This window comes from Xenorhabdus santafensis (genome assembly GCF_033949405.1).
Lineage (GTDB): Bacteria > Pseudomonadota > Gammaproteobacteria > Enterobacterales > Enterobacteriaceae > Xenorhabdus > Xenorhabdus santafensis.
The window spans coordinates 1-115,343 of sequence record NZ_VCDN01000031.1 but is presented as its reverse complement, the minus strand read 5'-3'; the positions used below and the strand labels follow the sequence as shown (position 1 = coordinate 115,343).

Below are 115,343 nucleotides of genomic sequence, written 5' to 3'. Positions count from 1 at the left end.
GTTTGCAGTTGTCTCAGCCATTCAGGGATATCTGCAGGGAAAAATAACCCCCCAAGCACAACGGCAAAAAAGACAAAGATTATAAAGTCGTAAAACTCCAGAGCTCCACCTAAAGAAGCCAAAGACAGAGTTTTATAGTCTTGCTTATTTAACGAACGATTGTGATGTTGTGACATAAGTTACCGATTTATAGTTATAAAATTAGATTTTTATGATTACCTTCAGTTACTCCGCTGCACATCGAGTAGATGAAAATAAAACTTATGCTATATTAAAAGGCATTTATTCTGCAATTTTTCAAATGAAATTATTTAGGGTGAGTTTTTTTGAAATCGTCACGGAAGGGTATAATTATTTCTTTATCAAGGAGTTGGTGAGGGAAGAGTCAAAATCCCAACTGTTGATTAACGCGACGATTGGGTAAGGGTTACTGAACACTCTTCCACTAAATCACCTGACTTCCACTAAATCAACTGTCTTCCACAAAATCAATGGATTGTTAAGTTGGCAGATATTGTTTCAATAAAGTCATCACCGTTTCAGTCTCCGGCAAAGAAGGGTGGCCTACCATTCGTTGCAGTGATGCGTCAAAATTTTCATGCCATACCGGTTCAATAACATGATAGCCATCATCGCGCAATTGCGTGATATTACGGCGTGTCGCATTTTTTTCCCACATTACACTTCCCATGACCGGGAAAAACAGTACTGGAAATGTCGAGGCCAGAATGACAGTCGTTAAACGATTGGGGGCGCCGCCGTGGGCTACGGTTGAAAGTGTATTGGCCGTTGCCGGCAAAACAGCCATGAGATCGTGATCGGCAACAATGCGTGAAGGTTTGTCTGTCGGCCAGTCTTGCGGTTTTTCTCCACTGATCACGCGATCCGCGTAGAGCGCAACAGTTTCTGCCGGCAAAAAATGGGTGGCACTGTTTGTCATCAATACCGTTAAGCTACAGTCAATGTTGGCCTTGATGGTTTGCAGGTATCTGGGAAGATGCGTGATATCCACTGACCCAGTTGCCCCAATGAGAATGCGTGGTTTTGCCTGTTGGATCATTTCATCATTTTGCATGGGTAAATTAGCCTCTTATTAATGGAATGTCTGATTAGCGGAATGTCTGATTAGTGAAAACAGGTTGTCTGCGATACTAAGCTGATATATCCAGCAACCCGTCCAACTCGTTCAGGTAACAATGCCGCCGATGTTTTTGCCACTCTCGCGGATATCCCAAGGAAACTTCTACATGTGCAACGTTTTGAATATATTCAAGGTTAGGAATGTGCAAATGGCCGTATATCACCATGCGCACACCTTTTCTTGAAGCCCACTGGTGCGTTTTCTCGCTGCCGCACCAAATGGAAAATTCGGTATTCCGTAAAGATTCGAGTGGCTTGCGGATAACCGGAAAATGGCTCATCAATATGATGTTTTCACCATCCGGAATAGCGTTCAGACGTTTCTCGGTGTACAGGAGGCGTTCCCGGCACCAATCAACGACATTTTTATAGGGATAGGTTTTAAGGAAAAACTCATCAGAACTGATGACGCCACAACGACGGGCGCGTTCTATGGCTTGATCAACCGTATAGTCGAAGGTATTTCTGAACGAATAATCGTATAGCGTGAAAATAGGGGCGATGGTGATGCGGGTATCATCGCCCATGTGATAGCTATGGAACTCATCTTCGGGGGTGAGCACGTTATATTGTCGGCAGATGTTGACAAAATGTTCATAGCGCAACACGCCGGGCAGCTTTAATAGATCTTTGGGTGTACACCAAAGTTCATGGTTGCCCGGTGTCCAGACAACTTGTGAAAACCGTTGGGACAGCGTACTTATGACCCATATAAAATCGGCTTCCTGTTCGGCAATATCGCCTGCCAGCAGGAGCCAATCATCCGATGTGGATGGTCTGAATGATTCAACGATCAATCGGTTTTCAGCATGGGATACATGCAAGTCACTGATAGCCAACAGCATGGGCTCACCTCACTCTCACTGATTTTTTCCAAGTACTCGGGGAATTAAGGGGTTCCCGGAGGTGCATCTCCCCAACCCCATTTGGGTACAGTTTCACGGCGTGATGGCGCAGCATCAGGTTGAGAATTTGCTTCAGCCCGGCGGGAACCCCACTCGATATACCCGACAAATGCCGCACGAAATTCAGGATCGGAAGGCAGGCCGACTTCATCGGCAGACAGCATCAACAAATCTACCCATCTTTTCCGTTGTTCCGGTTGGATACTTCTGCCCCGGTGACGACTTATCATGACCTTGAATCCGCCACGCTCATTGGTATAGCGCTCTTCGCCACCGAGCACTTCTTCCAGCCACATCGCAACATGGCCTGGATGATCGGATTTCATATTTTTGAACAGCGGGGCAAGCAGCTCATCTTGTTCAACCTTGGCATAAAAGGTGGTCATCAGTTTCATGAGCACCTCACGGCCGCCCATCCACTCAAATAAGGTGGGTGTTTCATTTGCCATAACATAACCTCTCATCTCAATACGTTAATGATTTCAATGAAGTATTAGCCCGAATCATGGTGATTTCGGGGCATTCATCAGCCCAACTCTAAAGAAGCAGTGGCTTTGACTTTATCCTGCCGTCCTTTCGGTACGGTGTTGCCCTTGTACATTCGGTATGTGTGGAAGAGCTTCCGCAGCCCATGCTCATGAGCCAGCAGGAGAAAATCGTTGCCATTGGTTTCGGGGATATCAACTGAGACACTTTCCCCGGTGGGAACCAGTGCCAGTGCAGTCAGGGTGAGTGTTTCGAGCACTTCTGAGTTATCTGCGTGAAAAGGCCCTATTCGGTAGCCATCGTAAGATCTCCTGATGCCGATAACACCAGAAATTCCCGTTTGGGAATAGGTACAAAATCCATAACGCTCTTTTCCCCAAAACCAGTCGAAAAGTAATGCTCCCCGATGGACGCCGACACATTCGGCGTCATATTGGATAACTTCGTCAATATTGTCTGGCGTGATTGGAACGGCGCCAGCTGGCGGGATAATTTTCCGTGTGATGTCTCCAGACAGCCGGACGTTGCGATGATGAATGGCAAACCCTCTTTTTTCATAGAGCCGGGTTCTGTCCCAATTTCCATCCATACCAATTGTGCGGTGTTCTGCATAAGCAATAGTCGGATCCCAGACTTTTGCCCCACAAACGTTGTTACGGAATTCCGGCGCGATAATGAAATTGCCGGCAAACGCATAACTATCCGAATAATTCACCATCGACATTGATGAGATGGGCTGATTATCGCGATAGACAATAAAAAAACCATTCGGCTCAACATTAAAGAAACGAGCCGTATCGCCTGCACTTAGGTTCCAGTTCTCGGCATTTGCCCAATGGTAAACAATGGAGTTCCATTGATGGGCATCCACCGATTGGATCTGGCACGTTATGCGATTCTTCTCACTCATGGCCAACATTTCCTCCCAAATAGAATTTCGATATAAATGTGAGGGCGTCAGACTTATCCATAACCACTTAGCGAGATATCTCTGCGCTTGTGCATCGGAACAATGCCTAAAGCCCCAAGGACTTACTGATAATTTCTTGCAGCACCTCGCTGGTTCCGCCGTAAATGGTTTGAGCGCGGCTATTCAGCCAATTTTTACCGGCAACGGAATCGCGCATATATCCCATTCCTCCGTGTAATTGCAGGCAACGATCTGCCACTTTCATTTGCAATTCAGTGGTCCACAATTTAATGCGTGCGGCATCCACCAAGCTGAAAAGGCCTTGGTTGAAGAGAGCAATGGCGTTATCAAGGTAGATTCGGGCAATTTTCACTTCGGTATCCAATTGCGCGAGGATAAAACGGTTGTATTGGAAAGAGCCGATGGGCTGATTGAAGGCTTTCCTTTCTTTCACATATTCCAGCGTGTGCTGCAAGATATACTCTGCGCTGGCAACCGCCACGGTTGAGATACTGAGACGCTCGCGGGGCATTGCTGACATAAAATAATAGTTACCGAGGTTTTCACGGCCGAGTAAATTGGTTGCAGGCACTTTGCAGTCATGGAAAAAAAGCTCGGCGGTGTCACTGCCATTCCAGCCAATTTTTTTCAGCGGCTCTCCTCTGGTAAACCCGGGCATATCCCGTTCGATAACCAACAGACTGATGCCTTGGCCTTGCTGTCCTTCATCCGTTTTGACCGCCACGACGATCAAATCCGCATTAAAGCCATTGGTGATATAGGCTTTGCCACCATTGACCACATAGTTATCGCCTTGTCGTACAGCCACGGTTTTGATATCTGCGGTGTTGGAACCTCCGCCCGGCTCCGTCATGGCAATGGCCGCCACTTGTTTGCCGAGGCATAATTCCGGCAGCCACCTCTTTTTTTGCTCTGCGTTGCCGAGAGCAAAAATGTAACTGGCAACAACATCATTGTGGGCGACGATCCCCGGTACGGTTACACCCAATTTGATGAGTTCTTCAGTCAAGATCACGGCGAATCGATAATCGTGTTTTCCTTGCCCGCCAAATTCAGGGCTGACACTGATGCCCAATAATCCTGACTTCCCCAATTTTTCCCAGAAAGATCGCCCAACCAGCCCGTTTTCTTCCCATGCCGAATGATCAGGTACAATTTCACGTTCAAGAAACTCACGGCAGGATTTCCGGTAGTTGTCCAAATTTTCAGTCTCAATACGCATAGTTACTCCAGATTCTTTGTCAGCAGTGTTTGCTTGATAGCATCCCAGTGTTGATATACAGCGAAGTGATCCCCTTCAATACGAATGAGTGAAGTATTGCGGGTGGTGTGATGTTTCCAGGCTTCCGTGTCCGACAAAGAGACATGAATGTCATGGGTGGCAGAAATCAACACCAGTGGATAGTCCACTTGCAGATTGCCAAGCCGGGGAAACTGGCTGCGTATCAAATAATCACTGCGCAATTGCTTGATGAATGGCTTTATCAGCGCAGGCTCGTTCAAAATGGCGTCAGGGGTGCCTCTATCTTCTTTGGTTTTCTGAATCAATTGCTCATCACTCCATTGATGCCGCTCATCTTTTTTTTGAAGATGGGGTGGGACGGAGCAGGACACCACGCCAAACCGGGGAGAGATGCCATAGTTTTTCACCAAGGCATGGCCGACGGCGATGCTCAGTACACCGCCAAAACTGTGGCCAAAGGTTATCCATTCTGTGATCCCCTGAACCTGCCGCTGCTGGAAATCATGCCAAATGTCCGATGCCAGCCGTTCTACCAATAAATCGAGATCATGAATCTCTGGCTCTTTAGCCAGATGACCTCTGCCGGGCAGGGCGACGGGCTGTAAGAGTGCCTCTTTGGTTGACATCAGGTTATTCAGCCAAGGGCGATAACTTGTTGTTGTCGCTCCCGCATGGGGAAAGGCATAAATGATCCGGTTACAATTAATGTCCATTTGCCCTCCGCCCGTGGGAAGTTTCTTTTTCCATCAAGAAGCTGACAATGCGCTCAGCGGTCATGATGGTCGTCAGATTCGTGGGCATGGAAGGGATGACGGGGAACAGGGATGCATCGGCAACAGTGACCCCTGTGATGCCACGTACTTGCCCATCTTCTTGAGTCGCACAGTCAGGATCGCCGTCAGCTCCCATTCTGAGTGTTCCGGAAGCATGCCAGCCCGGATTGACGAGGTTTTTAATCGCGCTGTTCATGATTTCGTCGTTATAAATCATGGAGTGAGACCAAAACTGAATGCCATCCAGAAAGGCATCAACCTCCGGATGTCGCAAAACTTCCCAAATTTTGCGTACGCCGCCCACAAGCCGAGAAATATCAGCAGGATGACGGGTCAGGGGCAGATCAATTTCGGGCAGTGCGGTGGGGTCGATACTGCTGATAAATACGCGCCCCAGTGCTTGTGGACGCATCAGCATGACAGAGGCACCCACCAACATGGGATAAGCAACGCGATCCCTGAATCCCGGCACGGTGTCACTGGCAACATTGTTCAGCAAGCCAATCTGAACATCGACTTTCTCGTCATAGCCGCTACTGATGCGCGCCGCGATTTGGCGCCACGGCAACCCTGTTGTACAAACGCCTGCTTTGGGCAGTGCCCACAGCACCACGGATGCATGGTCAGTTAAATTCCGGCCAACGGCGGGGACATCCGCCACGACCGGAATGCCCAATGCGTCCAGATGAGCGGGATCACCCACCCCCGATCTCTGCAATAATGCGGCTGAGCCAATGGCACCGGCGCAAAGAACAATGTGTTTCGCCCGATAAATGTGCTCTTTTCCTGCCTGAATGACTTTGATGCCAGTGGCCTGTGTGCCATCAAAAATAATTTGCGTAACCAGTGCATCTGTCATGACGTGCAGATTTTCCCGGCTGAGGACGGGTTCAAGGTAAGAGCGGTAAACGTCCACTCTTTCTGCCCCATTGATGACATTTGCCGGGACAGGGCCGACGGCGGGATCTTCTCCGCTATTCAGATCTTCGGCATAAGGCACCCCGGATTGCTCACAGGCATGGGCAAAAGCCATATCCAGAGGGTGGATCTCTCCACCCGGTGGTCTGCGCAGGCACATTGGCCCTGTCGAGCCATGCCTGTCGTCATCAATAAAGTCGGTATCATTTTCCAGATGTTTGAACCAAGGCAGAACCTGTTCCCAAGACCAATTGGGGCAGCCCATTTTTGCCCATGAATCAAAATCACTCGGAAATCCTCTCAGGGCGATGGCTCCATTCACTGCGGAAGAGCCGCCGAGTACTTTTCCTACCCGATAATTGAATGGCTTGCGCTCTTTATGTTTACGGGGGGCTTGATTGCCTTCCCGCGAAGATGCCGGAGGAATGAGGTCGGCGAACCTCTCCTCATTGCGTACATTGGCTGCGTAGTCCCAGTTATATCCTTCCAGAACCAGCCTTGATGCATCCCTGAGCGGGCTGGATAGATCATGGACATCTGAATCGTGACCGGCTTCAATCAACAAGACGGACGTTGAGCTGTTTTCAGACAAGCGAGATGCTGCCACACACCCTGCTGAGCCACCCCCTACGATAATGTAATCGTAGGACTCGTATATTCTGGTCGCTGTGTATTTGTGGGTCATAATGCATCCGCCGTTTGAGATTTAACGATTGTCTCGATGATGCGAGAGAAAGACTGAATATTGGAATTCATGAACAGCCCTTCGATGATGTCCTGTTCACCAACTGGTGTGATCTTAAATTCCTGCCTCAGTGCACTGAGTAAGCCAACGGCATGCAATGAATCACCGCCAATATCAAAAAAACCATCGGTGACATCAAAATCTTCATGCTGAAGTTGTGCCTGCCAGAGTTTCAGGATCTTCGCTTCTATTTCGTTAGCCGGTGTGACAGTAGTTTCAGAATGTTCTTCGCTGTCAGACCAAGGAATAGGCAGTGCTTTGCGGTCAATTTTGCCGTTGCTGGTCAGTGGCATGTGAGGCAGCAAAATGTAATAGCTGGGCACCATGTAGGAAGGCAGCGTTTTCCGGGCCATCTCCCGCAACTGTTCCTGAAAATGAGCTGGCTCCTGTAAAGTTTCTGCCGCCGCAGGGACGACATAGGAGACAATGTGCCGCTGTCCGGTTTTGGCATGGACGGGAGCATCAATGACAACATGGCTGGCATTTTCATGGGTCAGGAGACAGGCTTCAATTTCACCCAGTTCAATGCGGTAGCCATTGATTTTCACCTGATTATCTTCGCGCCCCAGAATTTCTATCAATCCACCTGAGATATAGCGTCCCAGATCACCTGTTCTGTACAGTCGTTCGCCTGTCACGGGATGAGTAATAAAGCGCAACGCGGTTTTTTCGGCATCGCCCAGATAACCTTGAGTTACGCCAACTCCACCGATGTAGAGTTCTCCGGTCACCCATTTGGGGCAGGGGAGAAGCCAGTTGTTTAAAACATGGAAGGTCTGGTTTGCCAGCGGCTTGCCGTAAGGAATGCTTTTCCAGCTCTGGTTAATTTCCTCTATCGGATAATGTATCGACCAGATTGAACCTTCAGTGGCTCCCCCAAGGCTGATTATTTCAGCATGCGGCAACATTTCCCGGATGCGTTCAGGAAGATCAACCGGTATCCAGTCCCCGCTCATGAGGATAAGCCGCAGTTGGCTTTCGGCCAGTGCCGGGCCATTTCTGTCCACCAACACTTTTACTGGTGCAGGAACACTGTCCCAGATAGTAATTTGATGTTTAATCAGTGTTTCCAGCCAGATTTTGGGGTCATTGGCGGTTTCTGGCATGGAGAAGACGACTTTTCCGCCTGCACCCAATAATCCGAAATAGTCATAGACGGACAAATCAAATCCCGCCGGCGCAACAGACAGCACGGTGTCTTTTTCTGTGACGTGGAACTTGTGGTTAATATCAAACACCGTATTTGCTGCATTGCGATGGGAGGCCATAACACCTTTTGGCTCTCCGGTTGAGCCAGAGGTGAAGATGACATAAGCCAGATCATCCAACCCTTGCAGGGAGTTTATTTCCCCTACATCCATGACATCCGGCGTGAGGCATTCATCCAAATTGAGCCGGGGTAAATGGGGATATTCATCATGTTTAAACAGGGTGCTGGTGGTGATAATGCATTTTGCGGCACAACGGCTAAGTAGGCTCATGCGGCGTTCGGCAGGCAGTTGTGGATCAATTGCCACGTAGGCAGCCCCTGACATGAGCGCGCCCAATAGCCCAATAACCAAATCAGGGCTTTGTGGCATGGAAACCGCAATAATATCATTGGGCTTAATCTGGACAGCGGCGCGGATCTGCTGCGCGATGGCATTGGCTTTGCCCACCATTTCAGAGTAGGTTACCTGATGATCGCCTTGAACAAGCGCAATGGAATCAGGGAATTTGGCTGCGCTCTGCAAGACCATTTCATGCAGAAGCTTAAGCTCAAAATTCATGTTTGTTGCGTTGGCCTGAATGCGTTCTGTCAGATCTGATTCAGGCAGTTGTACTAATGACTTCGCTTGATCCCAAGCGGAATCCTCTTCGGCACAGGTTTTGATGAGTGCCATATAGGCATCGAGCATGGATTCAACCAGACCGTCAGGGAATAGCTCGCTGACCGTGTTCCAGTTAATTTGGACAAGGCCATCCGCACGCGCAATTTGATTTTCCAGCCAGACTTGCGGCGTCTGGTTACTGCTATAAACTTGAGTCGCTGCCGTCCAGCCCATATCGGTAACAACATCTTCTAAATGTGCTGTCAGCGTGTTGCTGAATACTACGGGAGCCGCTGCCGCCCGATTGCCGTGATTGCGGCGGGTCAATTCTCTAAGAACCTGAATGCCATTGTAGGAAGAGTGCCAACGATTCATCATCAGGTCGGTTTGGATCTGGACTAAACGTTCATTCAGGCTTTCTTTGTCAGTGCCTTGTATTCCCAACAACATCGGTTGCAGGAAGTTGCCGACAATGTTCTCAATATCCTCAAAATAGGCGCGCCGGCCAAATTGGGTAATTGTCAGGGTAAAAGTCTGGCGTTTTGACCATTGGCTCAGCACTTCTGCATACAGGCCGAGTAGAACAGACTCCAGCGTCAGCTTGTGTAATTGCGCTTTTTTCTTGAGAGCCAGCAATGTCTCAGCGGCGATTTTTCGACTGTAACGTTTGAATGAAGGCCGCGAGATCAGTTCAGGAACATTCTTCAATGGCAATTCAGGTGATGGGGGAAGATTATCGAATTGCTGCTCCCAATAGGCTTTGTCTTGCAGCCCTTGCGACTGCCCCTGCAAGTAGCGCTCTGATTTGACATAACTGCGAAAATCCGTACCTGCCGGTAAAACACGTAATTCATTGCCTTGGTACACCCGCCACCAGTCACGCAGGATCACGTGGACGCTATGTATATCCACAAACATTAAATCGAAATAGAGATGCAGGCGGGTTAAGCCATCATTGAGCATCGTAGCCCGTATATCGAATGTGGGGGCTTTATCGACGGGCAATAATTGGTTTTCCATTTCCTGACGGATCATTGCCAGCCTTTCTTCTTTTTCTGATGCTGACCATGCCCTGCCATCTTGGATCGGGATGTCATAGATTAATGGCATCGGTAAAATTTGCTGCTGGCCGCCGGAAGATAGCGTCGCCCGTAACATAGGGTGATACTCAATGACCTTATTCAGGGCATCGTTCAGTGCCTTGATATTCACCGAACTCATATTCCATTCGGTATATAGGCAACTGGTTAATCCTCCCAGTTCCAAACCGGGATTACGGCCAATTAAATAAGCATATTGAATATCCGTTAATGGAAAATCTGTTGTTTCAGGGGCTTCGGTTTGTAATGTCATTGGGAGTGGTGCATTCAATGGTAATACATTCCGGAGTATTCCTTGGATCTGTTGTATCAATTGAGAAGTTTCTGTGTCTGTATTTTTATTTTCTAGTTCAGATAATTCAGGAGAAACAGAAACTTGTAATCCAGATCCTTGTAATGCCATGAGAAAATGTTGCATACATTATCTCCTACATGTAACTGAGAAATAGCGGTTTCTCTGTTCGCTGTTGTGTTTAGTTGTTTGCGATGATTTTTGAGGATCAAAATCAAACAGGCCAAAATATAGCTGGAGCGGTTGGTTAGATATAAAGGATATGAATAGTTCTTAGAATAAATGACACGCTAACTTTCTATACCCCGTGGATTTCGAGTTGCGTCTAGAAAGCAAGGGAATATATCCCTGATTGCCATCAACAAAGATGCAACTTGAAATACGATGGATGTTTCTTTTAGAACTTGACTTTCTGATATTCCAAATTTCATTGGATAGTATTTCTATGGTTACGTAATTTCAACATTTTTATAACCATGATTTATATCTAATAACGATATTGAATGAACAATAATTGTTATATTGTAGATGATATGGGTAATTATCATAATTGATTGATTAGTATGTTTATTTTCCGTTTTGTTTTTTATTGCGAGGCAAGTTTTTATATTAATTTAATTATTATTGTAATATTGGGGGGAGAAATAAATCATTGTAATGATCGTTAATGATAAGAATAAATAAGTGAGAATTAAGAGTGTAATTTAACTGAATTAATTAGAAAGGGATTAATCGTGGGGGAATAATTAATAGCGCTGTTTATCAATGCAGCGCTATTATTAATTATGAATGTTTGCAACCGTGATTAACGGCCTACGTTTTGCCTTAAACGAGCAAATTACAGGAAATGGCTAAAAAGTAGCGAAGCTAAATAAAGGCCGATACCATAAGAAGTATGTGCCATTAAGCTTCTCAGTCTGGCTGTGTTGGGAGCGGGAGTTTTGGATGCAGCCACGCCCATTCCAAAACTTGGTTGCATAATGAAGAATGGTGCTACTACAGAAATGATCCCTACAATTATTGCCGGAAGAAACGTCGGGTTTTTTGCCCAGTCCAACCCATAGATAAGCAATAGAACGCCCGCAAAAATGACGCCTATCAAATAGTGGGCAAACCAGCCAATTCCGCTTTCTCCTTTCACAGGTTCAGCCTGCATAATACTTTGATGAGTAAACTGGCCTTTTGGCATATGGCCGATCCAGCGTCCCACCATACTATAGTTCAGCGAAGGAATACCGAAAAAGCGTTTGACGAAAACAGCCCAAAGATCCATGACAACTGTCGCCCCAACCCCAATGAGTATGGAACGAACAATCAACTCCAATCCTTCATTCATTTTTTGCTACCCCCGAATTTTGACTAATTACAGTCATTGGCTAACAAAGTAGTCAACAAATAAAATAGTCAATTACTGATATCTACATCTCATTAGGTTGCAAACTGGTGCTCGCAATGCCTGACAGATTTTGATATTATCATGTTCAATAATTTTATTGAATGTAATAGTGTTGGAAGTATGATGTCAATGTTTGATAAACAATTTCTTGATGAAGTTGCGGAAATTGCCAAAGTGCTGGGAAATCCTCATCGCCTAACTTTGTTTCAATGCTTGGTTAATTCTGAGCAATCCGTGGAAAATCTATCGGAGCTTTCTGGCCTGTCCATTGCCAATACTTCTCAACATCTCCAGCTCCTCAAACGGGTCGGTTTACTTCAATCCCGCAAATCAGGAAAGCATGTGTTTTACCGCCGGGGAGAAGGGCCGGTGCAAGAAATTATCTCTGCACTCCAGAAATATGCTGAATTTAACCGCACAGAAATGCGCAGGCTGATTGATGATACGAACAGTCAGGAAGCGATTTCATGGGAAGAGTTGCTGGACAGGATCAAAGAGCAGAGCATGACGCTACTGGATGTCAGGCCAAAAGAGGAATTCGAACAAGGCCACTTGCCCAATGCCATCAATATTCCCATCGATGAACTGGAAAATCGGCTAAGTGAATTGCCATCCCGTCAGGAATTGATCGCTTATTGCCGCGGCCCTTATTGCGTGCTTTCCGCCAATGCCCTTGAATTGCTTCGGGCTAAAGGAATTCAGGCCCGCCGATTTAAAAAAGGGTTTGCGGAATGGCGGGATGCAGGAATGAAGATAGAGAAGAATTAAATTTAAAATGTAATTTTGAGGGAATTCAAGATTACTGTTTTTCGTTTATGACTGCAGGGGCTTAATCCCAGTAGGAAAAAAATCTGATATCGATCTTCTTTATGACATAGAGAAGGCGTGTCGGATTTTTTTTCATCTATAGTTTTTAATATATATCCAATGGATTTAAAAATGCGGCGTGACGGCTAGGAAATGGCAAATTAGTCGAGAATAAATTCGCCAGGCCACAGGCTGGATTTTTGGATGTCATCAAAAGCTGGATGCTAACAGAGATAAAACCTCTTGCGACTGGAATATGTGCAGTGCATAAAACGAGGAAAGCAGCATGAAATACCGCAGTCTGGCTCAGGAAATCATTATTGATGTTGGTGGCAAAGAAAATATCGTCAGTCTTATCCATTGCGCGACTCGGCTACGCTTTAAACTCAAAAACCGGGCATTGGCCGATATAGATAAAATTAAAGCTAACACGGGTGTTATCACAGTCGTTGAAAGCGGGGGGCAATTTCAGGTTGTCATCGGTAACAACGTTGGAGAGGTTTATCAGGCCATTCAACAAATTTTACACCTTTCTGATGCGCCAGCACCGACAGCAGAGGCTGGGGACAAAGAGGAAAAAACAGAAAACTTATTTAATCGCTTCATTGACGTCGTTTCGGGAATTTTCACGCCTTTTCTCGGCGTTATGGCGGCTGCGGGTATTTTGAAAGGCTTACTTTCAGTTGCCATTGTATTTGATTGGACATCACATGAAAGTGGAACTTATCGCATCTTATATGCGGCGAGTGATTCGTTGTTCTACTTTTTCCCTCTGTTATTGGGGTATACAGCCGGTAAAAAATTTGGCGGCAACCCTTTCATTTCGATGGCAATTGGTGGGGCGCTGGTTCATCCACTGATTATCTCCGCTTTTGAAACTTCAACTGTTGCGGGTAGCCCAATTGAACATTTTATGGGAATACCCATCACATTTTTGAACTATAGCTCCTCGGTAATTCCGATTATTTTGGCTTCTTGGTTGAGTTGTTTGTTGGAAAAAAAACTCAACGCGTACTCCCCGGCGGCAATCAAAAATTTCACGACCCCTCTGATTTGCCTGATGTTGATGGTTCCGCTGGTATTTATTGTCATTGGCCCTATTGCCACTTGGCTAAGCCAGCTATTAGCCAATGGATATCAGGCCATTTATGCGTTCGCCCCGGTTTTGGCGGGGGCTGTTATGGGCGCTATTTGGCAAGTCTGTGTCATTTTTGGCCTGCATTGGGGCTTGGTGCCTGTTGTCGTCAATAACCTGGCAGTCATCGGGCATGATACGTTATCGCCTTTATTGCTGCCTGCTGTGCTGGGGCAAGCAGGGGCAGCATTCGGGGTATTCCTTCGTTCCCGTGATGTTAAGTTGAGAATGCTATCCGGCTCTACTGCCATATCCGGCTTCTTCGGTATCACGGAACCGGCTGTTTATAGCGTAACTCTACCTTACCGACGCCCCTTTATTTTTGGTTGCATAGCCGGAGCCATCGGTGGCTCAGTCGTTGGGTATTACCAAAGTGCTGTTTATTCAGCGGGGATAGTCAACATGTTAACCATCACTCAAATGATCCCACCGTCAGGACTGGATAATACGGTGTGGGGGGCGTTATTCGGTGCGTTATTGGCGCTTGCTGTATCTACTGTTTTGACTTGGAAGTTTGGTCTGCCAGCGACTGCGATTTCAGCTACTGAGATGCCAACGGCCACGAATTTACCTGTATCAAGAGTTGGACGAGAGATAGAACGAAACTAATTACTGTTCATTAATTATTTATAAGCGATAAGAGGAAATTTGAATGAAACAGTTCCCAACGCATTTCCTGTGGGGCGGCGCAATTGCAGCCAATCAGGTTGAAGGTGCTTATTTGACGGATGGAAAAGGGATATCTACGTCAGATGTTATGCCCCAAGGTATCATAGGCCCCATTATCGAACGTGATCTTTCGGACAAAACACCCTATCTCAAAGATATCGCTATCGATTTTTATCACCGTTACCCTGAAGATATCGCTCTGTTCGCTGAAATGGGCTTTAAATGCCTGCGCACTTCCATAGCATGGAGCCGGATCTTTCCACAAGGGGACGAAGCACAGCCTAACGAAGCCGGGCTGGCATTTTATGACAGATTGTTCGATGAAATGGCGAAGCACGGCATTCAGCCTTTGATCACCTTATCCCATTATGAAATGCCGTGGGCATTGGTTAAAAAATATGGTGGCTGGGGTAATCGTAAATTAATCACGTTCTTTGAGCAGTACGCACGTACGGTATTCACCCGTTATCAGAAAAAAGTGAAATTATGGCTGACATTCAATGAGATTAATATGTCATTGCATGAACCTATGACTGGCGTTGGATTGGCAAGAAACAGCAGTAAATCTGACATTTATCAGGCCATTCACCATCAATTAGTTGCCAGTTCCCGCGTGGTTAAAATGTGCCGGGAAATTATTCCAGATGCCCAAATTGGGAACATGTTATTGGGGGGATTGGTGTACCCACTCACGTGTAAACCAGATGATGTATTGGCGGCACTTCAACAAAATCAAAAATGGCTGTTCTTTGGGGATGTTCAATGTCGCGGCAGCTATCCGAGCTACATGCTGCGTTATTTCCGCGAAAACGGCATTAATCTCGTGATAACGGAACAAGATAGATTGGATTTGAAAAATACTGTCGATTTTATTTCGTTTAGTTATTACATGAGTGGCTGCACAACAGCGGATGAATCAGAATACCAGAAACAGCAGGGCAATATCCTGCGGATGATAACCAACCCGCATTTGCCCAGCTCCGAGTGGGGATGGCAGATAGATCCGGTTGGGTTACGAGTTTTATTGAATTTACTGTGGGATCGTTACCAGAAACCGTTATTTATTGTTGAAAATGGGTTGGGTGCCAAAGATAAGCTGGAAGCGGACGGCAGTATTCAGGATGATTATCGTATCCAATATCTCAACGATCATCTTATTCAGGTCAGGGAAGCGATCGAGGATGGGATTGAAATTATGGGTTATACCAGTTGGGGCGCGATTGATTTGGTCAGTGCTTCAAAAGGTGAGATGAGCAAACGCTACGGTTATATCTATGTTGACCAGAATGAGCAAGGAACCGGCTCGTTGGAGCGCCGCCGCAAGAAAAGTTTCCACTGGTATAAGCAATTGATTGAAACCAACGGCGAAAGTTTGAGTAAATGATAGGGTTTTCGGCTTACATCAATTCACTTTATCAAACTTACTTTATCCATAAAGGTTCTGGATCGGTTCAGAACCTTTACGACAGAAGGGGAAGCATGAGGAATGCTAAAGGAAAAATGGCAACCCCTTAACGACGGGCATTTTTGGGCCTGAATGCGGCGACAACCGATTCGTCAGTTTCCACATAAGGGCCATCCAACAATTGGATGCAATAAGGCACACTGGCAAAAATACCGGAAACTATCACTTTGCCACTCTCGTCCTTCAACCCTTCCAACGTTTCTGCAATAGCTTTAGGTTGCCCGGGCAGGTTGAGGATTAACGCCTGATTGCGGATGACGCCTACCTGACGGGAAAGGATTGCGGTTGGAACAAATTTCAGGCTGATTTGGCGCATTTGCTCCCCAAATCCGGGCATTTCACGATCGGCGATTGCCAGTGTTGCATCCGGCGTGACATCGCGACGGGCAGGGCCTGTTCCTCCAGTGGTCAATACCAAATGGCAGCCCAACTCATCGACCAATTCACACAGGGTTTGTTCGATCAGGGGTTGTTCGTCGGGGATCAGGCGAGTTTCTACGTTGAAAGGTGTGGTAATTGTTTTTTCCAGCCACTCTTCCAGAGCTGGCAGCCCCTTATCCTGATAGACACCATTGGAAGCTCGATCGGAAACAGATACGAGGCCAATGCGCAAAGTATTCATACAAACCTCAGTTAATAGTAATAGAAAGCAATCAAATTTGTCACCTGCCACGAGTGAAAAGCAACAAGTGCGCAAAGTGGACATTCGCGTGGTCAGGCAATGGTAGCATTTCCTTGAATTCGTTGCAGCGCAATCATGGAGATGGGTTTTATAAGGCACTGCGGGGAGGATTTTGTAGAGATCTCTTTTTGTCAAAGGCAGAAAGAAATGGATCAGAAGTATCTGGGGTAACTGTGGCAATTTAGAGTTGTTAAATGTCGGGGAGCGGCATGAAGGCTGATATTTATAATATGGGCAATGGAACGACATCCGATAGCCATTCTTGATCATATCAATGAGTTTTTGGTGAGTATCAGGCTATGCAGCATTATAGATAAATAAGAGCCGCCATGTTTTGCAGCAATAAGTACAAAGATAGGGTCATATATTAAATGAGTTAGATGAAGTGTTAAAAATAATATTCATATTCAGTAAAGGTTCCTGCCACTTGATCGTGCGTTTATTCCTATTTTGAATAATCCACGTTTTCCTATTCAGCTTTTGGTCTTGTGCCCATAAGCATTGCGTATAACTGAGTTTACTTCATATGACTTCTAAAATTATTTTTTCAGAAGCCATATGTACATTAGACCTTAAGCCCTATTTGTTGGTGCAGTTGATTTCAGAAAATGACAACGGCCACACCGTATGACTTTCTCGGCTATCAGGATTATTGGGTTTTAATAATTAGCCGCACATAGCGGTGAGTTCTGGCTGATTATTCAAAGATAGTTTTCTGTTAAAAGCGCCAGGTTGGCTCAATGCCGTTATAAATTGGTTAATTAGCTCATCTGTCACGTGATGCATAATGAAAAAGTGTGCATATTTAATACCATCTTTAACTTCCGTCGACAGTGAGAAATCATCAACAATATCATTGTTAGGGCAAAGGAAAAGGATGCAAAGGGAAAGTGGTGAACGATGGACGTGCAGATCCAGACCAATCTCGCCACTCAATGCCAGCAATTTCTGATAGATATTTTCACTCTTCCTAACTCGATGGATGATGTTTTCAATCTGGTCATTATAAGAATGTGTGGCCAGATAATGCCAAAGCAGCAGTGCCGAAAAACCATTTCTCGAACCCGATAAAGTAGAATCCTGAGCACCGATATAATCCACACTGTGGAAGTCTAGCAGGTATTTTTGTTTGGTCAGATAAACGCCTGTCGGCCATGGTGTTCCCATTTCTTTGTGACCGCTGGTCACCATCGAATGGATTGGGTTTCTGAAATCAAATGAAGGAAGCGCTCCTAAACCAATATCGATTCCTTGCTCTCTCGCTTTTTCTAGGAATGGGCCATAAACAGCGCCCAATGCGCCATCAATGTGGAACCAATAGCCATTTCGAGGGCTTTTAACAATTTGGCCATTTTCCAGTGTAATGGGAAGCGTTCTATCTTTGAGGCCGTACTTCTCAAGTATGGGGAGCAGTAAATCAATCGCACCGCTGACATCATCCAGAGCACCTTTAAAGGTTGTGCCATAGTTGAAATTGACCACGATCGGGAAACCGCGTGACGCAAAAAACTCTACGAGTATGCTTAATTTATTTAGATCAATTGAGCCTGTTGGCAGAGATGGAACTTTTGTTGGCCATTTGCCATTATCCGTTTTAAGAGGGCATTGTCCCGGATAACGCGATTCACCAATTTCAGCAAAAGTCGGTAGCAACAAAATATCTTTGGCTTTATCAATTGAGTAGTGTGTATCTTCGGAGTAAAAAAGTATGGGGGTTAGTGAATTTTCATTACCTTCCAGACAGACTCTTCGTTCAATGTAATTATCTGAATTCAAATCAACCCAGAGTGCTTTTCCAGACAAATAGTCACGCGCATTACGCAGGGCATATAAATTCCCTTCCGTGCTTCCCATTGACAAGATATAACCCCAATAGCCTTCACCTAATGCGGTGTTATTGCTGTCAGGTGCGTGCCAAAGTTTAGCAAAATAATCCAATACAGCACATTCAGCAACCTTTGTGTTAAGTCTATAATTACCTGCCTGAAATGGATCGCCAACATTGTTCAAATGAATATCTAGGTATTCACTCAGATCCAATGAATAACGAAATTTTTGGCTGGTTTGATAACCTAGAAATTTGCTCTGTGTTTTCTTTACATATGACCTTAGACCTGACAAGGCTTTCCCACGTTCAGTATCTGTTAAACCATATTCAGATAATTTAAATAAAGATTCATCAAGGTTAATATAAATTTCATCATTCATATTTTGTCCAGCTTAAAAAATTAAAATTGAAATTGTAATTGCTTTGTTTGTTATGGAATTAAATTAAAATTTTTATAAAAATTATTAACCATAAAAATTTAATAATATAGTGTTATTATCAATGTTATTTATAATCTCATGTTGCCATTTGAGATCTTTATATTATCTTTTATGCTTTATTGCTCAAATTTTAATAAAAATGGTAATTTCAATTAATAGTTAACTATTAAAAAATAAAACACCCATATAAATTAATCAATTGGAAATGTTTATTTAATTATTGCGGGAGTTAATTATCGATAGTTCAATTGTATGTTATTTTTTAATTTCAGAAAAAGACACCATTTCAGTGGAACTCACAGTACAAAGCAGGCTGCCAGATTAATTTTTTACTTAGGCCAGCAACAGTGTTAGACGAGTGATGGCTAAGCTAATTACAACTTAGGAGTCTGGTGAGGAAGCAGAGGATGTAGCTCTTCTGGGGAGCTATCAAAGCTTTTACTGCCTGTATTGTCGTCGTGTATGAGGGTATCGCTACTTTGATAAGATGTTCTGAGAGGAACCTTTATTTCTTTTCTGAATTTATTTTCTGAAAACTCTTCATCTGAAAAACTACCCAATCCCACTGTTCTTGCTTCTTCAAGTAAAACGTTGCTGCTCGCTGATGAGTGTGGATCAGAAGGCATTACGACAAGACGATTCCCTTTCAAATTATGGAAAACATGCAGTAATTCATGATACACGATACATGCATAAAACTGTTCCAATGTCATATCATTCGAATAGTTTGAGTCATAGATGGGTTTGAGTGAAGGCAGATAGCAATGAAACTCGGAACCCGTTCCTCTACGGTTATGGGCATCATCAAAGTAGTTCGGCTTAACATACGGGTTTTTGTCATAATCCAGATGAATCACGATGTTTTTTGACTTAAGTCGGGAAATATATCGAATGGATTCCAGCAAACGCGCCCCGCTATGAGTAGATTCAATTTTTTTGAAGGCTTGTGCAACTAATTGATAATTAGCCTTATCATGCCCTACAAAAGAGAGTTGCTTGTTATGTCGGAAGAATCCTACTGAGGAGCATCTGATTAAATGCTGAATGACCGGGCCTAAAGTCAAATTAGGCTGTTCTAGCGTTGGTAATGGGCTTAGATTCTGTGACATAGGTCGCCGCATAGATATAGGTCTTCTCATAAACGCCCCCAACAATATCTATATTGATTAATTTATTTCGGATATATCTATAGTGACTATAGAAATGATGAGATATGAAATCAAGGTAGCTTCATTCAAAAACGATATGCCTTCATCAGCAGAATAAATGGAAAAATGGGTTATTTATTGAGTTAAAACAAGACAAAAAAAGGCGGCTCGAGAGCCACCTTTAATATGAGAATCTGAATAAAAAAGCGTGTCGCTTGAGATTACAGCAGGTCTGCGATCATGCTTTCAAGTTTGCCTTGGTCGATTGCAAACTTACGGATACCTTCCGCCAGTTTTTCAGTTGCCATTGCATCCTGATGGTGTTCCCAATAGAACTCAGCTTCAGTCATTGGTTCTGGGCGTGCTTTGGTTTCGCCTTCATAGCCCAGCTTGCGCTCGACTTCACCTTCCGCTTCAGACAGCTCTTTCAGCAAGGCTGGAGAGATTGTCAGGCGGTCACAGCCAGCCAGTTCCAGAATTTCGCCAGCGTTACGGAAACTTGCGCCCATGACGACGGTGTTGTAGCCGTGCTCTTTGTAGTATTGGTAAATTTCAGAGACAGAAATTACACCTGGATCTTCATGTGGTGCGAACTCTTTCTTGTCGCTGTTCGCTTTGTACCAGTCGAGAATACGGCCGACGAATGGAGAAATCAGGAAAACACCCGCTTCTGCGCAAGCACGTGCTTGGGCAAAGGAGAACAACAAAGTCAGGTTACAGTTGATGCCTTCTTTTTCCAACTGCTCTGCCGCACGGATACCCTGCCATGTGGAAGCCAGTTTGATCAGGATACGGTCATTGCTGATACCTGCTTCGTTGTACAGCTTGATCAGGCGTTTTGCTTTCGCTACGCTGGCTGCGGTGTCATAAGACAGACGAGCATCAACTTCTGTGGAAATGCGGCCCGGGATCAGCTTCAGAATTTCCAGACCAATGTTAACTGCCAATTTGTCGCCGGCATCGATAATTTGCTGTTCACGGGAATCACTTTGACCACGCGCCCATGCAACTGCATCATCAATCAGTTGGCGATATTCCGGAATTTGGGCTGCATTCAAAATCAGGGAAGGGTTGGTGGTCGCATCTTGCGGCTGATACAGTTTCATCGCCGCGATATCCCCGGTATCTGCTACTACTGTTGTCAGTTTACGCAGGGAAGTCAGTTTATCGGTCATGTTTAATATCTCATCGTTATACGTAAAATCTTTGGCAACGTTGCCTCGCCATTCCGTGATAATAACATGGTCAAGTGCGGCTGTACCAATATCAACCTCAACGAGGCAACAAAAACGAATTTGCCGGGATCACAGTGATGAAGTGGGCAATAAATTTTAAAGAAAGTACCCTATTGAAAAAAACTCAATGAGCTGAAAATCCGCTTATGCGGATATATATTGAAATTAGAACAGGTCAGAATGGGTTCCTGTTCGTTCGAATCGAAGCAACTCGTCAGTAATTTTGTAGAATCTAAAATCCAATCGGGTTCTATATGAGCATCCCTATAACCTTTATAACTACCTTGTAGCTGATGATCTTTGTATACAGAGGGCAAAGGTAGCTCATCGTTAATTAGGTGCTTTATAAGTTTTTTTGATTTATTCATATCCTTATTTCGCTTCTGAGCCAATTTTACGTCCCTTTGAAACTGGCTGGAATATTCAATCTCCCGCTGTTTCATGGTGTATCAGATACCTAGTTGCTCAAATAGATCATCAGCATCTTTTGCTTTATGTATATCTAAACCCTTTTCACTGGCAGAAATGCTTTTATCAGTAATTTCGTTAGGGATACGAATATCGAACGGTAAAGCCTTTTCCTTAGCTACTTTGGTCAGAGTTATGCGCACTAGATCAGACAGAGTTAAACCCATACTAGCTAATACTTCAGCTGCTTCATTTTTTAGTTTTTCATCTATACGAGCACGAACAACAGCATTTGCAGGCATATTATATCTCCTGTGTTGGTTGATAAACATACAGTGGCCCAATTGGGCTACAAAATCAAATGCGGATATGTATTAATCGGAGTGTATTTTACATGCCTGGAACACCTCCCCTTTCTGTTCTTTTTTGCTAAAGTGATGAAAGCTCAGATTATCAGGAAAAAAACAATGCTTATTACTATTTCACCTGCAAAAACACTCGATTATGTCAGCCCACTCGCAACAGAAAAATATAGCCAACCAGAGTTGTTGGGCAATTCTCAGCAATTGATTGAGGTTTGCCGCACGTTAACTCCCGCGCAAATCGGCAGTTTGATGAGCATCAGCGATAAATTGGCCGGTCTGAATGCCGTCCGTTTCAGCGAATGGCAGCCCAATTTCACACCGGAAAATGCCCGTCAGGCGGTTTTGGCATTCAAGGGGGATGTTTATACCGGTATGCAGGCGGAAACCTTCTCTGCTGACGATTTTGATTTTGCCCAGACTCATTTGAGGATTTTATCTGGCTTGTATGGCGTATTGCGCCCCCTCGATTTGATGCAACCTTACCGTTTGGAAATGGGCATTAAGCTGGGAAATCCGCGTGGTAAAGATCTGTATGCGTTTTGGGGTGATAAGATCACGGAAAACTTGAATATGGCTCTGGAACAGCAGGGTGACGATGTTTTGGTTAATCTGGCATCAGACGAATATTTTAAATCGGTTAATACCAAAAAACTGTCTGCCAATATTATCAAACCTGTTTTTCTGGATGAAAAGAACGGCAAATTCAAAGTGATCAGTTTTTACGCCAAGAAAGCCCGTGGGCTGATGAGCCGCTTTATCATTCAGAATAAGCTGACTAATCCGGCACAGTTGATGGAATTTAATCTGGATGGATATGCTTTTGATGATGCGCTGTCTAAAGGGAATGAGCTGGTGTTTAAGCGCCCTGAGCAAGGTTAATTTCCCTGAACGGTGAATTTCACTCCACCTATCCAATAGGTGGAGTGAGGAATGTTAATTAATGCCAAACATTCTTATAGCTTGGCCCATTACTTGGGCGCTCGTTCCATCAAAAATTCGCGCAGGCTGGAAAAGTCAGCCGGCAAGAAATGGGAGAGCAAAGCCAAATCTGCCCGCTCTGCAAGTTCTGCCGGCAATGGCAGTGGCTGGCCGAGAATGGCCTCGACACTTTCTTTGAATTTGGCCGGATGGGCCGTGCCCAAAAACAGGCCGTATTCCCCTTCCTGTAATTGATCCCGCAAAACCCGGTAAGCAATGGCTGCGTGTGGTTCGGAAATGTAACCTTTTTCAGCCAGTTCCTGCATGGTGATTTGGGTGGTTGCGTCATCCACAACACCTCTTGCCAGCTCATCCAGTGCCCAGCCCTGACGTTTGAACAATTCTTCAATGCGTGGCCAGTTGTTGGGTTGGCTGACATCCATCGCGTTGGACAGTGTTGCGATGGTTTGATGAGGCTTCCACTCGCCTTCTGCCAAATAACGGGGAACCGTGTCATTAACATTGGTTGCTGCGACAAAACGTTTGATTGGCAGCCCCAGCGATTTTGCCAGCAAGCCAGCCGTTAAATTGCCGAAGTTGCCACTTGGCACAGAAATCACCAATTGTTCGCGTTTCTCGGCGGGGATCTGCGCAACGGCTTCAAAGTAGTAACAAATCTGTGCCAGTAATCGGCTGATATTGATGGAGTTGGCTGAATTGAGGTGCAGGGCTTGTTTTAGCTCTTCATCATCGAAAGCTTGCTTGACCAGCGCTTGGCAAGCATCGAAATCACCGTTGATGGCGACGGTGTGGATATTGCCACCCAGTGTACAGAAAAGTTTTTCCTGTAATGGGCTGATTTTGCCTTCCGGGTACAAAATCACCACTTGTACATTATCCAAACCATAGAAGGCATGAGCAACGGCGGCACCGGTATCCCCGGACGTGGCTGTCAGAATAGTAACAGGCTGTTCCCCGGCAATTTGTGCAAGAATTTGAGCCATGAAGCGGCCACCAAAGTCTTTGAAAGCTAACGTCGGGCCGTGGTATAGCTCCAGCGAAGCGATGTCTTCTTCAACTTTTTTTACAGGGGCAGGGAAAGCGAATGCGTTTTTAACGCGCTCTGCCAATTGCTCTGCGGGAATTTCATCACCAATAAAGGCAGAAAGGATCTTCTGGCTGCGGCTGGCAAAATCCAATTTCAATAGATCATCGATTTCGGCACGAGTGAATTTCGGTAAATCCTGCGGGAAAAACAGTCCTTGTTGTTTACCCAATCCCTGTTTTACTGCCTGTGAAAAACTAACCTGTTCGCTGCTGTCTTTTAAGTTATAAAGTTTCATAATTACCCTACCTGTCGTGCGCCTTCGAGATCCAGACGGCAAATGTGTACAAAGCCTTCGTCATTTTGTACGTAATGTTGTTGCAGCCATTGTGCGACTTCTTCAGCTATAGTCATGTCGTTGCAAATGGCAAAAAGTGTCGGGCCTGAACCGGAAATGCTGCACGCCAGTGCCCCTCGTTCTTTTACCGCATCACGTGCTTCAGCAAATCCGGGCAGAAGCTGTGTGCGATAAGGTTCGGCGACTACATCCTTCATCAGTTCGGCCGCCAATTCTGATTGGCGGGAGTGGCAGGCATGAATGAAACCTGCAAAATGGCGCCCGTGCTCGATGATGTCGTTGCGGGAATAGTGTTTCGGCAAGATAGCCCGTGCTTCTGCTGTCGGTACTTTGATGCCGGGGTAAGCCATTACCCACAGCCAATCATCAAATGATGGAATTGACTGGCAAAGCGGCGTGTTCTGCGATAACAGCAATTGCAAGCCACCCAGATAGCAAGGGGCAACGTTATCATAGTGCACCCCACCGGAAAGCCGTCCTTCCAGCTCCCCCATCATGGCCAACAATTGATCGCGGTTAAACGGGCGGCCGGCATATTCATTGAGGGCCACCAAGCCAGCGACGACTGAACAGGCACTGGAACCCAACCCGGAACCAATCGGCATGTTTTTTTCCAATGTCATGGCAACAGGAAGTTCTTTTCCCAGTTGCTGGCAAAAAAGCTGCCAGCATTGGTAGACAATATTTTGTTTGGGGTCGGCAGGTAATTTGCCGACAAAACGTCCTTGATTATTCAGACTGAAACGTTCAGCTTCACTGACGGAGACACAGTCTCCAAGCCACGAGCCATCAACGGGAGAAACTGCTGCGCCGAGCACATCAAACCCGACACCGACATTCCCGATAGAGGCAGGTGCATAAACCCTGATTGCCATTAAACCCCCAATTTCCATGACAGAGTACGTAATACATCAGCAAATACGCCGGCTGCCGTTACATCATTTCCAGCCCCATAACCACGTAGCACCAGTGGGATAGGTTGATAATAACGGGTATAGAAAGCCAGCGCGTTTTCGCCGTTTTTGACTTTATAAAGTGGATCGTTGCCATCAACGGCGACAATTTTCACAGTACAACGACCTTCTTCAATGAGACCAACATAGCGCAAAACTTCCCCTTGCGCTGCGGCATCGGCAACACGTTGAGTAAACGCCTGATCCAGTTGTGGCAAACGCTGCAAGAAGTCACTGACATCGCCGCTGGCATCAAAGGATGCAGGAAGTACTGGCTCAACATGGATATCTTCTAGCTCCAGTTCATAACCTGCCTCACGTGCCAGGATCAATAACTTGCGGGCAACGTCCATGCCAGAAAGATCATCGCGTGGATCAGGTTCCGTAAATCCTTTTTCTTTCGCCAGAAGAGTTGCTTGCGAAAGTGTCATGCCTTCATCCAGCATCCCGAAGATATAGGACAGAGAACCCGACAGGATCCCGCTGAACTGGACTAATTCATCCCCAGCATTGAGCAGGTTTTGCAAGTTTTCAATCACTGGCAAGCCTGCACCTACGTTGGTGTCATACATGAATTTGCGCTTCGATTTTTCCGCTGCCTTACGGATTTGGCGATAATAATCCATCGACAGGGTATTGGCTTTTTTATTCGGTGTGACAACGTTAAAGCCATCGCTCAGGAAGCTGGCGTATTGTTCTGCAATCGCCTGATTGGAGGTACAGTCAACAATGACCGGATTCAGCAAATGATACTCTTTCTCAAGGCGGATTAAGCGGCTCAGGCTAAAGGGTTCGGTTGCTTCGGACAGTGCCTGTTGCCAGTCGTCCAGACAAATTCCCTGCATATCCGTCAATAAAGCCCGGGAATTGGCGATGCCACAAACCCGCAGTTCAATGTGCTTTTGTTTAAGCCATGCCTGCTGGCGGCGGATTTGTTCTATTAATGCGCTTCCTACGCCACCCACGCCCACAACGAAGACTTCGACAACTTGTGCGGTGTTGAAAAGCATCTGGTGGCAGAGACGAACGGCAGTCGTTGCCGCATCGTTTTCAATGACGGCAGAAATGGAACGCTCGGAAGAGCCTTGCGCAATGGCAATAATGTTGATGTTGGCACGTGTCAATGCAGAGAAGAAATGGGCAGAAATACCGCGTTGAGTACGCATGCCGTCACCCACCACAGAAATGATGGCAAGGTTATTGATTACATCAATGGGATCCAGCACGCCGTCTTTCAATTCCAGATAAAATTCTTCTGTCAGTGCCTTCTGTGCTTTAACCAGCTCTTTTTGTGGAACACAGAAACTGATGCTGTATTCTGACGACGATTGGGTGATCAGTACGACAGAAATGCCTTTGCGGGACATGACGGAGAAGACCCGGGTAGCCATCCCGACCATCCCTTTCATACCGGGGCCGGAAACGTTGATCATCGCCATGTGGTTCAGGTTGGTAATCCCCTTGATTGGCATGCTGTCATCTTGCTGCCCATCACCGATAAAAGTGCCCGGAGCATCAGGATTGGCGGTATTTTTAATCAGGCAAGGGATCTGAAACTGGGCGATGGGAGCAATAGTGCGGGGATGAAGAACTTTCGCACCAAAATAGGACAATTCCATCGCCTCTTGGTACGACATGCTTTTCAATAAACGGGCATCTGCAACAGCCCTAGGGTCACAAGTATAGACGCCATCGACATCAGTCCATATTTCACAACAATCGGCCCGCAGGCACGCGGCCAGTACTGCGGCTGAATAATCAGAACCATTGCGCCCCAGTACCACAAGCTCGCCATTTTCGTTGCCCGCGGTAAAGCCGGCCATCAGAATAATGTGATCAGCAGGGATGTTGAGTTCAGCAATTCGTTCGGCAGAAACAGGGATATCAACGGTGGATTCAAGATAATGCCCATGTGCCAATAAGTTTTTGACAGGATCAATGACAGTCACTTTGTGGCCGCGAGCCTGTAACATGGCTTCCATGATGGCAATGGATAACTTTTCACCACAACAAATCAGCGTTGCATTAATGCTATCCGGGCATTGTTTCAGCAAAGAGACGCCGTGTAAGGTCTGTTTCAGGTGAGCCAGTTCCCGCTCGACAACGCCTTTCAGGCGCTCGTAATCGAACCCGGCTTGGTGTTCTTTCAATCCCGACAGCAAATCAGCAAAGATTTGGGTGGCGTCGCTCATGTGGGAAACAATATCTTGCCCGGTGACTGTTTTTTCAATCATTGCCACAAGGTGGTTGGTAATTTTTGCTGGTGCAGACAGAACCAAAGCAACTTGCCCAAGTGACAACTCATTTTCGGCGATTTCTGCCACACTCAGCATACGCTGGTGGTTTGCAACAGAAGTGCCCCCAAATTTCAGTACTCGCATTAACTTCCTCTCCTGATTTCTGTCCAAAAAAAAGCCCGCATCTTGTGGGATACGGGCTTGTTTTGTTTTATTTATACGCGTCAGCCCGCACCGTAACTCGTTGTTCCGGTGGTAATCGTGATTGTGGTGGTTGTAGTAACCGTTTTTTTCGGGCTGTTATGACGCATGGTTTCCTGTCTGCTTTTGATATGTTTGACCCCCTATTGGTTAAATTAATTGGTGGTCGAAGTCAAATTTTTTTTATAGAGAATGTATAAAAAAAAGTTTTTTTTCGTACTGCAAAGAACCAAAATATAACAAAAAGGACAAATCATTATCTGGGTGCTTAGCTTATTTCCCAGTATTTAATTTCACAAAAAACATATTTTGTAATTATTTTGTCTTTATGATAAAAACATGCGCGTCTGGACACCTGTGCCTGAGGCCGTCTCTTCTGGTCTCCAGGTTGTTACGACATTTTTTAACAAATTTTATTCAGATTAATAACAAAACATCTAGATTAAAATTAACAATTACAATTAATGTTAACGTGCTACAATTGATTTTGATATGTATCAACAAAAGTTAGTTTTTTTAGAAGGCATATGCATTACTAGCTGTTATATTGCTGTTAATAGACTAATATAGCACCTTGTTTAAATCGGGTTTTTTCAGGTATGTACCCTCCAAAAAAGCGACGCTGGCTTTTAGCGTAAAACATATCAAAACATTTATTTTGGGCATAAGCTGGTTTTCTGCATTCAGAACAAGATCAGCATATTTATCTTTTAATAATAACAGCTTATGTCATACAGATTCTGTTTTTTAGCGATTTTAGGTAGCAACCATGCAAACCCCGCACATTTTGATTGTTGAAGACGAAATTGTCACACGCAATACCCTTAAAAGCATTTTTGAAGCTGAAGGGTATGTCGTTTATGAAGCCACTGACGGTTCCGAAATGCACAACATTCTGTCAGATAACGATATCAATTTAGTGATTATGGATATTAATCTGCCAGGTAAAAATGGGCTGCTTCTTGCCCGTGAATTACGAGAACAGGCTAATGTCGCTCTGATGTTCTTGACTGGCCGTGATAATGAGGTGGATAAGATCCTTGGCCTTGAAATAGGTGCTGACGATTACATCACTAAGCCTTTTAATCCACGTGAATTAACCATTCGCGCTCGGAATCTGCTTTCGCGGACGATGAATCTGAGCCACTCCGGTGAAGAGCGTCGTCAGGTTGAAAGTTATAAATTCAATGGATGGGAATTGGATATCAATAGTCGTTCACTGGTTAGCCCTATGGGTGATCAGTACAAACTGCCACGCAGTGAGTTCCGTGCGATGCTTCATTTCTGCGAGAATCCGGGGAAAATTCAGACCCGCGCAGAGCTGTTGAAGAAAATGACCGGCCGTGAACTGAAACCTCACGATCGTACTGTTGATGTGACTATCCGTCGTATTCGTAAGCATTTTGAATCAACGCCAGATACACCAGAAATTATTGCGACTATCCACGGTGAAGGTTACCGTTTCTGTGGTGATTTAGACGACTGATTGATGTCGTTGCAGGCACCGGGAATTATCGGTATCGCAATAAAGATATAGCAGGAGCTGTTAAAGCTTAGTCAAAAAGCCCCGTATGTTTAATGACATCAGGGCTTTTCTTCTTTTGTTGTCGGTCTAAAGTTGTTGGCCTAAAGTTATTCGCCTAATTTTTCCGAAATGTAAACCTTGTCCAATTGTGAACTATGTCCAATTGTAAATGATGCAATCGCAAACCAGGACAAATTGTCAACCAACCCAAACATTGTTGGTTATTTCCACGGCATAATAGGCACAGCACTGATCGCATTCTTGGGTGAACCATCGATCACTTTGTCGGAATAAGTTAAATAGATCAGCGAATTACGATTTTGATCGTAGAAGCGTACAACCTGAAGTTTTTTGAACACCAAAGAGGTACGTTTCTGGAAGACGACCTGTCCTTTCTTAGGGGATTTTTTGATCTTATCTGCCAGCTCGATCGGGCCGACTTGTTGACAGGAAATGGCTGCGTCAGATGTATCCTCTGCTAATCCCAACCCTCCTTTGATACCGCCTGTCTTGGCCCTGCTCAAGTAACAGGTGACATTTTTAACATCAGGATCATCAAAGGCTTCTATCACTATCTTGTTATCCGGGCCAAAAAGTTTGAACACGGTATCGACGGAGCCTATCTCTTCAGCATGCAAAACGACAGGAGCAAAGAGCAAGGCTGCCGCTATCACTACTTTCTTCATTGTTACCATATTTAGTCCACTTAAATTCAACAAATACAGTGAAAATATCCATCATTAACATATAATGCAACTAAATGTATTTAGATTAGATATTTACGTAGCAAATGTATCTATAATGAAAAATCATAATATGAAAAGTTATCGCATTATAGTTTAACAAACATTCAAGGCGAGTAAATTGTGGACACTAAATCACTTCTATCGGCGATTCTGCTTCCCCAACTGCCATTCAAACAGGCGCATTTCTCAGAGGATTGTAATGATCATTAGAATGACATTCACTGTGCGGAATAATTAATTTAAATTTCTTATAATTCATTAAGTTATTTTATTCGTGAATCCAAAGCTTGACATTTTATTGGATCTGCTATTAATTTATTCCAAGCTTATTCTTGTTTAATTCGATTTTCGTGAATCTTTGACATAAGCTAACAATTATAGCGACTTAAGCAAAATATTTTCATGAGTAACTATTTATCAGCTAAATTAATTGTCACGGTTGTAATAGGGGTGTGTGATTAATTGGCTCAAATAAAAATATGATGATTATGGTAAGGAGGTAAAGGTTGCACCTTAAGGCAAATCCAACGCTGGCCAGAATGATAGGTGAACAGTAAGCGACCAAAAAATAAACCGCCAAACAACCCTAGAAACGAAGTTTTTATCTTTTGGAGAAAGATAAATGTTGATCATCTAACAAGCTACACAACAGATGTATTCATGAAAGTACTTTGATTTTTAACTTAACAAGTCTTTTCATATTTATATTATTTTCTTTCTTGTCTTAATGACTTAGGGATATGTATGAACCAAACCAACATTATTCGAGATCTGCTACATTGGTTAGATAACAATCTAGATAGTCCATTGTCCCTTGATAACGTTGCTGCAAAATCTGGTTACTCTAAGTGGCACTTACAACGAATGTTCAAAGATGTAACTGGTCAGGCTATTGGCTCTTATATTCGTGCAAGACGATTATCCAGAGCAGCTATTGCCCTGCGTTTGACCAGCCGCTCTATTTTAGATATTGCGTTGCAATATCGTTTTGATTCTCAACAAACTTTTACCAGAGCTTTCAAAAAACAGTTTAATCGAACGCCAGCTTCGTATCGCAGAAGTGATGAGTGGTGCGCAACAGGTATATGCCCACCTATTTTGCTGGACAATAAGCCACTGCCAGAGCACAAATTCGTGACTTTGGAAGACCAAACACTTGTTGGTACGGAACATACTTTCAGCTTTATGCTGGGTGAGTGGGCTGCGGCTGGCAAAGAGCTAAGACACGATTTTTGGGTTAATTATCTGGAAGACGCTGAAGTATTGCCGCCCAGATTGTATGGGTTGCACCATACCATCCTCAATGCAGAAAACGAAGATGAACACACTGTACTCTATACCACAGCCATAGAGCCGGAACACGCCACTTTTGAAACCAAAAAAAGCAATCCGGTTGTTTTGCCTGGCGGTAATTATATCTCGTTCAGTTATTTTGGTGACGATGAACAATTACACGATTTTCTCTTCACAGTTTATGGAGTTTGTTTACCAAAATTAAACATCACTCGCAGAAAGGGATACGATGTCGAGCGATACCACCTTACCAATCTTGAATGGAAAAACCCTAGGAATGAGTCTCAAACTGAACAGCATGTTTTGGAGTTTGAGTATCTCATCCCAATTGAGTGTTAACCCTGTAATTCATCCAAGGCGGGCATATCCAGATGTGTGATATCGCCCGCAGTTTCAATAATCCAGCCTGAAGCCAGCCACGGACTATCCTGATAATCCACTCTTGATATGGAACAGTTCCTCAGCCGTAAACGGCGCTCTGAATTGGCCGGAAGCCCCAAAATAGAGCAGAGCAAACTCACCAGAGCCATACCATGACTCACTAATAATGGGCGGCTGCCTGCGGGTAGGGTAAGGCAATTTTCCAACGCAGCTCTCATGCGGATAGACAATTCATTCATCGATTCACCTTCTGGGATCCGTCCATTTGGTGTACCATCGACAAGACTTTTGCGCCAGATTTCTTCTTCGGCAGTGAGAGAAGCCAGTTCGCGGTTTTCCAACACACCCATATGTAATTCCCGCAAACGCGGTTCCAGAATGACTTTGCAACCACAGGCCTTAGCGATGATTTCGGCTGTCTGGCGTGTTCGACCAAGGTCACTGGTGATAACATGGGTAATATTTTCTGATTTGACTCTTTGCGCAACTAGATGAGCCTGATGTTGGCCGTGCTCAGTCAAAGGACTGTCAGATTGCCCTTGAAGACGGCGAGCGACGTTCCATTCGGTTTCACCATGACGAACAAGATAGACCTGTAACATATTTAATTTCCGTTATACTGCATCATGAAATAATTCAAAGGATAATTTATTTATATGTACCACGTTATTGCAGCAACAACTAACCCTGCGAAAATAAAAGCGATTAGCCTTGCATTCGATGATGTTTTTGGCCCAGGCTCTTACCGTATAGAAGATGTCAACGTAGACAGCAGCGTTCCTCAACAACCTATCGGTAATACGGAAACCCGCACAGGTGCTCGTCATCGAGTGATGGCAGCTCGCCAGGTCAGGCCGGAAGCTGACTTTTGGGTTGGTGTAGAAGCGGGTATTGAAGATGACATGACGTTTGCCTGGATGGTTATTGAGCACAAGCAAATCAGGGGAGAATCGCGCTCCGCCAGTTTGATGCTGCCTGAAAAAGTCCTGGAAGGTATTCGGGAAGGACGTGAGCTTGGCCATGAAATGGCTTACGTGGCTGGCATTGATAATATTAAGCAAAAAGGCGGCGCAATCGGTTTTTTCACCAACGGCATTCTGACTCGTACCAGCGTTTACCATCAGGCTTTGATATTGGCTCTTGTTCCTATCCATCATGAAATTTACAAAGAATTAAATAACCAGCCTTAACAGCACACACAATGACAAGCAGTTTGGGGTCATGGCTAAATGACCCCAATAACCATTTAATTAAATTATTTAATTAAGTCGTTCTTTTTATCATTTAATAGCTGTTCTTCCAACCATGCTTTTACATGGGATGGTGCGGCTTTTAAGCTGTTTGAACCACGAGTAATTGTCGCAATACCTACACTGAGCTCGTTTTTCAATTCACGCTGGCTCATTTGCCCGCGCATTAATTCTTGAATAATCCGAACCCGGGTTGATAATGCCGTTCGTTCATCGGGAGTCAATAATAGCTGCAAAATAGAATGTTGCAAATTTTGTTCAAATGCAGTTTTCAATAATTCTACAAGCGCATGCCAATCGTCACCATTTTCCGGGGAGAGTGCCGGATCAATTAAATGATGTTGTGTTTGATTTTGGGTCATAGTCAGCTGCCATACTATTCAACTAGTACGGCAGCATACCATATTTATAACATAAATTAATAATGCTTCTGCCATTCACTTTCAGTCAGTATGCTTGTCATTTTTCCCATGAAGTTGTTGTAGAACACATCGTAAGCAAGGACATTTTTGACATAAGAGCGTGTTTCAGCAAAAGGAATGCTCTCAATAAACGCGATTGCATCAATGTTCCCGGCAGAGTTTGTCAGCCACCGGGTAACGTTTGTCGGGCCAGCGTTATAGGCGGCACTGGCTAGGATGCGGTTGTTATCAAAGCGTTGGTAAATTGAATCCAGATAAGCGGTGCCTATTTTAATGTTCACGGCCGGGTTCATCAGTTGGTTACTGCCGGCATAACCCTGAATTTTCTGACTCTTTACTGTATGTTCGGCTGTTTTGGGCATAATTTGCATTAATCCGCTGGCTCCTTTGGGAGAACGGGCTTCTGGATTCCACGCGCTTTCCTGACGGGCAATTGCCATTGCATAACTTGGCGAGATCTCTTTGTCCGACGTAAAATGGGTAAATTCGTTGTGCCACGCCAACGGAAAGCGTTCTTCAAGATGATCCCACATTTTGCCTGTAATAGTGGCTTGTACACTAAGCCCAGGCCAGTGCTGCTCAAATGCATAACGGGCGAGCTGTTCCTGCTTCAAGCGATTTTGTGATGAAACCAACCGAACCCATTCTGAGCGTGCTAAATCATTCATATGCCAATGCAGTAACTCACGGATGCGCTGAATTTCCGGCATATTGGCAAGCGAAGGTCCAGGCTTTTCTGATTTGTTGATAACCAGAGGATAGGGAACCTGCAATTTCTGGGCAGCAACCATAGGATAAAAACCGCGCTTCTCAGTCAATTTACGCAGTATTGCATCCCCTTTGGCATTTTTTCCCTGCTTAAGCAGAATGATGGCACTCCAGTATTGCCATTCATCTTGCTGTAAAATGTCTTTTGGCAGCAGTGATAACCACTCTTCCAGGCCGGTATAGTCATCATCCTTCAGCGCCAGACGGGCACGCCGTTCAAGCAATTTAGTTGAGTGGGAATCGCGGATGCTTGCATCCCGCCATTTTTCCTGCTCAGGAGTGATATCTCCCATTAATTGCCATACAACCAGATCTTTTAATTTCTGTACCTCAGCGTCATTCATTTTCTGTGTGCGGGCAAGTACAGGAATACTCATTCTGGCAGCTTCAGCGTTACTGCGGACAAAACGGGAAAACGCGTTTATGACAACCGAGCGGGTGAAGTCTGTTGGCGCTGCCGTCGTGGCAAATTGTTCAACCAATGCCGGATCCTGTTGCAGCTTAATTAAATCTGCCCCTAAGTTGTGGTAATCCAAAGGCAGGCGCTTGGCGAGGTAGTTAACAAGCGAAGTGTTATTCGCCTTCATTGCCAATTCGAGGCGCTGCAAAATCAAATCGGCCGATAAATAACCATTTTGTTCCCAGATATCGAACAGCTTATTGCAGTTTGTCGGCAATGAATTGCCGTTCAGCCAAATCTCTTGGGCACCTTTCCATGCGACGTGCTGATGTCCTGTGGCCCATTGGGCAAAGTAATAATTACAGCGTTCCGCAGTTGCAGCCGGCGGATTGGGGCTGAAAGCCAAAAGGCCATGCCAGTCACCCTCATTGGTGAGTTGGTTGATAAATCGAGTAGCCAGAGTTCGCGCAGGCGGCAAGGTCGGATGGGTGTTAATAAAGTGCTGAACTTGCTGCGGGGTAGCAATGGGTAAATCCTGAACCAATTGTCGATATTCAAGATAAGGGTATAGAGGATAATTTTTCAGGGTTGGCATCAGGCGCTCGACCTCAGCCATGTTTTTGGCATCCCATGCTTGTTTTATCTCTTGATATCTCTGGCGCTGAGCATCCAGAGAATCAGCATGCGCCATTCCAGCAACTACTGAAACCATGCTTGCAGCCATTGCAAAATGCTGCCACTTACTTATTGCCACACACCCCTCCAGAAGACTACTATCGGTATTTAATCGCGCAATATTCAGACGCGATGCCCAAACGACGAATAGAACCCAAAATGAACAGCGCTCAAAAAAGCGCGATGCATAATTACACAACACTCAGGCTATTTACCTGAGTGTTGTGTAATTATAAGCATATTATCTGCGTGATTTATTACAACTTAGGCGACTGCTCCTCGTCGTTTACGGCGGGGGGCAGTCACGATAGAATACGCCATCCAAGCCTTATAAACGCAAATGAATTTAAAAATTCACTTAATAATCAAAAGGTAAAATATTTTGGCTCAATATGTTTATAGTATGCATCGGGTTGGAAAAATCGTTCCTCCGAAAAGGCATATTCTGAAAAATATTTCTCTGAGTTTTTTCCCGGGAGCAAAAATAGGCGTTCTTGGCCTTAATGGTGCGGGTAAATCGACGTTATTGCGCATTATGGCTGGCATCGATAAAGATATTGAAGGTGAAGCTCGCCCACAGCCGGGGATTAAAATCGGTTACCTGCCACAGGAGCCTAAACTCAATCTGGAGCATACGGTTCGCGAAGCTGTGGAAGAAGCAGTCAGCGAAGTTAAAAATGCCCTGACTCGCCTCGATGAAGTCTATGCCGCTTACGCTGATCCAGATGCGGATTTTGATAAGTTGGCAAAAGAGCAGGGAGAGCTGGAAGCGATTATTCAATCCCATGACGGGCATAATTTGGATAATCAGCTTGAAAGAGCGGCTGATGCCCTGCGCTTGCCGAGCTGGGATGCCAAAATTGAACACTTGTCTGGTGGTGAGCGTCGCCGTGTTGCGATTTGCCGCCTGCTGCTGGAAAAACCAGACATGTTGCTGCTTGATGAGCCAACCAACCACCTTGATGCTGAATCTGTTGCTTGGCTGGAACGCTTCCTGCATGACTATGAAGGCACCGTAGTTGCGATCACCCATGACCGTTATTTCCTTGATAACGTGGCTGGCTGGATTCTGGAACTTGACCGTGGTGAAGGTATTCCATGGGAAGGCAACTATTCTTCATGGCTGGAGCAGAAAGATGAGCGTCTGGCGCAGGAAGCTGCATCAGAAGCTGCCCGTCGTAAATCCATTGAGAAAGAACTTGAGTGGGTTCGCCAAAATCCGAAAGGACGTCAGGCAAAAGGTAAAGCGCGTTTGGCTCGTTTTGAAGAACTCAATAGCGTTGAGTACCAGAAACGTAATGAAACCAGTGAATTGTTCATTCCGCCTGGCCCACGTCTGGGCGACAAAGTGCTGGAAGTGAGCAACTTGACCAAGTCTTATGGCGACCGCGTTCTGATTGACGACTTGAGCTTCTCCCTGCCAAAAGGGGCGATCGTTGGGATCATCGGGCCGAATGGTGCAGGTAAATCCACACTGTTCCGTATGTTGTCCGGTCAGGAACAACCAGATTCTGGCTCTATCACATTGGGTGAAACCGTTAAGCTGGCTTCCGTTGATCAGTTCCGTGATAGCATGGATGACAGCAAAACTGTTTGGGAAGAAGTTTCGGGCGGCCAAGACATCATGCGTATCGGCAACTTTGAAATCCCAAGTCGTGCCTATGTCGGTCGTTTTAACTTCAAGGGTGTAGATCAGGGCAAGCGAGTCGGTGAATTGTCTGGTGGTGAGCGCGGCCGTCTGCACTTATCCAAGCTGCTGCAAGTGGGCGGCAACATGTTACTGCTTGATGAACCAACCAACGATTTGGATATTGAAACGCTGCGTGCGCTGGAAAATGCCCTGCTGGAATTCCCGGGTTGTGCAATGGTTATTTCCCATGACCGTTGGTTCCTTGACCGTATCGCGACACACATCATTGATTATCAGGATGAAGGTAAAGTTTCCTTCTTTGAGGGTAACTTCAGCGAATACGAAGATTATAAAAAGCGGACACTGGGTGCTGAAGCACTACAGCCTCACCGTATCAAGTATAAAAAGATCAGCAAATAAGCTGATAAAAAAACGGCCTGATATCAGGCCGTTTTTTGTGGTTATGACCATCATTATATGGTCATAATGACGATGACTACACTAGCACTCTTTGTTCCAGAAAAGACTCATAAGTTTTCACTGCCTTCCCGCTTGCTAAAGTGATAACGCTGTCAGCATGTTGCATGAGGCGTTTATCTTGGGAAGCAATCACAACAGTACCTTTCTGTTCATGTGCAATAAATTTAAAGATATTCATGAGCGTCTGAAACGCCTGATGATCTAAGTTTTTCGTTGGATCATCGGCAAATAAGTATTCAGGTCTTCTGACAATGGCTTTTGCTATCGCAGCCAATTGTTTTTCGTTTTCAGACAACTCCCCTGGGTAATAACGGCTCTTATTGCCTAATTTCACAATATCTAACGACTTCTGTGCGATCTTTTCAGATTGTTCGCGAGAAAGTGATAATCCATGTGAAGTTGATAATAACAAGTTATCTAGCAGTGTGAGTTCACTAAATAAGTTGAACCCCGGGAAGATAAAGCCACTATTTTCTGAGTGAAACTGGCCTAATTCTACCTCATTCATTAGTTTCAACTTGTTATTATTAATTAATACATCTCCTTGATCTGGTTGTAACATACCCGATGCAATCGACAGCATAGTGCGGTTTGTCGATGCCTTCGGCCCTGTTATCAAAGTAATTTCACCTGGTATAATAGAAAATGTGATATCTGAAATCATTTCATGATTAACTGTGCTATCAGTTAAACCATATGAAATATTGATAACTTCAATCGATTTAAATTGATTTAAGTTCATATTCTCAACACAATTAGGTTAAAAGATTAAAACTTTTTCCTTAACATATGCTGTCTAAATTCCTTCGCAATAACACTAATATCCGTATTGTATTGTGCGAGTAAAAATAGTTTATATATGAAATATCTTCGTTCTGTATATAAGCCATCTTATGTCAATTATTATTTACAACGACTATATAATAAACCAGATATTTCTTAGTCTTAGAATAAAAAAACAAATAATATTAATTAATTACGCATAAAGTAAAGACTAAGTTAAATAAAAATAGTATAAGAACTTCTATCTTTATCTAATATATTAATAAGGAAAAAAGTCATTATATATTTCATTAATATTTTAATGTTATCTTTTCGTTACCTCCATTATTGTAATAAGCCTAAAATCTATGTGGATTATTTAATAACTAATAAATTTTATATAAATAAATCAATAGGTCTGTTCATTAAATGACTTATTTCCCTACAATTCAAGTCAAAATAGTAATGTTTAAGCATCAAAAAATATTATTATCACAATTTATTTTATTACCATTGTAAAAATAACCGCACTAAACATTCAATAAAATGATAATGCGGCATAAATAGTCAAAAATAAATGTTTCCATGGAAAATAAATCATTATCAATTAATTGAGATAATAATATAAGACTTATCTATAAAATAGATAAATCTTAGTTATTCCATTAACATTTTTTGCACTAATTCAACACAGTGTAAAAAGCGTTGATCATAATCAGATGAATTGACACAAACATAGTCAATATTATTTTTCTTTAACAAGTTTTCGAGTAATTGCTGGAATTCTTTGCGATCCCGTTCACTGCCTAAACTTCTTAAACCGTCAGCTACCCACGGTGTGTTGTTTTCTAGCAGGATAACTAAATCAAAGCGATATTCGTCTATCAAGGCCTGAACAAAAGGATGTTCTTTTCCCTCATAGCGTTTGCAAAAGGCCTGTGTTGTCACGAAATCTGTATCAATAAAAGCAACTTTATTGGCATATTTAACTGCAAAATCAATGTATTGAGCATGGCCTAAAGCAATTTTATCGTAGTCAGAATATTGCAGGGCTCTTTCATCGCCTCCCAGATGGGAAAATACGTATTCACGCCCGTATTCCCAAGCACTGGTTGTGTTGAACGTATTGGCCAATTTATTCACCAGCGTTGATTTGCCACTCGATTCCCCGCCAAGAATGGCGACAGTGCGTACAAAAAAGGGCTTCACTTCGGTTGGGATATATTCCCAATAGTGGAAAGGAGCCTGACGTATCTGGCTGCCACTGATATTCATAAATGAGCGCTGTGGATCGATGAGAACGGTTTCGATGTCGAAGTACTCTTTATAATGCGCAGCATCCTGTGCTTCGCTGGAATAGATATATTTCGGATTGATGCTTTTCTCTGCCAAGAATGTTTTTATGCCTTGGCTCCAGCTTTTCCAGCCGTTGGGGTAAGGTTCCATTCCTTGTTCATCAAATGCATGGATATGTATATTTTTCTGATATTTAAACGTTTGCAGCAGCCATCTCAAGCGGTCACTGACTGTCGGTTGCTGGCACATGGAACTATTGATGAACAGCTCGCGATCGCGTACCTCGTCATAACAAAGAACAACATGTAATTCATCAACCTGACTTGATGCACGTTGGATCAAATAAATATGCCCTGTATGCAATGGGTAAAATTTACCAAACACAACACCGATAGTTTTCTTTTCCATGGGATAGGCTAATCCTAGATATTGGTGGAGAGATGCAAGTTTTTGTGCGCTGGGGCTTTTTATTTTGTCGTTAATGAGCTGGCTTAAATAACCTTTTGTCATGCCATTTGCATCAGCAACTTGTTGTAATGTGTAGCCCGCTTGTTTGATCGCTTCTTTTAAGTAGTCAAACTGCCTCATAAAACCTCCTCTTGTTTAATATACTAAACAAAATAACATGATTGTTATGAAAGGTAAAAATATAAAGGAAACAGATAGCAAATTGTTAAGCCAATTATTAATTGATTTGAGTATGGCTGCCTGTGCATTGCTTTAGATTGTTTTTTATGCGTTATAGAAATAAATACATAACCAATTCCGGTTTAAAATATTGGCAGCGTTTTGTCAGAATAAAAGGCAATGAACCGTGAGAGTAAAAGAAATTAAATAATATTATCTATGACGTTAAGTGATTTTTTATTTGCCTGTATCATCTGGAGTGATGATAGGCAGGCAAATAATAATGTTCACTTAATGGGATTTGTATGTCAGTCGTTTATGACCGAAGTGGTTAATCATTCAGATCTTCCAGAATGGATAAAGCATCAGCCAATTTTTTCACACCGAATACTTTCATATTGGGTAAATCTTTTTTCGGCATATTCGCGTATGGAACAATCGCTCGTTTAAAACCATGCTTGGCTGCTTCTGAAATACGTTCTTGACCGCTGGGAACCGGACGGATTTCTCCTGACAGGCCGACTTCGCCGAATACCACCAAATCTTTGGGCAGGGGTCTGTCACGGAAACTGGAAACCAAGGAGAGTAATAACGCGAGATCGGCGCTCGTCTCTGTTACTTTCACACCGCCCACGACATTGACAAAAACATCTTGGTCAGCCATTTGCAGGCCTCCATGTCGATGCAGGACAGCAAGTAAAATTGCCAGCCTGTTTTGCTCAAGCCCCACTGCCACACGGCGTGGATTTGACATCATGGAATGATCGACCAGAGCCTGAATTTCCACCAGCAAAGGGCGGGTGCCTTCCCAGACAATCATAACGGAGCTGCCTGAGGTAATCTCATCCCCACGGCTCAGGAAGATAGCAGAAGGGTTGTTGACCTCTCGCAATCCTTGTTCGGTCATTGCAAATACACCCAGCTCATTTACCGCACCAAAGCGGTTTTTATGGCTGCGCAGGGTGCGAAAGCGGGAATCTGCTTCGCCATCCAGCATTACCGAACAGTCGATACAGTGTTCGAGTACTTTGGGGCCAGCCAGAGAGCCATCTTTTGTCACGTGCCCGACCATAATAATGGCAACACCACGGGTTTTGGCAAACCGAGTCAGGTAAGCGGCGGTTTCCCTGACCTGAGCTACACTCCCCGGTGAAGATTGAATGTCCGCCATGTGCATTACCTGAATGGAATCAATAACCATCAGTTTTGGCTGTTCTTGCTCTGCTATCAGGCAAATTTGCTCAATGCTGGTTTCTGACAGCATATTCAGTTGATCGGTTGGTAGCCCCAGCCGATGTGCCCGCATCGCCACTTGTTGTAATGATTCTTCCCCTGTTACATACAGGGTTTTCATTTGAGTCGATAGCTGGCACATAGTTTGCAGCAGCAGGGTACTTTTCCCTGCACCGGGGTTACCGCCAATCAAAATGGCACTGCCGGGAACCACGCCGCCGCCGAGAACACGGTCAAACTCTTTGAACCCGGTGGAAAAGCGGGGCAGTTCTTCCAGACTGATATCGGACAGTTTTTGGACTTTGCTGATGCCAGAATCTCCGGCATAACCGCTGAAACGTTCATTGCGGGAAGATGACGCTGCGGCCAAACGTACTTCTGTAATAGTATTCCATGCGTGGCATGCGGTACATTGCCCTTGCCAGCGGGGATAATCCGCGCCACATTCGTTACAGACAAACGCCCGTTTTGCTGCTTTTGCCACTTTGCTCTCCCTTAATATGGTTACTCTTGGCTGTTTTTTCACTCTTCAAGGCAAACTTAATACTTATTAGGGATTCTCCCTTTAGCCTTTTACGTTATGACCTTGTTGGTGATATTTAATTTAATACTTATTAAGTATCTGATTAACGTTCTTCGTGCTTCAGGCCACCACTCAAGACGCATAAAACGCCCATTAAATCTGCATGGCGGATGGCAACTTTAGCCTGCGCATAAACTTTGGGTTTGGCATGATAGGCGATACCCAACCCAGCCTTGCGGATCATTTTCAAGTCATTGGCGCCATCACCAATAGCGATTGTCTGGCTTAATGGAATACCCAGCTCTTTTGCCAGCTTTATCAGTGTAGTTGCTTTACATTTTGCATCGACAACTGGCCCCTTAACCTTACCCGTCAATTTGCCATCTTTTACCTCAAGTTGATTAGCAACCGCAGCATAAAGGCGTAACCGCTGGCGGAGATTATCGGAGAAGTAGGTAAATCCCCCAGAGGCAATGGCTACATGCCAATCCAATGATTGTAACTTGCGAACGAGGCTGGTCAGCCCGGGCATCAAGGGAAGTGTATCCATCACATGCTGCAAGATGGAGATATCGGCGCCTTTCAGCTGGGCAACCCGTGCGTGCAGGCTTTCTGAAAAATCCAGTTCACCTAGCATGGCACGCTCAGTGATTTCAGCCACTTTATCGCCAACTCCTGCCAGACGGGCAATTTCATCAATACATTCTATTTGGATGGCGGTTGAATCCATATCCATCACCAGAAGACCGGGAGAGCGCAAACGCGGGATCTGCCCCAAAGGTACAACATCCAACTGGAAATCATCGGCCAGCCGCTTGATGCGTGGTGAAAGGCTGCCGGCGATACGGACAACTTGGTAATCATCAATGCGCCATGAAGACACAATGACCATAGCTGCGCCGAGGCGATGTTGGAAATTGCTGATGCGTTGCTTATCCAAACCACGGCCATAAAGCAGCCAGCCACTGTCCCCGGCTCGGTAATCCAGCGGCATGACTTCATCGCCACTAAGAGATAGCGGTAATCCCGGCCATTTATGGATCTCATCCGGTAAGTAACGGTAGGCCAGATTATTTGACATGAATATCGACTCCTGTAATTCCATACAATTTTGGGCAGGCAAAAAACGCTTTTCAAACTATCCTATCAATACCGCATCTGGCAACATGTGCTTTCCGAACATGGGATGGGATAACTATGATCAAAGCAAAATTAAAGTTTCGGCTGCACAAGACGGCGATTATTTTAATATGTATAGCTCTGCTGGTATTGCTGATGCAGGGTGTTTCGTATTTCAGCCGTTCCCAGCAACAGGCCCACATGGATCAGTTTGAGGATCTGGCGAAAACATTGGCAAAGCAGGTTGCATTCAGCTTGTCTGATTATATGGAGAATGGTAGCAAAGATCTTAATAATAAAAAGATTGTCGCTAATCTGAATTACTTGACGAGCGCAAGCCGCATTTTGGATGCCAGTGTTTATCTGGAAAATGGAACGCAGATTGCACGAAGTGGTGAGCCGGTTTCTGTTCGTGAGCGGTTATCATTGGAAGGAAAAAAGTCCAGTGGCTATTTCAACCAACAAATCGTTGTCCCTATACCGGGCAAAGATCATCCGAAAGGTTTCCTTCGCCTGACACTGGATACCCACAGATTGGCAACGGAGGCAAAGCAGGTTGATAACACCACGAACTTACTCCGGATTATGCTGCTATTATCATTGGCAATTGGCTTTATTTTGGCCCATAACTTACTGCAATTGTCGCCCAGCCGCTGGCAACAGTCGCCTTACCTTTTGACTGCAAATACTAAATCACCAGATGAAGAAAACGGGGACAGCAACTCTGCCCGTTAGCCGATTTTAATACCAAAACCGAAACTTGTCTGAGCCTATCTCTCTAAGGGGGATAGGCTGAAAGCATTTCATGACATCCATAACTCAACTCTTTTCATGGGCAGTTTTCCCATAATACCGTTTAAAGCAAACGGAATAGACCAAAGCGTATAGCAGCGCAATCACAATAGCGCCATAAAGCACCACGGGACTGTGGGAAACGGCAACGTTCACAAATGGGAACTTGTTGAAACGGAAAATGTACATATGAAAAACTATCGCCATCACGGTAAATAAAATTCCCGCCGCATTGTGATGGATATAGTTCGATATCAGGAACCGTTTTAATATGAAAAAGAAAGGAATAAGCATCAATAAAGAAATAACTATGTAAATCATTATCACTTCCTTAAGTTTAACTCGAATTTTTAATGAGTCAGTGAGTCGGCTCGCTGTCATGGACAGGCCGGCAATAGCGTTATGTAAATCCCATAGTCAGTTTATAAATAATGGTTTTTTTAAGTGCCTGCCCATCTGGTTTTTTAGTTATTTAACTTGATGAGATAAGCCTATATCATGAAAAATATATAAATAGTAAACATAGTTATTATTGAAAAAGCCGATTTTGCATATAACTTATTATGTTTTAGGCACATTATTTTTGCGGGGAGAAATTATGTATGAGATAGAAGGCGGCATGTGAGATAGAACATCATGCATGAAATAAAAAATGCGGGAATAGGGCAGGCTTGGGCCGCCACATGACCTGAACTCTGCCGGAACACAGAATTCAGGTCAATCGAAATGAATTAGATGAATGGATATTAATCCCGATCGTTAATCGTTTTTTAACTAATTTTTATGACGTTTATCTTAAAAGGGCTTGTTTCGATAAGCGATATTTAAAATTGAGCGCCTTAAAGTTGGTTGTAAGTGTCAGGATTTGGGCCTATCCGTTTACCTATATCTAATTCAGCCATCGCCGTTAAATCTTCTTTTTCCAATCTAAAATCAAACACATCAAAATTCTCTTTAATGCGGGAAGGGGTCACTGATTTAGGAATAGCAATCATGCCGCGTTCAAGATGCCAGCGGATAACAATCTGCGCTGGTGTTTTACCGTGTTTAATTGCCAATTGCTCAACAAGGGATGAATTAAAAACACCTTTTCCTCCCCGTGACAATGGGCTCCAGGATTCCGTTGTAATTTGGTGGGTGGCATTCCATGAATGAAGTTGCCGCTGTTGCATCAAAGGGTGCAATTCAATTTGGTTGATTGCAGGGATCACACCCGTTTCTGAGATCAGTTTCTGCAAGTGCTCAATATGGAAATTACAAACACCGATACTGCGGATCAGCCCAGCCTCTTTCAGCTCGATTAGTTGCTTCCATGCCTCAACATAATGATCCTGTTCAGGCACGGGCCATTGAATAAGATAGAGATCAACATAATCCAGCTGTAATCGATCTAAACTTTCCTGCAATGCCGTTTTGGCATCCAGATGACGATCATTCCAGAGCTTGGTAGTGATAAAAATTTCTTCACGTGGAATATCGCTCTCTTGCAGCGCTTTCCCGACCCCTTCTTCATTATGATAAATTGCTGCGGTGTCAATGGAACGATAGCCGACTTCTAATGCGGTGTGGATAGCTCCAACTACCTGCTCATTATTCGCTTTCCAAACCCCCAGCCCCAGTTGAGGCATGTGGTTATCGTCAACGAGTTTAATAATTGTTTGCAGACCCATTCTTACCTCCTCAGGTTTAAGTTTTCAGATGGACGCCTCATAGATCCGCTTACTGATATCAAGCGTAATATCTTGGTGTTCACCGAGAGAAACTAAACCTTGCTGTGCTAATTTGTTAACCATGGCCGGAATAGAACTGCCATCAAGCTGATAATCAGAAAGGTGGGTCTTTACACCCAAACTTTCAAAAAACTGACGAGTGGCATAGATGGCCTTATCAATTCTTTCTTCTTCAGAGCCCTCCGTTAAACCCCAAACACGCTCTGCGTATTGCAGAAGCTTATCGTGCTTCACATCGCGCTTTTCCTGCAAAAGTTGCGGCAAAATAATGGCCAGTGTTTGGGCGTGATCTAAACCGTGAAATGCGGTGAGTTGATGGGCCAGCATGTGGGTAGCCCAGTCTTGTGGTACACCAGCGCCTAAAACGCCATTGAGTGCTTGAGTGGCAGTCCACATGATATTGGCACGGACGTCATAATTTTCAGGCTCTTCCAGCGCCTTTGGCCCTTCTTCAAGTAGCGTCATTAATAAACCCTCAGCGTAACGATCCTGTACTTTTGCGTCGACAGGGTAAGTCAGGTATTGCTCCAACGTATGGACAAAAGCATCCACAATGCCGTTGGCAATTTGTCTTGGGGGCAGGGAAAACGCGGCTGTAGGATCGAGGATGGCAACTTGGGGGTAAACAAAAGGTGAAGCAAAATGGAGTTTGTCATCGGTTTCACGACGGCTGATGACAGAAATATTATTCGTTTCTGAACCTGTTGCGGGCAAAGTCAGTACACAGGAAAACGGTATGGCTGAAGTGACATGGGCACCGCCGCTTGTCATGATCTCCCATGGATCTGCATCAGAATATTTCGCTGCTGCGGCAATGAATTTGGTGCCATCAATGACAGAGCCCCCTCCAACGGCCAGCAGATAATCAATCTTGTTTTGGTGAATGTATTTGACTGCTTTGATGAGCGTTTCATAAGTGGGATTGGGCTCAATACCCCCGAACAACTCAACGGAATAGCCTTTCAATGCGGTCTGGACTTGAGAAAGGACACCATTATGTTTAATGCTGCCGCCGCCATAAGTTAACAATATTTTGGCATTTTTGGGGATTTCATTGCTTAGTTGGGCAATTTGCCCTTTGCCAAAAATGACTTTAGTGGGTGTGTGTAGAGTAAAGTTTTGCATAAAAACCGCCTTTACTTGCAGGTTCGTATAGCCCGTGGGCGATACTATTGAAATTGTTTTTATTGTATTTGCATGATTTATTCTTTATTGAAATTACTTAATTGAGTGGGTGGCCCATTCCATTAAGAATATGAGTTATACAGCGTGTGGAATAGAGCTGCACTTAATCCTCAGGCAGTAATAATACCAGTCGGAATGGGCTGGGCGTTTAAATTTTTCGTAATGAAAAGAAAATTTTCTTTTTTGTAAGATGAATTAAATGATAAGTGTATTTACTTAGTTTTTTTTGGTGATTTTTTCTTGTGACGCCAGTACATCAGCAAGGAAGCAGATAAGCCACTGATCAACAGAATGACAGGTAAAATTATCAAAATATTCATGACCAGATCCTGATGGGCCTTGATAAAAGGGATCTGGTTCAGGATATAGCCAAAACCCACCACAATAATGACCCATAAAAAGCCACTTAACCAGTTAAAAAACTGAAAGCGCTTATTATTTAGACCAGAAATACCGGCAAAGGTTGGCAATAGAGTACGGACAAACGCTAAGAAACGGCCAATAAGCAGGGCAGACAAGCCGTGTTTAGCGAACAGTTGATTGGTTTTTTGTCGATAATGCAAGGGCAGTTGGGCAAGCCAGTTTTTGACAATATGGGTATGCCCGAGCCAACGCCCCTGCAAATAGCTCAACCAGCATCCCAGGCTGGCGGCAACGGACAGCAGGATAACGGTGGGAATAAAGCTCATGACACCTTTGGCTATCAAGGCGCCAGCAAGTATCAACAGTGTATCTCCGGGTAAGAAAGCAGTAGGCAACAGTCCATTTTCCAGCACTAGTGTGACAAAAAGGACGCCATAGATAACCCAGATGACATCCGGATTGGCGAGTTGATTAAAATCATGATGCCAGAGCGCATGCACGATCTCGCTTAACGTTTCCATTGTTTATCCTGTAATTTTGGCAAGTAAACTAATTAACAAAAGATCCATTCCAGTGTACCGCATATCAGGGAAGCTGGAGTTGATTTGATCAGCTTACGGGCGATAAAAGAGCAAAAAAAGAGGGTTGTTTGTTATCGGTGGAGAGTTAACTGGAGGAAAGTCAACATGGGGTTGTAAGTATCAACCAGAAATTTCGGCATCAGCTTCCGGTTTACCCAATTTTTCCTGCTTAGCCAAAATGCCGCAAATCCTCACTCTATTTTGTTAGGGTGAGGAGGATACCAAAGGCGTATCAACCGTTATTTTAACCGTACGATCCACGCCACCATAAGGATCGCCACAGCCGCAATACCGGTAGCCACGTAACCGATACTGGTCAATCCCCATTGTGTGATAGTTATTCCACCAATGATTGCACCTAATCCTGTCCCTGCATTAGCCGCAGAGACGTTCAAAGTGCCTGCCAAAGCTTGGGCGTGCGATGTTGATTTCATCACGCGCACCTGACAGATGGGAAATAACGCCGTGTACGCAATTCCCCACACAGCCAAAGATATTCCGAGCAGTAACGAAGAATCCGCTAGTGGCACACTAAAACTCATCCCTATGCCTAACAGCAACGTGAATATCACCGTGGCCCTTAGTGGATTGTTGTCAACGAATTGGCCACCGAGCCAGTTTCCAATCAATCCAATGGCACCAAAACCCATCAGCCACCATCCGACATGGGCAGTCTGAATCCCGGCAATGTGCTCTAATGTATTGGCTAAATAAGTATAAGCAGTAAACATAGCGGTAAAAATCACAACAGATAGCATTACGTTCGCGACAAATCGGGGATCTTTTAGGATACGTGTTTGTTCCTTAATTTTTATCTTCGCTGGCCGTGCAATGGTAGGCATGAATATAAACATGAGAATTGCCATCAAAAGTGACAAACCGGCCAAGCCCCAGAATGTGCTTCGCCAACCAGCATAATCTGATGCAAGAGTGCCCAGCGGGATGCCAAAGAGCAGTGCTGCTGAAATACCTAGATAAACTTGTGAAACTGCCCTACCTGCGTGTTTGGGGCCGACAATTTGCCCGGCTGTTTCACTGGCGGTTCCCCAAAATACAGGGAGCATCAAGGCAGGAATAAAACGGGCAATAGCCAGTATCCAAATATTCGGAGCCACTGCGGCCAGAGCATTGGAAACCGAAAATATTAGCAAAATAACTATAAATAAGCGTTTGCGATCGAGGTGGGATAACAATGCGGTTAATACGGGGCCGAACAGCATGACCGTAAGGGCGAAGAGTGTAACGAGTTGTCCTGCCGCTGAAATGGAAACATTTAAATCACGGGACAACGCAGGAAGAAGCCCGACGATTAAATATTCTGTCGTGACGATAACGAAAGCTGCGACGGCAAGAATAACAATAGAAAGGCCGCTACGGTTAACTGACTCTGCTGCGACTGACGTTGAGTATGAAGGCATTAAAAAAAGCTCCAGCTTAATATCAATGGTTGTATCTAGTTTATTGGAAAAAATTAATCTTATATTTGTTCTTTTTTCATACTATTATGGAATTTAATTCCATAATGATGGGGTAACAACATGACGCCTTTTGAACGTTTTAAAGGTATAGAGGCTTTCGTCACCACAGCAGATTTAGGCAGCTTCACCGCAGCGGGACATAAATTGAATTTAACCAATTCAGCTATCAGTAAGGGCGTGGCACGCTTGGAAGAGAGGTTAGGAACTCGCCTGTTTGAACGAACAACTCGGCGGCTGGTTTTGACTGATGCAGGCAGTGCATTCTACCGCACGTGTGTGCGTGTACTTGCTGACTTAAAAGAAGCTGAAATTGTTCTCAGCACCCAATTTAAGGAGCCTGTGGGGCGCTTGCGGCTGGATGTTCCCGAGGCGTTTGGCCGTTTACATGTTTTGCCGCTACTTTTACAGTTTACAGAGCAGCATCCCCATTTATTGCCTCACATATCATTCACCGATCGTTTTGTTGATTTGCTGGATGAGGGAATCGATGTGGCGGTACGCATCGGAGGCGCGGAATATTGGCCGGCTTCTTTGGGGCATTGTTATCTTGGCTGCGAGCGCCAGATTTTTTGCGCTTCCCCTGACTATTTAGCTAAACACGGCACACCTGCATCGGTAAATGAGCTGGTATCCCATGACTGCGTACTCTACGGTAAGGCGGATGGGAGTACGAGCCCGTGGTTGATTGTGAGCAATACGGGTTTGGTTGAACGTAAAACAATGGAAGGGCGTATCATCGTTGGCAATGGTGAGGCGCTGGTCAGTGCCGTTAAGGCTGGGTATGGCATAGCACAATTGGCGACATGGCTGGTACGTGACGATATAAAGCGGGGTGATTTAGTGATGATTCTGCCTGAATTGTCTACCGATGGCCTGCCACTTCATTTGATATGGCCGATTGGCAGGCAATTGCAGCCCAAGGTGAATAGCATATTGGAGTTGTTGAAAAAAGAGTTGCGGATTAATGAAATGCATTAATCACAACTCGTGCCATTTTTCTGGTTCATCATTTCATGAGTCAATTACGGCCTCTGAGGCGGGAAAAACCTGCATCCAGATCTTCAATCAAATCTTGTGGATCTTCCAACCCAATGTGCAGACGAATCAATGTGCCGGTTTTTAGCGGTTCATTATATTGGCGCAGTATTTTGAGAGGCTTGGGTTGAATTTCCATAATCAGTGATTCATACCCTCCCCATGAAAACGCCATCTTAAAATGCGTCATGTTATCGAGATAATCAGACAGCTGTCTGGAGGTTAGTTGAGTCTTCAGGAGGAAAGAAAATAGCCCGCATGATCCTGTGAAATCACGTTTAAAATAGATGTGGCCGGGGCAGGAAGGCAGTGCTGGGTGATAAACCTCACTCACTTCTGGCCGTTGTGCGAGCCATTTGGCAATATGAATGCTGCTTTTTTCATGCTGTTTTAGGCGCACAGCCAGTGTATGCAGGCCACGGTTTGCCATATAAACCGTGTCGGGATCAGCAATTTGCCCCAGCAGGTAAGATCTTTCCCTGAGTTGCTCCCAGCACCGGGCATTGGAAACAGCGGTTCCCAGCATGCCATCCGAATGACCGATGATATATTTGGTGGCAGATTGAACCGAAATATCGACACCGCACTCCAGAGGCTTGAACAAAATGCCAGCCGACCACGTATTATCAATAATGATCACAATATCAGGGTTAACCTGACGGGCGGCCTGTACGATAGCGGGAACATCTTGGACTTCCATCGTCAAAGAGCCGGGGGATTCAAGGAAAAGTACTTTGGTATTTGGCTTAATCAGCGCTGCAATGCCTTTCCCAATCATCGGATCAAAGTAATCGGTGGAAATATTCATCTTGCGCAAGAAATGATCGCAAAAAGATTGGGTCGGTTCGTACGCTGTACCTGTCACCAGCACATGATCGCCACTTTCCACAAAAGACAGAATCGAGCTAGTAATAGCAGCCGTACCAGAAGGATATAATGCACACCCGGCTCCGCCTTCAAGTGTGGTCATTGCATCCCGGAAGGCGAAATGCGTCATCGTGCCCCGTCGTCCGTAAATCAATGTGCCTTTATGGTGGGTTTTTAACGCATGCTCCAGATCTTCAACGGTATCAAAAAGGACAGACGACGTGCGTTGAATAAGAGGATTGACTGCTCCTTGTGTGTATTTTTTTTCCCTTCCGACATCGACCAATAAGGTGTCTATCTTCTTTTTTGTCATGGTATCTCACCTCATATTAATTTTTGATTACCGTCTATACCCTATGGATTTCGAGTTGCGGCGCAGCGGCAAGGAGTGACAAATTCGTCGGGAACGAATTTGCCCAGCCAAAGACTGGCTTCCGGCGAAAGGCAGGAGCCTTTCATTAATTCCCAAACGCATAGATAACGATGTGATTGGGGTGAGTGAGCGCAGTCAGCAAAGCAGTAGCTTGAAAGACGACGGGTATAATGGCCAATTAAATTGTTCAAATAATGATAAGCAAGTTAAAAGATTTATGTTGGATTTGCCAAAGGGATTCTGACAACTTGACGAAAATTCAAGATGATCGACTGATGTTAAACCAGAACAGGCCAGCATAGGTGTACCATTAAACAGCACTTTTTTATTAAATAGTAATGATAATTACTATCAAATCGCACAATGTCTGATATCATTTGCAGCTGACTTTTCCCTCTGATGGTTCGTGGGTAAATGAGTGAGCTCTTGGAGTAAGAAAGTAAGAGGCATGACTCCGGTCATATTAGGATTAGCAAGATGAGTAAACGTGATTCACTGCTAAGTAACAAAATCTAAAAAAAAGAGAGAGTAAGGCTAACTGATGCGTAATTTGACAGCTTCTATTCTATTGGCATTCGGATTAACAAGTTCAGCATGGGCTGATACATCGGCTGTTACGCCAGAAAATCAGGCTGCTGCTCAGGTAGCCGCTCCGGCAACCACTGAATCTTCCGCTGCTCCACAAGCAACGGAACCCAAAACGGATGCATCATTAAACACAGCAGCGCAAACCACAGGAACTGAGGCCACGGTTACTGAAACCGTTATAACGCCAGTTGATGAAAAATCTGAAAACCTGTCCAGTGGCTTCGCAACTGATCTGTCTGTTTTTGGGATGTACCAGAATGCGGACGCAGTAGTAAAAACGGTGATGATAGGATTAGTGATCGCCTCCGTGATTACATGGGCACTATTTTTCTCCAAAGGCGTTGAACTATTTATTGCACGTCGCCGTTTACGCAAGGAGCAACTCGCTCTGGCAGATGTCGCCAGCTTAGATGCGGCAGCCAAAATTGCCGCTGATTTTGACAAGTTGAGCATCAGCCGCCTGTTATTGAACGAAGCACAATCAGAACGCACGCTGTCTGTTGAAAGCACAGATAAAACGGGCACAAAAGAGCGCACAGCATTCCGCATGGAGCGCTCCGTTGCCGCAATTAGTCGCCATATGGGGCGTGGTAACGGTTATCTGGCAACTATCGGCGCCATTTCTCCGTTTGTCGGCCTGTTCGGGACAGTTTGGGGGATCATGAATAGCTTTATCGGCATCGCCCATTCACAAACCACAAATCTGGCCGTTGTTGCACCGGGTATTGCAGAAGCATTGTTGGCAACCGCGCTTGGTCTGGTCGCTGCTATTCCTGCGGTAGTGATTTATAACGTCTTTGCCCGTGTTATCACGTCATACCGTGGACAAGTGGGGGATATGGCTGCTCAGGCAATCCTATTGCTGGGGCGTGATCTTGATCTGGCTGACAGTAAAGCAGAAAAAACACAGGCAAGGTAATTAACTATGGCAATACGTCTTAATGAAGATTTGGACGATAGCGGTGAATTGCATGAAATCAACGTCACGCCATTTATTGACGTGATGTTGGTACTGCTGATTATTTTCATGGTAGCAGCGCCACTGGCAACAGTAGATATTAAAGTTGATTTACCGGCATCATCAGCTCAGCCGCAACCGCGGCCAGAAAAGCCAGTGTTCCTGACCGTGAAGGCGGATCACCAGCTTTATGTGGGTGAGCAACAGGTTGACCGCGATACTTTATCTTCGGTATTGGATCAGACTACACAATCCAACAAAGACACGACGATCTTCTTTCAGGCAGATAAAACTGTCGATTACGAGACGTTGATGAGTGTCATGGATTCCCTGCGCAAAGCGGGCTATCTCAAAATCGGGTTGGTAGGCATGGAAAGTGTTGCAGCCCAATAAGCCTGATTGATTTCCTGAAAATATAAACTGCCCGCTCTGAATAAGAGCAGGCAGTTTCATGTCTTTGTTTTTTCTTTATATTCCAAATTTTGAAAAACAAATAAGTAATAAATAAATATAATTTAACTTTTGTCATTATAGATTTTTATTTGAAACTAAATAAATAAAGTTATTTTTATGCAAATAAAAAACATTCATTTTTTATTAAAAATAACGTAATTATTCATATTGATAGCGTATTAAAATTAAAGAGTTCTCAGACGGAAAGATGTGTCGTTATATTAAATAAAAACGAGACATCAACTTGAATGGAGAACAATATGAAATTGGATCAATACTCGTCAGAAAATAAAATACCTGTATCAGAGGTTCCCAGCATCACTTTGAAAATGTTGACCTCACAAATAGAAGGTGTTTCCCGTCCTGGAGGTATATTTACCAAAGAAGACCTCATTAATCTCAAGTTATATGCGAAACGAAGTTTGGAACTGCCGACTACACTGGAAGGGGTAAAGGAATATATTGGTTATAATGATATTGATATTAATGGGTTGAAACCAGAAAACATAACATCATTATTCAAAGATATTCATTCTCATGCTGCTAGTTGGAGTGGGGTAGAAAGTAAAGTTCAACAACAAAGCATTGACTTGGAAGAGGCAGGCAAACAAATAACGTTATCTGGTGGGGAGATAATCAGTGTGATTAACCAGATGCCGATTATTGAACGAGTAAAGAAAAAATTGGAGGATTTAACAGATAAACAGTTGGCTGAAATAACCTATACCAATGACGATAAAGAAGTTTCTGTTGCATTGGGCGATATGCTCGAAAGCATGAAGAACGTCATTACAAAACAGCAGGAAAAGACTCAGAAGGTAAAAACCGCAGTATCTGACTTCAAGCTGGAATTAATTGGTGGGGAATTATCAAACGGCAAGATTGTTCAAGGATTGCAGCCACAGGTCAATGGCAAGAAAAAGTTGATGGATGACAATAACCTTTCTGTCACTATTAAAAACCTGCAAGACAAGATTGACGAGAAAAATAAAGAAATTGAACAACTCAAAAAAGACTATGATAAATATGTTGGCTTAGCATTTTCTGGAATGGCTGGTGGGATTATTGGCTGGGCCATTACCGGAGGAATATTTGGTGATAAAGCGGAAAAGGCACGTAAAAGAAAAAATCAATTAATTGACGAGGTTAAAGGGCTACAAGACCAAGTTAAAAACAAAAGTGCATTACAAACAGCTATCCAAAATCTGTCCTTAAATTTCTTTAACATTCATACTTATATGCTGGATGCGGAAGTTGCATTAAACCACTTGGATTTTATGTGGAGCACGATGTTAACTCAAATTACTACTTCTAAAGAGAGATTCGAAGAAATTAATGATGCATTGAAACTCACTTCCTTTGTGGCAACGTTTAAGCAAGTCATTAGCCCTTGGGAAGAAGTTAAGGGATCTTCCAGCCAATTAATCAAAACCTTTGATGAAGCATTGGCTGAATATAGAAAACTCTATAGCTAATCGCTCTATAGTGAATTTTCGCCTGAAATAATTGATCAAATAAAAAGGATATTTCAATGTCTGACAATATGAACTCTCAAAAAGAAAACATGTACCCTCAAGTCAATATCAAAGCGTTAGAGCTTGCTGTAAAAAATATCTGGTCTTTATCTGCCATGCAAAAAACTGATTTGGGGCCAATCAACGAAAAAACCAAACGCCTTGAACTTAATAGCCGTGAGCTTACTCAATCCATGCATGAATACGTAACTCAATTATCAGTGGAGTTAAAGCAACTGACTAACGGGGAACTTTTTCAGATGGTTCTCCAAATTGATGAAGCGATGCAAGATCCGTCATTGAGTGAGGATGACCGCAATAGCTTGTTACAAGAGCGTGAACAGCTGATCCTGAAATTATCGAAAGATACCGATCGTGTGATTGTGAGTTTCAGTGGGAAATCCGGCCAACTGGCGGAGAAAATGAGCTATGTTCGTAATATTGTACTGGCTGAACGCCTGCACGATTTGATAGAACAAACAAAAGTGCAAGAAACGGAGCTTCAAGCTGATATCAAACAGAAAGGTGAGCAAAGAAATAAATTAAATGCTGATCGAGATAAGATCATTGAGAGCCAAGATGTTATTCGCGCAAACAACATTGCGGATATGTTTAAAGATTTTATCCCCAGCGCCAGCGATATAGATAAATTAGATCTCTCTGATCCTAAAAAAGAGGCCATTAAACAGGCTATCAAACAAGGTATGGAAATAACCAGAAAGATATTGGGCAAAGTTTCTGAGGGATTGAAATATATCGATTTGGCTGATGCCAGAACGAAATTGACTGACCAAATTGCTCAAATAATCAAAGATACGGATTCGTTGAAAACCAAATTGCAGGCAGTGACGCAGCGTTTCTCTGACTTGAATAATGTGATGAAAATAGATTCAGAGCGCGATATTTTACTTTCAGAAGTGAATAAAGTGCATCAGGCATGGAGTCTGTTCTCCGATCAACTGCATAAATTATCGGGCAATAAAATTGAACAGAGTGAATTGGGCAGCCTGATAAACGGCCAAGTCTCCTTTTTGGATGATCTGGTCACTCAATATCTTGATGTGAAATAGTCACATATAAAAATAACCAATTTATATAGGAAAAGGCCGGATCAACACCCGGTCTTTTTGTGTTTTTACTTGAAGGCACAACGTTTGCAGGGGATACATAATGAGTGATATTGCCTGAATGGGTAGCTACAGAATCACAAAATTGCATGAAAGGTTAGAAAATGCCATTCAACAAGAATATATTGCTCTGATGTTAAGGAAGCAGCAGATTGGTGAATCTCTTCTGCTTAACTGTCTATAATCATATCTGAAATAAGAAGCATGATTAACAAAGAGAAATTAGCAATGAATATTATTGATGCATATCTGAATAATAATTTTCTTTTAGAACAAGATTTTTTATCGTGTAACGCATGTTCTCTTGATGAATTGGTTCTATGGCAAAAAAATAAAATATTCCCGTTACCATCGTATACAACGGATAACGTATATTCGGTTAATTCATTTTTTGGCAAGCACAATATAACTGAAAGTCATAGATGGTATGCCAAAGGGTTGTGTGATTGGGTCAATTTGGTGAGGGAATACAGTTACGATCACAATAAATTGAAAAGTTTATTTTTTTACAGATATGAAAATAAGATAAAAGAACTACAGCAGACGGGAATATATGATAATGAGACTGACTATAACCAAGTAATGGAGGATGCATGGAATCATTTTCTGGATGGTACATATGGGGTTTGCACAAAAGATAACTCACCGGAACAAATTGCAGCCAAAGGTGTTGCGGTTCGGGTTATAGATCGAATAACAGAAAAACAACTAAGAAATGCTATCCCTGAATCAGATATGAATACCTTAATAGCTTCAGTCAATCTCCTTGATGCAGTCAGTTCCATGTTTGCCCCTCACGAAAGAGAAATGAGCTCACGCAAAAGATGTATAGAATTGGTGCGTTCTAAATATTTAAGCTGAAGTGTTTTTGTATGTCACCAGAGTATGACTGTTAAATAATCTACAGTCATACTCTGGGCGGCTTTATAAGAAGCTGAACAGAACTTCCCGTTAAGCATAACATTCCGCTCAGGCACTTAACTCGGATTCTCGTTTCATAAGAAATTCGTCATGGAACACGCCATTAACACATAACGCAGCGGTATCAATTGCCCATTCAGTGAATCCATAAGAACGATAAAGCGCACGCGCCGTATGATTGGATGTCAACACGGAAAGTTTTACGATTTTGGCTGAATATGTGGCCTCCAGTGCCGCTTCCATAAGTTTTCTTGATAGCCCCGAACCTCTCATCTCGGGTCGGACATAAACTCCCCAGATAGTCGCTACATGGCTCAGCTTTGGTGAATCGCTGCGACGAACGCCGATAATGCCCTGTAAATTGTTATGAATATCGAATCCGCCAATCATATGGTTTTCCCGTAACAGATCACCAAAAAACTGTGCTGGCTTTTGGTTCCAGTCCTCATAAGATGCACCAAAAGCCTCCGGATGAAGCAGCAAAGCTTCCAATCTTACTCTTCTGAAATCTTCCAGATCGCTTTCATCGATACGGCGAACAGTAAATTTTTCCACTCTCAACCCCTGACTATCACAAATTTCTGAACCATCGGAATAATCGAACATAAGTTCTATAGTACATCTTTTGGGATGACGAAATGGCTGATGTCCGCTGTTGGCATAATGCTGCCTGCCAGATTTGGTATAACCCTGAGCCACTAAAGCGTCAGATCAAATCTAAGCAGGCCGCACTGATGATAGTCACATCAGCCAAAATTACTAATTCAGTTCATCCAGCATTCTTTCTAACGGATACACTGCCCGTATCACCACTTCATCACGCATTTGCGCTCCCTGTGACAGCAATTTTTGTGCATCTTGCCGTTGTTGCGGAGAAAATGTTTTGCCCGATTTTAGATGATCCAACATGACCAAACCCAATTCAGCAATTTCGCCGACATCATTCGCGACAGGTTCAAGATCCTGCATCATATAATTGGCCCTGACTATCTTCATGACGGCCTTGTGGTTATCCCGCCAACGTATCAACCGATCGCGCAACGCCTGCTCTGCCTGCCAATCCTGTTTATTCTTTAAGAATTGAGTGACCGATATATCCATCTCTCTGACAACTTGGCTTTCTGGCCCCAGAGCATCAGCAAAACGGTACAGAGGTTCATATTGATGGTAGTTGCCGGCCTTGAATTTGGCATGGTGACGGGAGTAATAGTGGGCGGGTTCTACCGCTTCTGCCAGGATTTGCAACGGTTCGATATTGGTGCTGTTTGCCAGACGGGTCATCAGCCGCTGGCTGCTGGCGTGTTGTTGCAAACCGACGGATACCGTTGTCCATGTATCCATTGCCTGCAAGCGCTGATACATGCGTTTTTCATTTGTGACATCTTTGGCAGACCAAAGCCGTTCAGCGATGGCAAAGGTACGGGGCCAGAGCTTAATATCCAGCATTTCAGCCGTAACATTTTCCGACCACAACGCCGCTTCAGCACCTAAAATATTTTGCTGTTGGTGGGAAGCCGGTACAACGGGTGGCTTACCTGCGGGAGAGACTGCCAGTTTTTCTCCGGACATTGGATAGCGCACATTCCCCAGTAAAATATAGCCGTCAGCCGTTTTCTGCTTTTGGTTAAGGTTCACAACAGGTGTGGTTTCGCCCATCCAAGTGTCTACCGTAAATTTAACTGTATTGCCGTGCCAGACTATCTTATCGACAGCGCGGCGTGACTTGCCTGTGAAATCAATAAAACCACGCCATTTATCTTGATTATCGTGGATTAAAGTAAAACTTCCGGTCACGGGGCTGCCTTTCAGACGTGGCATGGTAAATGACCAACTTTGTGACGTTTCACCGGCTTTCACGTTATTCTCAACATTAAATTGTTGCGGCAAGACTTCATTGCGGTAGTGATAGGCCGTGCTTTGGGGCTGATCGAGGTAAAACCCGGTAGATAAAATGCCTTGGTAGCCTTTATCCGCGGCCTTGCCCAGAGAATCCTGCCCTTGCCATGATTGAATGACGATGGAATTAGGCAAGGAAGGATGATAAATCTCGTCCCACCCAACCATTTTCCGCCCGTGTTTTTCAAGAATTTTTTCCAACTCCTGATTGAACCAGGCATGCAGGGAATGCGGATCTTTCAAGCCTTTTTCCTGCATGAATTTGCCTATCTTAGAAGAAGCCTGCCATTGCGATGCATCAACTTCGTCACCGCCAATGTGAATATAGGGGTCGGGGAAAATAGCGGCAACTTCACCAATTAAGGTATCAGCGAATTGATGAACTTTCGGTTTGCTGGGATCTAATGTTGGTTTGTGAACCCCCCATTGGCGCTCCATCTTATAATTTTTGCGCTCGCTTATCAGCTCAGGATAGGCAACAGCAATGGCAGAAGCATGGCCGGGTAAATCTATCTCAGGTACGACACGAATGCCTAATTTGCTGGCATAAGCCACAATATCCTGCATTTGGGCTTTAGTGTAAAACAATCCATCGCTGGCGAGTTGTTGCAGTTTAGGATAGTGCTCTGACTCGAAGCGCCAGCCTTGGTCGTCCGTTAAGTGCCAATGGAACACATTCATTTTGGCTGCGGCCATTCCGTCCAATTGGCGTTTTATTGCTTCAACAGGCAGGAAGTGACGAGCTGAATCAAGCATTACGCCGCGCCATGAAAATCGAGGGCTATCGGTAATATTAACCAGCGGCAGGTAAGTTCCTTTCGCATCGTTTTGCAGCAATTGCAGCACGGTTTCCATGCCACGCATTGCACCAAAGCGTGTTGCGGCTTTGAGGGTAACGCCACGGGGTTCAATAACCAATTGATAACTTTCATCACTGCCCGGTTGGGGAATCGGGGAAACTTTTTTTGCAATGCTGATCCTGATAGTTTGCATATCAGAATCAGGTGGAGGCAATATCCAGCCTGTCTGGGCTTCAATGCGGGTTCGCCAATGGGATATCGCATCCTGCATATTATCTCCCGAGACGGTAATATTCACTTTTCTATCCAGATAATAGAGGCGGCCCTGCTGCACTGAGACTTGCTGCGGCCACGGCATCAAAAGCAGATGCTCGGTAGAAATTGCAATTGATGGGAAACTGCAACTTAAGGCAGCCATGAATAATAGGGACGGGAAGGAATATTTCATGTTGTCGTTCTCATTATTATGCATTTCGTCTTTCAAACGGCCTCTTTATTGGCTACGTTCGCTCACTCCGGCCACCGTTTTTATAAACATACGGTTATCTATGTTCTCAGGGATGTTCTCCCTTGCCGCCGCGATGAAATTTGAAATCCATTGCGTATAGAGAAGGCGCTGAAAATTTAATTTCATCAGCGCCAGTTTACCGTTCTACGGTGATTATATGATTTTATAAAATAAGCTAGCCAGAAAATAACGAAGCTTTCTTTATGTTATTACTGCACCATAACTTCTTGTTACTTTTATTTTTCTATAATCCCGTGTTCAAGCAATGCCAGTGCAGCAGTAATACGGGGCGTGATATCTGTTTCTGGCAGCGGGGGAAGAAGACCCAAAGCCATTTGCCGGAGCGGTTCAGCAATAACCATTGATATTAAAAGATTACTTAAAATATGAAAATCCATTTTTTTCAGTAACCCTTGTTTATATTGTTGTTCTAGCCAATTAGCCAGTGTCTTTTGACTGTTTTCAATATTGCTTTTTTGGTATTTTTCCAGCAATGTTGCCCGACAGGGAAAGTCAGACTGTAATAATTTAAATAAACCTACAGCATCAGAGGATAATGTCCGGCCTGCTATTTCAGCCAAATATAATTTCAATGATTTTATAACTTGCCGAAAATTATTGGCTGCTTTTCCCATAACGGGAACAACATTGCCTGTCCAGCGCATGACAACTTGTTCCATCAAGTCTTCCCGGTTTTTGACAAAACGGTAAAGCGTCTTTTTGGCAATGCCGGCTTTTTTGGCGACCACATCCATGGTTGTTTTGCTATACCCTTGATTGATAAGAAGTAAAAGAGTGACCTCGTGAATTTTCTGACGTATTTCTTGCTCTGGAATCGTGGGGCGGCCCCGTGGACGTGAATGATTTTCTGCCATTTTAGCACCTTATGAGTTGTTAAAATTTGTACCGCAGTGGCCTTATTCCATTAAGAAAGAGAAATTACTGATTTAAAGTTAAATGAAATAAATAAATCTCGTTTCACCAAATACAAAATTAAAAGGTTCTTGTCAATGATATCGATAAATTATTATAACTCTATCCATTATTGATAGTGGTAAAAATATAAATGAAAATTAATGTATTGCCTTAAATTATAATTTATCGGGAATTTAATCTATATTTTCAAAAAATATAACCTATTGCTTTAAATATATAACTTACCGTTTTAAATAAGCTATTGTGATATTTAATACTATTTGATTATTAGATTTATATCTAGTGTGTGACCTCCTTCACAGGATGGCACTTTTAGCCAATGTTTTGTCAATTTTTGTTAGCAAAAGGTCTGTTTAAAACTTAGTATCCTCATTGCTTGTTACAAATTTAACATTTTGGTAACGGGTTCATGTAAAAAATCACTCCGCTCACCTGATTATTTATCTCAGAAATTTTTTGGGATTTGCGTCTTTTGGCGGTGGCGAAAAATAACAAAACTCATGAGGATCATGATAATGATAAAGCACAACGCAATAGCAATGGCACTTCCGGTACTTTTAATTACTGGGGCAGCAAATGCTGCTGAAGTTTATAATAAAGATGGTAATAAAATTGATTTATATGGAAAAGCAGAAGCTCAAAGAACGTTTTCTAAATCTAAGTCAGATGCAGGTGATGGTTCTGTTGCTCGTATAGGGATTAAAGGTTCGACCCAAGTTACGGACAAACTGACCGGTTATGGTCGCTGGGAGTTCAACATGGGGGCAAATGGAATTGAGGTAGAAAGCGGTCAAAATACCCGAACTCGCTATGCTTTCGCCGGTTTTAAATTCGGTAACTATGGTTCACTGGATTATGGCCGTAATATGGGTGTGGTTTATGATGGCAACTCATTTACAGATGCATTGCCATTATTTGGCGGCGATTCCATGGCGGCAACCGACAACTTCATGATGGGGCGTTCGACAGGGTTGTTGACATACCGCAATACTGACTTTTTTGGTTTGGTGAATGGCCTTAATTTTGCCTTGCAGTACCAAGCAAAAAATGACAGCGGAACCAGAAATGGTCGTGATGATGTTGCCAGACAGAACGGAGATGGTTTCGCCCTTTCCAGTACCTATGATTTAGGCAACGGTTTCAATGTCGGCGCGTCATACGGTAACTCGAACCGCACCACAGCACAGAAATTTGGTATAAAAAGTACTGCTACAACGACAGGTGTTGGCGTACTTGCCAAAGGGAATAAAGCGGAAGCATGGCTTGTGACTGCCAAGTATGACAAAAATAACGTTTATCTGGCGGCCATGTATGGTGAAGCTCATAACTTAACCCGATTTGGTAAGTCTATAAACAATCACGCCATGTTTGCCAACAAAACGCAAAACATTGAGTTAACCGCTCAATATCAGTTTGATTTTGGCCTGCGTCCATCCATTGGTTTTGTTTACTCCAAAGGTAAAGATCTGGGCAAAGACTTGGCTGATAAGAGCATGCTGACTGCCAAGAGTTCTGAAGATTTAGTGAAGTATGTTTCAGTGGGCGCCTTCTATGATTTCAATAAAAATATGGGCTCTTATGCTGAATATCAATTCAACTTGCTGAAAGATAATGATTTCACCAAAAAAACAAAGCTGGGTGTTGATGACGTATTCGGGGTTGGTTTAATTTACCGCTTCTAATTGAGATAGCGATGCTACTATCAGGCAACTGAAAAACAGTAAGTGTTATTTCTTTGAACTGCGAACTGCCTCAATGTATATCACCATTGCAGGCAGTTCCGTTCAGTTTTATCACTTTTCTGCTTCGCCGCCCAGCGCTTCAATGGTGTTTTTGATTAATGCACTTAATTCACCGGTCATTAAGGTGAAATCGGCATCGAATCGTTGAGCTAAATCTTCACGATCAATATCATCGTTTTGCTCACGCAGAGTTTCACTGAATTTAATGCGCTTGAAAGAGCCATCATCTGACAGCATAAACTGGATACGCTCTTCCCAATCCAGCGCCAGTTTGGTGACATACTTGCCTGATTCAATATGTGTCGCAATTTCGTCTGATACCAGTTCCTGTTTTTTGCAGCGGATAACACCGCCGCCTTCCAGAATGGCTTTCAGTTCAGCTTCATCCATCAGATCATAACCCGCAGGCAAATTACCGGAGCGTACCCACTCGGTTAAAGTCAGCTCAATGGGATCGGTGAATGCCACAGGAACGACGGGTAATGATCCCAATGTTTTCCTCAGCAGGGCCAAATTATCTTCAGCACGTTTTGCACTGGCGGCATCAACAACGATCAGGCTATTGACGGTATCGATCCAGATATAAGTTTGACTGAAACGGCTGAATGCCCTTGGCAACAGAGTGTGTATCACTTCATCTTTCAGTGAATCTTTTTCTGTTTTTTTCAGCTTGCGGTGCTGTTCACCTTCCAGGCGGGCTATTTTGGCCTGTAATTCTTGTTTGATTACAGGAGAAGGCAGCATTTTTTCTTCTTTGCGCGCGCAGATCAGGATTTGGTTGCCTGAAGCATGGGTCAGCGCTTCGCTGTGGGAACCCATCGGAGAAACCCAGCCAGTTTTCATCATATCTTGACTGCCACACGGGGTGAATGCCAATGGGCTTAATTGTTTTTCCAGTTCATCCGCAGAAAGAGATATTTCTCGGTTTAAACGGTAAATCATTAAATTTTTGAACCATAACATGCAGTTACCCTATATTGTTGCGCATGGTGACAAAGGTCATTTTAAAACATAAGGATGCATGATAACGAATGATGTGACGAAGCCCTAGAACTTAATCAATTTCATATATCCCTTAATCCCTTAAGTTACCTTGCCGCCGCGATGCAACTTGAAATCCATTGGGTATAATAACTTTGCCATTTTCATAAAATAAAAAATTATCCTCCTGACTGTAAAAAGCCAAAATAGAAAAGGTAAGTTATGCGTATAGGTGTTGATCTCGGCGGAACTAAAATTGAAGTGATCGCATTGGGCGATCAGGGTGAAGAATTATTTCGTAAACGGGTAGATACTCCCCGTAATGACTATCAGCAGACATTGGCGGCCATAGTTGGGCTGGTTTCCGATGCAGAGCTGGCAACAGGGCAGCGGGGTACGGTGGGAATTGGTATACCTGGCGCTATTTCACCTTTTAATGGAAAAGTGAAAAATGCGAATTCGGTTTGGATGAATGGGCAAATATTGGATAAAGATATTGCGGCATTATTGGGCCGCGAAGTCCGGATCGCCAATGACGCCAATTGCTTGGCTGTATCGGAAGCCACAGATGGTGCCGGTGCCGGGCGCCCAATGGTATTTGCCGTTATCATTGGAACCGGCTGTGGTTCCGGGATTGCTTTTAATGGCAAGGTTCATTCCGGAGGAAACGGATTGGCTGGGGAATTTGGGCATAACCCGCTGCCGTGGATGGATGAAGAGGACAGGCAATATCAGGCAGAAGTTCCCTGCTATTGCGGTAAACCGGGATGCGCGGAAATCTTTGTCTCCGGAACCGGCTTCATGACAGATTACTTCCGTTTAAGCGGGGAGCGTAAAAAAGGTCATGAAATCGTGGAAGCCCTGAATCAAGGAGAGGAATTCGCAGAATTAGCTATGCGCCGCTATGAAAGACGTTTGGCACGGGCTTTGGCACAGGTGATTAATCTGCTCGATCCGGATGTCATTGTTCTGGGTGGCGGCATGAGTAATGTTGATCGTCTTTACCAAACCTTGCCGGATTTAGTTAAGGAATGGGTTTTTGGCGGTGAGTGCGCCACACCTATCAGAAAAGCAGTGCATGGTGATTCCAGCGGCGTGCGTGGTGCTGCGTGGCTGTGGCCTCAGCAGTAAACGGGGTTAATTCTTATCCGATAAATTTCAAGTTGTGTGCAATAGATACCCAATGAATTTCAAGACGCAGCTCATAAAGCTGCTACTTGGGAAAACGGCAGGTGTAGAATCATTGACGCGGTGCTGGGTTAAATCATCTGTAAGGCCACAACTTGAAATATGAATAATCATGATAAAAACTGGCTTCTTTAACCCATTATTGTTGCAGATAATTTGGGCAATTGTTTCTTTTCTCTTTCTTTTTTCTCTATCTGGCACTGAACTTAGCATTTATTAATTATTGACTTAAGCTAAATTTACAATCTTATCATTTAACTTCACTTTCATGTTACGCGTAATAGTAGGAACAATAAAGTAACTCATTCGTGATATTTATATTGAACTTATTTTTCTTACTCAAAAATAATATTTATTTATTAACGATTGAAATGCCGCAGTTAACTTTAAATTTATTTATTCTTCAGGTTTAAAAAAGAGATTTGATTAAATAAATAAAAAAGTTAAATGGAATAAATATTCTCAATGAATGTATTTTTAATAGTGCAATAAATAATAGATATTGAGTTTTTCGGTAAATGTGTCTATAGCCTAAAAAGCATCCTAAGCGGATTTTTGTGATGATTATCACGTAGTATTGTAATGATTCATCTATATATTTCTGTTAATGTGCATTTCTTCACGAAAAATAAAGTTTTTTTAGGTTATTATTAGTGAATGCAATGAACTAAATGCAGGAAGACAGAGGAATTTAGCTTAATTCTTCCGGCATCCCCTTGGCCTAAAAATAAAACAGAATATTGTCACACTTCATTTTGATTTTTACACCTTATTGGTGTTGATAACACTCTCAACGGGAAGCGGTAATAGAAAAAAGATAATTTTAACTAGCATTCAAAATTTGTCATTTTTGTGAACGATTTTCTTTTGGCAAAAATCGTGATGGGTATTTATTGCCCTCAATATATTGCAGTTAATTCTGTGATAGGACGTTTTTTTGCCTGAAAGAAAATCAAATTATTAAATTTAATATTTGATGGTGTATTTATTATGGTGAAAAATATGAAGCCGTTGGCTGTTTTAATTGGATTATTGGTTATGTCCGGCACTGCGAATGCAGTCACCGTGTACAACGATAATGGCGGCAAGGTGGATCTGACGGGGCAATTTCGTATGAAAACAACCGTTACCAGTGAAGATAAGGATATCCGAATCAAAGATGATGGCAGCCGTATAGGTGTTGGTGCCAGCTATAAATTGACTCCGGACGTTAAAGTTTTCGGCAAAATGGAGTGGGGATCTGATACACAAAAATCCAACAGCGAAAATGACAGAACGAGCTTTGAAATGTATAACCGTGTCGGTTATATCGGCGCCTCTTATGATGGCATTGGTGAAATGCGGGTAGGCCGCACTTATATTCCCATCGATTGGGTGAAAAAATCGAGCTACGGCTATGGCAACACCGGCGTTTTTTATTTCGGTGATGTACTGAACCGCTCGACCGGTTATGACGGCAAAGGGGTGGGCAAAAATAACTTTCTGACCCGCTTGCCACAAACCATTTTCGTACAAACCAATAGTTATAACGGTTTCCACCTTGCTGCTACTTACAGCGGCAAATCCGGTGATGATAAAGAACGCATCCACGGTGACATCCGTCACGCATACTCAATCGTTGGTTTCTATAAATCTGATTTTGGCTTATCTGCCAGTGCCGGTTATTCGCAGGCTACCGGAGAACGCAGAAAACAGCTCAAAGCAGACACTGCACAAGAAGACAGCAAAGAAAAAATCGGCCGGGATGCAGGGCTGAATTCACCACAGGATAGCCTGTTGGCATTTGGGGTGGAATATTACTTCCCGGGCCGTGAATTCTCCATTGGTTTGGACTACGGCATGGCTCGCTCCAATAATTCGAGTTCAGTGTACAAAGAAGAAAGTGGGGAAAAGCTGCAAAGCAAATCTGTCAAAGGTGACTGGAAAGCCAATCTATACGGTTTAGGTATGAAATGGCATTGGGATCAGAAGGGAAGTGGCATGTACGCGGGATATTACCTGCGTGATGGCGATGCCAATACATTTAACTATAAAAAACAAACTTATACGGTTGGTTTAGATAAACGTTTTGCAGTTTCCAAGTACAATACACTGCTCCTGTTTGTTGAAACGGCATATGATGATGCCCGTAGTGACAATCCAGCGTACAAAGACAAAAAACAGTCCATTCTGGGAACAGGGGCTCGTTTGACTTTTTAAGCAAAATTCTAGATACCCAATGGATTTCAAGGTGCCGCCAATAAGGCGGTCACTTGAGAAACGAAAAGTATAAGGGGCATAAAAGGGGATAGCATGATGAAGAATGTATTGAAAGTATCGACATTGGCAATGTTGGTGGCATTCAATGTGAATGCGGCAACAGTTGATTTGCGGGTAATGGAAACCTCAGATATTCACAGCAACCTGATCGATTTCGATTACTTTAAAGATAAATCCACTGAACAGTTTGGTTTGGTTCGTACTGCTAACTTGATTAAGGCAGCGAAGGGTGAAGCAACCAACGCAATTTTGGTGGATAACGGTGACCTGATCCAAGGCAGCCCGCTGGCGGATTATATGGCAGCGAAAGGGCTGAAAGAAGGGGATGTTCACCCAGCCCACCAACTGATGAATACGATGGGTTACACGGTAGGTAACTTTGGCAACCATGAATTCAACTTTGGGCTGGAATACCTGAAAAAGGCCATTGCAGGGGCTAAATTCCCTTATATCAATGCCAATATCATGGATGCCAAAACCGGCAAAAACTACTTCACACCTTATATCATCGTTGATACCCCAGTAAAAGATCGGGATGGAAAAGAGCACACCATCAAGATTGGCTATATCGGTTTTGTTCCGCCACAAATCAGTATTTGGGACAAAGCGAATCTGGATGGCAAAGTGGTTGTTAATGACATTACCGAAACCGCTAAAAAATTCGTTCCCCAGATGAAAAAAGAGGGTGCAGACCTGATTATTGCCATTCCGCACTCTGGTTTTTCCCAAGAGCCTTACAAGGCGATGGCAGAAAACTCAGTTTACTACCTGAGCGAAGTGCCCGGCATTAATGCCATCATGTTCGGCCATGCACATGGGGTATTCCCAAGCAAAGAGTATGCTGATGTAAAAGGTGTTGATGTTGCCAATGGTACAGTCAATGGCATTCCTGCTGTGATGCCGGGGCAATGGGGCGATCATCTGGGCGTGGTTGATATGGTTATCAACAACGACAGCGGTACATGGAAAGTCGAATCAGCTAAAGCAGAAGCCCGTCCTATTTACGATAAAGCTCACAAAAAGGCCTTGGTTGAGCGTGACAGTAAACTGGCAACGATTATCGACAAAGATCATCAGGGAACCCGTGATTTCGTCGGCAAATTTATCGGTAAAGCCTCTGCCAACATGTACAGCTATCTGGCGTTGATCCAAAGTGATCCAACGGTTCAAATTGTCAACGATGCGCAGGTTGATTACACCAAACGCTTTGTTCAGGGTGATCCGAATCTGGAAGGAATTCCTGTTCTGGCTGCGGCAGCACCTTTCAAGGCGGGCGGGCGCAAAAACGCACCGGCTGATTTTGTGGAAGTTGAAAAAGGTGATCTGACTTTCCGCAACGCTGCGGATCTGTATCTTTACCCGAATACGTTGGTGGTCGTGAAAGCAACAGGGGCTGATGTTGTTGAATGGCTGGAATGTTCTGCGGGCATGTTTAACCAGATCGACCCTAATTCCACTAAGCCACAGGAACTGCTGAACTGGGATGGTTTCCGCACCTATAATTTCGACACTATCAGCGGGGTTGACTATAAGATAGATCTCACCCAGCCGGCAAAATATGACACCGATTGCCAGCTTGTCCATAAAGATGCCAACCGCATCAAGAACGTGACCTATCAGGGCAAACCAATTGATCCGAAAGCCACTTTCTTGATTGCCACCAATAATTACCGTGGTTACGGCGGGAAATTCGCAGGAACCGGCGAAGATCACATCGCATTCGCTTCACCGGATGAAAACCGCACCATTCTGGCTTCTTATATTTCCAGAGTGACTAAAAAGAAAGGCGTTGTATCAACTCAGGCTGCAAACAATTGGTCATTCCTGCCAATCAAGACGGATAAAAAACTGGATATTCGTTTCGAAACTTCACCATCAGAAAAAGCGGCGAAATTTATCAAAGAACACGCCCAATATCCGGTGAAATACCTGAAAAATGATGATATCGGTTTTGCTATCTACCAGTTAGACCTGACAGAGAAAAAATAAACCTGAATCCTTTGTATTAATTTAATGCCTGCTCTTATGGGGCAGGCAACTGACTGAACTGAAAACGGATTTATTTTATGCATTTCTTAAAACCTGGGCATTTTCTAAAATTATTGCCATTTGTTCTGGCATCCATGACTGTAGGGTGTGCTTCTCCTCCAGAAACCAACGTCACTTCGCGGGAACACGTCAAGTTGGAGCAGGGCGGTTCTTGTAGTGTGCCGGAGCATCCGACAATCAATTACGATTACGATGCCAAAACGGATCACTTCGGCCAGAATGACAAGGCATCGACCGATTACTTTAAGCTGGCCATTAACTACTCACCTGCATTTTGTGCCCACAAAAAGAAAGAAATAAAACGCCTTGAGGACGAAGGGCATAAGGAACAAGCCCAACGCGAACACGACAAACTCGCACTGCAATGTTTCTCCGACAATAAATTTAGCTGGATTTTGCATGGGCTTTGGGCGGAAACCTGTGATGGAAAATCCATGCAAGAGTGCCGCGACTGGTCAGAAATTCGTAAACACCCCCGTTTGTGCAAAGGCGATTTGCCAGCGCTAGATTACCGGATCATCAAACCTTATCTGTGTAGCTCTCCCGGCATCGATTTACTGCAAGCGGAGTGGGAAAAACACGGCGCCTGCGCTTTCGATACAGCCGAAAACTTTTTCAGCAAACAGCAGGAACTCTTCAGCCGTTTGGTTCTGCCGGAAGACAGGCTATCGAATAAAAAGCTGATCCAATTCCTCAAACAGCATAATCCTGCATTAAAAGACAAATATATTCAGATTAACCGTAACGAATTCTATATCTGCTATAGCAAGAATTTTGAAGTCATTGATTGTCCGAAACCCGAGCATTGAGAGATAACAAAATGAATTATAAAAATAACCTACTGAGTAAATATAAATTACTTCCGATTGCGATCGGCGCAGCAATATTGGCAGGATGTGCCACCAAACCTGCATCTGATTCTACTTCTGCATTTGATCCGGCAAATGTCGTGGATGTCCGTGTGCTGGGATTGAATGATTTTCATGGCGCTTTGAAAGCCCCCGGCCCCAATCAGCCGGGCGGCATTGAATACATGTCGACGATGATTAAGGAGTTGAAACAAGAAAATCCAAATAACATCGTTGTGGCCGCAGGGGATCTCATCGGCGCCAGCCCGCTGCTTTCTTCCATGTTCCATGATGAGCCAAGTATTGAAGCATTGTCTCTTGCCGGGCTGGATGCAACATCTGTCGGTAACCATGAGTTTGATAAAGGCAAGGAAGAGTTGCTGCGCAAGCAAAATGGGGGTTGCCATCCGATAACCGGTTGTCAGGGGCCAAAACCGTTCAAGGGGGCGGCTTTCCAATATTTGTCCGCCAATGTCACCGTTAATGAAACGGGTAAAACACTTTTCCCTGAATATGTCATTAAAAAGTTTGATGGGATCCCGGTTGCTTTTATCGGATTGACGTTGGAAGGCACACCTGCCATCGTCACGCCACAAGGCACTGCCGGGCTGACTTTCTCCAACGAGGTTAAAACCATCAATGCGCTGGTGCCGGAATTGCAGAAAAAAGGCGTGAGAGCGATAGGCGTTTTGATCCACGAAGGTGCGGCGCAGAAACGTGATGGCGGAAAAATCGACGTCAACGCCTGTAATGATGTGACGGGTAAGATATTGGACATCGTCAATCATCTTGATAAAGAAGTGGATTTTGTTATTAGCGGGCATACTCATCAGGCTTATAACTGCGTGATTAATGGCAAATCCGTGACTTCTGCCCAGTCCAATGGCGTGTTGCTGACTCAATTGGATCTCAAACTGGATAAAACGACAAAAGATGTGGTGGGCTTCAAAGCCAAAAATATCTGGGTTGATAACCGTAAATATGCCAAAGATCCCAAAATCACAGAATTGCTCTCATCCTATGAAAAAATAGCGACTCCGCTGGCAAACCGTGTGATCGGCAAACTGGAAAGCAATCTGACCAAAGAAACCAATGCAGGAGGAGAATCCGCATTGGGTAAAGTGATCGCAGATGCCCATTTATATGCAACAACGGCTAAAGCAGATGGCGGAGCCCAGATAGCGTTTGTTAACAGCGGAGGGATCCGTGCGCCGATGGATGCAGGGAATGTCACCTATAACGCGATTTACACGGTTCAACCTTTTTCCAACATGATGGTTACCAAGACATTGACCGGGGAACAGATCAAGCGGCTGCTGGAGCAGCAATGGGATCGTAGTCGTCCGCAAGTCTTGCAGGTGTCGCACAGCTTCCAATATTCATGGGGCAGCACCAAACCTGCGGGCCAGCGCGTTGTTGCCGGCTCAATGAAAATCAACGGAAAGCCTGTCGACATGAACGCGAAATACCGCGTGGCGGCGAATGAATATCTGGCAACGGGCGGCAGTAATTTCTCGGTATTTAAAGAGGGAACAGATCCGGTATATAGCGTGCCGGATGTGGATGCAGTGGTGAAATACTTCAAGGAAAAATCGCCGATTCGTTACCCGAAGCAAGACAGAATTATTGATCTCGGATCTAAATAATGTGACCTTGGTAAAAGATAACGTAGTCTACGGTAGCTAAATCAAATAGATCAAAGATACTGTAGCAGGCGTTTTACCTCGATTTTCTGAATATAGAGAAAAGAAATAAGTGCAACGCTAACCTGATGCGTTGCACTTATTATTTAATAGTTCCATGAATTATTAAATAATTAAATTGTTTCAATTGTTAGATGGATTCAATTTAATAAAAGATATTACGCGTATTAGTAGTGTTTTCATTCGTGACGATTATATGGTGATAGTGAGATATGTAATTATTGTTTAATAAAAAAACAGTTATGGAGATAACTTACATGAAAAAAATGTTGGTCAGGATAATAAAAAATAAAACTACCAAAATATTAACCTGTTCTATCAGTCTGATACTGGGAAGTATAACATCATCTTATGCCGCAGTAGTTCCACCCAATGTTCAATTAGCTGATAAGCAAGAAATCACCCGCAATAACTTTGCCGAACCCGGCTCTTTAGATCCCCAGAAATCTGATGGCAGCTCTGAATTTGATATTTTGCAGGATTTTTTTGAGCGCTTGGTGGATACCGATAAAGACGAGAATATTATCCCGGCATTAGCCGAGAGTTGGGAAAATAAAGAAGGTAAAACATGGATCTTCCATTTAAGAAAAGAGGCCAAATGGTCTGACGGCACACCTGTTACAGCGCATGATGTGGTCTTTTCTTTCCGGCGGTTGGTCACACCAGACACTATTTCTCCTTATGGCAGTTATTTGAGCCAAGCCAAGATTATTAATGCAAATGAAGTTCTGTCAGGCAAGAAAAAACCGGAAGAGCTGGGCGTAAAAGCACTGGATGACGCAACGGTAGAAATTACTCTGGAAAGGCCTAAAGCGGGTTTTCTGCAAATGATGGCACATGCAGCCATGTCTCCGGTCAATGAGCGAGTAATCAAAAAATACGGAACTAAATGGACACAGCCCCAGTATTTTGTCAGTAATGGCCCCTTCAAACTTTCTGAGTGGGTGGTGAATGAAAAAATTGTCGGTGTCAGAAACCCTTATTATTGGGATGATAAAAACACCGTTATTAATAAAGTTACTTATTTGCCCTTGTCGGATTATAAAGCGGATTTTAACCGTTATCTGACCGGAGAGATGGATATCTCCAATGGCGGGCCACCAGAGTTTTTGCCGCTGATTAAAGAGAAATATGGCGATCAGCTCCATGTCAGACCTGTATCCAGCGTTTATTATTATTTGTTCAATTTTGAAAAGCCGCCGTTTGATGATGTGCGGGTCAGGCAAGCGCTGGCATTAGCCGTAGACCGGAACATTATTACTGACAAGGTATTGGGAAATGGCCAACAGCCGGCTTATGATGTAGTGTCGCCCGGCATTGGTGGGATTTATTTAAAACATCCTGAATATGCGTCTTGGACACAAGAGCAACGTAATGCAAAAGCGAAAGAGTTACTGAATGAAGCTGGGTTTAATGAAAAAAATCCACTTAAGCTTACCCTGTTGTATAACACAGCAGATACCCATAAAAAGATTGCCATTGCTGCCAGTTCGATATGGCGAAAAAATTTGGGTGTAGACGTAACGTTACAAAATCAAGAAACTAAAACACAGACTGACAGTACGGCTCAAGGTAATTATGAGCTAACGAGATATGGATGGAATGCGGATTATAATAATGCGACCAGCTTTTTTGATATTTTTACGTCAGGAAATACCAATAACCATATGAGATATCAAAATAAGGAATTTGATAAGTGGGCGTTAAAAGCAGATGAAACTAACGACCCGGCTGATTATCAACGGGCCATTGATATTCTCAATCAAGATATGCCTGCCATTCCGGTTTATTACTATGTTCGACCCAAATTAATTAAACCCTACGTGAAAGGTGCGAATATTGATTCGCGGGGAACTATCCGAACAAAAGATATTTACGTTATAAAACATTAATTCAATCAATAATAAGAGCCAGTTACATTAGGCTCTTATTACTTAATAAATTTAATTGAACTAGCAAATTTAATCAATATGGTCGCGTAATGTAATAATAAAAATAGTAAATAATGGAGATTTAAAGCATGAATAAAATTATGGCGGGTTTGCTTAAAAACAAACTCACCCAAATTCTCACCTGTTCGTTGGGAATATTATTAATCAATATTGCACCCTCTTATGCGGCAGTCGTTCCGCCGGGCACTCAATTGGCTGAGAAACAGGAGCTTGTGCGTAACAACGGGACTTTTCCGGCTTCTTTGGATGTCCATAAAGTCGAAAGTAACGTTGAGCTGAATATTATCCATGATTTTTTTGATGGCCTGGTTTACACCGATAATAAAGGCAAGATTGTTCCTCGTTTGGCGGAACGCTGGGAAACCAATGATAACCAAACATGGATTTTTCATATAAGAAAAGGCGCGAAATGGTCTGATGGCACACCGATTACGGCTCAGGATGTGGTATTCAGTTGGCGACGCTTGCTTGATCCAGAAATGGGTTCGCCTTATGGCAGTTACCTTGGTACAGCCCATGTCGTCAACGCAAGCGAAATCATGGCAGGCAAGAAGAAAGCGGAAGAGCTGGGTGTCAAGGCGCTGAATGATTCTACTTTAGAGGTCAAACTCGATAAGCCTGTCGCCTATTTCTTGCAGATGCTGACCCACCCGACGTTAGTACCAATCAGTGAAAAGGTTGTACAGAAATACGGCGATAAATGGACGCATCCAAATACGTTTGTCGGCAGCGGTGCATTCAAATTGTCCGAATGGCGAGTGAATGAATACGTGATAGGCGTCAGAAATACGCACTATTGGGATAATGCCAATACCGTACTTAATAAAGTCACTTATCTTTCTATCGTCTCGGAAAAATCAGATTTAAACCGTTACCTCGCAGGGGAAATAGATATTACTTTTACCATTCCTCTGGATTCCTTTGCATCATTGAAGAAATCGTTGGGCAGTCAGGTTCATATCGATTCGATGCTAAGTACCTATTATTACGCCTTCAATACCCAAAAACCGCCATTTAATGATGTCAGAGTCAGAAAGGCATTGAGCCTTGCCATCGACAGAGACGTGATTGCCAATAAAGTATTTGGCATGGGGCAATTGCCTGCTTACGATGTTCTTCCTCCCAATATCGGCGGGATAACATTAACCCCGCCAGAATTTGCATCATGGACACAGGCACAGCGAATACAAAAAGCCAAAGAACTGCTGAATGAAGCAGGATTTAACGAGAAAAATCCTCTTAAGTTTGACTTGCTTTACAATACGAAGGAGTCGCATAAAAAACTGGCGATTGCGGTCACTTCCATGTGGAAACAAAACCTCGGTGTTCAGGCTAACTTGCAGAACCAAGAGTGGAAAGTACTGCTGGATAATATGCATCAGGGCAAATTTGATGTAGTCAGGTACGCTTGGACGGCAGACTACAACAGTCCGATGTCTTTTCTGGATACTTTCCTGACCGGCAGCAGCCAGAACATGCCGCAATATGCCAATCGTGATTTTGACCAGATGGTAATTAAAGCGGGCGAAACCAATGACCCGGCTTATTACCAAAAAGCGATGGATATTTTCAATAATGATATGCCGGTAATTCCTGCTTATTATTATGTTATTAATCGCATGGTTAAGCCGTATGTCGGTGGGTTTTATGCAAGCCCAATGGATTATATATCCTCAAAAGATATCTATATTATTAAGCACTAAAAAACAGAGCCTGTTTTATCAGGCTCTGATGATTTGATGGATTATGCATAATTAACTTCAAATTGCAGGAAGCAGCTTATGTTCTCCCCGCGTCGCGGGGAGAACATAAATGAATTTAAACGTACGACTAACTAGATTGCTCTTTAGATAAATAGAAATAAATACAATTGTGGGGTAATGAAATATGCGGAAAGCAATAAATAATAAAATAATAAATGATAAAAAAATAACACTATTATCTTGTGTCATTGCATTAATGTGGGGAAATGTTTCATTATCCTACGCAGCGGTTGTGCCAGAAGGAACACAACTAGCTGAAAAACAGGAAATTGTAAGAAATAATGGCTCAGAACCGGCTTCTTTGGATGTGCATAAAGTTGAAAGTGATACTGAACTTAATATTATCAGTGACTTCTTTGATGGTTTGGTTTATCTCGATCAAAAAAGTGAAATCAGACCAAGGCTGGCAACCAGCTGGGAAACGAGTGACAACCAAAACTGGGTCTTTCACCTGAGAAAAGGCGCGAAATGGTCTGATGGTTCGCCGATTACTGCCCATGATGTGGTCTTTAGCTGGCGGCGTTTAATCGACCCAGCAACCGGCGCAGCTTATGGTAATTACTTTGTGAATGCGTCAGTGGTCAATGCCGATGATGTATTGCAAGGTAAGAAAAAACCGGAAGAGCTTGGAGTGAAGGCGTTGGATGATTTTACACTGGAAGTAAAATTAGATAAGCCTGTCGGGGACTTTTTGCTGATGCTGACTCATCCCAGCACAGTGCCGGTAAGCGAAAATGCTGTAAAAAAATATGGCGATAAATGGATAAGGCCGGAAAACTTTGTTAGCAGTGGGGCATTTAAATTATCTGAATGGGTGATTAATGAGAGAGTGGTCGGGGTTAGAAACCCGCAATATTGGGATGATAAAAATACCGTTATTAATAAAGTTACTTATCTGGCGCTAGTATCTGATAAATCAGATTTAAATCGTTATCTGGCAGGTGAAATTGATATTACCCTGACCATTCCCTTGGATTCCTTTGCAGCATTAAAGAAAAAATACCCAGATCAAGTCAATATCTCTCCTAAACTCTCCACTTACTATTATGAAATTAACACAAAAAAACCGCCATTCAATGACGTCAGGGTGAGGCAGGCACTGAATTTAGCCATTGACCGGGAAGTGATTGCCGATAAAGTGTTAGGGCAAGGCCAAAAAGCGGCTTATACCCTGCTTCCACCTATTATTGGCGGCTTTTCTTTTCAACAGCCGGAACATGCTTCTTGGACACAAGAGCAACGTATTGCAAAAGCCAAAGAATTATTAAACGACGCTGGGTTTAATAAAAATAATCCGCTTAAATTTAATCTGTTGTATAACACGATGGAATCTCATAAAAAACTGGCGATTGCAATCAGTTCCATGTGGAAAAAGAATTTGGACGTTGATGCTACGTTGCAAAATCAAGAGTGGAAAGTCTTGTTGGATAATAAATATCAAGGGAATTATGAAATTGCCAGATATGGCTGGATTGCAGACTATAATAGCCCGATGACATTTTTCAATATTTTCACAACAGGCCATACACAAAATTCATCTCTTTATTCAAATAAAAAATTTGATGAGTTGGTAGCGGATGCCGGAAAAACCAATAATAAATCCAGTTACCAGCAAGCATTGGATATCGTGACCCACGATGCACCAATTATTCCTATTTATTCATATGTGAATGCCAAAATGGTTAAGCCTTACATTGGTGGGTTTTATGTCGATCCAAGAGGATATGTTTTCACAAAAGAGCTGTATGTCATTAAACACTGAATGCAAATATACCTTTAATACTAAAAATAATGATGGAGAGCATTAAAATGCAGAAAGTAATGAGAACAATAACCACGAGCAAAAAAATAAAACGACTCTCTTGCGCCATTGCATTGATAATAGGAAATATCGCAGTATCCCATGCGGCCGTTGTTCCTCCCGGCACAAAACTTGCCGCGAAGCAGGAACTGGTGCGTAATAATGGTTCTGAACCTGCTTCATTGGATGTTCATAAAGTGTCGAGTGACGTCGAATTTCATATTATCAGCGATTTTTTTGAAGGTTTAGTCAGTGTTAATAAGAAGGGGGAAATTGAGCCAAGATTAGCAGAGCGTTGGGAAACCAGTGATAATAAAACATGGATATTTCATTTAAAAAAAGATATTAAATGGTCAGATGGCTCCCCCATTACGGCCCATGATGTGGTATTCAGTTGGCGGCGGTTAATTGAACCAGATACAGTTTCCCCTTATGGTAGCTATCTTGAAAATGCAGCAGTCGTGAATGCGGGAGATGTTCTGACAGGTAAGAAAAAACCGGAAGAACTTGGGGTAAAAGCGCTGGATGATTTTACACTGGAAATTAAATTAGATAGGCCTGTTGGGGATTTCCTGAAAATGTTGGGTCATCAGGTTACCTTTCCTATCAGTGAAAAAGCGGTCAAAAAATATGGTGATAGATGGACACGAGTGGGGAACTTTGTAGGGAGCGGGCCTTATAAACTTTCTGAATGGATCGTCAATGAGAAGTTGGTCGGTGTCAGAAATCCTCAATATTGGGATGATAAAAATACGGTCATTAATAAAGTTACTTATCTTCCCCTGTCTTCAGAAAAAGCCGATTTAAACCGCTATCTGGCGGGAGAAATTGATATAACTTTTACTATTCCAACCGACGACTTCCCGTCATTGAAAAAATCATTGCCTGATGAAGTGAAAATCTCGCCCAAATCAACGGTATATTTTTATGAATTTAATACTAAAAAGCCCCCGTTTGATGATGCCAGAGTTAGGAAAGCACTGGCTTTAGCCATCGATAGAGATATTATTGTTGATAAAGTAGTGGGACAGGGGCAATTACCGGCTTATTCGATGTTGACGCCAAATATTGGTGGTTTTGATTTCAAACAACCTGATTATGCTTCTTGGACTCAAGAACAGCGTATTGCTAAAGCAAAAGAGTTATTAAATGAAGCAGGGTTCAATAAAGATAATCCTCTAAAATTTGACCTTCTTTATAATACTCAAGAAGGGCATAAGAAATTGGCTATTGCTGTAAGTTCAATGTGGAAAAAAAATCTTGGGGTTAATGCAACTTTGCAGAATCAAGAATGGAAAGTGATGTTAGATAATATGCATCAGGGGAAATTTGATGTTATCCGGCGGGCATGGGGAGCTGATTATAATAGCCCTATGACATTTCTAGTTATGTACTCAACTGGACAAGTCAAAAATACATCTCAATATGAAAACAAAAAGTTTGATGAAATTTTGGCAAAAGCCAGTGAGGTTGGTTCTAAGGATTATTATCAAAAAGCATCCGATATATTAACAACAGAAGTTCCCTCTATGCCTGTTTATTATTACGTTAACCATAATATGGTCAAGCCTTATGTCGGCGGTTTTGATATTAATGTAAGGGGCGAATATTTAACAAAAGACCTTTATATCATCGAGCATTAATTGATTTACCTAATAAAGCCTGTACTAACAGGCTTTATTAACTCATCAGGATAAATAAGGAAATAGTCACGTATCATAAAAACAACAATAGGAAAATAAAATGCAAACACATTTAATAAAACTCATAATCAATAAAACCCTCAAAGCCTTGTCCTATTCTGTTGCTATTACCTTGGGAAGTTTAGCTTTATCCCACGCGGCCGTCGTTCCGGAAGGAACAAAGCTGGCAGATAAACAGGAAATCGTCCGCAATAACTTCTCAGAACCTGCCTCACTTGACCCACATAAATCAGAAAGTGAAGTTGAATTTAACATTATTCATGACTTTTTTGAGGGGTTGGTCTACTTCGATAAAAAAGGAAATATTATTCCCAGACTTGCTGAAAGCTGGGAAACGGAAGATAACAAAACATGGGTTTTTCATCTGAAAAAAGGGCTGAAATGGTCAGATGGCTCCCCAATCACAGCGCATGATGTGGTCTTTAGCTGGCGGCGTTTGGTTGAGCCTGACACGATATCGCCTTATGGCAGTTATCTCGAAAGTATCCATGTCGTGAATGCAAATGATGTTCTTCTGGGCAAGAAAAAACCGGAAGAATTAGGTGTAAAAGCGCTGGATGATTTTACGCTGGAAGTACAATTGGAAAAGCCGATAGCTTATTTCCTACAGGCATTAACGCATCCGACTCTGGTGCCCATTAGCGAAAAGGCGGTGAAAAAACAGGGTGATAAATGGACTCGGCTGGGAGCTTTTGTCAGTAGTGGCCCATTTACTTTATCCGAATGGGTGGTAAATGAAAAATTAGTTGGCGTCAGAAATCCCCATTATTGGGATGACAAAAATACCGTCATTAATAAAGTCACTTACCTTCCCATTACCTCAGATAAGGCTGATTTAAACCGTTATTTGTCCGGAGAAGAGGATATTGCCAGATCTGGCCCGCTGGAATCATTTCAATCTATCAAGCAGAAATTAGGCGACCAAGTTCACATCTCTCCGGGGCTGGCTGTTTACTATTATGCTTTCAATATGGAAAAACCGCCGTTTAATGATGTTCGTGTCAGACAAGCGCTGAATCTGGCATTGGACAGGGATGTGATTTCACAGAGAGTTTTGGGGCATGGACAGATTTCAGCCTATGATATTTTGCCACCGGATATTGGCGGTTTTGATTTCAAACGACCTGACTATGCCTCCTGGACACAGGAACAACGCATCGCAAAAGCGAAAGGATTGTTGAATGAGGCTGGGTTTAATCAAAGCAATCCACTTACCATTACCCTGTTGTATAACACGCTGGAATCACATAAAAAAATCGCGATTGCTGCCAGTGCAATGTGGAAGAAAAATTTGGGTGTTAATGTCGTTTTGCAAAATCAGGAATGGAAAGTGATGCTGGATACGATGCATCAGGGTAATTTTGAAATCGTCAGATATACATGGATAGCTGACTTTAATAGCCCGATATCATTTTTAGATATATTTTCCACTAAAAATACGCTGAATATACCGAAGTATAACAATAAGAATTTTGACGACCTTATTTTTAAAGCTAAAGAAACGAATGATTTTAAATATTATCAACAGGCGAGTGATGTTTTTAATCACTATGTGCCGGTTATTCCTGTCTATTATTATGTCTACGTGAAACTGGTTAAACCCTATGTTGGCGGCTTTTATATAAATCCAATGGGATATATATCGACAAAAGATCTATATATTATTCAACATTAATGATGCAACGGATAAAGAGTCTGTATCCGCAGGCTCTTATTATGATGGATTGAAATTGTAGAGAGAAAAAATGAAACAAAACAAAATAGAACAAAAGAAAATAAACGTTATGGTAAAGAAACCCATTCAGGTATTAACTTGTTCAATTGCCATGATATTGGGCAGCATGGCGTTATCCCATGCTGCCGTCATTCCGGCAGGAACTCAATTGGCAGATAAACAGGAAATTGTCCGTGCCAATGGCGCAGAGCCGGCATCATTGGATGTCCATAAAGTTGAAAGCGACGTTGAATTCACTATTATCCATGATTTTTTTGACGGATTGGTTTATACCGATAATCAAGGCAGTATCACACCCCGATTGGCAGAACGCTGGGAAACGAAAGATAACCAAACATGGGTTTTCCATTTGAGAAAAGGGAATCAGTGGTCTGATGGCACACCCATTACAGCGCATGATGTGGTATTTAGCTGGCGGCGTTTGGTGAGTCCTGATGTGATTTCACCTTATGGCAGTTATCTTGGTAACGCTTCTGTAATGAATGCCAACCAAGTGCTGGCAGGAAAGAAAAAAGCGGAAGAACTTGGCGTAAAAGCATTGGATGACTTCACGCTAGAAGTGACCTTAGATAAACCTGTTGCCGATTTTTTACAGATAGTGGCACATCCGGTTATGGTGCCGATCAGTGAAAAAGCAGTTACAAAATATGGTGATAAATGGACTCAGCCACAAGTATTTGTCAGTAGTGGGCCGTTTAAATTATCTGACTGGAAAGTGAATGAAAAAGTGGTCGGTGTCAGAAATCCCCACTATTGGGATGATAAAAACACCGTGATTAATAAAGTGACTTATCTCACCCTCGTTTCAGAAAAAGCTGAACTTAACCGTTATCTGGCGGGTGAAATCGATATAACCAAAAATATTCCTCTGGATTCATTTTCTCATCTCAAGAAAACATTGGGCGATCAAGTTCATGTTTCACCAAAAGCCAGCATTTACTATTATGAATTCAATAACAAAAAACCTCCTTTTGATGACATTAGAGTAAGGCAGGCATTAAGTTTGGCTTTGGATAGGGATATCCTCACGGGCAAAGTATTAGGGCAGGGGCAAAAACCGGCATATAACATCATTCCTCCAAATACAGGGGGTTTTAATTTACAGCAACCCGATTATGCTTCATGGACACAGGCGCAGCGCATTGATAAAGCCAAGGCATTATTGAGTGAGGCGGGTTTTGGGCAAGGTAATCCGCTAAAATTTAACCTTCTTTATAATACTCAGGAAATGCATAAAAAGATCGCTATTGCGGCCAGTTCTATGTGGAAAAAGAACCTTGGTGTCGATGTTTCATTACAAAATCAGGAATGGAAAGTTGTTCTGGATAATATGCAGCAGGGGAAATTCGATGTGGTAAGAAGTGGGTGGATTGGTGATTATAATAGCCCGATGGCGTTTCTGGGGGTTTTTATATCAAACCATTCTAATAATAGCGGATTATACTCAAATAAAGACTTTGATAATTGGGTGAAAAAATCCGGCGAGACGAATCAACAAGAAGATTATCAGCAAGCACTTGATCTCATAACAAAAGATACACCTATTATTCCAGTTTATTATTTTGTAAATACCAAAATGGTTAAGCCTTATATTGGCGGATTTTATGTAAACCCAAGAGGTTTTATCTCAACAAAGGATTTGTATATTATCAAACATTGAAAAGGGTAATGTTTAATCAGTTTCAAGCTGCAACTGAGAAAGTTGCAGCTTGAAAAAGCCTTTAATATATAAAGTGATTTTCAATATATATGGATATTTTTATCATTGGTTAAGACCAGGAGCCATGGCCGGAAGTTACACCTATCATTGGGCCACCGGTGCCAAAAAAGCTCCCCAAAGGTTTCCACACAACGGTATCGTAAAATACGATAATAATTCCTTTTTCGGTATCGGTTATATTATAAAGCGTGCCTTTCGTAGTCAGCTTATCCAGATCATTGGTTGATAAAGTACCAGTAAATTTAATGTGACTGACTGATTTTAACCCCAAACCCATGCCATGAAAATTTTTCCCAATATCAAGATGTAGATTAAGGCCTGTATATAAACCATGGATAGTCACATATGCTGTAGCCGAATAATTATTTTTATCTGATTTTGAATTTTTTTCTTTTATATCATAAAGCATACCTGTATTTAATCCTCCCTCCATGAAATTAGTGAGATGATTTACAGATTTTAGGCTATCGCCTTTGGGGGATGTGTTATTCATATGATGGTTCCTGTGTGTTTTTTAAGTCATTAATTAAGAAGCAGTAATATAATGAAATGCAGAATTTTATTAATAAACCTAAATAAAAGCGCTAAGGCATTAACCCCAGTATCCCACTGATGAATTCTAACGTTTATAGCCACTCACACGTAAACCTTCCATCAATATCAATTCCACATATTGATGTGGATATTGATTTTTTATTGCCTAATTTTAATTAATATATTCTTTTATAATATATTAGAATAGTTGCTTATTATAAAATTAATTTATATTAAAACTATAGCTTGATTTTAGTTGTTTTCAAAATAAAATTATATATTTTTTTAGTACTGGTTTATTCTGTAAATGATTAAGTAAGATAGATGATGTTTAATTATCATTTGTAAGGTAATCTCCTGGCGTAATAAACTTGATGTTATGCAAATAACCCTATGTTTATATTAACATGGTTACTGACTGTAGTTTAAGGTGTCAGTTTTGAGTACTTTTATTTGATAAATAAAGTTTACTGATTTTATTGCGTGGTAAAGTATATTGAGGAATATGGACATAATTGGGTAATATCCATTATTCCCTTATAAAATAAGTGTGTGGTTTTTATTGCTTGAAAAAATACTTAGTTGGAATAATATGTTACTTATAGAAGCCAGATTGTAAAGGAGATTTAAGCTAAAAATGTACCAGCCTTATGCTAATATTATATTGGCTTGCAGTATATTGTGGCATAAAGGATGAATCTCTACATTTTTCTTGTGAACTTTTTATTATTAATAGATTAATGACGATGGCACCATTTAAGCAGCAATTTGTAACTATAGATAGTTGTAAAAAATTACCTTTGCTTTTTTTTATGGTTATTAACTTTCGCCCTGCATCTTGAAACCCATTTAATATATTTTAAAGCAGGTTATTACTCATTAGATTTTGTTTAATAATGTGATTTTTTAATTAATAAAGGCGTTTTCTGTATAAATTAATTTTTGTTAAAAGACTGAATCCCGATAGAAGTGCTATGTATAATTATGGGAGATTTAACATGTTGAATAAAATTACCACCCTGAAAACACTAACTTACTCTATAAGTATAATGTTGGGGAGTATTACTGTATCTTATGCCGCTGTGGTTCCACCCGGAACACAATTAGCGGAAAAACAAGAAATTGTGCGTAATAATGGTGCAGAGCCGGCATCATTGGATGTTGATAAAGTTGAAGGCAATATTGCAATCAATATTATCAATGATTTTTTTGACACATTAGTTAGCATTGATCATAAAGGAAACATTATACCCAGATTGGCTCAAAGCTGGGAAACGAAAGATAATAAAACATGGATTTTCCATTTAAGAAAGGGAATTAAGTGGTCTGATGGCACACCCATTACCGCCCATGATGTTGTGTTTAGCTGGCGGCGTTTAACCGATCCTAAAACATTATCTCCCTATGGCAGCTACTTTGTAAATGCCTCTGTGGTGAATGCAAACGAGATTTTGGCAGGGAAGAAAAAACCGGAAGAACTTGGCGTTAAGGCATTGGATAATGAGACTTTGGAAGTCACGTTAGAAAAACCGGTAGGGTATTTTTTACAGATGCTGGCTTTTACTATCACGTCTCCGATTAGCGAAAAAGTCGTCGAAAAATACGGTGATAAATGGACTCAGCCTGAGTTTTTTGTTTCCAGTGGTGCATTTAAACTATCTGAATGGAGAGTCAATGAAAAAATCGTAGGTGTCAGAAATCCTTATTATTGGGATAATAAAAATACGGTAATTAACAAAGTCACTTATCTGCCACTTTCCTCAGATACTTCAGATTTAAATCGCTATTTGGCCGGCGAAATAGATATGACGTTTACTATTCCGTTGGAAAGTTTCGCATCATTAAAAAAACAAATTGGTTCACAGGTTCATATTGCGCCTATTCTTAGTACATATTACTATGCATTTAATAATAAAAAACCACCCTTTAACGATGCCAGAGTCAGGCAGGCATTGGCTTTGGCTTTAAATAGAGACATTATTGCCGATAAAGTTGTGGCCCAAGGTCAAATACCTGCTTATACAGCTCTTCCTCCCGGAATTGGTGGCTTTACATTTAAAAAACCTGATTATGAATCTTGGACGCAAGAACAACGTAATGAAAAAGCTAAGCAATTATTGAATGAAGCTGGTTTTAATAAAACACATCCACTCACATTTAATTTAGTTTATAACTCGTCAGATCTGCATAAAAAAATTGCTATTGCAGCAACATCAATGTGGAAAAAAAATCTTGGGGTTATTGCCAAAACACAAACTGAAGAATGGAAAGTTATGTTAAGTAATGAGCATCAAGGGAAATTTGATGTTGTCCGATTCGGATGGATTGGTGATTATAACAATCCAATGTCTTTTTTAGTTATTTTCACAACGGATCAGACAAATAATACGTCATTTTATTCAAACAAAGATTTTGACAGTTTGGTAAAAAAAGCAGGAGAAACCAATAAGCAAGAGGATTTTCAACAGGCTGTTGATATTCTTACAAAAGATATGCCGGTAATTCCTGTGTATTATTATGTCAATGCGATATTGGTAAAACCTTATATTGGGGGATATTTTTCTGACGCTTTGGGACAGACCTCAACGAAAGATCTTTATGTAATTAAGCATTAATATATTTATTGATGCAATTATCGAATGACCTATTTCACTGTGAGCCTGCTGATGCAGGCTCCATTAAGCGGATTATTGCAATGCCTTCTTTAATTCGCTTAAGTTTCCAACCATTTATTTCCAATCATTTCATTAGCTTTGAGCTATTCAAGCAGCTTCCTTCTGCTTGAGATATCACATATACACTATTCAATTGTATGTTAGTTCATTGTGGTGCTATTTGCGTTGGTGGGCTAAACCCGAAATTCTGGCGCTAATTGGCTGAAACCCAATCCATTCTTTTTTTCCACCTTGATTTGAACTGGAATGCGTTCTTTCAATGCTTCAACATGGCTAATAATGCCGATAGTTTTCCCGGAGGCATTGAGGTGATCCAAAGCATCCAAGGCGATATCAAGGGTTTCAGGGTCAAGTGTGCCAAAACCTTCATCAAGAAACAGGGATTCTATCTGTGTTTTGTTACTCACCAGATCAGATAAAGCAAGGGCAAGGGCAAGGCTGACCAGAAAACTCTCTCCGCCTGAAAGGGTTTTGGTATCCCGAATGGCTTCGGCCTGCCAAGTATCAACCACCTGCAATTCCAGACTGCCATTATCTTTGCGCTGCAAACAGTAACGGTCATGCAATTTTTCCAGACGTATATTTGCCAGATGTACAAGGTGATCCAGTGTTAGCCCTTGGGCAAAACGACGGAATTTAGCCCCATCAGCGGAGCCAATGAGATTATTGAGGTAACTCCAGTCATCATAGTTCTGTTGTGAAAGTGCAATTTGTGCCAGTAATGTCTGTTGCTGTTGGCGACGGGTTGCATCGTTATTCAGTTGTGTCCTGATTTCGCCTTGGTGCTGGTTGTTACGTTTTAATTGAACCGTAGCATCAGCCAATATGGCTGATAATTGCGGTGCGTCATGTTGCTCAAGCAATGATGGTTTGAGTTCCGCATGCTTCTGCAATGCAATTTCTGATTCATGTTGCCTTGTTTTGGCTTGCAATTGTTGGTGTTCAAGTTTTTCTTGTAACTGCTGTAATGTTTCCCGTTGTTCTGGCGCTAATAACGCGTGTTCAAAAACTTGTTGATCCGGAAAATCTTGTTGTAACAATCCCTTTCGGAAGTGCTCGGCGGCAAGTGTATATTCCGCTTTTGCGGCAGTATGACTCTTTTCAATTTCACTGGCTGCACCGGTTAATTGATTCATTTTATTTTGCAGTTGTTGCAGATGGGAAAGGCTGTGCTTGTAAGCATTTTCCAGTTCATTGGTTTTTTGTTGTAAATTTTGACGAATCTCTGAAATAGATTGATAACCAAATAAACGCTGACGTTCTTGGCGTGTCTGTTCCAATATCTGCGTTTGTTTTTGCTGCTCTTCATTTAGGTTGTGGCAATGAGTGGTTAGCTTATTTTTTTGTTTTTCCAACTCATCGAGTTTGCTTTGCAATCCTGCCAGCTCTTTTTGTAGAAATTGCCATCTTTCGCGTGAGTCATGGTAATTTTTCACTTCCTGTTCACGTTGTTGCAGCCAGTTTTCTGTCTCTTGTGGAGAAGGCAATGTGAAAGGAGTTAGCTGCAATTCATGGCTTATTTGCTGTGTGGTCGCTGAAAAATCCGCTTCTATCTGCTGAATTTCAGCTGTTTTTTCTGCCAACTGTTTTTCTGCCGCCTCCAGCCTGACCTTTTCCAACACGATCTTCTGCTCACATTCCTGATATTGCCCGCGGGCCAGTGTCAGCGTTTTTTCCGCTGCTTGGCAGGCTTTTTCTGCCTGTAATAGCGCTTCTTTTTGATGCAGGTATTGTTGATAAGCAGATTGTCTATGAGCGATAAAATCGTTGACCTGTCTTGTATCCATCGGCAGATCTATGAGTTGCAAAGACTGGCAATGGTGCTCCCATTGCTTGGTTAATTCGGCTAATTGAGCGCTGTATTGCTCAATATTTTGTTGTAATTGTTCGCAATGTTGCTGCTGAACCTGTTGTTTCTGTTGCAGTTCAGTGCGTTTTTCTTGCAATTGTTCAATTTGTTGACGCAGATTTTTTAATCGTTTTTCGGACTCTGGCAGGGCAATGGTCTGGTATTCATTGATTAAAGGGTGGTGAGTTGAACCGCACAGCGGACAGGATTCACCTTCTTTCAATTGTGCCCGCTCTTGTTCCAGACTGACGATCCGCTGCTCCAGACGAATTCGATTGTTGAGGTCGTCATAATGTTGCTGTTTTTCTGCGAGTTGCTGATTGAAGGTGGTTATCTGAGCAGGCAAAGATTGCACTACAGCCTGAGATTGTGTCAGTTGAGCTTGAGAGGCTGAGATCGTCGTTTGAAGTTGTTGGATCTGGGGCAGTAATACTTCAAGTTGATTTTGTGATGCCAGTTGTTGCTGATAACTTTCTAAATATTTCTGTAACTGTTCCAATGGGTGTTTTTGCTGCAAGTCAGTGAACAGTTTTTCAGCGGTGTTCAGAGCGTTATGTAATGTCTGGCTTTGATCTTGCTGTTTTGCCAATTCAGTATGTAATTTATTTAACTGTTCTGCTGAATGTGTAATTTCTGCGGTAATGTGTTGAGTATTTTGTGTGAGTTGGTTTATTTTTGTTTGCCGTTCATTTTGGCGGGCAAACAGCTGCTTCCATGCAGGTAGCTGACTCTCTAAATCGCGGTAATGGGGGTTTGCCTCATAATAGGCTTCCAGTGATTTTTGTTCTTGATTCATCGTATCTGTTTGATTTTTCGTAGCTTGGTGCTGGGATACGATGTCAGATAGCTCGCGCCTTTTCCCCGAAATTTCTTTCTCAAGTGTCAGCAAATCTTTTGATTGAATATCAATCTTATGATCGAGCGGCATAACTTGCTCAGAAATGAGCTTTTCCTGTTGCTGCTGATGGTGTTGGTGTTCTTCCCGATGTTTTTCCAGCAGAGTGAGTTGCTGCTCGGCGGGTTGCAGCAAACTCAATTGCTGCTGACGTTCATTTTCTATTTTTGCCCGTTGCTCTGTGAGCCGCTGTTTTTCATGCCGGATACGGTTTTGTGCATCCCATAATGGGCGGATTTTTTCCGCTGGCTCACTGGCAGCAAGCTGCTGTAATTGAGGTTGCGCTTCCTGAATGGCGTGTTCTGATTGTTGTAAAAGCAGTGTATTTTTAGTCAGTGATTGCTGGAGCTCATCCCGCCTGAACAGCCATTGCTCAGCAAGTTGTAATGCCTTGATTTGCTGGCTGAGTTGGGTTTCTTCTGTAATCAACTGCTGCTGCTGTTCTTGGTACGATTGCTGTTGCTCTGGTGTCAGCAATTCAATGGAAGCCGCTTTGGCTTGCTGGATATTCAGTTCAGATTGAGCATCTTTATGGCGCTGATAAATTTCCTGAGACAAAATGCCGTAAATTTCAGTGCCTGTCAGTTCTTCCAATAGATCTGCCCGATCTTTGTCTTGAGCATTTAAAAATGCAGCAAAATTCCCCTGCGACAACAAAATGGATTTGGTGAAACGGCTAAAGTCCAGGCCTGTTATTTCGGCGATTTTTTCTTTCTTTTCCGGGAGCTTGTCAGCCAGAATTTTTCCATCTTTTTTGAGTGCCAATTCTCCTTTTGGGGGCTGAAGTTTGCCGTCTGCCTGATTGCGGGCACGGCGCTGGCCCCAAAATGCCCGATAGCCAGTGCCCTTAACTTCGAATTCTACTTCTGCAAGGCATTCTGCGGTATGCCGGGTCATTAATTCGTTTTGAGAAGCAGAGAGAGTACCGAGCCGGGGTGTTTCATGGTACAGGGCCAGGCAAATGGCATCCAACAAGGAGGTTTTCCCTGCTCCGGTAGGGCCGAGAATGGCAAATAACCCGTTGCTGGCAAAAGGCTCCGCAGTAAAGTCGATTTTCCATTCGCCCTGCAGGGAGTTGATATTTTTCAGCCGTAAGCTAAGAATTTTCATGGCATATGTTCTTCGTATTATTGCTGAGAGATATCATCCAGCGTTTGCTTAAACAGGGTGGTCAGGCGTTGCTTCTGAGAAATGTCATCGATTTCAGCCTGTGCCAAACGTCGCTCAAAGACCTCGGTAACACTCAGTTCGGTCAGGGTTTCTTTACTTTGCTCAGACAGTGACAACTGGCGGGTATGTTTACTGCGCCGCAGCAGGATAATCTCAACCGGTAAACCTTCACACAGTGTCTGGATGCGTTTTTGAATGTCGTGCAGATAATCTTGAGTTGCCACTTCAATATCCAGCCAGACGGGAAGTTCGCCTTGATACATTTTGAAAGCCTGCAATTGCTCCTCTATTTGCTTCAGGTTGCCACGGATAAGTTGCATGGGTTGATAAAGCGGGATCGGCAAAAGTGTAATGCTCTCGAGTTTGCCCACATTAAAATCGACCAAACAGACGCTTTTTTCCTGACCCACTTCATCGAAACTCAGAGGAATAGGAGAGCCGCTGTAGCGTATTTGTTCTGATTTACCGACAATTTGCGGGCGGTGAATGTGCCCGAGCGCGATGTAATCAGCGGGCGGGAACGCCTGTGCGGGGAAGGCTTCCAATGTACCAATGTAAATGTCACGTACTGAGTCTGTGGTAGAAGCTCCCACGGTAGTGAGATGGCCGGTGGCAATGATAGGCAAAGGTTGGCCAAGTTTCTCCCGCAATGCGTAGGCTTGTTGGTAAAGCTGGTGGTAGTGTTCAGTAATGGCATCCTGCAATGCTTGCTGCTTTTGTGTACCGGATTGCCCAGCCTGGCTAACCATGATATCCCGCGGGCGAAGATAGGGGATCCCACAGAGGATAGCGCCGGCTTGACCGTCTTTGGTGTTCAGGATTTTTATTTGCTGTTCAGTTTCTTCGGTATCAACATTGGCAATCACGGTTGTATTCAGATAAGAGAGCAAGGCTTTGGATTCATTGAGAGTGGCTACTGAATCATGGTTTCCCCCAAGAATGACAAGCTGGCAGCCAGTTGCCTGTAGCGCCACAATAAATTTGTTATAAAGCTCTCGCGCATAACTGGGAGGAGAGCCTGTATCAAAAATATCTCCGGCAATAATCAGGGCATCAACATCATGTTGTACGATTTGTTCAATAAGCCAGTGTAAAAAGTGTTTATGCTCTGCGGCCCGATTCTTGGTAAAGAAATATTGGCCAAGATGCCAGTCCGATGTATGAATAATTTTCATGTTTTTCCGCCCGTGCCGGTTTTCTCTTAGCTACAACAAGTTTCTTAGCCATAACAAGCGCTAATTATAATGGGGGGAGGGAGGATGTCTTGCCTAATTTATTTCCGGATATTAAATATTCGTGCTGATTCGCATTAAAAATGAAATATGACACAGATGTAACATATTCCTTGCGAATAGGTTCGCAGCTTGGTAACAGAGAAATTATTGTTTTCATAAAATTGTCATAAAATTGACTCATAATAATATGGAGTTAATGTTGCTGACTTTTATGATATTGACAGGATTAACCATGGTTAAACGTATTTTGGTAGTTGAAGATGAAGTACCGATCCGTGAAATGGTTTGTTTTGTGCTGGAGCAAAATGGGTATCAGACCATTGAAGCCGAAGATTACGATATGGCGATAAAACACCTGTCAGATCCATACCCTGATTTGGTGCTATTGGACTGGATGCTTCCCGGCGGATCAGGAATACAGCTTATCAAGCAAATGAAACGGGACAACAATACCAAGGTGATCCCTGTCATTATGGTAACCGCCCGCGCTGAAGAAGAAGACAGAGTCCGTGGCCTTGATGTCGGAGCGGATGATTATATTACTAAGCCTTTTTCGCCCAAGGAATTGATTGCCCGGGTAAAGGCTGTTATGCGCAGAATCTCGCCTATGGAATCGGAAGATGTTATTGATATGGATGGGTTAATATTAGATCCAACATCTCACCGCGTTTCCAGCCAAGGGCAAGATTTAGAAATGGGGCCAACTGAATTCAAGCTTCTTCACTTTTTTATGACGCATCCAGAGCGTGTTTATAGCCGTGAACAGTTACTCAATTATGTATGGGGAACAAATGTTTATGTAGAAGATCGCACTGTTGATGTGCATATTCGTCGCTTGCGTAAGGCACTGGAAACCGGACAGCACGATAAAATGGTGCAAACGGTTCGTGGTACAGGATATCGCTTTTCCACCCGCTATTGATGGCCCGGATTCTGTTGTCATTGATGGGGAATAGTTGTCATTTCGGGTAACCAGAGCAAGGATTATTCGAGCTGCAATCAAAGATTTGTAATCAGAGATCTGTGGTAAAGGATCTACAGTCAATGAATCGAGTCTATAGTCAATGAATCGAGTCTATAGTCAGTGAATTATAGCCTTCTTATGCCGGAGAACATGGCGTGCTTGAGCGTTTATCTTGGAAGAAATTGGTATTGGGCCTTGTGCTTTTTTGCCTGCCCGCAGTGGTTTTGTCGCTGTTTATTGGACATCTGGCATGGTTGCTGGTCATTTCGTTATTTTCGGCTGTGGTGTGGAATGGCTATAACTTGCTGAAATTATCTGATTGGCTATGGCTGGATCGCAGTATGCTACCTCCGGCGGGGTACGGTGGATGGGAACCCATTTTTTATGGCATTCACCAAATGCAGCAACGCAATCGGAAACGGCGTCGAGAACTGGCATTATTGATCAAACGTTTTCGCAGCGGCGCAGAGTCTCTGCCAGATGCGATTGTCATAATGACTACTGAAGGCAATATTTTTTGGTGCAATCAGTTGGCTCAGCATCTACTTGGGTTTCGTTGGCCGGAGGATAACGGTCAGCATATTTTCAACTTACTTCGTTACCCTGATTTCAGTCGCTATATCATGGCGAGAGATTTTTCCCGTCCTTTATCCATCGAATTGAATAGCGGCAATATGGTGGAATTTCGCGTTATGCCCTATTCAGAAAAACAATTATTGATGGTTGTACGTGATATTACCCAAAAAAGATTATTGGAAAACGCCAGGCGGGATTTCTTCGCTAATGTCAGCCATGAATTAAGAACACCTCTGACGGTACTGCAAGGTTATCTGGAAATGATGCAAGATCAGGAGCTGGACAGTAAACGGAATCAGAAAGCCATCGGTACAATGCAGGAGCAGACTCGGAGGATGGATAGCTTGGTGACACAGCTATTGCACCTTTCAAAAATTGAAGCAGGGCCACAAGTTGACCTGAATGAGATAGTCAATGTTCCTGCTATATTAAAATTATTGCAGCAGGAAGCCTTGGCTTTGGGCAATAATCAATATGATATTGTGTTCAATGTTGATGAAAAGCTGCAAGTTTTTGGCAATGAAGAACAACTTCGCAGCGCCATGTCTAACTTGGTCTATAACTCCATTAAACACACCCCCTTGGGGACGCGGATCGAGGTTAATTGGCAAAGAGTCCCTCAAGGGGCATTGTTTGAAGTGAAAGATAATGGAATCGGGATCAGTGCGGAGCATATTCCGCGTCTGACTGAGCGTTTTTATCGTATTGATCGTGCTCGCTCGAGGCAAACCGGAGGAAGCGGGCTGGGGCTTGCGATAGTGAAACATGCGCTGCATCACTATAATAGCCACCTCGATATTTCAAGCACCTTGGGAAAAGGGGCTGTGTTTAGTTTTATATTGGCATCACGGCTTATAGTTTCTGAAAAATAGTTTCTGGCAAAAATAATTTTATTAAATAAGAAATAATTTAACGGGATTAAATGGTAACGAAACGGGCAAAAAATTAATTATTAATCAATATGGACACAAAAAGTACAAATCATATAGTGTGTATTCAGTGATAGATAACCATAATCACTGATTTTAAAATTTACTTTAGAATATTATTCTGGTTTTTTGTTTGACACTTGCCTTTTAGCGCTATAAAAGTTTTACTTGAGCTCAGTTGTTGGCGATTCTAGCTGTAATTACCATTATCATTCTGTATCTTGCGATTATCAGTGAATGTTACGTACTCACTGACTGTTAAATCAAAGCGCAGTCTCGCCAGTGAAAATTCAAGTATTTGCGATAGTTACTATTGCATATGCAATTCTTTTGGCAATAAATACATTAATAATTATTATGGCATACCGTTTATCATCTAAGGATATTTGGGCATTAGGTTTTATGACCTTTGCCTTGTTCGTTGGTGCGGGAAATATCATTTTCCCGCCTATGGTTGGTTTGCAGGCTGGTGAGCATGTTTGGACCGCAGCTTTAGGTTTTTTGTTAACCGCAGTCGGCCTGCCAGTTATTACCGTCGTTGCTTTGGCAAAAGTCGGTGGTGGCATTGAAGAACTTAGTTCACCTATTGGCAAAACCGCAGGTTTGATTTTGGCAACGGTTTGTTATCTGGCGGTTGGCCCTCTGTTTGCAACGCCGAGAACCGCGACCGTGTCTTTTGAAGTGGGAATTGCTCCTATTACCGGCGACGGTGATCTTCCTTTACTCATTTATAGTATTGCTTATTTTGCACTCGTTATTTTGATTTCGCTGTATCCAGGCAAACTGTTGGACAATGTCGGGCATATCTTGGCACCAATCAAAATTCTGGCGTTGGCAGTTCTGGGTGTTGCGGCTATATTATGGCCTGCGGGCAGCCCTATTTCAGCGGTCTCAACCTATCAAAACACGCCATTCTCAAATGGTTTTGTTAATGGTTATTTAACTATGGACACGCTGGCAGCGATGGTTTTTGGTATTGTTATTATCAATGCTGCCCGTTCCAGAGGCGTTAATGCTTCTTCTTTGTTAACCCGTTATGCGATGTGGGCAGGTATCATTGCTGGTTTGGGCTTGGCACTGGTATATCTTTCTCTGTTTAAATTAGGAGAAAACAGTGGTTCACTCGTACCTACTGCCGAAAATGGTGCACAAATCCTGCATGCTTATGTCCAAAATGTGTTTGGCAATTACGGCACTTTCTTCCTCGCGGTTTTGATTTTCATTGCTTGTATGGTTACTGCGGTGGGTTTGACTTGTGCTTGCGCTGAGTTCTTCAGCTGTTATTTGCCTCTGTCTTACCGTTCTCTGGTACTGATCCTGGGTTCTTTCTCCATGCTGGTGTCGAATTTGGGCTTGAACTACTTGATTAAGTTCTCTGCTCCAGTGCTGACAGCCATTTATCCGCCATGTATCGTGCTGGTATTGCTGAGCTTTACTATCAACTGGTGGAAGAACAGTACGCGCATTTTTGCTCCGGCAATGACGGTGAGTTTGTTGTTTGGGATTTTAGATGCAGTGAAATCATCTGAGTATTTGATTCACTTACTGCCAGAATGGGCAAAACACCTGCCTTTGGCTGATCAAGGCTTGGCATGGCTGTTGCCTACCCTGTTAACGGTTGCCGTATGTGGTTTTTACGACTGGGTTATAGGAGGAGCAAAGAAGCTCCCAAAGTATGAAATGCAGCATGAAGAGAAGTAGGTTTGAAACAGTTATAGGCCTCTTCATGTGTTAATTTAGTAAAATCTGCCGTAGCACCTCGCTCAATGCGAGCGGATATGGGTGATACGGATAATAGTAAGGGTGAGCATGTGCAAACAGCTCACCCTTATTTATTGGTACTAAATGTTTATTAAACTAAATGCGTGTATCTGAAATGTGATTAGGCTGCATTGGGTTTCGTAGCCAATGTTTAGTAACCAATAGCTGCACCAGCGGGTCTCCGTACATCATTGGAGCCGTAGATATAACCTTCACGGACAATGCCTGAAACGGCTGAATCATTGCCGGAAGACTCAGGAGCGACTCCAGAAGCTCCCGGTAATCCAATCATGATTAATTCAGTAGCTCCCCACGGCGACTGCTCTACCATTTTATAACCCATTTTTTCCAGTAGATTCAGAGTGTCTTTAGACAAACCGCGTTGTTCATAATAAACCTCATCAGGTAACCATTGATGGTGGATGCGCGGGCTGTTGACGGCTTCTTGTGGTGGCATATTGAAATCGATGATATTCAGGGCGCTTTGTAATGTAATGGAAATAATGCGAGAGCCTCCGGGAGAGCCTAAAACCAAAAATATTTTGTTATCCTTGGTCACGAGTGTAGGGCTCATTGATGATAGTGGGCGCTTACCGGGGGCAATTGAATTGGTTGCACCCTGTACCAACCCATACATGTTTTTCTCCCCGACTTTAGTCGTGAAATCATCCATCTCATCGTTTAAGAAAAAGCCAGTTCCCGGCGCTATTACAACAGCACCAAAACGCCCATTGATTGTATAGGTAGTTGATACTGCATTGCCTTCTTTATCTACCACAGAATAATGTGTTGTTTCTGGCTTCTCATGGGGGCCAATACCGGGCTGAATATCGGCTGATTGCGTAGCTTTATTCGGCTGGATCTCTTTTCTGATGGATTCCGCATAGCTTTTGCTCAACAGTCTATCAAGCGGGTTATTGATGAACTCTGGATCGCCTAGATAGGTATTTCTGTCCATGTACGCGTGGCGCATCGCTTCTGTCAGGGTATGAACATAAGCGGCAGAATTGAATCCCATGGATTTGAGATCATAGCCTTCAACTACATTCAATATTTCGCATAGTGTGACACCACCGGAGCTGGGAGGCGGGGAAGAAATAAATTTGTAACCGCGATAACTACAAGTGACTGGTGTTGTTTCAGTAATATGGAAATTGGCAAAATCGGCTGCGGTAATTATTCCCCCGGATTTTTTCGATGCTTCTTCAACGAGTTGGGGGATCTTTCCATGATAAAAGGCATCAGGCCCTTGTTTGGCAATCATTTCCAGTGTGTTGGCTAAATCGCTCTGAACGAGTCTGTCTCCCGGTTGCAAAGGCGTACCATCTTTACGTAGAAAAATGCGGGCAGCTTCAGGATCTTGTGCGAAACGCTTGACCGTGGTGTCCAGAATATCAGTATCACCGCGCGTCAGGATGTAACCTTCTCGAGCCAGTTTGATAGCGGGAGCCATGACTTGTTCACGGGTTAATGTCCCATATTTTTTCAAGGCCATTTCAAATCCCATGACAGTACCCGGCACGCCAACTGCTTTGTAGCCATACAGACTGGCTCCCTTGATAACATTGCCGTCTTTATCCAGATACATATCAGCGCTGGCTGAAGCGGGGGCTGTTTCACGGAAATTGATGAAGGTATCTTTACCGTCGGCGAGATGAATGGTCATAAAACCGCCGCCGCCGATGTTGCCACAGCAGGGGTTAACGACCGCTTGGGCATAGCCAACTGCAATTGCAGCATCAATGGCATTGCCACCCATTTTGAGCATATCAATACCGGCTTGTGATGCGAGTTTTTGGGAGCTGACAACCATACCTTGTTTGGCTTCTACAGCCGGTTCAGTCGCAGCGTAAAGTGGCGAGAAAACGAGTAGGGATACAACGATTAGTGGAATTTTCCATTTTTTTCGCATGTTAGCTCTCCTGTGTGAGTTTTTTGTACAGAAACCCAAATGGTTGTAATGTTTTTGTTAAAAGTATGTAACTTACCTTATCTAAAGCTCAGGAGTTTGAAAAGACGATTTTATGCGTGTAAAGGTGATCTGGCGGGGATTTCAGAGAAAATAGTTTCTTGAAATAGTTTTTATAAAATAAAAAAACCAGCCGATTGAGCGGCTGGTTTTGTGATGATTGATAATAAATATTGCTTGATTGTAATAGTAATTACAGTTTATCAGCGTTTTTAGTCAGGTATTTTGCTACGCCTTCAGGTGAAGCGCCCATACCTTCCTGACCTTTTGACCATTGTGCAGGACAAACTTCGCCATGCTCTTCATGGAATTGCAGAGCGTCAACCATACGTACCATTTCATCAATGTTACGGCCCAGTGGCAGATCGTTGACAACTTGGTGACGGACAACACTGTTTTTGTCGATCAGGAAAGAACCACGCAGAGCAACGCCAGCTTCTGGGTGCTCAATGCCGTATGCTTTCATGATGTCACGCTTGATGTCAGCAACCATTGGATATTTAACTTCGCCGATGCCGCCTTCGCTGATTGGTGTTTTACGCCATGCGTTGTGAACGAACTCAGAGTCGAAAGAAACACCAATAACTTCAACACCGCGTTGTTGGAATTCTTCATAGCGGTGATCAAAAGCGATTAGCTCAGAAGGGCAGACAAAAGTGAAGTCCATCGGCCAGAAGAAAATAACCGCCGCGCGGCCATTCAGATGTTTTTTCAGGTTAAAGTTTTCGACGATTTCACCGTTACCGAGAACTGCAGCAGCTGTAAAGTCAGGGGCTTGGCGGGTTACTAAAACCATAATTGACTCCTGTGATTTTAAAAGGTGTTATATAGAAACGGGTTACAGCATAAGGAATTAAGGTATAGCAATAAAGGATAAATTACCAATTGCTATGATAGATTTTACCTATCAATACGCTGCTTTTAATTTCTTTTAGCCTACATAAGATAAAGCTATTTGGAAAAAGTGCAAGGCTCTGGAGAAATTTCCTGTTCAAGTAAGCGCTTGCTTGAAGCCAATTCCATCATCTGCGGATAAAATTGGCAAAATAGTGCTTCAAAATCAGAGTAATTGTTTTCTATATCTTGATATGAACCTGCCAAGGCCGATAATTTGGGGCGCCTGCGTGCCATGCTTTGCAGGACGTTAGCAATGCAACTCATATCGGCATAACGGATAAACAGGTTTTGCGACCAGATATATTTGTTGAGTTCTTGGAATTTTTCAGGCGTAGAAGCAAGATGTGGCTCAATATGACTGTGGGCCAAATTGACAAATGCAGGCAGAGAATAATTCTTTTCGAATTTATCCCAATGCAGAGAAAGAAAATGATCCCAAATGATATCCAAAGTAATTGGGGCTACGCGTCGATACTCGCTGCGAAATAAACAGCGGGCTTCTGACACCAGTGGGTGTTCATCTGTCAATCTGTCTACCCTGCGGTGCATACGGATACCTGCTACAATATCGGGACTGAATAATCCGTCTGGCGATCCCCTGACGAAATCCGCCATCAAATTGCCCAATAAAGAACTTCCCGATAATGCGGCTAAATGAAGGTGTGCAAGAAAATTCATAATGGAAGTATACCGTAAATAGTTAAACCAGGTGCTTCTTTGTTGCACCATTGTGTTTGCAGCACTAGACTAGTCCGCCTGTTTTTTTGAATGATACAGATAAAAAATGCGTGTCGCTGATTTTACTTTTGAACTGCCAGAAGAGCTAATTGCTCACTATCCCCAGCCGCAACGAAGCGGTTGCCGCTTGCTTTCCCTTGATGGTGAAACCGGGAAACTGACACATGGTATTTTTACTGATGTGTTGGATAAGCTGGAGGCTGGTGACCTATTGGTTTTCAATAATACCCGTGTTATTCCTGCGCGTCTGTTTGGCCGCAAGGCAACCGGGGGAAAATTGGAAGTTTTAGTTGAAAGGATGCTGGATAATAAGCGAGTGCTCGCTCACGTTCGTGCGTCCAAGGCACCGAAAGAAGGCGCAGAGCTTATTCTTGGTGAAGATGTTATTGGCGAGGAACAAAGCATTAAGGCAACAATGCTGGCTCGCCACGACACTTTATTTGAAATTCGTTTTGATGATGAACGTGATGTCTTGACCATTTTGGAGCAAATTGGCCATATGCCGTTGCCTCCTTATATTGCCCGCCCTGATGAAGATGCCGATCGCGAATTGTATCAGACGGTTTATAACGAACGTCCGGGAGCGGTTGCAGCACCGACAGCGGGTTTACATTTTGATGAGCCTCTTTTAGCTGCCTTGAGAGAAAAAGGCGTTGAAATGTCTTTTGTCACTCTGCATGTTGGCGCAGGTACGTTTCAACCTGTAAGGGTGGAAACTATCGAAGATCATGTAATGCATGCTGAATATGCAGAAGTGCCACAAGATGTCGTGGACGCGGTTCTGGCATGTAAAGCACGTGGCAATAAAGTTGTTGCAGTTGGAACGACTTCAGTCCGTTCATTGGAAAGTGCTGCCAGAGCCTGTCAGGATGGCGTTATCGCCCCATTCTTTGATGATACCCAAATTTTTATCTATCCTGGGTTTGAATATCAGGTTGTGGATGCATTGATTACCAATTTCCACCTGCCGGAATCCACCCTTATCATGCTGGTTTCGGCGTTTGCGGGTTATAAAAATACCATGAATGCTTATAAAGAAGCGGTTGCCGAAAAATATCGCTTTTTCAGCTACGGTGATGCGATGTTCATTAATCGCAATGAAGCCGCGTCAAAAGAGATGGTATCGAAATAAAAATATTGCAATAAAAGATTTTGAAATCAAAATGTTCTTCATTTCAGCTCCACTGATATGAACGGTGTCTAAACATAACATCAGACTGTCTTTCTGATGTATGGAGGTTAAGTGAAATTTGAGTTACAAAAGACGGATGGCAATGCCCGTCGTGGCCGCCTGGTTTTTGACCGTGGTGTTGTAGAAACCCCGGCATTCATGCCAGTGGGCACTTACGGTACGGTAAAAGGAATGACACCGGAAGAAGTGAAAGATACTGGTGCGCAAATCCTGTTGGGGAATACTTTCCATCTTTGGTTGCGTCCGGGGCAGGAAATCATGAAATTACATGGTGACTTGCACGATTTTATGCAGTGGCAGGGGCCTATTCTGACCGATTCTGGCGGTTTTCAGGTCTTCAGCCTCGGCGCGATGCGTAAAATCAAGGAAGAAGGAGTACATTTCCGCAATCCAATCAATGGAACGCCTGTGTTCCTCAGCCCTGAAAAATCCATGGAAATCCAATATGACTTGGGTTCCGACATCGTCATGATTTTTGATGAATGTACGCCATACCCGGCTGACTGGGATTATGCAAAGCGTTCCATGGAAATGTCATTGCGCTGGGCTGCCCGCAGCCGTCAGCGTTTTAATGAACTGAATAATAAGAATGCCTTGTTTGGCATTATTCAGGGCAGCGTTTATGAAGACTTGCGTGACGTTTCTGTAAAAGGTCTGGTGGAAATTGGCTTTGACGGCTACGCTGTGGGTGGCCTTGCTGTTGGCGAACCGAAAGAAGACATGCACCGTATTCTGGAGCATGTTTGCCCGCAGATCCCGCAGGATAAACCACGTTATTTGATGGGTGTCGGCAAGCCGGAAGATTTAGTTGAAGGTGTTCGCCGTGGTATCGACATGTTTGACTGTGTGATGCCAACGCGTAATGCCCGCAATGGCCATCTGTTTGTAACGGAAGGGGTTATAAAAATCCGCAATGCAAAACATAAGGAAGATACTTCTCCGTTAGATGAGCATTGTGACTGCTATACTTGTCGGAATTATAGCCGCGCATACCTTCATCACCTTGATCGTTGTAACGAAATTCTTGGTGCAAGGCTGAATACAATTCATAATTTAAGGTATTATCAGCGTTTGATGGCTGGAATTCGCAAAGCCATTGAAGAAGGCAAACTGGAACAGTTTGTTGAAGCGTTTTATCAGCAGATCGGTAAACCCGTTCCGCCGTTAAATATATAATTTGGCGTGACTAATCAGCCTTAATATGTGTAGCATGTTGGGCTGGTTTTTGATCGAGCCATTATCGATTTTTAGATAGTAATACTTTTAATAAATAGTAATACTTTCGATAACTAGTAACACTTTCGATAACAATGAGGGAAATTTGATGAGTTTTTTTATTTCTGAAGCTGCGGCAGCTGCTGGTGCTCCAGCACAAGCTCAAGGGAACCCATATTCTCTGATTATCATGCTGGTTGTTTTCGGTTTGATTTTCTATTTCATGATCTTGCGTCCACAACAAAAGCGTACCAAAGAACATAAAAAATTAATGGAATCCATCTCTAAAGGTGATGAAGTACTGACTTCTGGTGGTTTGGTTGGTCGTGTCACTAAAGTGTCTGAAACGGGTTATGTTGTTATTGCCCTGAATGACACTACAGAAATAACCGTTAAGCGTGACTTCGTCGCCGCCGTTTTGCCGAAAGGTACAATGAAGGCTATTTAATTTTCCGATTTTCCCGAAGGGAACTGCCGTGTTGAACCGTTATCCTTTGTGGAAGTATCTGATGCTGATCGCTGCGATCCTCATCGGTTTGCTTTATGCACTTCCCAACCTTTATGGTGAGGATCCGGCTGTACAAATCACTGGCGCGCGAGGCATCGCCGCCAGTGAAAAAACGCTGGACCAAGTCCGTAATGTTTTAGAAAAAGACCATATCAATAGTAAGTCTATTGTATTGGAAAATGGCGCTATTCTTGCCCGTTTCAATAACTCTGACGTTCAGCTCCGTGCTCGTGAAGCACTGGTTTCTGCATTAGGTGAGCAATATGTTGTGGCTCTGAACCTTGCTCCTGCAACACCTATCTGGTTAAGGGCACTTGGTGCAGACCCCATGAAACTGGGGCTTGACCTGCGTGGTGGCGTTCACTTCCTGATGGAAGTGGATATGGAAACCGCACTGAGCAAGTTGCAAGAGCAGAATGTTGATAGTTTACGCTCTGAACTGCGTGAGCAAGGTATCTCTTATTCCACTATCCGTAAAGTAGACAATTACGGTGTTGAAATTCGTTTCCGTGATGACGATACGCGCTCTAAAGCGGAAAGCTATCTCGAACCCCGCCATCGTGACTTAGTGTTTTCCAATGGTACAAATAACACGCTGAAAGTCGTTATGAGTGATGAACGTCTGCGTGAAGCCCGTTCTTACGCGGTACAGCAAAACATCACTATTCTGCGCAATCGCGTTAACCAACTGGGCGTTGCTGAACCTTTGGTTCAACGTCAGGGGGCAGACCGTATTGTTGTTGAATTGCCAGGTATCCAGGATACTGCCCGCGCGAAAGAGATCCTCGGTGCGACGGCAACACTGGAATTCCGTCTGGTAAATACTAACGTTGACCAAAATGCTGCTTTGTCCGGTCGTATTCCGGCTGACTCAGAACTGCAATATACCCGAGAGGGTAGCCCTGTAGTGCTGTACAAGCGCGTTATTCTGACAGGCGATCATATTACTGATTCTACCTCCAGCACCGATGAGAACGGTTATCCGCAGGTTAACATTTCTCTGGACAGCGCTGGCGGTACTGCGATGTCTAATTTCACCAAAGATAATCTGCAAAAACCAATGGCAACGCTGTTTGTGGAATATAAAGACAGCGGCAAGAAAGATGCCACTGGTCGGGCGCTTTTGGTCAAGAAAGAAGAAGTCATCAACATCGCTACCATTCAGTCACGTTTAGGCAATAGTTTCCGTATTACAGGCATCTCTAATCCGGCAGAAGCCCGTCAACTGTCCCTGTTGTTGCGTGCCGGTGCGTTGATTGCTCCAATCCAGATTGTAGAAGAGCGTACCATCGGGCCAACTCTGGGCTTGCAAAACATTGAGCAAGGCCTTGAAGCGTGTCTGTGGGGTTTGATTGCATCCATCCTGTTCATGGTCATTTACTACCGTAAATTTGGTTTGATTGCGAGCAGTGCACTGTTGACTAACTTAGTGCTGATCGTCGGTATTATGTCACTGCTGCCGGGAGCAACGCTGACAATGCCCGGTATTGCCGGTATTGTTCTGACACTGGCTGTTGCGGTGGATGCGAATGTATTGATCAACGAACGTATCAAAGAAGAATTGCGCAATGGCCGCACGGTACAGCAAGCAATTCATGAAGGTTACAAAGGCGCGTTCTCCAGTATTATCGATGCAAACCTGACTACGTTGATTACTGCTGTCATCCTGTATGCTGTGGGTACTGGCTCGATTAAGGGCTTTGCGATCACCACCAGCATTGGTGTGGCGACTTCCATGTTCACCGCTATTGTGGGAACACGTGCAATCGTGAACTTGCTGTACGGTGGCAAGCGCATCAATAAGTTGTCAATTTAAGGAGCACGTTGTGGCACAGGATTATACTGTTGAACAATTAAACTATGGGCGTAAAGTTATCGACTTTATGCGCTGGGACAACGTCGCCTTTGGAATTTCGTTCCTGTTATTGGTTGCATCTATCGTGATGATAGGAGTCCGTGGGTTTAACTGGGGGCTTGATTTTACCGGAGGTACGGTAATTGAAATCAACCTGAGCAAACCAGCTGATTTGGACAAGATGCGTGATAGCCTGGCAAAAAATGGCTTCTCTGACGCGCTGTTGCAAAATTTCGGCAGCAGCCGTGATGTCATGGTTCGCATGCCTCCGGTTGCCGGCAATGCAGGGCAAGAACTGGGTAGTAAGGTTCTTTCGGTTATTAATCAGAATGTTGACAATGATGCTACGGTCAAACGTGTAGAGTTTGTTGGCCCGAGTGTAGGCTCTGAACTGGCACAAACCGGGGCGATGGCGCTATTGACAGCGCTAATCTGTATCTTGATTTATGTGGGCTTCCGCTTCGAGTGGCGTCTGGCGTTGGGTGCGGTTATTGCGTTGGCGCATGACGTTATCATTACTCTGGGCGTACTGTCGTTGTTCCACATTGAGATTGACCTGACGATTGTTGCTTCATTGATGTCCGTTATCGGTTATTCATTGAACGATAGTATTGTTGTATCGGATCGTATTCGCGAAAACTTCCGTAAGATACGCCGTGGTACACCTTATGAAATCACGAACGTTTCCCTGACTCAGACGCTGAGCCGTACCATCATGACTTCAGCAACCACCTTGCTGGTTGTGATGATGCTGTACATCTTCGGCGGTGAAATGCTCAAAGGCTTCTCACTGGCGATGCTGATCGGGGTTTCTATCGGTACAGTATCTTCTATCTATGTCGCTTCGGCACTGGCTTTGAAGTTGGGTATGAAGCGTGAGCATATGATCCAGCAGAAAGTTGAGAAAGAAGGGGCTGATCAGCCTTCCATTCTTCCTTAATATTTTAGTGTGATCGAGGTACGATATATCTTAAACGCCCTGTGAGTACTCACTGACAGGGTGTTTTTCACGATCACTTCAAGGTACACTATCATCCCTTCTGTTAACTGTCAGGAAACGATATGCATTGCCCATTTTGCGCAGCCGTTGATACAAAAGTTATTGATTCCCGTCTGGTTGGTGATGGTTCACAGGTACGCCGTCGCCGTCAGTGTCTGGAGTGTCATGAACGCTTCACTACGTTTGAAGTCGCAGAACTGGTGATGCCACGAGTGATTAAAAGTGATGATATCCGGGAGCCTTTTGACGAAGAAAAATTGCGGCGTGGCATGCAAAAAGCATTGGAAAAGCGTCCTGTCAGCTCAGATGATGTAGAAACAGCAATCAGTCATATCAAGTCACAGGTACGGGCAACGGGAGAGCGTGAAATACCATCCAAAATGATTGGCAATTTTGTCATGGATGCGTTGAAAAAACTTGATAAAGTGGCATATATTCGTTTTGCATCTGTTTACCGCAGTTTTGAAGATATTCGTGAATTCGGCGAAGAGATCGCCAGACTACAAGACTAAACACCATGACACTCGATGAAATTTATATGTCCCGTGCGCTGGAACTTGCGTACCAAGGGCGTTTTACAACTTCCCCAAATCCGAATGTAGGTTGTGTCATCGTCAAAGATGAGCAAATTGTAGGTGAAGGTTTTCATTTACGTGCTGGTGAACCTCATGCAGAAGTCCACGCACTTCGTATGGCTGGTGAAAAAGCGCAAGGAGCGACAGCTTATGTCACCCTTGAACCATGCAGTCATCATGGTAGAACCCCGCCTTGTGCAGATGCTTTGATTGCCGCAGGAATCAGCAGGGTTGTCGTTGCGATGCAAGATCCCAATCCACAAGTTGCCGGGCGTGGCTTATATAAATTGCAGCAGAATGGTATTGCCGTCGAGCATGGGCTGATGATGGATCAGGCCGAATCCCTCAATAAAGGGTTCCTTAAGCGGATGCGCACAGGTTTCCCCTATCTGCAATTGAAACTGGGCGCATCATTGGATGGCCGCACGGCATTGGCATCGGGGGAAAGTAAATGGATCACTTCACCGCAAGCACGTCAGGATGTACAGAAATTACGGGCGCAGTGCAGTGCCATTTTGAGCTCCAGCTCAACGGTATTGGCAGATGATCCTTCTCTTACTGTCCGTTGGAATGAACTGGATATTGATACACAATCGGTATATCCTCAGGAAACTCTCCGCCAACCAATCCGCATTATTACAGATAGCCAAAACCGTGTAACACCACAGCATCAGGTAATCCAGCACGCTGGAGAATGTTTGTTAGCACGCACAAACATAGTTCCCAAAAACAACGGTGAGCAACAATGGCCTGATAATGTTGAACAGATTTTATTGCCGGCACATGGTAATGGTGTTGATTTAGTTTTGTTGATGATGCAGCTTGGTAAGCGCAATATAAATTCTGTATGGGCAGAATGTGGCCCGGCTTTGGCTGGTGCATTGCTATCACTGGGGCTGGTGGATGAATTAATCCTGTATATCGCGCCTAAAGTATTGGGGGATAGTGCACGTGGGTTATTCTCCATCCCTGAATTGCAAAAATTATCAGATGCGCCCGAGTTCACCCTGTTTGATGTACAACAAATTGGGCCAGATGTGCGTCTTCGCTTACGACCGCGCTAGGTGTCTTGGTTTAAGTTTGGACATAAACCAAGACGCAGAGAAAAATAATGTGATAAGATCCGCGCCCCTGCGGATATGAATAAGATATAAGGAAGGCTATGAACGTAATCAAAGGTGTTGTTGCAGCTCCTGAAGCCCGCATTGCAATCGCAATTGCCCGCTTTAACAACTTCATTAATGACAGCCTGCTGGAAGGGGCCGTGGATGCGTTGGAACGCATCGGTCAGGTTTCTTCAGATAATATCACCGTGGTATGGGTTCCGGGTGCTTATGAGCTGCCGCTGACAGTCAAAGCATTGGCTGAATCCAAACAATATGATGCGGTTATCGCTTTGGGCACCGTTATCCGTGGCGGCACAGCCCACTTTGAATATGTTGCCGGCGAGTGTAGCTCTGGTTTGTCCAGCGTGGCAATGTCCAGCAATATTCCTGTCACATTCGGTGTTCTGACGACTGAAAGTATTGAACAGGCGATTGAACGCGCTGGCACTAAAGCGGGTAATAAAGGTGCGGAAGCTGCCTTGACCGCATTGGAAATGATTAATGTAATTAAAGCCATTAAAGGCTGAATTTTTAGTTTTAATTAAGGGGAATTTTGTGAAACCTGCTGCTCGTCGTCGTGCTCGTGAGTGTGCTGTTCAGGCAATTTATTCATGGCAATTATCTAAAAATAATATTGCTGATGTTGAATTCGAATTTTTGTCAGAGCAAGACGTAACCGGTGTTGATGTCACCTATTTCCGTGAATTGCTCTCCGGGGTAGCGGTCAATGCCACAAAATTGGATGCTTTAATGGCACCTTATCTTTCTCGCCAGCTCGAAGAGCTAGGCCAGGTGGAAAAAGCCATCTTGCGCGTTGCGATGTTTGAACTAAGCTTTCGTGATGATGTTCCCTACAAAGTGGCTATCAATGAAGGTATCGAACTGGCAAAAACGTTTGGTGCTGAAGATAGCCATAAATTCGTAAATGGGGTATTGGATAAAGCTGGCCCGGCAGTACGCAAGAAAAAGTGATTGCTTGCCAGGAGTTCCCCATTATAACTTGATGATTTTACACATAAGGCCGGCATTCCGGCCTTATGTGCTAATCGTTAGTCACTTTTTTGGAATTCTACTATGGCATGTGGTGAATTTGACCTCATTGCACGTTATTTCAATCGCCATACCATTCGCCGTCGTGATGTAAATCTAGGGATTGGCGATGATTGTGCGCTGATGACTGTTGCAGATAAGCAAGAATTGGCGGTAACAACAGATACGTTGGTTGCCGGTATCCATTTTCTTCCTGATATCTCGCCGGAAGATTTGGCCTATAAGGCATTGGCCGTCAATATCAGTGACTTGGCTGCTGTTGGTGCAGATCCGGCTTGGGCATCTCTGGCATTGACGTTGCCTGATGTTGATGAAAACTGGTTAAGACGATTCAGTGACAGTTTATTTGAGCAACTGAATTATTACGGTATGCAGTTAATCGGTGGGGATACCACAAAAGGCCCCATGAGTTTAACGCTGACCGTACATGGTTTGGTTCCTGCTGGCCGGGCCTTGCGCCGGGCGGGAGCGAGAAACGGTGACTGGCTCTATGTAACCGGAACATTGGGTGACAGCGCGGCGGGGCTTGCGTTGTTGCAAGGTAACCTGACTATCGAAGATGCTGCAATCCACAATTGGTTGGTTAAACGCCATCTTCGCCCACAACCACGGGTTTTACAGGGGCAGGCGCTGCGTGATTTGGCCTCTTCTGCCATTGATTTGTCTGATGGTTTGATTTCTGATCTTAACCATATTCTGTCAGCCAGTCAGTGTGGTGCCCGGATTAATCTGGATGCACTGCCTTATTCGGAAGCTATGCAGCAATATGTTTCACCCGAACAAGCGCTGAAATGGGCATTAAGTGGCGGGGAAGATTATGAATTGTGCTTCACTGTGCCTGAGCTGAATCGTGGTGCATTAAATATGGCGTTGGCTCATTCTGGTGCCAGTTTCTGCTGTATTGGGCAAATCAGGCCGGAATCGGAAGGCATCCGTTATTTTAACAACAACGAAGAAATTGAGTTGGATCTGAACGGCTTTGACCACTTTAAAACCGATAAAAAACCGTTAGTACCTTGCTCAGCTGTTCGGCAAGCAGAAAATGATCAAACGGAGGGGACTCATGGATGATGCAAAGCGCCACTTAAGGATGAGTAATCCTTGGCATTTGCTGGCAACGGGATTTGGCAGTGGTTTGTCACCTATCATGCCGGGAACTATGGGATCAGTGGCAGCCATTCCTTTTTGGCTGCTACTGACACCGTTGCCGACATGGGGAATTTGGCTGGTTATTGTGTTGGGAACCCTCATCGGTTGCATCATTTGCCAGAAAGCCGCTGATGCCATGAATGTGGAAGATCCGGGTTGTGTCGTCTGGGATGAATTCATCGGCATGTGGATCACGTTGATGGCTATCCCGGTACTCAACTGGCAATGGGTTCTGGTCGCCTTTATCGTATTCCGCATTTTTGATATGTGGAAACCATGGCCGATCCGCTGGTTCGATCGCTATGTCAAAGGTGGCATTGGCATTATGCTGGATGACATTATTGCGGCTATTTTTGCTGTCGTGGTTATCTGGTTGCTGAATTTCTACCAACTATTGCCTTTCTAATATTGCCTTTTTAACTCGTGACGTTAATAAGATATTTTAAATACATTCTTAGCGTTCATGCTTAGCATCATAGTTACCGCATATTTATCTGATTAGCCGCGTATTCTGCGGCTGATCTATTTCTTCTTGATAAATGCATCACTCGCTTTTCAAATTGCAACTTTGCTGGCTGCAACTTGAAACCTAACGGGAATTTACACTTAATGTGTTGTCCCGCCTGTCACATTGATATCTGATTTATTTTCCCATGCCGTTTCAATGGCCAATTTCAGTGCGGTTGTCATCAATTCTAGCGTCATGCTTGGCATATCCGCGAAGTTAGCAGCCTGTTCAGGCAGATAAGGAATATGGATAAATCCTCCTCGTGTTGAAGGCGCATTTTGGACTAAATAATGCAGCAAGCCATACATCACATGATTGCAAACAAAAGTGCCGGCAGTTTGGGATACTGACGCGGGGAGTCCTGTTTTTCTCAATACCTCAACGATCGTTTTAATTGGCAGGTTAGAGAAATATGCAGCAGGCCCACCGGGAATGACTGGGGTGTCAATGGGTTGTTTTCCTGCATTATCAGGGATGCGGGCATCATTGATATTAATGGCAACACGTTCAATACTGATATCCGCCCTGCCTCCTGCTTGCCCGACAGAGAGAACCAATTCTGGCTGAGTTTTATCAATTGCCGCGTAAAGATGCTGTAAAGCAATATCAAAAACACAAGGAAGCAGGCAAGTTTCTATTTTCGCGTCCGCAATTTGGTATCCTTGCAATGATTTGATGGCTTCCCATGATGGATTAAATGCCTCTCCACCGAAAGGCTCAAAGCCTGTGATCAAAATAGTTTTCATAGCCGTTCCTTATCATTATTTTGTAAGCATATACCCAATGGATTTCAAGTTGCATCGCGGCGGCAAAGGAATTCATCCTCGGGAGCATAGATAACTATGTGACCGGGGTGAATGAGTGCAGCCAACAAAGAGGCGGCTTGAAAGACGAAGGGTATATCAAAACATCAGAAAATAGAGCAAAAACACATTCATAATCAATAAAACACATCCGGTGGGAATTTGAGCTTTAATAACGGCATTACGATCAGGCAGTTCCAAAAGTGCGGCAGGAACAATATTGAAGTTTGCCGCCATGGGGGTCATCAACGTACCGCAATATCCGGAAAACATGCCGATGGCAGCCATAACTGCCGGATTGCCTCCATGTTGCAAAATCAAAATAGGAATGCCAATCCCGGCGGTGATGATAGGAAAGGCGGCAAAAGCATTCCCCATAATCATGGTTAACAAAGCCATGCCAAAAACGTAAGTGACCACGGCAATAAACCGATTATCGACAGCCAAATAATTTTCCGTCAAATAGGAAACTATCGTTCCCACACCTGCTGCGGTAAACAGCAACCCAAGGGTTGCCAGTACTTGTGGCAGGATAAACACACAACCAATTGCATCCAACAGACGCCGTGTCTCCTGTATTGGTTGAGTGATAGGATCACGGCTCATGCGCAAGGCCATAATTAACCCAATCAAGCAACCAAGCGTAATGGAGAAGAGTGTAACCAGAGTGGAATGATTTCCTGCACCAAAAACGGCTTCTTGCAAACCAGGAATATGGTTAAATGCCAGCACACCTAACATCGTAATGACAGGAATAATCAAGACAGGAAAAAATAATCGATAACCAAGACGTTCAGCACTTTCTTGTTGTTGTTTTTGTGTTCGCTGATGATAATTTCCCAGACGTACACCCCCGAATCCAGCCAGCAAGGCCATGAAAACCACTAACCCACCGACACCGATATGAGCGATCCTCTGGGCATGATTTTCATCACTAATCCAAAGTGACATCAGGTCACTGCTCCATTTTCCGACCAGGAAAATCAAACCATAAAGCCCCCAGAACAAGCCTGTCGTGAAACGGCGAGGGTTGTCTTTATCACGCCAAGACATAATTGCAATTGCGATTAAGATAAGCCCGGCCAATACATAGAGGTATTGTAACTGAAACATCATTTTTCCCCTTTGTTGCTTAACTTGGCGTGGTTCAATGAATTCAATTCATTGGCAAGGTGAAAATCAAGACGATATAGCCGCACTGAGTGGATTAGGAAAGCACAAATTGCAGTGGGGATACCCCAAAGAGCGATATGCAATGGCTCAGTTTGGATGTTGGCTGACTCCAGCATAAAATTATGCATAAAGATAATTGCGCCAAAAGCGACAAAAATATCCTCACCGAAGAACAGGCCAGTATTGTCTGTGGCGGCGGACATGGCTCGGATACGATACTTAACTGCATCCGGCAACTCACCATATTGATTTTCGGCAGCACCCTCTGCCATGGGCGCCAGCAAGGGGCGAACCATTTGCGGATGCCCGCCTAAACTGGTTAACCCCAGCGCTGCGGAGACTTCACGTATAAACAGATAGACAATCAGTAAGCGCCCCGTTGTGGCGGCCTTGATATGAGCAATGGATTTCTGAGCTTGTTCTTTCAGCCCATGCCGTTCCAGTAGACCGACAATAACGAGGGGGAACAGAATGGTCAGGGATAAATTCAAGGTATTGATAAAGCCGGAACCGAGTTTTTCCAGAATATCCAGAATTGGCATTTGAGCGGCTAGCCCGGTGATGAAACCTGCGACTGTAACCACTAAAACAGGGTTAAATCTGATGATAAAACCGATGATAATGACCGCTATCCCGATTAGGGGCCAGAAGTTGATAGCTTGCTGCATATTTTATTTCCCCAATTAAACGAGTGTTTGTAATGTTGTTGGTTGAAACTATACCTATTGTTAAATTATTGTTTTAATATTGTTGAACAATAAATAGGGTTCTATTAATAAATAAGCAAATGAAATTTGCATGGAATTTTAAAAATGGTATGTAGATCACTTATGTTCAGATTGTTTCTTAAAGCGTAGGGTTATTGATTTAAGTTAGTTGCAATGTGAATTTTTGGCTTTGTAATCGTGCGGTGGTTTGAGAATTATTGGCTATATGGAGAGAAAATATTATGAGCAGGGGAGAATAGAAAAATACATTAATTTGTAATCATGGAAATAAATAGTGATATTTACGAGTTTTATTGTTTATCCTTTAGGATGGTTTCATGAGATGGATTTTATATGGATATTCAATAAAATTATTAAAAATTTGGTAGTGACTCCAAAACGTTATTTGATACAAAGAGAAAACAGATAATAGTACATGTATTCGGCCCAGAAAGAACTGATGCGACCTGTCGCAAATTGCTCGACTTGCTGATGCCTTTTAGCATTCATTTTATTACCACGGATGATTTGAGGAGTAACACCAGAGAAATTGAGCCTGAAAAACATCATTATAACGCTTTGGCGTCATGACCAGTTTTTTTATAAAGTTCAGCAAACTATGAACTCTACATTAAATAATGCTATTGGAGGAGGTTTTTTTGCTATGTCTAACACGGATAAATATTTTAAGGCAAAGAAAACATTCGAACTTTCATTGCAAGAATCATACTCTAAATTAGAATATGTAGATGGGCTGGCAACTTTAAGTGTGGAGATAGATTCAAATGATGCTATTCATCTGAAAATATATTGGTTTTATATGCCGACAGAAGATACTATTTCTCCTCTTCGTTATTCTTGGGGTAAAAAACCAATATTAGAAAATGCTGTATACGGCTATCATGATGAGGAATTAATCTAGATGATTTTCTTTAAAAGAAGAAAAATAAAATTAACTGACGTTAAATCAGAGAATTTATCAACACTGTGTGATCCTCTTTTACATAAGGATTTGGGTGTTTTAGATGGCTCGGGTGTTAAAAATGCATTGTTTTTAAGTAGCATTAATGATACGGAATGCCAGTTAGAATATAACTTTAATTATATAATAAGAGCTATTCTACTTTCTTGGCTTTTGGGATTTACGTTGGCATTTGGTAATTTCATTAATGATTTCATGAGAACATGGGAGGCTAATGAAGAAATTTTTCTTAAATTGGCAAAGTATGCTAAGGAGGATTTTGGCGAATATTTTTATTTGAATGAAAATATCCCTGAGCATCAAAAAAAATATGGATATATTGCACATGATGATAGTATTTCTTTTTTTAAATATTTGCATATACGCTATTCTAAAGATGGCTTTTATGGCGAAAAAAATGCTAGGAAGGACTTAATATTAGATGGTTCTTTTTTCTTGTTTTTTTTTAATGATGAATGTCATTTTAATCTATTTTTTATTTAAAATTAGGAAGCCTGCACCTTTGATTATCGATCGTGAAAGACAAGTTTTTTATACTTGGAAAAAAGATAAAATGTATGTTTCTCGTTACAATCAGTTGGATGTAGTTAATATATCTAATATCTTATATCTAAGAGTTTATGGTGTGAATGAGAGTAATAATCTTAAATCCTATTTTTTTGCTCCGAGGATTAATAATTTCATAGACCCTATAACAAATAAATCCTATTTTCTTACTTTTATATCGAAATACTTATTACAAGGAAGGGAATCTGTCAGTTCTGTCGATTTTAAGCGTTGGCTACCATTATTTTTGGGGCGTAAAAGGGAAAAGCCAACAGATTGGGAATATCAAATGGCTACTATTTTGACTGAACTAGATCGTCTTGGACCACCGGATATTTTGGAATCTGATTTATAATTGGGAGCAGGCTAAATTAACTTGGAAATTTAAGTCATTACACTAATGAGTCTCCAGTGGCAGTAGATAAATTGTCACTAGGGACTTGAAAAAATTATAAAAATTATTTTACATTATAATTACTTATTAAAAATGAGCTATGAGAAGACTAGTGAAATGCGAGTCGAAAGATTATCAATGATATGTGATCAAATTTTGAAGGAAGATATTGAGATATTGGACAGCAAGGGATTGAAAGATGAGGGTATTGTTGAATCAATTAATGACGAAACCTGTATTATAATTAATGAAGTTAATTATAATCGAAGATGGATTATAATTTCTGCTCTTATAGGGTTTTTATTGTCATTTGGTTTTTCTATTCATGAATTTGTTAAAACATGGAAAGGTAATGAAAAAGGATATTTTACTACACTTGAATATTCCAAGAAAGTATATGGTGATGAATTCTATTTAAACCCTAAGTTGCCAGAAAATTTAAAGCCATATAAATATATTTCTAATTCCAAGTCTATATCTCTACCAGAATACCTTCATATTAGATATATGGATAATGGATTCTATGAAAAATCCACAGTGCAATATAATTTATTAGTTGATGGAGGGTTTTTTATTTTCTTTCTTGTTATTAACTCTGCCTTATTTTATTTGTTGTTTTTTAATCGTAAATCTGCACCATTAGTTATTGATAGAAAAAAAAGGATTTTTTACACATGGGAAAAAGGAAGGGTGTATGTTGCAAGTTATTCGCAATTGGAGGTTATTAGTGCTGAAGGAGCCTTATTTTTAAGAACTTATGGCTTTGATGAAAATGGTAATTTGTGTTTTCATCATTTTTGGCCTCGTACCCCTAAATTATATAATTCACATGTAAGAAGAGAGTATCTATTAAATTTCATAGCAAGCTATTTAATTAAAGGAAAGGCCGCTGTCAGTTTGGTGAATTTTCAACGTCAAAGAATGTTGATTTCATCTCTATTTCTTTTACGCCAAGAACAAAAGCCTATGAATTGGGAATCCCAAATTGAATATATTTTGATTGAGATAGATAAAGCTATGCCACCAGAAATTTTTCCAGATAAATATACGATTAAGGGTAGTATTCAATAATGGGTAAATAAATTCATAATGGTAAAGGTTTTTAGTACTTCAGCAGGGCGTTTGTTAACGCTCTATGTTTTTCTCTTGAAAAAATAAATTAATACAATGGTTGCTGATATTTTTTTGTGGTCTGTGAATATAATAACAAGGAATCATATTAAATGATGAATTCAATAAAAAAATGGCTATCAAAAAATCCCGAGAATAAAACAAGCACAAATGTCAATGTCAATCGATTATCGACAGTATGTGATCCGAGCTTGGATGAAAACATTGGTATACTGGATAAAAATCAAATAAAATCAGAGGATTTTATTGGTTTAATAAATGATAAGAAATGTGAAATACGATTTGGCAAAAGTAATTTTCATGAAATTGTCTTATTTTCTTCGTTAATTGGTTTTTTGTTGGGGTTTTGTTTTTTTATTGATTCTGTTGTTAATACATGGAAGGTCAATGAAAAAGCTCATTTAAGGATAATTAGTTATGCGAAAAGAGATTATGGTGAGGAATTTTATTTAAATCCAAGCCTTCCTGATTATCTTAAAAATTATAAGTATCTGTCTGATGCGGAGAGTATATCTTGGCCTCAATATTTTCATATTCGTTATACAGACAGCGGTTTTTACAGTAAATCTAGAGTACGAAAGAATTTATTTTTAGATGGCGGTTTTTTTCTATTTTTTGTTACAATGATTCTAATTCATTTATGGGTGGTATATTTACTTCGTAAAATACCCTCTCTTGTTATTGATCGGGAAAGAAAATTATTTTACACCTGGCGCCGGGGAAAAATGTATGTTGCGCGTTACTCTCAGGTTGAAGTTGTGAATGCATATAATACTCTTTATTTAAGGCTCTATGGGCTGGATAAAAATAACAAACTTAGTATTTATACTTTTGTCCCCCGGATTCCTAACTTACTTGATGATGTAATAAGCAAAAGCTATTTATTGGATTTTATTGCAAAATACCTGATAAAGGGAAAAGAATCTGTCAGTTCTGTGGATTTT

92 protein-coding genes, 2 pseudogenes and 1 other annotated feature (1 of these 95 running past the window's edge) are annotated in these 115,343 nt (G+C 43.0%); of the genes and pseudogenes, 48 read left to right on the top strand and 46 right to left on the bottom strand.

The window, feature by feature from the left end; all coding sequences use genetic code 11:
• The 10 genes from FE392_RS09185 to FE392_RS09140 form a co-directional block, all read right to left on the bottom strand.
• Positions 1–176 carry the start of an MFS transporter gene (locus tag FE392_RS09185; RefSeq protein WP_319929926.1) on the bottom strand. The gene continues 1,096 nt to the left of window position 1, outside the view, so 176 of the gene's 1,272 nt are visible here — the first part of the coding sequence; it begins with the start codon at positions 174–176; its stop codon lies off the left edge, out of view.
• Positions 177–499: 323 nt separating this feature from the next.
• A complete protein-coding gene (locus tag FE392_RS09180) occupies positions 500–1,075 on the bottom strand; it encodes a flavoprotein (RefSeq protein WP_319929925.1) in 576 nt (191 codons plus the stop codon).
• Between the two features lie 76 nt (positions 1,076–1,151).
• Positions 1,152–1,985, bottom strand: a complete 834-nt coding sequence (locus FE392_RS09175; RefSeq protein ID WP_319929924.1) for a metallophosphoesterase family protein — start codon at positions 1,983–1,985, stop codon at positions 1,152–1,154.
• 44 nt (positions 1,986–2,029) lie between these two features.
• Entirely contained in the window at positions 2,030–2,494 is a 465-nt protein-coding gene (locus FE392_RS09170) for a group II truncated hemoglobin (protein WP_092510349.1), read from the bottom strand.
• 77 nt (positions 2,495–2,571) lie between these two features.
• Positions 2,572–3,441, bottom strand: coding sequence for a GNAT family N-acetyltransferase (locus tag FE392_RS09165; RefSeq protein WP_319929923.1), 870 nt, complete (start codon positions 3,439–3,441; stop codon positions 2,572–2,574).
• A gap of 106 nt (positions 3,442–3,547) precedes the next feature.
• Positions 3,548–4,684, bottom strand: coding sequence for an acyl-CoA dehydrogenase family protein (locus FE392_RS09160; protein ID WP_319929922.1), 1,137 nt, complete (start codon positions 4,682–4,684; stop codon positions 3,548–3,550).
• Between the two features lie 2 nt (positions 4,685–4,686).
• A complete protein-coding gene (locus tag FE392_RS09155) occupies positions 4,687–5,418 on the bottom strand; it encodes a thioesterase II family protein (RefSeq protein ID WP_319929921.1) in 732 nt (243 codons plus the stop codon).
• Positions 5,408–7,081, bottom strand: coding sequence for a GMC family oxidoreductase (locus tag FE392_RS09150; RefSeq protein WP_319929920.1), 1,674 nt, complete (start codon positions 7,079–7,081; stop codon positions 5,408–5,410). The genes FE392_RS09155 and FE392_RS09150 overlap by 11 nt, the downstream gene beginning before the upstream one ends.
• Complete coding sequence (locus tag FE392_RS09145; protein ID WP_319929919.1) at positions 7,078–10,470, bottom strand: non-ribosomal peptide synthetase; 3,393 nt, start codon at positions 10,468–10,470, stop codon at positions 7,078–7,080. The genes FE392_RS09150 and FE392_RS09145 overlap by 4 nt, the downstream gene beginning before the upstream one ends.
• Before the next feature lie 712 nt (positions 10,471–11,182).
• Positions 11,183–11,680, bottom strand: a complete 498-nt coding sequence (locus FE392_RS09140) for a DUF2938 domain-containing protein (protein WP_319929918.1) — start codon at positions 11,678–11,680, stop codon at positions 11,183–11,185.
• 189 nt (positions 11,681–11,869) lie between these two features.
• On the opposite strand from FE392_RS09140, the gene FE392_RS09135 reads away from it, so the two are divergent.
• The 3 genes and pseudogenes from FE392_RS09135 to FE392_RS09125 all read left to right on the top strand — a co-directional run bounded on the left by FE392_RS09135 (position 11,870) and on the right by FE392_RS09125 (position 15,735).
• Positions 11,870–12,508, top strand: coding sequence for an ArsR/SmtB family transcription factor (locus FE392_RS09135; RefSeq protein WP_319929917.1), 639 nt, complete (start codon positions 11,870–11,872; stop codon positions 12,506–12,508).
• A gap of 325 nt (positions 12,509–12,833) precedes the next feature.
• Positions 12,834–14,249, top strand: a pseudogene (locus FE392_RS09130) (PTS transporter subunit EIIC); the annotation flags it as partial.
• Between the two features lie 85 nt (positions 14,250–14,334).
• A complete protein-coding gene (locus FE392_RS09125) occupies positions 14,335–15,735 on the top strand; it encodes a glycoside hydrolase family 1 protein (RefSeq protein ID WP_319929916.1) in 1,401 nt (466 codons plus the stop codon).
• 127 nt (positions 15,736–15,862) lie between these two features.
• Here FE392_RS09125 and mog read toward each other — a convergent pair whose 3' ends face one another.
• From mog to FE392_RS09095, 6 genes and pseudogenes are all read right to left on the bottom strand, one after another.
• The gene (gene mog / locus FE392_RS09120) at positions 15,863–16,438 is read right to left on the bottom strand and encodes a molybdopterin adenylyltransferase (RefSeq protein ID WP_319929915.1); all 576 of its coding nucleotides are present in this window, start codon (positions 16,436–16,438) and stop codon (positions 15,863–15,865) included.
• 726 nt (positions 16,439–17,164) lie between these two features.
• The gene (locus tag FE392_RS09115; RefSeq protein ID WP_319929914.1) at positions 17,165–18,706 is read right to left on the bottom strand and encodes a PLP-dependent aminotransferase family protein; all 1,542 of its coding nucleotides are present in this window, start codon (positions 18,704–18,706) and stop codon (positions 17,165–17,167) included.
• Positions 18,707–19,140: 434 nt separating this feature from the next.
• Positions 19,141–19,875: a M91 family zinc metallopeptidase gene (locus FE392_RS09110; RefSeq protein WP_319929913.1), complete on the bottom strand. Its 735-nt coding sequence runs from the start codon at positions 19,873–19,875 to the stop codon at positions 19,141–19,143.
• A gap of 260 nt (positions 19,876–20,135) precedes the next feature.
• Positions 20,136–21,089: a transaldolase gene (tal, locus tag FE392_RS09105; RefSeq protein WP_319929912.1), complete on the bottom strand. Its 954-nt coding sequence runs from the start codon at positions 21,087–21,089 to the stop codon at positions 20,136–20,138.
• Positions 21,090–21,314: 225 nt separating this feature from the next.
• Positions 21,315–21,592 (bottom strand): annotated as a pseudogene (locus tag FE392_RS09100) (type II toxin-antitoxin system YafQ family toxin).
• Positions 21,593–21,598: 6 nt separating this feature from the next.
• Complete coding sequence (locus FE392_RS09095; protein WP_319929911.1) at positions 21,599–21,859, bottom strand: type II toxin-antitoxin system RelB/DinJ family antitoxin; 261 nt, start codon at positions 21,857–21,859, stop codon at positions 21,599–21,601.
• 165 nt (positions 21,860–22,024) lie between these two features.
• Here FE392_RS09095 and yaaA point away from each other — a divergent pair, with 165 nt between their 5' ends.
• A complete protein-coding gene (yaaA, locus tag FE392_RS09090) occupies positions 22,025–22,801 on the top strand; it encodes a peroxide stress protein YaaA (protein ID WP_319929910.1) in 777 nt (258 codons plus the stop codon).
• Positions 22,802–22,890: 89 nt separating this feature from the next.
• On the opposite strand, the gene thrC is transcribed toward yaaA, so the two are convergent.
• The 3 genes from thrC to thrA are packed head-to-tail and all read right to left on the bottom strand — an operon-like array spanning position 22,891 to position 27,577.
• Positions 22,891–24,183, bottom strand: a complete 1,293-nt coding sequence (gene thrC / locus FE392_RS09085) for a threonine synthase (RefSeq protein ID WP_319929909.1) — start codon at positions 24,181–24,183, stop codon at positions 22,891–22,893.
• Positions 24,184–24,185: 2 nt separating this feature from the next.
• Positions 24,186–25,118 (bottom strand): homoserine kinase, encoded by a 933-nt coding sequence (thrB, locus tag FE392_RS09080; protein ID WP_500692695.1) that lies wholly within the window; start codon positions 25,116–25,118, stop codon positions 24,186–24,188.
• The gene (thrA, locus tag FE392_RS09075) at positions 25,118–27,577 is read right to left on the bottom strand and encodes a bifunctional aspartate kinase/homoserine dehydrogenase I (RefSeq protein ID WP_319929907.1); all 2,460 of its coding nucleotides are present in this window, start codon (positions 27,575–27,577) and stop codon (positions 25,118–25,120) included. The genes thrB and thrA overlap by 1 nt, the downstream gene beginning before the upstream one ends.
• Before the next feature lie 24 nt (positions 27,578–27,601).
• Positions 27,602–27,719 (bottom strand) — a sequence feature (Thr leader region).
• Positions 27,720–28,403: 684 nt separating this feature from the next.
• On the opposite strand from thrA, the gene arcA reads away from it, so the two are divergent.
• Entirely contained in the window at positions 28,404–29,120 is a 717-nt protein-coding gene (gene arcA, locus FE392_RS09070; RefSeq protein WP_092510321.1) for a two-component system response regulator ArcA, read from the top strand.
• 260 nt (positions 29,121–29,380) lie between these two features.
• Here arcA and creA read toward each other — a convergent pair whose 3' ends face one another.
• Positions 29,381–29,854, bottom strand: coding sequence for a protein CreA (gene creA / locus FE392_RS09065; RefSeq protein WP_319929906.1), 474 nt, complete (start codon positions 29,852–29,854; stop codon positions 29,381–29,383).
• Positions 29,855–30,649: 795 nt separating this feature from the next.
• On the opposite strand from creA, the gene robA reads away from it, so the two are divergent.
• On the top strand, positions 30,650–31,537 hold the full coding sequence (robA, locus tag FE392_RS09060; protein WP_319929905.1) for an MDR efflux pump AcrAB transcriptional activator RobA: 888 nt from the start codon (positions 30,650–30,652) through the stop codon (positions 31,535–31,537).
• Here the strand turns inward: robA and gpmB are convergent.
• A complete protein-coding gene (gene gpmB, locus FE392_RS09055) occupies positions 31,534–32,181 on the bottom strand; it encodes a 2,3-diphosphoglycerate-dependent phosphoglycerate mutase GpmB (protein ID WP_319929904.1) in 648 nt (215 codons plus the stop codon). The two genes, robA and gpmB, sit on opposite strands and share 4 nt — an antisense overlap.
• Before the next feature lie 54 nt (positions 32,182–32,235).
• On the opposite strand from gpmB, the gene yjjX reads away from it, so the two are divergent.
• Positions 32,236–32,769, top strand: coding sequence for an inosine/xanthosine triphosphatase (gene yjjX / locus FE392_RS09050; RefSeq protein WP_319929903.1), 534 nt, complete (start codon positions 32,236–32,238; stop codon positions 32,767–32,769).
• Between the two features lie 65 nt (positions 32,770–32,834).
• On the opposite strand, the gene trpR is transcribed toward yjjX, so the two are convergent.
• Positions 32,835–33,191, bottom strand: coding sequence for a trp operon repressor (gene trpR / locus FE392_RS09045; RefSeq protein ID WP_319929902.1), 357 nt, complete (start codon positions 33,189–33,191; stop codon positions 32,835–32,837).
• A gap of 56 nt (positions 33,192–33,247) precedes the next feature.
• On the bottom strand, positions 33,248–35,167 hold the full coding sequence (gene sltY, locus FE392_RS09040) for a murein transglycosylase (protein ID WP_319929953.1): 1,920 nt from the start codon (positions 35,165–35,167) through the stop codon (positions 33,248–33,250).
• A 309-nt stretch (positions 35,168–35,476) separates the two neighbouring features.
• Here sltY and ettA point away from each other — a divergent pair, with 309 nt between their 5' ends.
• Entirely contained in the window at positions 35,477–37,144 is a 1,668-nt protein-coding gene (gene ettA, locus FE392_RS09035) for an energy-dependent translational throttle protein EttA (RefSeq protein WP_319929901.1), read from the top strand.
• A gap of 76 nt (positions 37,145–37,220) precedes the next feature.
• Here ettA and FE392_RS09030 read toward each other — a convergent pair whose 3' ends face one another.
• The 4 genes from FE392_RS09030 to serB form a co-directional block, all read right to left on the bottom strand.
• Positions 37,221–37,946, bottom strand: a complete 726-nt coding sequence (locus tag FE392_RS09030) for an ATP-binding cassette domain-containing protein (RefSeq protein ID WP_319929900.1) — start codon at positions 37,944–37,946, stop codon at positions 37,221–37,223.
• Positions 37,947–38,623: 677 nt separating this feature from the next.
• Positions 38,624–39,850, bottom strand: a complete 1,227-nt coding sequence (gene nadR, locus FE392_RS09025; protein WP_319929899.1) for a multifunctional transcriptional regulator/nicotinamide-nucleotide adenylyltransferase/ribosylnicotinamide kinase NadR — start codon at positions 39,848–39,850, stop codon at positions 38,624–38,626.
• A 370-nt stretch (positions 39,851–40,220) separates the two neighbouring features.
• The gene (radA, locus tag FE392_RS09020; RefSeq protein WP_319929898.1) at positions 40,221–41,606 is read right to left on the bottom strand and encodes a DNA repair protein RadA; all 1,386 of its coding nucleotides are present in this window, start codon (positions 41,604–41,606) and stop codon (positions 40,221–40,223) included.
• Positions 41,607–41,748: 142 nt separating this feature from the next.
• Positions 41,749–42,726, bottom strand: a complete 978-nt coding sequence (serB, locus tag FE392_RS09015) for a phosphoserine phosphatase (protein WP_319929897.1) — start codon at positions 42,724–42,726, stop codon at positions 41,749–41,751.
• A gap of 116 nt (positions 42,727–42,842) precedes the next feature.
• Here serB and FE392_RS09010 point away from each other — a divergent pair, with 116 nt between their 5' ends.
• Complete coding sequence (locus FE392_RS09010; RefSeq protein WP_319929896.1) at positions 42,843–43,499, top strand: YtjB family periplasmic protein; 657 nt, start codon at positions 42,843–42,845, stop codon at positions 43,497–43,499.
• Positions 43,500–43,583: 84 nt separating this feature from the next.
• On the opposite strand, the gene FE392_RS09005 is transcribed toward FE392_RS09010, so the two are convergent.
• The 5 genes from FE392_RS09005 to FE392_RS08985 form a co-directional block, all read right to left on the bottom strand.
• Positions 43,584–43,877 carry a hypothetical protein gene (locus tag FE392_RS09005; RefSeq protein WP_319929895.1) on the bottom strand — a complete coding sequence of 98 codons (294 nt, stop codon included), beginning with the start codon at positions 43,875–43,877 and terminating at the stop codon, positions 43,584–43,586.
• Between the two features lie 518 nt (positions 43,878–44,395).
• Positions 44,396–45,226, bottom strand: coding sequence for a 2,5-didehydrogluconate reductase DkgA (dkgA, locus tag FE392_RS09000; RefSeq protein ID WP_319929894.1), 831 nt, complete (start codon positions 45,224–45,226; stop codon positions 44,396–44,398).
• Positions 45,227–45,250: 24 nt separating this feature from the next.
• Positions 45,251–46,411: an alcohol dehydrogenase gene (gene yqhD / locus FE392_RS08995; RefSeq protein ID WP_319929893.1), complete on the bottom strand. Its 1,161-nt coding sequence runs from the start codon at positions 46,409–46,411 to the stop codon at positions 45,251–45,253.
• Between the two features lie 272 nt (positions 46,412–46,683).
• Positions 46,684–47,355: a DedA family protein gene (locus FE392_RS08990; protein WP_319929892.1), complete on the bottom strand. Its 672-nt coding sequence runs from the start codon at positions 47,353–47,355 to the stop codon at positions 46,684–46,686.
• A 299-nt stretch (positions 47,356–47,654) separates the two neighbouring features.
• Positions 47,655–48,833 (bottom strand): MFS transporter, encoded by a 1,179-nt coding sequence (locus FE392_RS08985; protein ID WP_319929891.1) that lies wholly within the window; start codon positions 48,831–48,833, stop codon positions 47,655–47,657.
• A gap of 120 nt (positions 48,834–48,953) precedes the next feature.
• On the opposite strand from FE392_RS08985, the gene FE392_RS08980 reads away from it, so the two are divergent.
• The gene (locus FE392_RS08980; RefSeq protein ID WP_319929890.1) at positions 48,954–49,871 is read left to right on the top strand and encodes a LysR family transcriptional regulator; all 918 of its coding nucleotides are present in this window, start codon (positions 48,954–48,956) and stop codon (positions 49,869–49,871) included.
• A gap of 40 nt (positions 49,872–49,911) precedes the next feature.
• Here the strand turns inward: FE392_RS08980 and metC are convergent, their stop codons facing one another.
• The gene (metC, locus tag FE392_RS08975; RefSeq protein ID WP_319929889.1) at positions 49,912–51,108 is read right to left on the bottom strand and encodes a cystathionine beta-lyase; all 1,197 of its coding nucleotides are present in this window, start codon (positions 51,106–51,108) and stop codon (positions 49,912–49,914) included.
• 601 nt (positions 51,109–51,709) lie between these two features.
• On the opposite strand from metC, the gene exbB reads away from it, so the two are divergent.
• The 5 genes from exbB to FE392_RS08950 all read left to right on the top strand — a co-directional run bounded on the left by exbB (position 51,710) and on the right by FE392_RS08950 (position 56,669).
• Positions 51,710–52,675 (top strand): tonB-system energizer ExbB, encoded by a 966-nt coding sequence (gene exbB / locus FE392_RS08970; RefSeq protein WP_319929888.1) that lies wholly within the window; start codon positions 51,710–51,712, stop codon positions 52,673–52,675.
• A gap of 6 nt (positions 52,676–52,681) precedes the next feature.
• Positions 52,682–53,107: a TonB system transport protein ExbD gene (exbD, locus tag FE392_RS08965; RefSeq protein WP_319929887.1), complete on the top strand. Its 426-nt coding sequence runs from the start codon at positions 52,682–52,684 to the stop codon at positions 53,105–53,107.
• A 320-nt stretch (positions 53,108–53,427) separates the two neighbouring features.
• Complete coding sequence (locus tag FE392_RS08960) at positions 53,428–54,642, top strand: alpha-xenorhabdolysin family binary toxin subunit A (protein WP_319929886.1); 1,215 nt, start codon at positions 53,428–53,430, stop codon at positions 54,640–54,642.
• A 56-nt stretch (positions 54,643–54,698) separates the two neighbouring features.
• Positions 54,699–55,751, top strand: coding sequence for an alpha-xenorhabdolysin family binary toxin subunit B (locus FE392_RS08955; RefSeq protein WP_319929885.1), 1,053 nt, complete (start codon positions 54,699–54,701; stop codon positions 55,749–55,751).
• A gap of 261 nt (positions 55,752–56,012) precedes the next feature.
• Positions 56,013–56,669: a DUF6058 family natural product biosynthesis protein gene (locus FE392_RS08950; RefSeq protein WP_319929884.1), complete on the top strand. Its 657-nt coding sequence runs from the start codon at positions 56,013–56,015 to the stop codon at positions 56,667–56,669.
• Between the two features lie 108 nt (positions 56,670–56,777).
• On the opposite strand, the gene FE392_RS08945 is transcribed toward FE392_RS08950, so the two are convergent.
• From FE392_RS08945 to FE392_RS08935, 3 genes are all read right to left on the bottom strand, one after another.
• Positions 56,778–57,428: a GNAT family N-acetyltransferase gene (locus tag FE392_RS08945; RefSeq protein WP_319929883.1), complete on the bottom strand. Its 651-nt coding sequence runs from the start codon at positions 57,426–57,428 to the stop codon at positions 56,778–56,780.
• A gap of 60 nt (positions 57,429–57,488) precedes the next feature.
• Complete coding sequence (locus FE392_RS08940; protein WP_439153475.1) at positions 57,489–59,873, bottom strand: beta-N-acetylhexosaminidase; 2,385 nt, start codon at positions 59,871–59,873, stop codon at positions 57,489–57,491.
• A 296-nt stretch (positions 59,874–60,169) separates the two neighbouring features.
• Positions 60,170–60,808, bottom strand: coding sequence for a TetR/AcrR family transcriptional regulator (locus tag FE392_RS08935; protein ID WP_319929882.1), 639 nt, complete (start codon positions 60,806–60,808; stop codon positions 60,170–60,172).
• Between the two features lie 576 nt (positions 60,809–61,384).
• Here FE392_RS08935 and FE392_RS08930 point away from each other — a divergent pair.
• On the top strand, positions 61,385–62,551 hold the full coding sequence (locus FE392_RS08930) for a porin (protein ID WP_319929881.1): 1,167 nt from the start codon (positions 61,385–61,387) through the stop codon (positions 62,549–62,551).
• 111 nt (positions 62,552–62,662) lie between these two features.
• Here FE392_RS08930 and rdgC read toward each other — a convergent pair whose 3' ends face one another.
• Positions 62,663–63,574, bottom strand: coding sequence for a recombination-associated protein RdgC (gene rdgC / locus FE392_RS08925; protein WP_319929880.1), 912 nt, complete (start codon positions 63,572–63,574; stop codon positions 62,663–62,665).
• A 240-nt stretch (positions 63,575–63,814) separates the two neighbouring features.
• Here rdgC and mak point away from each other — a divergent pair, with 240 nt between their 5' ends.
• From mak to FE392_RS08870, 11 genes are all read left to right on the top strand, one after another.
• Complete coding sequence (gene mak, locus FE392_RS08920) at positions 63,815–64,723, top strand: fructokinase (RefSeq protein WP_319929879.1); 909 nt, start codon at positions 63,815–63,817, stop codon at positions 64,721–64,723.
• A 1,047-nt stretch (positions 64,724–65,770) separates the two neighbouring features.
• Positions 65,771–66,979, top strand: coding sequence for a porin (locus FE392_RS08915; protein WP_319929878.1), 1,209 nt, complete (start codon positions 65,771–65,773; stop codon positions 66,977–66,979).
• A gap of 93 nt (positions 66,980–67,072) precedes the next feature.
• Positions 67,073–69,028, top strand: coding sequence for a bifunctional 2',3'-cyclic-nucleotide 2'-phosphodiesterase/3'-nucleotidase (locus FE392_RS08910; protein ID WP_319929877.1), 1,956 nt, complete (start codon positions 67,073–67,075; stop codon positions 69,026–69,028).
• Positions 69,029–69,105: 77 nt separating this feature from the next.
• A complete protein-coding gene (locus FE392_RS08905; RefSeq protein ID WP_319929876.1) occupies positions 69,106–69,897 on the top strand; it encodes a ribonuclease T2 family protein in 792 nt (263 codons plus the stop codon).
• An 11-nt stretch (positions 69,898–69,908) separates the two neighbouring features.
• Positions 69,909–71,582, top strand: a complete 1,674-nt coding sequence (locus FE392_RS08900; RefSeq protein ID WP_319929875.1) for a bifunctional metallophosphatase/5'-nucleotidase — start codon at positions 69,909–69,911, stop codon at positions 71,580–71,582.
• Between the two features lie 314 nt (positions 71,583–71,896).
• The gene (locus FE392_RS08895; RefSeq protein WP_319929874.1) at positions 71,897–73,531 is read left to right on the top strand and encodes an ABC transporter substrate-binding protein; all 1,635 of its coding nucleotides are present in this window, start codon (positions 71,897–71,899) and stop codon (positions 73,529–73,531) included.
• Between the two features lie 128 nt (positions 73,532–73,659).
• Complete coding sequence (locus tag FE392_RS08890) at positions 73,660–75,294, top strand: ABC transporter substrate-binding protein (protein ID WP_319929873.1); 1,635 nt, start codon at positions 73,660–73,662, stop codon at positions 75,292–75,294.
• A 184-nt stretch (positions 75,295–75,478) separates the two neighbouring features.
• Positions 75,479–77,116, top strand: a complete 1,638-nt coding sequence (locus FE392_RS08885; RefSeq protein WP_319929872.1) for an ABC transporter substrate-binding protein — start codon at positions 75,479–75,481, stop codon at positions 77,114–77,116.
• A 47-nt stretch (positions 77,117–77,163) separates the two neighbouring features.
• On the top strand, positions 77,164–78,798 hold the full coding sequence (locus FE392_RS08880; RefSeq protein ID WP_439153474.1) for an ABC transporter substrate-binding protein: 1,635 nt from the start codon (positions 77,164–77,166) through the stop codon (positions 78,796–78,798).
• Between the two features lie 100 nt (positions 78,799–78,898).
• A complete protein-coding gene (locus FE392_RS08875) occupies positions 78,899–80,533 on the top strand; it encodes an ABC transporter substrate-binding protein (protein ID WP_319929871.1) in 1,635 nt (544 codons plus the stop codon).
• 70 nt (positions 80,534–80,603) lie between these two features.
• Entirely contained in the window at positions 80,604–82,253 is a 1,650-nt protein-coding gene (locus FE392_RS08870; protein ID WP_319929870.1) for an ABC transporter substrate-binding protein, read from the top strand.
• Between the two features lie 109 nt (positions 82,254–82,362).
• Here FE392_RS08870 and FE392_RS08865 read toward each other — a convergent pair whose 3' ends face one another.
• Positions 82,363–82,806: a VapA/VapB family virulence-associated protein gene (locus tag FE392_RS08865; protein WP_319929869.1), complete on the bottom strand. Its 444-nt coding sequence runs from the start codon at positions 82,804–82,806 to the stop codon at positions 82,363–82,365.
• A gap of 1,039 nt (positions 82,807–83,845) precedes the next feature.
• Here FE392_RS08865 and FE392_RS08860 point away from each other — a divergent pair.
• The gene (locus FE392_RS08860; protein ID WP_319929868.1) at positions 83,846–85,462 is read left to right on the top strand and encodes an ABC transporter substrate-binding protein; all 1,617 of its coding nucleotides are present in this window, start codon (positions 83,846–83,848) and stop codon (positions 85,460–85,462) included.
• Between the two features lie 233 nt (positions 85,463–85,695).
• Here FE392_RS08860 and FE392_RS08855 read toward each other — a convergent pair whose 3' ends face one another.
• Together FE392_RS08855 and sbcD are read right to left on the bottom strand one after the other, a co-directional pair.
• A complete protein-coding gene (locus FE392_RS08855; protein ID WP_319929867.1) occupies positions 85,696–89,376 on the bottom strand; it encodes an AAA family ATPase in 3,681 nt (1,226 codons plus the stop codon).
• Positions 89,377–89,393: 17 nt separating this feature from the next.
• A complete protein-coding gene (gene sbcD / locus FE392_RS08850; RefSeq protein WP_319929866.1) occupies positions 89,394–90,611 on the bottom strand; it encodes an exonuclease subunit SbcD in 1,218 nt (405 codons plus the stop codon).
• Positions 90,612–90,903: 292 nt separating this feature from the next.
• Here sbcD and phoB point away from each other — a divergent pair, with 292 nt between their 5' ends.
• The 3 genes from phoB (at position 90,904) to brnQ (ending at position 94,841) form a co-directional block, all read left to right on the top strand.
• A complete protein-coding gene (gene phoB / locus FE392_RS08845; protein ID WP_319929865.1) occupies positions 90,904–91,593 on the top strand; it encodes a phosphate regulon transcriptional regulator PhoB in 690 nt (229 codons plus the stop codon).
• Between the two features lie 197 nt (positions 91,594–91,790).
• On the top strand, positions 91,791–93,083 hold the full coding sequence (gene phoR, locus FE392_RS08840; RefSeq protein WP_319929864.1) for a phosphate regulon sensor histidine kinase PhoR: 1,293 nt from the start codon (positions 91,791–91,793) through the stop codon (positions 93,081–93,083).
• Positions 93,084–93,497: 414 nt separating this feature from the next.
• Positions 93,498–94,841: a branched-chain amino acid transport system II carrier protein gene (gene brnQ / locus FE392_RS08835; RefSeq protein ID WP_319929863.1), complete on the top strand. Its 1,344-nt coding sequence runs from the start codon at positions 93,498–93,500 to the stop codon at positions 94,839–94,841.
• A gap of 211 nt (positions 94,842–95,052) precedes the next feature.
• Here the strand turns inward: brnQ and ggt are convergent, their stop codons facing one another.
• The 3 genes from ggt to FE392_RS08820 all read right to left on the bottom strand — a co-directional run bounded on the left by ggt (position 95,053) and on the right by FE392_RS08820 (position 98,445).
• Positions 95,053–96,813 carry a gamma-glutamyltransferase gene (gene ggt / locus FE392_RS08830; protein ID WP_319929862.1) on the bottom strand — a complete coding sequence of 587 codons (1,761 nt, stop codon included), beginning with the start codon at positions 96,811–96,813 and terminating at the stop codon, positions 95,053–95,055.
• Between the two features lie 250 nt (positions 96,814–97,063).
• Entirely contained in the window at positions 97,064–97,666 is a 603-nt protein-coding gene (locus FE392_RS08825; RefSeq protein ID WP_319929861.1) for a peroxiredoxin C, read from the bottom strand.
• Between the two features lie 155 nt (positions 97,667–97,821).
• Positions 97,822–98,445: an acyl carrier protein phosphodiesterase gene (locus FE392_RS08820; protein ID WP_319929860.1), complete on the bottom strand. Its 624-nt coding sequence runs from the start codon at positions 98,443–98,445 to the stop codon at positions 97,822–97,824.
• A 106-nt stretch (positions 98,446–98,551) separates the two neighbouring features.
• On the opposite strand from FE392_RS08820, the gene queA reads away from it, so the two are divergent.
• From queA to pgpA, 11 genes are all read left to right on the top strand, one after another.
• Positions 98,552–99,637, top strand: a complete 1,086-nt coding sequence (gene queA, locus FE392_RS08815; protein WP_319929859.1) for a tRNA preQ1(34) S-adenosylmethionine ribosyltransferase-isomerase QueA — start codon at positions 98,552–98,554, stop codon at positions 99,635–99,637.
• A gap of 111 nt (positions 99,638–99,748) precedes the next feature.
• Positions 99,749–100,873 carry a tRNA guanosine(34) transglycosylase Tgt gene (gene tgt / locus FE392_RS08810; protein ID WP_319929858.1) on the top strand — a complete coding sequence of 375 codons (1,125 nt, stop codon included), beginning with the start codon at positions 99,749–99,751 and terminating at the stop codon, positions 100,871–100,873.
• A gap of 148 nt (positions 100,874–101,021) precedes the next feature.
• Positions 101,022–101,360 (top strand): preprotein translocase subunit YajC, encoded by a 339-nt coding sequence (gene yajC, locus FE392_RS08805; protein WP_319929857.1) that lies wholly within the window; start codon positions 101,022–101,024, stop codon positions 101,358–101,360.
• 28 nt (positions 101,361–101,388) lie between these two features.
• The gene (secD, locus tag FE392_RS08800) at positions 101,389–103,236 is read left to right on the top strand and encodes a protein translocase subunit SecD (RefSeq protein ID WP_319929856.1); all 1,848 of its coding nucleotides are present in this window, start codon (positions 101,389–101,391) and stop codon (positions 103,234–103,236) included.
• 10 nt (positions 103,237–103,246) lie between these two features.
• Positions 103,247–104,215, top strand: a complete 969-nt coding sequence (gene secF, locus FE392_RS08795; RefSeq protein ID WP_319929855.1) for a protein translocase subunit SecF — start codon at positions 103,247–103,249, stop codon at positions 104,213–104,215.
• Positions 104,216–104,337: 122 nt separating this feature from the next.
• Positions 104,338–104,787 carry a transcriptional regulator NrdR gene (gene nrdR / locus FE392_RS08790; RefSeq protein WP_092510219.1) on the top strand — a complete coding sequence of 150 codons (450 nt, stop codon included), beginning with the start codon at positions 104,338–104,340 and terminating at the stop codon, positions 104,785–104,787.
• A gap of 5 nt (positions 104,788–104,792) precedes the next feature.
• Positions 104,793–105,914 (top strand): bifunctional diaminohydroxyphosphoribosylaminopyrimidine deaminase/5-amino-6-(5-phosphoribosylamino)uracil reductase RibD, encoded by a 1,122-nt coding sequence (gene ribD, locus FE392_RS08785; protein ID WP_319929854.1) that lies wholly within the window; start codon positions 104,793–104,795, stop codon positions 105,912–105,914.
• 98 nt (positions 105,915–106,012) lie between these two features.
• Positions 106,013–106,483, top strand: a complete 471-nt coding sequence (ribH, locus tag FE392_RS08780; RefSeq protein WP_092510214.1) for a 6,7-dimethyl-8-ribityllumazine synthase — start codon at positions 106,013–106,015, stop codon at positions 106,481–106,483.
• A 28-nt stretch (positions 106,484–106,511) separates the two neighbouring features.
• Positions 106,512–106,928, top strand: a complete 417-nt coding sequence (gene nusB, locus FE392_RS08775; RefSeq protein ID WP_319929853.1) for a transcription antitermination factor NusB — start codon at positions 106,512–106,514, stop codon at positions 106,926–106,928.
• Positions 106,929–107,030: 102 nt separating this feature from the next.
• Positions 107,031–108,077 (top strand): thiamine-phosphate kinase, encoded by a 1,047-nt coding sequence (thiL, locus tag FE392_RS08770; protein WP_319929852.1) that lies wholly within the window; start codon positions 107,031–107,033, stop codon positions 108,075–108,077.
• On the top strand, positions 108,070–108,561 hold the full coding sequence (gene pgpA, locus FE392_RS08765) for a phosphatidylglycerophosphatase A (RefSeq protein ID WP_319929851.1): 492 nt from the start codon (positions 108,070–108,072) through the stop codon (positions 108,559–108,561). The genes thiL and pgpA overlap by 8 nt, the downstream gene beginning before the upstream one ends.
• A 200-nt stretch (positions 108,562–108,761) precedes the next feature.
• On the opposite strand, the gene pcp is transcribed toward pgpA, so the two are convergent.
• The 3 genes from pcp to FE392_RS08750 all read right to left on the bottom strand — a co-directional run bounded on the left by pcp (position 108,762) and on the right by FE392_RS08750 (position 111,307).
• Positions 108,762–109,409, bottom strand: coding sequence for a pyroglutamyl-peptidase I (pcp, locus tag FE392_RS08760; protein WP_319929850.1), 648 nt, complete (start codon positions 109,407–109,409; stop codon positions 108,762–108,764).
• Between the two features lie 156 nt (positions 109,410–109,565).
• On the bottom strand, positions 109,566–110,582 hold the full coding sequence (locus FE392_RS08755) for a DUF979 domain-containing protein (RefSeq protein WP_319929849.1): 1,017 nt from the start codon (positions 110,580–110,582) through the stop codon (positions 109,566–109,568).
• Entirely contained in the window at positions 110,579–111,307 is a 729-nt protein-coding gene (locus tag FE392_RS08750; protein ID WP_319929848.1) for a DUF969 domain-containing protein, read from the bottom strand. The genes FE392_RS08755 and FE392_RS08750 overlap by 4 nt, the downstream gene beginning before the upstream one ends.
• Positions 111,308–111,772: 465 nt before the next feature.
• Between FE392_RS08750 and FE392_RS21270 the strand changes: the two genes are divergently transcribed.
• The 6 genes from FE392_RS21270 to FE392_RS08725 all read left to right on the top strand — a co-directional run.
• Positions 111,773–111,937, top strand: a complete 165-nt coding sequence (locus tag FE392_RS21270; RefSeq protein WP_369292870.1) for an IS1 family transposase — start codon at positions 111,773–111,775, stop codon at positions 111,935–111,937.
• On the top strand, positions 111,897–112,268 hold the full coding sequence (locus FE392_RS08745; protein WP_319929847.1) for a hypothetical protein: 372 nt from the start codon (positions 111,897–111,899) through the stop codon (positions 112,266–112,268). Before FE392_RS21270 ends, FE392_RS08745 begins: the two co-directional genes overlap by 41 nt.
• The gene (locus tag FE392_RS08740) at positions 112,269–112,811 is read left to right on the top strand and encodes a hypothetical protein (RefSeq protein WP_319929846.1); all 543 of its coding nucleotides are present in this window, start codon (positions 112,269–112,271) and stop codon (positions 112,809–112,811) included.
• A 19-nt stretch (positions 112,812–112,830) separates the two neighbouring features.
• Positions 112,831–113,229, top strand: a complete 399-nt coding sequence (locus tag FE392_RS08735) for a hypothetical protein (RefSeq protein ID WP_319929845.1) — start codon at positions 112,831–112,833, stop codon at positions 113,227–113,229.
• A gap of 156 nt (positions 113,230–113,385) precedes the next feature.
• On the top strand, positions 113,386–114,339 hold the full coding sequence (locus tag FE392_RS08730) for a hypothetical protein (RefSeq protein WP_319929844.1): 954 nt from the start codon (positions 113,386–113,388) through the stop codon (positions 114,337–114,339).
• Positions 114,340–114,491: 152 nt separating this feature from the next.
• Positions 114,492–115,343, top strand: an 852-nt coding sequence (locus tag FE392_RS08725; RefSeq protein WP_319929843.1) for a hypothetical protein, incomplete at its 3' end; no start/stop codon positions are given.

Excerpts from the sequence above, each read along its gene's own strand:
- FE392_RS09180 (WP_319929925.1), bottom strand. The coding sequence starts at position 1,075 with ATGCAAAATGATGAAATGATCCAACAGGCAAAACCACGCATTCTCATT.
- FE392_RS09175 (WP_319929924.1), bottom strand. The coding sequence starts at position 1,985 with ATGCTGTTGGCTATCAGTGACTTGCATGTATCCCATGCTGAAAACCGA.
- FE392_RS09170 (WP_092510349.1), bottom strand. The coding sequence starts at position 2,494 with ATGGCAAATGAAACACCCACCTTATTTGAGTGGATGGGCGGCCGTGAG.
- FE392_RS09165 (WP_319929923.1), bottom strand. The coding sequence starts at position 3,441 with ATGAGTGAGAAGAATCGCATAACGTGCCAGATCCAATCGGTGGATGCC.
- FE392_RS09160 (WP_319929922.1), bottom strand. The coding sequence starts at position 4,684 with ATGCGTATTGAGACTGAAAATTTGGACAACTACCGGAAATCCTGCCGT.
- FE392_RS09155 (WP_319929921.1), bottom strand. The coding sequence starts at position 5,418 with ATGGACATTAATTGTAACCGGATCATTTATGCCTTTCCCCATGCGGGA.
- FE392_RS09150 (WP_319929920.1), bottom strand. The coding sequence starts at position 7,081 with ATGACCCACAAATACACAGCGACCAGAATATACGAGTCCTACGATTAC.
- FE392_RS09145 (WP_319929919.1), bottom strand. The coding sequence starts at position 10,470 with ATGCAACATTTTCTCATGGCATTACAAGGATCTGGATTACAAGTTTCT.
- FE392_RS09140 (WP_319929918.1), bottom strand. The coding sequence starts at position 11,680 with ATGAATGAAGGATTGGAGTTGATTGTTCGTTCCATACTCATTGGGGTT.
- FE392_RS09135 (WP_319929917.1), top strand. The coding sequence starts at position 11,870 with ATGTTTGATAAACAATTTCTTGATGAAGTTGCGGAAATTGCCAAAGTG.
- FE392_RS09125 (WP_319929916.1), top strand. The coding sequence starts at position 14,335 with ATGAAACAGTTCCCAACGCATTTCCTGTGGGGCGGCGCAATTGCAGCC.
- mog (WP_319929915.1), bottom strand. The coding sequence starts at position 16,438 with ATGAATACTTTGCGCATTGGCCTCGTATCTGTTTCCGATCGAGCTTCC.
- FE392_RS09115 (WP_319929914.1), bottom strand. The coding sequence starts at position 18,706 with ATGAATGATGAAATTTATATTAACCTTGATGAATCTTTATTTAAATTA.
- FE392_RS09110 (WP_319929913.1), bottom strand. The coding sequence starts at position 19,875 with ATGTCACAGAATCTAAGCCCATTACCAACGCTAGAACAGCCTAATTTG.
- tal (WP_319929912.1), bottom strand. The coding sequence starts at position 21,089 with ATGACCGATAAACTGACTTCCCTGCGTAAACTGACAACAGTAGTAGCA.
- FE392_RS09095 (WP_319929911.1), bottom strand. The coding sequence starts at position 21,859 with ATGCCTGCAAATGCTGTTGTTCGTGCTCGTATAGATGAAAAACTAAAA.
- yaaA (WP_319929910.1), top strand. The coding sequence starts at position 22,025 with ATGCTTATTACTATTTCACCTGCAAAAACACTCGATTATGTCAGCCCA.
- thrC (WP_319929909.1), bottom strand. The coding sequence starts at position 24,183 with ATGAAACTTTATAACTTAAAAGACAGCAGCGAACAGGTTAGTTTTTCA.
- thrB (WP_500692695.1), bottom strand. The coding sequence starts at position 25,118 with ATGGCAATCAGGGTTTATGCACCTGCCTCTATCGGGAATGTCGGTGTC.
- thrA (WP_319929907.1), bottom strand. The coding sequence starts at position 27,577 with ATGCGAGTACTGAAATTTGGGGGCACTTCTGTTGCAAACCACCAGCGT.
- arcA (WP_092510321.1), top strand. The coding sequence starts at position 28,404 with ATGCAAACCCCGCACATTTTGATTGTTGAAGACGAAATTGTCACACGC.
- creA (WP_319929906.1), bottom strand. The coding sequence starts at position 29,854 with ATGGTAACAATGAAGAAAGTAGTGATAGCGGCAGCCTTGCTCTTTGCT.
- robA (WP_319929905.1), top strand. The coding sequence starts at position 30,650 with ATGAACCAAACCAACATTATTCGAGATCTGCTACATTGGTTAGATAAC.
- gpmB (WP_319929904.1), bottom strand. The coding sequence starts at position 32,181 with ATGTTACAGGTCTATCTTGTTCGTCATGGTGAAACCGAATGGAACGTC.
- yjjX (WP_319929903.1), top strand. The coding sequence starts at position 32,236 with ATGTACCACGTTATTGCAGCAACAACTAACCCTGCGAAAATAAAAGCG.
- trpR (WP_319929902.1), bottom strand. The coding sequence starts at position 33,191 with ATGACCCAAAATCAAACACAACATCATTTAATTGATCCGGCACTCTCC.
- FE392_RS09030 (WP_319929900.1), bottom strand. The coding sequence starts at position 37,946 with ATGAACTTAAATCAATTTAAATCGATTGAAGTTATCAATATTTCATAT.
- nadR (WP_319929899.1), bottom strand. The coding sequence starts at position 39,850 with ATGAGGCAGTTTGACTACTTAAAAGAAGCGATCAAACAAGCGGGCTAC.
- serB (WP_319929897.1), bottom strand. The coding sequence starts at position 42,726 with ATGTCAAATAATCTGGCCTACCGTTACTTACCGGATGAGATCCATAAA.
- FE392_RS09010 (WP_319929896.1), top strand. The coding sequence starts at position 42,843 with ATGATCAAAGCAAAATTAAAGTTTCGGCTGCACAAGACGGCGATTATT.
- FE392_RS09005 (WP_319929895.1), bottom strand. The coding sequence starts at position 43,877 with ATGATTTACATAGTTATTTCTTTATTGATGCTTATTCCTTTCTTTTTC.
- dkgA (WP_319929894.1), bottom strand. The coding sequence starts at position 45,226 with ATGGGTCTGCAAACAATTATTAAACTCGTTGACGATAACCACATGCCT.
- yqhD (WP_319929893.1), bottom strand. The coding sequence starts at position 46,411 with ATGCAAAACTTTACTCTACACACACCCACTAAAGTCATTTTTGGCAAA.
- FE392_RS08990 (WP_319929892.1), bottom strand. The coding sequence starts at position 47,355 with ATGGAAACGTTAAGCGAGATCGTGCATGCGCTCTGGCATCATGATTTT.
- FE392_RS08985 (WP_319929891.1), bottom strand. The coding sequence starts at position 48,833 with ATGCCTTCATACTCAACGTCAGTCGCAGCAGAGTCAGTTAACCGTAGC.
- FE392_RS08980 (WP_319929890.1), top strand. The coding sequence starts at position 48,954 with ATGACGCCTTTTGAACGTTTTAAAGGTATAGAGGCTTTCGTCACCACA.
- metC (WP_319929889.1), bottom strand. The coding sequence starts at position 51,108 with ATGACAAAAAAGAAGATAGACACCTTATTGGTCGATGTCGGAAGGGAA.
- exbB (WP_319929888.1), top strand. The coding sequence starts at position 51,710 with ATGCGTAATTTGACAGCTTCTATTCTATTGGCATTCGGATTAACAAGT.
- exbD (WP_319929887.1), top strand. The coding sequence starts at position 52,682 with ATGGCAATACGTCTTAATGAAGATTTGGACGATAGCGGTGAATTGCAT.
- FE392_RS08960 (WP_319929886.1), top strand. The coding sequence starts at position 53,428 with ATGAAATTGGATCAATACTCGTCAGAAAATAAAATACCTGTATCAGAG.
- FE392_RS08955 (WP_319929885.1), top strand. The coding sequence starts at position 54,699 with ATGTCTGACAATATGAACTCTCAAAAAGAAAACATGTACCCTCAAGTC.
- FE392_RS08950 (WP_319929884.1), top strand. The coding sequence starts at position 56,013 with ATGATTAACAAAGAGAAATTAGCAATGAATATTATTGATGCATATCTG.
- FE392_RS08940 (WP_439153475.1), bottom strand. The coding sequence starts at position 59,873 with ATGAAATATTCCTTCCCGTCCCTATTATTCATGGCTGCCTTAAGTTGC.
- FE392_RS08935 (WP_319929882.1), bottom strand. The coding sequence starts at position 60,808 with ATGGCAGAAAATCATTCACGTCCACGGGGCCGCCCCACGATTCCAGAG.
- FE392_RS08930 (WP_319929881.1), top strand. The coding sequence starts at position 61,385 with ATGATAAAGCACAACGCAATAGCAATGGCACTTCCGGTACTTTTAATT.
- rdgC (WP_319929880.1), bottom strand. The coding sequence starts at position 63,574 with ATGTTATGGTTCAAAAATTTAATGATTTACCGTTTAAACCGAGAAATA.
- mak (WP_319929879.1), top strand. The coding sequence starts at position 63,815 with ATGCGTATAGGTGTTGATCTCGGCGGAACTAAAATTGAAGTGATCGCA.
- FE392_RS08915 (WP_319929878.1), top strand. The coding sequence starts at position 65,771 with ATGGTGAAAAATATGAAGCCGTTGGCTGTTTTAATTGGATTATTGGTT.
- FE392_RS08910 (WP_319929877.1), top strand. The coding sequence starts at position 67,073 with ATGATGAAGAATGTATTGAAAGTATCGACATTGGCAATGTTGGTGGCA.
- FE392_RS08905 (WP_319929876.1), top strand. The coding sequence starts at position 69,106 with ATGCATTTCTTAAAACCTGGGCATTTTCTAAAATTATTGCCATTTGTT.
- FE392_RS08900 (WP_319929875.1), top strand. The coding sequence starts at position 69,909 with ATGAATTATAAAAATAACCTACTGAGTAAATATAAATTACTTCCGATT.
- FE392_RS08895 (WP_319929874.1), top strand. The coding sequence starts at position 71,897 with ATGAAAAAAATGTTGGTCAGGATAATAAAAAATAAAACTACCAAAATA.
- FE392_RS08890 (WP_319929873.1), top strand. The coding sequence starts at position 73,660 with ATGAATAAAATTATGGCGGGTTTGCTTAAAAACAAACTCACCCAAATT.
- FE392_RS08885 (WP_319929872.1), top strand. The coding sequence starts at position 75,479 with ATGCGGAAAGCAATAAATAATAAAATAATAAATGATAAAAAAATAACA.
- FE392_RS08880 (WP_439153474.1), top strand. The coding sequence starts at position 77,164 with ATGCAGAAAGTAATGAGAACAATAACCACGAGCAAAAAAATAAAACGA.
- FE392_RS08875 (WP_319929871.1), top strand. The coding sequence starts at position 78,899 with ATGCAAACACATTTAATAAAACTCATAATCAATAAAACCCTCAAAGCC.
- FE392_RS08870 (WP_319929870.1), top strand. The coding sequence starts at position 80,604 with ATGAAACAAAACAAAATAGAACAAAAGAAAATAAACGTTATGGTAAAG.
- FE392_RS08865 (WP_319929869.1), bottom strand. The coding sequence starts at position 82,806 with ATGAATAACACATCCCCCAAAGGCGATAGCCTAAAATCTGTAAATCAT.
- FE392_RS08860 (WP_319929868.1), top strand. The coding sequence starts at position 83,846 with ATGTTGAATAAAATTACCACCCTGAAAACACTAACTTACTCTATAAGT.
- FE392_RS08855 (WP_319929867.1), bottom strand. The coding sequence starts at position 89,376 with ATGAAAATTCTTAGCTTACGGCTGAAAAATATCAACTCCCTGCAGGGC.
- sbcD (WP_319929866.1), bottom strand. The coding sequence starts at position 90,611 with ATGAAAATTATTCATACATCGGACTGGCATCTTGGCCAATATTTCTTT.
- phoB (WP_319929865.1), top strand. The coding sequence starts at position 90,904 with ATGGTTAAACGTATTTTGGTAGTTGAAGATGAAGTACCGATCCGTGAA.
- brnQ (WP_319929863.1), top strand. The coding sequence starts at position 93,498 with ATGGCATACCGTTTATCATCTAAGGATATTTGGGCATTAGGTTTTATG.
- ggt (WP_319929862.1), bottom strand. The coding sequence starts at position 96,813 with ATGCGAAAAAAATGGAAAATTCCACTAATCGTTGTATCCCTACTCGTT.
- FE392_RS08825 (WP_319929861.1), bottom strand. The coding sequence starts at position 97,666 with ATGGTTTTAGTAACCCGCCAAGCCCCTGACTTTACAGCTGCTGCAGTT.
- FE392_RS08820 (WP_319929860.1), bottom strand. The coding sequence starts at position 98,445 with ATGAATTTTCTTGCACACCTTCATTTAGCCGCATTATCGGGAAGTTCT.
- queA (WP_319929859.1), top strand. The coding sequence starts at position 98,552 with ATGCGTGTCGCTGATTTTACTTTTGAACTGCCAGAAGAGCTAATTGCT.
- yajC (WP_319929857.1), top strand. The coding sequence starts at position 101,022 with ATGAGTTTTTTTATTTCTGAAGCTGCGGCAGCTGCTGGTGCTCCAGCA.
- nrdR (WP_092510219.1), top strand. The coding sequence starts at position 104,338 with ATGCATTGCCCATTTTGCGCAGCCGTTGATACAAAAGTTATTGATTCC.
- ribD (WP_319929854.1), top strand. The coding sequence starts at position 104,793 with ATGACACTCGATGAAATTTATATGTCCCGTGCGCTGGAACTTGCGTAC.
- ribH (WP_092510214.1), top strand. The coding sequence starts at position 106,013 with ATGAACGTAATCAAAGGTGTTGTTGCAGCTCCTGAAGCCCGCATTGCA.
- thiL (WP_319929852.1), top strand. The coding sequence starts at position 107,031 with ATGGCATGTGGTGAATTTGACCTCATTGCACGTTATTTCAATCGCCAT.
- pgpA (WP_319929851.1), top strand. The coding sequence starts at position 108,070 with ATGGATGATGCAAAGCGCCACTTAAGGATGAGTAATCCTTGGCATTTG.
- pcp (WP_319929850.1), bottom strand. The coding sequence starts at position 109,409 with ATGAAAACTATTTTGATCACAGGCTTTGAGCCTTTCGGTGGAGAGGCA.
- FE392_RS08755 (WP_319929849.1), bottom strand. The coding sequence starts at position 110,582 with ATGATGTTTCAGTTACAATACCTCTATGTATTGGCCGGGCTTATCTTA.
- FE392_RS08750 (WP_319929848.1), bottom strand. The coding sequence starts at position 111,307 with ATGCAGCAAGCTATCAACTTCTGGCCCCTAATCGGGATAGCGGTCATT.
- FE392_RS08740 (WP_319929846.1), top strand. The coding sequence starts at position 112,269 with ATGATTTTCTTTAAAAGAAGAAAAATAAAATTAACTGACGTTAAATCA.
- FE392_RS08730 (WP_319929844.1), top strand. The coding sequence starts at position 113,386 with ATGCGAGTCGAAAGATTATCAATGATATGTGATCAAATTTTGAAGGAA.